At 41.5% G+C, this 81,502-nt stretch carries 73 protein-coding genes and 1 pseudogene (1 of these 74 running past the window's edge); 31 read left to right on the top strand and 43 right to left on the bottom strand.

What is annotated here, in order from left to right; all coding sequences use genetic code 11:
- The coding region (locus RG963_RS01245) for an ABC transporter permease (protein WP_310574452.1) at nt 1-1,192 on the top strand (1,192 nt) is incomplete at its 5' end.
- Between the two features lie 143 nt (nt 1,193-1,335).
- Complete coding sequence (locus RG963_RS01240) at nt 1,336-2,772, top strand: MATE family efflux transporter (protein ID WP_310574451.1); 1,437 nt, start codon at nt 1,336-1,338, stop codon at nt 2,770-2,772.
- Nucleotides 2,773-3,141: 369 nt separating this feature from the next.
- On the opposite strand, the gene RG963_RS01235 is transcribed toward RG963_RS01240, so the two are convergent.
- Nucleotides 3,142-4,953: a KUP/HAK/KT family potassium transporter gene (locus RG963_RS01235; RefSeq protein WP_310574450.1), complete on the bottom strand. Its 1,812-nt coding sequence runs from the start codon at nt 4,951-4,953 to the stop codon at nt 3,142-3,144.
- Nucleotides 4,954-5,575: 622 nt separating this feature from the next.
- Between RG963_RS01235 and RG963_RS01230 the strand changes: the two genes are divergently transcribed.
- The 4 genes from RG963_RS01230 to RG963_RS01215 all read left to right on the top strand — a co-directional run bounded on the left by RG963_RS01230 (nt 5,576) and on the right by RG963_RS01215 (nt 8,066).
- On the top strand, nt 5,576-5,851 hold the full coding sequence (locus RG963_RS01230) for a hypothetical protein (RefSeq protein WP_310574449.1): 276 nt from the start codon (nt 5,576-5,578) through the stop codon (nt 5,849-5,851).
- Between the two features lie 236 nt (nt 5,852-6,087).
- Nucleotides 6,088-6,546, top strand: a complete 459-nt coding sequence (locus RG963_RS01225; RefSeq protein ID WP_310574448.1) for a MarR family winged helix-turn-helix transcriptional regulator — start codon at nt 6,088-6,090, stop codon at nt 6,544-6,546.
- A 36-nt stretch (nt 6,547-6,582) separates the two neighbouring features.
- Nucleotides 6,583-6,927, top strand: a complete 345-nt coding sequence (locus RG963_RS01220) for a TrmB family transcriptional regulator (protein WP_310574447.1) — start codon at nt 6,583-6,585, stop codon at nt 6,925-6,927.
- Between the two features lie 740 nt (nt 6,928-7,667).
- A complete protein-coding gene (locus RG963_RS01215; RefSeq protein WP_310574446.1) occupies nt 7,668-8,066 on the top strand; it encodes a secondary thiamine-phosphate synthase enzyme YjbQ in 399 nt (132 codons plus the stop codon).
- A gap of 77 nt (nt 8,067-8,143) precedes the next feature.
- On the opposite strand, the gene purF is transcribed toward RG963_RS01215, so the two are convergent.
- The 3 genes from purF to RG963_RS01200 all read right to left on the bottom strand — a co-directional run bounded on the left by purF (nt 8,144) and on the right by RG963_RS01200 (nt 10,165).
- Nucleotides 8,144-9,574, bottom strand: coding sequence for an amidophosphoribosyltransferase (gene purF / locus RG963_RS01210; RefSeq protein ID WP_310574445.1), 1,431 nt, complete (start codon nt 9,572-9,574; stop codon nt 8,144-8,146).
- Between the two features lie 49 nt (nt 9,575-9,623).
- Entirely contained in the window at nt 9,624-9,794 is a 171-nt protein-coding gene (locus RG963_RS01205) for a 50S ribosomal protein L37e (protein WP_229390947.1), read from the bottom strand.
- 152 nt (nt 9,795-9,946) lie between these two features.
- The gene (locus RG963_RS01200; protein WP_310574444.1) at nt 9,947-10,165 is read right to left on the bottom strand and encodes an LSm family protein; all 219 of its coding nucleotides are present in this window, start codon (nt 10,163-10,165) and stop codon (nt 9,947-9,949) included.
- 443 nt (nt 10,166-10,608) lie between these two features.
- Here RG963_RS01200 and thiD point away from each other — a divergent pair, with 443 nt between their 5' ends.
- From thiD to RG963_RS01185, 3 genes are all read left to right on the top strand, one after another.
- Entirely contained in the window at nt 10,609-11,955 is a 1,347-nt protein-coding gene (gene thiD / locus RG963_RS01195; RefSeq protein WP_310574443.1) for a bifunctional hydroxymethylpyrimidine kinase/phosphomethylpyrimidine kinase, read from the top strand.
- A gap of 689 nt (nt 11,956-12,644) precedes the next feature.
- Nucleotides 12,645-12,878, top strand: coding sequence for a DUF2795 domain-containing protein (locus tag RG963_RS01190; protein ID WP_310574442.1), 234 nt, complete (start codon nt 12,645-12,647; stop codon nt 12,876-12,878).
- Between the two features lie 562 nt (nt 12,879-13,440).
- Nucleotides 13,441-14,739, top strand: coding sequence for a TrpB-like pyridoxal phosphate-dependent enzyme (locus RG963_RS01185; RefSeq protein ID WP_310574441.1), 1,299 nt, complete (start codon nt 13,441-13,443; stop codon nt 14,737-14,739).
- Between the two features lie 129 nt (nt 14,740-14,868).
- On the opposite strand, the gene RG963_RS01180 is transcribed toward RG963_RS01185, so the two are convergent.
- The 17 genes and pseudogenes from RG963_RS01180 to RG963_RS01100 all read right to left on the bottom strand — a co-directional run bounded on the left by RG963_RS01180 (nt 14,869) and on the right by RG963_RS01100 (nt 35,727).
- Complete coding sequence (locus tag RG963_RS01180; protein ID WP_310574440.1) at nt 14,869-15,282, bottom strand: DUF1699 family protein; 414 nt, start codon at nt 15,280-15,282, stop codon at nt 14,869-14,871.
- 568 nt (nt 15,283-15,850) lie between these two features.
- Nucleotides 15,851-16,258 carry a DUF1699 family protein gene (locus RG963_RS01175; protein WP_310574439.1) on the bottom strand — a complete coding sequence of 136 codons (408 nt, stop codon included), beginning with the start codon at nt 16,256-16,258 and terminating at the stop codon, nt 15,851-15,853.
- Between the two features lie 101 nt (nt 16,259-16,359).
- Nucleotides 16,360-17,661 (bottom strand): histidinol dehydrogenase, encoded by a 1,302-nt coding sequence (gene hisD / locus RG963_RS01170; RefSeq protein ID WP_310574438.1) that lies wholly within the window; start codon nt 17,659-17,661, stop codon nt 16,360-16,362.
- 208 nt (nt 17,662-17,869) lie between these two features.
- Nucleotides 17,870-20,059, bottom strand: a complete 2,190-nt coding sequence (locus tag RG963_RS01165; RefSeq protein WP_310574437.1) for an ATP-dependent DNA helicase — start codon at nt 20,057-20,059, stop codon at nt 17,870-17,872.
- Nucleotides 20,060-20,193: 134 nt separating this feature from the next.
- Nucleotides 20,194-21,960, bottom strand: coding sequence for a ribosome biogenesis/translation initiation ATPase RLI (locus RG963_RS01160; RefSeq protein ID WP_310574436.1), 1,767 nt, complete (start codon nt 21,958-21,960; stop codon nt 20,194-20,196).
- 423 nt (nt 21,961-22,383) lie between these two features.
- On the bottom strand, nt 22,384-22,797 hold the full coding sequence (locus tag RG963_RS01155) for an EMC6-like membrane protein (RefSeq protein ID WP_310574435.1): 414 nt from the start codon (nt 22,795-22,797) through the stop codon (nt 22,384-22,386).
- A gap of 403 nt (nt 22,798-23,200) precedes the next feature.
- The gene (locus RG963_RS01150) at nt 23,201-24,220 is read right to left on the bottom strand and encodes an MBL fold metallo-hydrolase (protein WP_310574434.1); all 1,020 of its coding nucleotides are present in this window, start codon (nt 24,218-24,220) and stop codon (nt 23,201-23,203) included.
- 403 nt (nt 24,221-24,623) lie between these two features.
- Nucleotides 24,624-25,031, bottom strand: coding sequence for a DUF1699 family protein (locus RG963_RS01145; protein ID WP_310574433.1), 408 nt, complete (start codon nt 25,029-25,031; stop codon nt 24,624-24,626).
- Between the two features lie 579 nt (nt 25,032-25,610).
- Nucleotides 25,611-25,898: pseudogene (gene trxA / locus RG963_RS01140) on the bottom strand (thioredoxin); the annotation flags it as partial.
- Between the two features lie 262 nt (nt 25,899-26,160).
- A complete protein-coding gene (gene cofE, locus RG963_RS01135) occupies nt 26,161-26,985 on the bottom strand; it encodes a coenzyme F420-0:L-glutamate ligase (RefSeq protein ID WP_310574432.1) in 825 nt (274 codons plus the stop codon).
- A 552-nt stretch (nt 26,986-27,537) separates the two neighbouring features.
- Nucleotides 27,538-28,431 (bottom strand): methylenetetrahydrofolate reductase, encoded by an 894-nt coding sequence (locus RG963_RS01130; protein ID WP_310574431.1) that lies wholly within the window; start codon nt 28,429-28,431, stop codon nt 27,538-27,540.
- Between the two features lie 24 nt (nt 28,432-28,455).
- Entirely contained in the window at nt 28,456-29,070 is a 615-nt protein-coding gene (locus RG963_RS01125; RefSeq protein WP_310574430.1) for a methylenetetrahydrofolate reductase C-terminal domain-containing protein, read from the bottom strand.
- A gap of 2 nt (nt 29,071-29,072) precedes the next feature.
- Nucleotides 29,073-30,299 (bottom strand): dihydropteroate synthase, encoded by a 1,227-nt coding sequence (gene folP, locus RG963_RS01120; RefSeq protein WP_310574429.1) that lies wholly within the window; start codon nt 30,297-30,299, stop codon nt 29,073-29,075.
- A gap of 921 nt (nt 30,300-31,220) precedes the next feature.
- Complete coding sequence (locus RG963_RS01115; protein WP_310574428.1) at nt 31,221-32,084, bottom strand: bifunctional methylenetetrahydrofolate dehydrogenase/methenyltetrahydrofolate cyclohydrolase; 864 nt, start codon at nt 32,082-32,084, stop codon at nt 31,221-31,223.
- A 24-nt stretch (nt 32,085-32,108) separates the two neighbouring features.
- Nucleotides 32,109-33,347 (bottom strand): bifunctional serine hydroxymethyltransferase/L-allo-threonine aldolase, encoded by a 1,239-nt coding sequence (glyA, locus tag RG963_RS01110; protein ID WP_310574427.1) that lies wholly within the window; start codon nt 33,345-33,347, stop codon nt 32,109-32,111.
- A gap of 405 nt (nt 33,348-33,752) precedes the next feature.
- Nucleotides 33,753-34,361, bottom strand: a complete 609-nt coding sequence (gene purN, locus RG963_RS01105) for a phosphoribosylglycinamide formyltransferase (RefSeq protein WP_310574426.1) — start codon at nt 34,359-34,361, stop codon at nt 33,753-33,755.
- A 382-nt stretch (nt 34,362-34,743) separates the two neighbouring features.
- The gene (locus RG963_RS01100; protein WP_310574425.1) at nt 34,744-35,727 is read right to left on the bottom strand and encodes a transcriptional regulator; all 984 of its coding nucleotides are present in this window, start codon (nt 35,725-35,727) and stop codon (nt 34,744-34,746) included.
- 163 nt (nt 35,728-35,890) lie between these two features.
- Here RG963_RS01100 and RG963_RS01095 point away from each other — a divergent pair, with 163 nt between their 5' ends.
- On the top strand, nt 35,891-37,177 hold the full coding sequence (locus RG963_RS01095; RefSeq protein ID WP_310574458.1) for a tRNA(Ile)(2)-agmatinylcytidine synthase: 1,287 nt from the start codon (nt 35,891-35,893) through the stop codon (nt 37,175-37,177).
- A 100-nt stretch (nt 37,178-37,277) separates the two neighbouring features.
- Here the strand turns inward: RG963_RS01095 and RG963_RS01090 are convergent, their stop codons facing one another.
- On the bottom strand, nt 37,278-38,048 hold the full coding sequence (locus RG963_RS01090) for an NAD+ synthase (RefSeq protein ID WP_310574457.1): 771 nt from the start codon (nt 38,046-38,048) through the stop codon (nt 37,278-37,280).
- Nucleotides 38,049-38,603: 555 nt separating this feature from the next.
- Here RG963_RS01090 and RG963_RS01085 point away from each other — a divergent pair.
- From RG963_RS01085 to RG963_RS01075, 3 genes are all read left to right on the top strand, one after another.
- Nucleotides 38,604-40,931, top strand: a complete 2,328-nt coding sequence (locus tag RG963_RS01085; RefSeq protein WP_310574424.1) for a CDC48 family AAA ATPase — start codon at nt 38,604-38,606, stop codon at nt 40,929-40,931.
- A gap of 149 nt (nt 40,932-41,080) precedes the next feature.
- Nucleotides 41,081-41,335, top strand: coding sequence for a PRC-barrel domain-containing protein (locus RG963_RS01080; protein WP_310574423.1), 255 nt, complete (start codon nt 41,081-41,083; stop codon nt 41,333-41,335).
- Nucleotides 41,336-41,760: 425 nt separating this feature from the next.
- The gene (locus tag RG963_RS01075) at nt 41,761-42,474 is read left to right on the top strand and encodes an SAM-dependent methyltransferase (RefSeq protein ID WP_310574422.1); all 714 of its coding nucleotides are present in this window, start codon (nt 41,761-41,763) and stop codon (nt 42,472-42,474) included.
- Nucleotides 42,475-42,880: 406 nt separating this feature from the next.
- Here the strand turns inward: RG963_RS01075 and RG963_RS01070 are convergent, their stop codons facing one another.
- On the bottom strand, nt 42,881-43,021 hold the full coding sequence (locus RG963_RS01070; protein WP_310574421.1) for a hypothetical protein: 141 nt from the start codon (nt 43,019-43,021) through the stop codon (nt 42,881-42,883).
- A gap of 513 nt (nt 43,022-43,534) precedes the next feature.
- Between RG963_RS01070 and RG963_RS01065 the strand changes: the two genes are divergently transcribed.
- Nucleotides 43,535-43,945, top strand: a complete 411-nt coding sequence (locus RG963_RS01065; RefSeq protein WP_310574420.1) for a hypothetical protein — start codon at nt 43,535-43,537, stop codon at nt 43,943-43,945.
- 376 nt (nt 43,946-44,321) lie between these two features.
- Here the strand turns inward: RG963_RS01065 and RG963_RS01060 are convergent, their stop codons facing one another.
- From RG963_RS01060 to RG963_RS01050, 3 genes are all read right to left on the bottom strand, one after another.
- A complete protein-coding gene (locus RG963_RS01060) occupies nt 44,322-44,582 on the bottom strand; it encodes a hypothetical protein (protein WP_310574419.1) in 261 nt (86 codons plus the stop codon).
- 287 nt (nt 44,583-44,869) lie between these two features.
- On the bottom strand, nt 44,870-45,094 hold the full coding sequence (locus RG963_RS01055; RefSeq protein WP_310574418.1) for a hypothetical protein: 225 nt from the start codon (nt 45,092-45,094) through the stop codon (nt 44,870-44,872).
- Between the two features lie 153 nt (nt 45,095-45,247).
- A complete protein-coding gene (locus RG963_RS01050) occupies nt 45,248-45,913 on the bottom strand; it encodes a nitroreductase family protein (protein WP_310574417.1) in 666 nt (221 codons plus the stop codon).
- A gap of 389 nt (nt 45,914-46,302) precedes the next feature.
- Here RG963_RS01050 and RG963_RS01045 point away from each other — a divergent pair, with 389 nt between their 5' ends.
- From RG963_RS01045 to RG963_RS01035, 3 genes are all read left to right on the top strand, one after another.
- On the top strand, nt 46,303-46,653 hold the full coding sequence (locus RG963_RS01045) for a cupin domain-containing protein (RefSeq protein ID WP_310574416.1): 351 nt from the start codon (nt 46,303-46,305) through the stop codon (nt 46,651-46,653).
- A gap of 415 nt (nt 46,654-47,068) precedes the next feature.
- The gene (locus tag RG963_RS01040; protein ID WP_310574415.1) at nt 47,069-50,695 is read left to right on the top strand and encodes an HD domain-containing protein; all 3,627 of its coding nucleotides are present in this window, start codon (nt 47,069-47,071) and stop codon (nt 50,693-50,695) included.
- A 228-nt stretch (nt 50,696-50,923) separates the two neighbouring features.
- Entirely contained in the window at nt 50,924-51,553 is a 630-nt protein-coding gene (locus RG963_RS01035) for a transglutaminase-like domain-containing protein (RefSeq protein ID WP_310574414.1), read from the top strand.
- 26 nt (nt 51,554-51,579) lie between these two features.
- On the opposite strand, the gene RG963_RS01030 is transcribed toward RG963_RS01035, so the two are convergent.
- On the bottom strand, nt 51,580-52,260 hold the full coding sequence (locus tag RG963_RS01030) for a phosphoglycolate phosphatase (RefSeq protein WP_310574413.1): 681 nt from the start codon (nt 52,258-52,260) through the stop codon (nt 51,580-51,582).
- 156 nt (nt 52,261-52,416) lie between these two features.
- The gene (locus tag RG963_RS01025) at nt 52,417-54,966 is read right to left on the bottom strand and encodes a cation-translocating P-type ATPase (protein ID WP_310574412.1); all 2,550 of its coding nucleotides are present in this window, start codon (nt 54,964-54,966) and stop codon (nt 52,417-52,419) included.
- Nucleotides 54,967-55,302: 336 nt separating this feature from the next.
- On the opposite strand from RG963_RS01025, the gene RG963_RS01020 reads away from it, so the two are divergent.
- Entirely contained in the window at nt 55,303-55,440 is a 138-nt protein-coding gene (locus RG963_RS01020; protein WP_310574411.1) for a hypothetical protein, read from the top strand.
- A 168-nt stretch (nt 55,441-55,608) separates the two neighbouring features.
- Here the strand turns inward: RG963_RS01020 and radA are convergent, their stop codons facing one another.
- Nucleotides 55,609-56,586, bottom strand: a complete 978-nt coding sequence (gene radA, locus RG963_RS01015) for a DNA repair and recombination protein RadA (RefSeq protein ID WP_310574410.1) — start codon at nt 56,584-56,586, stop codon at nt 55,609-55,611.
- Between the two features lie 289 nt (nt 56,587-56,875).
- On the opposite strand from radA, the gene RG963_RS01010 reads away from it, so the two are divergent.
- The 3 genes from RG963_RS01010 to RG963_RS01000 all read left to right on the top strand — a co-directional run bounded on the left by RG963_RS01010 (nt 56,876) and on the right by RG963_RS01000 (nt 58,614).
- On the top strand, nt 56,876-57,346 hold the full coding sequence (locus tag RG963_RS01010; RefSeq protein ID WP_310574409.1) for a phosphopantetheine adenylyltransferase: 471 nt from the start codon (nt 56,876-56,878) through the stop codon (nt 57,344-57,346).
- Nucleotides 57,347-57,416: 70 nt separating this feature from the next.
- Entirely contained in the window at nt 57,417-57,749 is a 333-nt protein-coding gene (locus RG963_RS01005) for a hypothetical protein (RefSeq protein WP_310574408.1), read from the top strand.
- Between the two features lie 22 nt (nt 57,750-57,771).
- A complete protein-coding gene (locus RG963_RS01000; RefSeq protein ID WP_310574407.1) occupies nt 57,772-58,614 on the top strand; it encodes a deoxyribonuclease IV in 843 nt (280 codons plus the stop codon).
- A gap of 255 nt (nt 58,615-58,869) precedes the next feature.
- On the opposite strand, the gene RG963_RS00995 is transcribed toward RG963_RS01000, so the two are convergent.
- The 6 genes from RG963_RS00995 to RG963_RS00970 form a co-directional block, all read right to left on the bottom strand.
- Entirely contained in the window at nt 58,870-59,160 is a 291-nt protein-coding gene (locus RG963_RS00995; RefSeq protein ID WP_310574406.1) for a DUF378 domain-containing protein, read from the bottom strand.
- 253 nt (nt 59,161-59,413) lie between these two features.
- Nucleotides 59,414-60,775, bottom strand: coding sequence for an energy-coupling factor ABC transporter ATP-binding protein (locus RG963_RS00990; protein WP_310574405.1), 1,362 nt, complete (start codon nt 60,773-60,775; stop codon nt 59,414-59,416).
- Between the two features lie 11 nt (nt 60,776-60,786).
- The gene (gene cbiQ / locus RG963_RS00985) at nt 60,787-61,569 is read right to left on the bottom strand and encodes a cobalt ECF transporter T component CbiQ (protein WP_310574404.1); all 783 of its coding nucleotides are present in this window, start codon (nt 61,567-61,569) and stop codon (nt 60,787-60,789) included.
- A 115-nt stretch (nt 61,570-61,684) separates the two neighbouring features.
- The gene (locus tag RG963_RS00980; protein WP_310574403.1) at nt 61,685-62,026 is read right to left on the bottom strand and encodes an energy-coupling factor ABC transporter substrate-binding protein; all 342 of its coding nucleotides are present in this window, start codon (nt 62,024-62,026) and stop codon (nt 61,685-61,687) included.
- Nucleotides 62,023-62,730 carry an energy-coupling factor ABC transporter permease gene (locus tag RG963_RS00975; RefSeq protein ID WP_310574402.1) on the bottom strand — a complete coding sequence of 236 codons (708 nt, stop codon included), beginning with the start codon at nt 62,728-62,730 and terminating at the stop codon, nt 62,023-62,025. The genes RG963_RS00980 and RG963_RS00975 overlap by 4 nt, the downstream gene beginning before the upstream one ends.
- Before the next feature lie 439 nt (nt 62,731-63,169).
- On the bottom strand, nt 63,170-63,847 hold the full coding sequence (locus RG963_RS00970; RefSeq protein ID WP_310574401.1) for a class I SAM-dependent methyltransferase: 678 nt from the start codon (nt 63,845-63,847) through the stop codon (nt 63,170-63,172).
- A 136-nt stretch (nt 63,848-63,983) separates the two neighbouring features.
- Between RG963_RS00970 and RG963_RS00965 the strand changes: the two genes are divergently transcribed.
- Both RG963_RS00965 and RG963_RS00960 read left to right on the top strand, forming a co-directional pair.
- Nucleotides 63,984-64,214: a hypothetical protein gene (locus RG963_RS00965; protein WP_310574400.1), complete on the top strand. Its 231-nt coding sequence runs from the start codon at nt 63,984-63,986 to the stop codon at nt 64,212-64,214.
- A gap of 15 nt (nt 64,215-64,229) precedes the next feature.
- On the top strand, nt 64,230-64,373 hold the full coding sequence (locus RG963_RS00960; RefSeq protein ID WP_310574399.1) for a hypothetical protein: 144 nt from the start codon (nt 64,230-64,232) through the stop codon (nt 64,371-64,373).
- A gap of 99 nt (nt 64,374-64,472) precedes the next feature.
- Here the strand turns inward: RG963_RS00960 and RG963_RS00955 are convergent, their stop codons facing one another.
- The 6 genes from RG963_RS00955 to RG963_RS00930 form a co-directional block, all read right to left on the bottom strand.
- A complete protein-coding gene (locus RG963_RS00955; protein WP_310574398.1) occupies nt 64,473-64,694 on the bottom strand; it encodes a hypothetical protein in 222 nt (73 codons plus the stop codon).
- A 153-nt stretch (nt 64,695-64,847) separates the two neighbouring features.
- On the bottom strand, nt 64,848-65,894 hold the full coding sequence (hypE, locus tag RG963_RS00950; RefSeq protein ID WP_310574397.1) for a hydrogenase expression/formation protein HypE: 1,047 nt from the start codon (nt 65,892-65,894) through the stop codon (nt 64,848-64,850).
- A 62-nt stretch (nt 65,895-65,956) separates the two neighbouring features.
- On the bottom strand, nt 65,957-66,619 hold the full coding sequence (gene hypB, locus RG963_RS00945) for a hydrogenase nickel incorporation protein HypB (protein WP_310574456.1): 663 nt from the start codon (nt 66,617-66,619) through the stop codon (nt 65,957-65,959).
- 51 nt (nt 66,620-66,670) lie between these two features.
- Entirely contained in the window at nt 66,671-67,072 is a 402-nt protein-coding gene (gene hypA / locus RG963_RS00940; protein ID WP_310574396.1) for a hydrogenase maturation nickel metallochaperone HypA, read from the bottom strand.
- Nucleotides 67,065-68,186 carry a hydrogenase formation protein HypD gene (gene hypD / locus RG963_RS00935; RefSeq protein ID WP_310574395.1) on the bottom strand — a complete coding sequence of 374 codons (1,122 nt, stop codon included), beginning with the start codon at nt 68,184-68,186 and terminating at the stop codon, nt 67,065-67,067. The genes hypA and hypD overlap by 8 nt, the downstream gene beginning before the upstream one ends.
- A gap of 18 nt (nt 68,187-68,204) precedes the next feature.
- Nucleotides 68,205-68,465, bottom strand: a complete 261-nt coding sequence (locus tag RG963_RS00930; RefSeq protein ID WP_310574394.1) for a HypC/HybG/HupF family hydrogenase formation chaperone — start codon at nt 68,463-68,465, stop codon at nt 68,205-68,207.
- Nucleotides 68,466-69,710: 1,245 nt separating this feature from the next.
- Here RG963_RS00930 and RG963_RS00925 point away from each other — a divergent pair.
- From RG963_RS00925 to RG963_RS00910, 4 genes are all read left to right on the top strand, one after another.
- Nucleotides 69,711-70,856, top strand: a complete 1,146-nt coding sequence (locus tag RG963_RS00925) for a hydrogenase small subunit (RefSeq protein ID WP_310574393.1) — start codon at nt 69,711-69,713, stop codon at nt 70,854-70,856.
- Nucleotides 70,857-70,863: 7 nt separating this feature from the next.
- On the top strand, nt 70,864-72,639 hold the full coding sequence (locus RG963_RS00920) for a nickel-dependent hydrogenase large subunit (protein ID WP_310574392.1): 1,776 nt from the start codon (nt 70,864-70,866) through the stop codon (nt 72,637-72,639).
- 15 nt (nt 72,640-72,654) lie between these two features.
- Complete coding sequence (locus RG963_RS00915; protein ID WP_310574391.1) at nt 72,655-73,437, top strand: cytochrome B; 783 nt, start codon at nt 72,655-72,657, stop codon at nt 73,435-73,437.
- A gap of 84 nt (nt 73,438-73,521) precedes the next feature.
- On the top strand, nt 73,522-74,007 hold the full coding sequence (locus RG963_RS00910) for a hydrogenase maturation protease (protein WP_310574390.1): 486 nt from the start codon (nt 73,522-73,524) through the stop codon (nt 74,005-74,007).
- Between the two features lie 282 nt (nt 74,008-74,289).
- Here the strand turns inward: RG963_RS00910 and RG963_RS00905 are convergent, their stop codons facing one another.
- Entirely contained in the window at nt 74,290-75,210 is a 921-nt protein-coding gene (locus tag RG963_RS00905; protein ID WP_310574389.1) for a peptidoglycan-binding domain-containing protein, read from the bottom strand.
- Nucleotides 75,211-75,623: 413 nt separating this feature from the next.
- On the opposite strand from RG963_RS00905, the gene RG963_RS00900 reads away from it, so the two are divergent.
- The 4 genes from RG963_RS00900 to cgi121 all read left to right on the top strand — a co-directional run bounded on the left by RG963_RS00900 (nt 75,624) and on the right by cgi121 (nt 80,330).
- Nucleotides 75,624-76,787, top strand: coding sequence for a hydrogenase small subunit (locus tag RG963_RS00900; RefSeq protein ID WP_310574388.1), 1,164 nt, complete (start codon nt 75,624-75,626; stop codon nt 76,785-76,787).
- Nucleotides 76,787-78,577 carry a nickel-dependent hydrogenase large subunit gene (locus tag RG963_RS00895; RefSeq protein WP_310574387.1) on the top strand — a complete coding sequence of 597 codons (1,791 nt, stop codon included), beginning with the start codon at nt 76,787-76,789 and terminating at the stop codon, nt 78,575-78,577. The genes RG963_RS00900 and RG963_RS00895 overlap by 1 nt, the downstream gene beginning before the upstream one ends.
- 25 nt (nt 78,578-78,602) lie before the next feature.
- On the top strand, nt 78,603-79,394 hold the full coding sequence (locus tag RG963_RS00890; RefSeq protein WP_310574386.1) for a cytochrome B: 792 nt from the start codon (nt 78,603-78,605) through the stop codon (nt 79,392-79,394).
- A 405-nt stretch (nt 79,395-79,799) separates the two neighbouring features.
- Nucleotides 79,800-80,330: a KEOPS complex subunit Cgi121 gene (gene cgi121, locus RG963_RS00885; RefSeq protein WP_310574385.1), complete on the top strand. Its 531-nt coding sequence runs from the start codon at nt 79,800-79,802 to the stop codon at nt 80,328-80,330.
- A gap of 237 nt (nt 80,331-80,567) precedes the next feature.
- On the opposite strand, the gene RG963_RS00880 is transcribed toward cgi121, so the two are convergent.
- Nucleotides 80,568-81,502, bottom strand: partial view of a hypothetical protein gene (locus tag RG963_RS00880; RefSeq protein ID WP_310574384.1) — the 3' portion only. The gene runs 835 nt beyond the window's last position; the window shows 935 of its 1,770 coding nt (coding positions 836-1,770); its start codon lies off the right edge, out of view; it ends in the stop codon at nt 80,568-80,570.

The following is an 81,502-nucleotide window of genomic DNA, read 5'->3' as shown; positions in this document are numbered from 1 at the left end:
GAGCTGGCTAACTATTATCGGAATCGTTATAGGGGTTGGAGCAGTTGTCGGGATTATTTCTCTGGGGGATGCTATGGAGGCAAGCGTACAGAGCAGGCTCGCCGACATGGACCTTACAAGCATCACGATAACGTCGGGATATTCGAAAGCTCAGTCGCATATGCCTGGACAGGGGAACAACAATTGGGGAAGAGGTGGTACTACGACTGATGTCCAACTGACAGATCACGATATCGATGCTCTCCAGGGTATAAAAGGCATAACGTACGTTACAGGTGAGATTTCCGGCAGAGAGGAAGTGAGCTACACCGGAGAGAACGCAACCCTTTCTATCGATGGAGTGGATCCTCAGGTCTGGCAGTACATGAACTCTCTTGAGGTAGAATCCGGAAGGCTTCTAGAACCGGCAGACAAGTATGTTGCAGTTATCGGTAGCGGAGTTGCCAGTGGAATTTATAAAAAAGACATTGGAGTTAACCAGATTATAACGATCAACGGTAAGTCTGTGAGAGTCGTCGGAATTCTGAAAGAAGAAGGTGGAGGTGGGGATAATCAGATATACATGCCGATAGATGCTTCAGTGAACCTGATTACAGATGCGAAAAAAGACGTTTTTGACTCTATCAACGTAAAAGCTCAGAATGTAGATGTAGTAGATACAGTAGTCACGACGATTGAAAAAAAGCTCATGATTTCCAGACATATCTCCAACGAGGATGACAGAGATTTTTCCGTAACCGCCTTAAAGTCCATGGCTCAGTCAGTTACCAGCATGATTTCCTCGATGACTCTCTTTTTGGGAGCCATTGCTGCCGTATCACTGGTTGTAGGAGCTGTGGGAATTGCAAACACGATGTTTACTTCTGTCCTTGAAAAGACAAGGGAAATCGGAACTATGAAAGCCATTGGGGCGAAAAATCGAGATATTCTTATGATATTCATCTTCAACTCCGCAATGGTGGGGCTTGTTGGAGGTATCCTTGGGGTTATACTGGGAGGGCTTGTCTCAGCTCTCTTTCCGATGATTGGTGTGACCATGACAAGGGGAGGAAGCGGGAGTAACATGTCTCTTTCCCCTGGCCTGATGATTTTTGGACTAACTCTCGCTGTCCTTATTGGTGTAATCTCAGGAGCAGTACCCGCATACAGGGCTTCAAAAATGAAGCCTGTAGACGCTTTGAGGTACGAGTAACAGGAAACCTGGACTGCTTAGAGTTATGAAGATTCTTGGATGATACTTAAAGAAGAGTTCGAGTTCAGAAAAGGGACGTTGAGAAAAGCTGAAAGTTAAAATGAAGCTTTTAGAAAAACGAATAATTAAGGAAGATGCAATAAATGGAACGTAACCAATATGAAAGTAAAATTTCTGTCGTCAATGCAGGAAAAACAGAAACCTCTGGTGTAAAAACACTAACTGGGGATCCCAAAAAAGCTATAGTGAAACTTGCAATCCCAATGGTTATTGCGATGTCAGTACAGACACTCTATAGTCTGGTTGATACTTACTGGGTTTCCGGGCTTGGAGCAGATGCCCTTGCAGCAATGGGTTTCGTATTCCCGTTTTTCTTCATCAGCATGGCTTTATCCAATGGATTAGGTATAGGAGGAGGAGCTGCAATCTCCCGAATGATAGGAGCCAGAAATAAAACAGGTGCAGATAATGTAGCAGTACACACGATAATTATAATGATTTTGCTATCGGTTCTATTTACAATTCCTTTTTATATCTTTGCACCTCAAATCTTTACCTTTGTAGGAGCCGGAAAAACTACAGGTCTTGCAGTTGCATATGCCAGAGCTATTTTCCTTGGGAGCATTGTAATATTTTTTTCCAACGTGGCTAATGCAATTCTTCGAAGCGAGGGAGATTCAAAGCGAGCTATGAAAGCTATGATTATAGGCGGAGTCCTGAACATTGTCCTTGATCCTATATTCATCTACAGTCTGAATATGGGAATCGCAGGTGCAGCCTGGGCGACGGTGCTTTCCATCGCGATATCTTCTCTTATGATGGCTAACTGGCTTTTCTTCAAAAAGGATACTTATGTGAATTTCAATTTCAAGGATTTTCATTTTGAAAGGAAGATTGTAAAAGATATCGTAGATGTCGCATTTCCGGCTTCGGCCCAGCAACTTTCCATGTCACTGTCAATGGTATTCTTGAACTTTATAATTGTACTTGTAAGTAATACTGATGGAGTGGCAGTATATTCTACAGGATGGAGAATAGCAACAATTGCAATGGCTCCTTTAATAGGAATATCAACCGCTGTAATTTCAGTAACCGGAGCTGCGATCGGGGCGCGTGATTATATAAAAGCAAAAGTTGTTCTTTCCTACTCAACAAGACTCGGATTTTTTATAGAGTGTGTAGCCGGAGCTTTGATATTTATCTTTGCCACGCCAATAGCTTCCATATTTACACAATCTGAAGGGGGAGCCCATATAACAGCTGACCTTTCTCACTTCCTGAGAGTTATGTGCCTGTTCTACCCAACCGCAGCACTTGGTTTTTTCTCCTCTTCTTTTTTCCAGGGAGCGGGCAAGGGCATGAATTCTCTGATTGCAACCCTTCTGAGAACTATTGTTTTTACTCCCATTTTTGCAGCGCTTTTAGCTTTCACCTTTAATATGGGACAGGAAGGGGCCTGGTGGGGAATGGTCATAGGCAACGGAATAGGCTCTCTGTTAATGTATGTCTGGGCAGGGTATTTCCTGAGAGCACTTTTAAAAACAGAGCCCCTGGCAAAGGTCGATGGAGTTGCGGCCTGAAACAGACAGGACTCTTTCTTTAATTTCTTTTTCAACTATGATGTATCTTATTTAAATTGATTAAGAACCTGTAAACCATTTATTATTTTTCTCAGAGTTTTCTCTCTTTCAGTCCAATAAATGTAAAAACAAAACGCACTTATTTTTATTTAACTGTCAAAGTCAGGTTAAAAGGGCAAGGAACAGAGTAAGAAGGCGTCAGAGGATTAAAGAGATTCAAAAAAGGAAAAAGAAGAGAAAATAGGAAAAAGAAAAAAATAAGAGAAAAAATAAGAGAAAAGATAGGAAGGAATTCTTCCTTTTCCTTGACTTGGGTTTTCAGCTCTTATTTTTATTCGGAGGCGAGAGAGTATACTGCCTTCTTATTTTTCACATTTCGAACCTTGTCATAACCCCATGTAACTCCTCAGGAGGGAGTTTGTAAAATTGGACAAAGGAGGGAGAGAGTTTCTTAATTATGGAGAAAACTTTCCATATTATATTATTGGTAATTATATCTTCTATTCCGTAAAAAATCGTCTTTTCATATATTCCTTCCTTTTTTAAAATTTGTTCGACATCGACGACTTCCATGTATCCCATTTTTATTTCAAAAACTCTCAATCCCTTTGCAAGTTCTTTTGTGAAAGAGCTTTCTACTCCAAATGGGTCATCATGCTTAACCATTGAAATAAATATATTATTTTCATAAATGATATTGTTTTTAAACATTATGTGAGAAATGTATTGGGGAATTCTGGTTATGTCTCGCGAAAAGAAAAGGGCAGTTCCACTGATTTTATTTTCAGTGGCATATACCTTATTATATTTTTCCAGGAAATTCTCAAATTTCGTGGGTTTCATTAGCTCGTAAAGCCTCTTTTGTCCGGAAGTGTATATAATAATAAGGGTAAAGACCACAGCTGCTATAATAACGGACCAGTAACCTCCATGCGGTATTTTATAGGTATTTGAGAGGAGGAATACAAGGTCAATGAATGTTATAAACAGAGAGATAATAGTTTTCGAGATATTTTTTTTGTGGTAAAATATCGAAGTCATCAGCATACCTGTAATTGCCATAGTTCCAGTAACTGCCAGTCCATATGCAGCCGCAAGTCTGCTTGATTCTTTAAATATAAATATCATGTATAATACGGAGATCAGGAGCATCCAATTTATCGTGCTTATATAGATCTGTGACTTTAATTCTCCGGATGTATAATCAATTTTTAACATTGGTATTATTCGGGTCGTAATTCCCTGATAAACTATTGAAAACACGCCGCTAATCATAGCCTGAGAGGCGATAATCGTAGCTATGATGCTCAGGATAAGAAATGGAACATATAAGATCTGGGCCTGATGATTTATCATCTCAAATAAAATATTTTTCGAAGCCGGATTTCTAATAAGGAATGCTCCTTGCCCAAGATAATTAAAGACTAATGCAAAAAAGATCAATCGCCAGGCTTTTAATATAGGCTCTCTCCCCAGATGGCCCATATCAGCGTACAATGCTTCTCCACCGGTACAACACAGAGTAACTTCAGATAATACAAAAAAGCCTACGAGTCCATTACTTGAAAGGAAGTCAATAGCATAATACGGATTTATAGCCTTTAATACGCCTGGTGTATAAAATATTGAGGCGATGCCTGAAATCGAAAGAGCCAAAAACCAGACAACCATTATTGGTCCAAATGCCCATGCAATTTTGTCAGATCCTTTTTTCTGGAGTGAAAAAAGGCCTATTGCAATTATACTGGCAATTAACATTAGAGTGCCCTGTCCTGTATTTTCAAGTCCGGAAATAATGCGTATTCCCTCAACAGCACTCAGTATGCTTATTGCAGGCGTAATTACTCCGTCTCCAATAAGGAACGAAGTTCCTATATAGGCTAATATCGTAATTAAAGATACATTTCTCCCTGATTTCAGCAGTGGAAGGAGGATTTCTTTTAAGACTATAGTTCCTCCTTCTCCTTTTTTTCCCAGACTCATAGCAAGCCAGGCATATTCCATACTCACAAGTATGATGAGTGTCCAGATGATTAGAGATAAAACTCCTAATATATGGTCCTCTGTAGGTCTTGTAAGAAGAAATATTACTGTAAGAGTATAGATGGGACTTGTTCCGATATCTCCAAAGACAAGACCCATAGAGTTTACTACTCCCCTTAAATCGGATTTGTAAAACATAACCTATCTCCTTTTTATTCCGAGAATTCTTGGGCAAAAATAAGATTTGAAAACACTATTTGAGATTAAAAGTTTTAGGTATTTAAACCACCTACGATAAATTCTGATTTTTTCTACCCGAAAAGGGTGAAAAGGAAAATGGAATTCTACTGAACTTCGAATTCAGAATTTCCTGTTTTCATAAAACTTCCGTCCCTATTTTATAATTTTGGTTTTTGTTCTATTAACCACAATAGCAAGCGTCTTTTAATAATATATGATTCTGAGAAATACTTTTTCACATATCAAGATGTTGACCCTTTATACATAAAAATCAATATTGATCTGCTATCAATCTGATTTACATATATTAATCTTGTGATGGAAATAAAAATGTTAATGATTAATAATTAAGAGATTTTAGGGGTAGCTTATTCATAAAATGATTTTTTTCAGAATTTTTTCAGACATATCCTTCAGACATACTTCCTTTCAGACATACTTTATGGGATCGAAAGAGGCTTTCTGGCAGAAGCCGTAATTGCTGCCACTGTATTATACTTTTGCACCGGATATTGATGCCTTTTTACAGGGCCCAGAGTGTTGCCCATAAACCTCTGAGCTGATAAGGTTCATTAAAATAATGATAGTACTCTATCCTGCAGTTGCTTTCGGGATGCTCTGTTTCTTTCTTCCAGAGAGCAGGAAAAGGCACAAGCCCCTTATTGCCTCTCGTTTGCGAAGTTCGGTGATGGCTCCCCTTTTACTTACACTTTGCTTTCTAATTCGATTGGGGACTTCTTGGAATCTGATGGGGCCTGTTGCAGATACATTCATAGGGTCGATAATTACCTTTGTATGGTTTCAGATGTACCTTAGAAGTATGGTGAATACGAATAAAAGTGAGAACGACTGCTAATTTTATTAACAGTGTTGAACCTTTGATCATAAAATATAAATAGAATTTGGGCAATTTAGTAAGAAATCAAACAATTCGATAAATGGATAGTAATATAATAAACAATTTAGGTTCGGAAGATAAGGAGAAAATAAATAAGGTTCAAAACTCCGCATTTTAAATTTGGACTTTAAAATCTATGGAAAGACCGCCCAGTTTATCTTTCGAATTCGGAAAAAACCTGACTGTGATAACCAATGAAAGAAGAAAGAATAAAAGAGACAGTAAAACTCCAGTTCGAAATGATTCATCTTTTTCATAAGAACTTTGCCAAGATTTTTCACCAACTCAGGAATAGCCAATATAACCTGAATAAAAACCAGAATAAAGCCATTATGATTATCGGAGCAGTAGATAATATCATGCCTACAACCCTGGGAAAATGTATTGACCTTCAGAAGGGAAGCCTCACAACCATGATCGATGCCCTTGAAAGAGAGGGGCTTGTCTGCAGAAAGGGAGATCCAGCTGACCGGAGAAAAACCCTGATTTCTCTTACCGAAAAAGGGAAAGATTACAGGGAATGGTTCATGGGGGAAATCGAGAAAAATGCTTCAGAGATCCTCCAAAAGCTGGATGAAGAGGACATTGTTGCATATCAGGAGAGCCTGAAAACAATGTTTGCAACGTTGAAGAAGCTTGATGAGACCGCCTGAACGGAAAATAACAAAGAGAATAGCCGGAGGCCTTCAATGGACACCGAACTCATAGATAAACTCAAGAAGCTGGGGTTCACGGAAAATGAGGCAAAAATTTATGTTGGACTCCTCAGTTTGAATGAAGCCACAGCAAGGGAAATACACGAATTTACCCTTGTTCCGAGACCAAAGATTTATTCTGTTCTGGAGAGGATGGCAAAAAAAGGATATGTCGAGATAAGAGGAGGAACTCCTGCCTATTTCAGAAGTATTGATCCGGAGCGACTGACCGAAAGGCTTAGAGACGAATTCCTCTTTTCCCTTAATGAAATCTTAAAAGGACTTAATTCCACAGGAAACCGAAAACCAGACGCTGTTAACCCGAGACCTGCCCTTTAAATATCCTCAAAAATCCGTGATTCTGAAAGAGCAAGAAAACGATAAGTTTAAATAAATTAATTAGGAAATAAGCTACCTTAAGCCGGCTGACTAAACTCAGTATATCAAATCAAAAAAAGGTAGCTAGAATGAAGGAAATAACCCCACAAAAGCCCATGGAACCAGTTTTACACGGATTCCTGTTAAAAGACCGCAAGTTCGTCCTGCCCTCAAAAATAAAAATCTTGAACTTTCTACAATGCTTTCCATACAGGAAGCACAAGTCTGAAAAATAGAAACTGCAGGTTTTATTAAGAAACGAAAAATTCTAAAAATAAAACTTACCCGGAACAGGTAAGAAAAATAGAGATCGGATCGGGGAGAGAGCTGGGCAATATCAATCCAGTTCTTTATCTGCAATCTGAATATTGTATGCAATTACTTTTATTTTTTTTCTTTATATCTTTTCATGTTAATCCTTTTCAGATTCGAAAATAGCAATTTTTTTCCTTTTTTTAAATAACTATTTATTACGTACAGGTAAGAACCTGTATAATACGGATAAAACATACAAAAAAACATACAAAAAAAACATACAAAAAAAACATACAAAAAAAACATACAAAAAAAACATACAAAAAAAACATACAAAAAAAACATACAAAAAAACATACAAAAAAAACATACAAAAAAAACATACAAAAAAAACATACAGACAAATACCGGATAATATAACCTGGGAAGATTTAGAGGAAGAAACTTTGAAACTCAAAATTGAGACCTCAAAACATATTGAGCTGATAGATATCACTTCAGAGGTTGAAGAAGAAATAATTAAAAGCGAAGTATCTGAAGGAATATGCATAATCAGCACAAGGCATACCACCGCAGGCATCATAATAAACGAAAACGAGACTGGGCTAAAAGAAGATATTCTAGCTCTTTTAATGAAAATCGTGCCGAAGGATGCGGGATACATGCATGACCGAATAGACAATAATGCGGATTCTCATCTCAGGGCAGTACTGCTCGGAGCAAGCGAGGCCCTGCCTATTTCGGAAGGGAAGCTTGAGCTTGGGACCTGGCAGAGAATCTTTTTTGCAGAAATGGATGGACCGAGAATCAGGACAGTAAATATTACTCTTTTAAGGGCTCAATGAGATTAAGAAAAAACCATAAAAGAATTTAAAAAGAAAACTAAAGAAAGTCCCTTGCAGGTTGCCTGAAAAAAGCACATTCAGGAACTTTCCGGGTTATTAAAGTCATCCAGGTGGGTCTGTTTCTTTCTACAGTTTTCTCCCGGGATTTCTACAGGATACTCACCTGTGAGGCAGCCAATGCACATGTCGTTTTTATCGCACTCCATGGCCCGCATGAGTCCTTCAATACTCAGGTATCCGAGGGAATCGGCGTTAATGAGGCTTTCTACCTCTTTTATGGTCTTGTACGAAGCGATAAGTTCCTGCCGGGTGCCCATATCGATACCCAGGTAACAGGGAGCAATAATTGCAGGACTTCCGACCATTGCATGGATTTCTGACGCGCCTGCCCGTCTAACCATATCTATAATTCGCCTTGAGGTTGTACCCCGAACAATGCTGTCGTCAACCAGGACTACACGTTTGCCTTTGACATTTTCCTGGATTGTGTTCATTTTGAGTCTTACTGCGGTTTCACGCAGCTCTTGACCAGGCAGGATAAACGTGCGTCCTATGTAGCGGTTCTTCATCAGGCCTTCCAGGTATTTAATCTCTGATTCCCGCGCATAGCCGATTGCTGAGGTAATCCCTGAGTCAGGAACAGGAGAAATAATATCGGCTTCGACATGATGCTCCCTGGCGAGTTCCCTTCCGATATTTTCCCTCACTTTATAGACCAGTTTTCCGTCAATGACAGAATCGGGCCTTGCGAAGTAAATGAACTCAAAGACACAATGTGCAGGATGAGGCTCGTTTCCTATCTGGTAACTCTCGAAGCCACTGCCACTAAAGACCATTACCTCTCCTGGCCGCACGTCCCTGATGAGAGTGCCGTTCAGAGTATCCAGGGCTACACTTTCCGAAACAACTGCATATCCGCCATCGACTTTCCCGAAGCAGAGCGGCTTAAAGCCAAAAGGATCCCTGACAGCGTACAGAGTGCCATCTATATGAATAACCAGAGAATAGGAGCCGACAAGCTTGCGCATCACATTACTGATTGATTCTATAGGGTCGTGTTTTATCAGCTCTTTTACGAGAAGGTGACCAATAACCTCGGTATCGGAATCGCTGATAAAAATACGCCCTTCACACTCAAGCTTATCCTTGAGTGCTTTAGCATTAACCAGGTTCCCATTATGGGCAATTGTAACTGTCCCTCCCTTGAAGTTCAGGATAAAGGGCTGGCAGTTCTCTAATTTTGATCCTCCAGTAGTCGAGTAGCGGACATGCCCTACTCCTACATTCCCGATCAGGCGTCCCAGAGAATCCTTATTGTACACGTCAGGCACAAGCCCCATGCCTTTTATAGAACGAGGAGAAGTGCCGTCATGTACCATTATGCCAGTGGACTCTTGTCCTCTGTGCTGGAGGGCATACAGGGCGTAATATAGCTTGAATGCGACAGTATTGGATTGAGGCCTGTCGTCGGGAAGAATTATGCCTGCAACGCCGCATTCTTCTTTCAATTTTAACCTCCGGTGCAGGTAAAAAATAGAGAAAGTGGAACAAACAGGTTTAATACTTGCACTTTGCCTGCCACTTGTAAGTTCTCATGCGAGATGTTTTTCCAAATCCACAAGATGTACATTCTTTTGTATGAATGTTTAAAGAAACACTCCCGCAGCGTCTGCATTTGGCGTGCGTGCGTTTCTGCCTTTTTCCCATTGATGCCGTACCTTTACTCATTCCTAAATCTCCTGATAAAAATCAATTTATTAGAGCAATATTCGATAATCTGAAGTGATTTTGTTTTTCTGAAATCATTCTCTGCGGCCAGTCACAATAAGTCGTGTTGCTCACCGAGGTTTAACGATAATAGATGAAGTGCTTGATATAGATTACGGAGATACGTATACCACGTTGTCACCGCGAATAACGACACTGCTGAATTTGCTTACGACTTCTCCTTCTCTTAGCTCTTCAGCATTGTCAAGCACGAGGTTCATGTGAATATCGTATCCTTTCAGCTCGCCTCTAAACTCGCGTGCGCCTTTCAATCTAACGATTACAGGTGTTTCCAGTGCGTTGTTCAAAATATCCAGAGGTCGGTTTGCCATCCTTACAATCCCCTTAAAACATTATAAATCAAGTCATTATCTATATCAATATAAATAGTTAATCAAGATTTAAACTGATCGCCGCGCTTAAATGTTTGATTAATTGCATCAAAGTCGCAAATACAATATATAAATGTATCGAAGCAATATATCATTTTTTAAGTTTTCATATAAAAACCTCTCGTAAATTAATAAAGGATTCTCTTAAAGAATAATCCTTCAGGAAAAAATACAATATCATTCAAACACTTTCACCGCAGAGGTATTCATAAAATATTTCTACGAATAGATTTCTTCAGAGCTGCTGAAGAGATTTTTACAAATAACTTCACTAAAACATTACAAAACATTCTCAGAAGGCACAGTGTTAAATTGGTTGACCTTATTGGCAGAAGAAAAAATTAAAGAAAATCGGAAAACGAACAAATAAAAGAGAGGAATACATGACAGAAAAGCCCTTAACAGTGAAAATCCCGATTGTTATGACTATTGCAGGTTCTGATTCAGGAGGAGGAGCCGGAATTGCTGCTGATTTGAAGACTTTTGCTGCCCTGGGAGTGCATGGAACATGCGCCATTACATCGATTACTGCCCAGAATACTACTGGAGTCCTGGAGGCTTTTGACCTTACTCCTGCAGCTGTCGCCAGTCAGATAGAAGCAGTCTGTGCCGATATGGATGTAAAATGGGCAAAAACAGGCATGCTTGCCTCATCAGAAATCGTAAGGGAAGTTGCAAAAGATGTCAGGAAACATGGGCTTTCCCTTGTGATAGACCCTGTAATGGCTGCTGAAGCAGGAGGGGACCTGCTGCGAAAAGAAGCTATCTCTGTCCTTATCGAAGAACTGTTGCCTTTCTGCAAGGTTATTACCCCCAACGCGTCAGAAGCAGGTGTACTTGCCGGCATAGAAGTAAAAACTCCTAAGGACGCAAAAATTGCAGCCAGGAAAATAGCGGGTCTAGGTGTCGAAACTGTCATTGTTACAGGAGGACACCTGGATGCCACTGACCTGCTTTATGAAGCTGTTTCTGATACCTTTACCCGTATCCCGGGAACTTTTGTCAAAGGAGGAACTCATGGTTCGGGATGTACTTATTCTGCGGCAATGACTGCCTTTCTCGCCTGCGGCAAAAGCATGGAAGTAGCCGCAAGAGAATCAAAGAAATTTGTAGTAGAGGCAATCCTGAAAAGCCTGCCTGCAGGCAGGGGAGTAAATCCTGTAAACCCACTGGGGGCGACTCTGGAAAAAAAAGAGCGCTACCTCGTATTAAGAAATTTAAAAGATGCAGTTTTACTGATTGAGGAAAGTCCTGATTTTTCAAAACTTATTCCTGAAGTGGGCTGTAATATAGGGATGGCAATTCCAGGCGCAAAGAGCTATGAGGAAGTTGCGGCAGTGGAAGGTAGAATAGTGAAATATAGAATTCGGGCAGTTCCTGTAGGCTGTGTGGAGTTTGGAGCCAGCAAGCATGTATCAAGTATAATTCTCTCTGCCCTTCGCCAGAATCCTGAAATAAGGGCAGCAATTAACGTAAAATATTCCGAAAAGGTCCTTGCAGCCTGCAGGGAAATGAAGCTTGGAATTTCCTCTTTTGACAGGGCTGAAGAACCGGAAAATGCCAGTACCATGGACTGGGGCACAGCCGAAGCAATCAAAAAATACGGAAGCGTCCCGAAAGTCATCTATGATAGAGGAGGCACAGGAAAAGAGCCCATGATACGCCTGCTTGGTACAAATGCTATTGAAGTAGCAAAGCTTGCTGTGGAACTCGCAGAAAAGTTACAGTAAAAATCTAAAACGATATAATTTCCTGTAAGGCATCTCCGTGATTATTTTTAGAATTGAGTTTTCGATTCTGGTCGTTTTCCACGAGTCATCGGTTAAGGAATAAATCGGTTTTCAGTTGTATCCGTGAGTTATTGATCAATTCCGAAAAAGCGGGTATCTTCCCTCACATTTAAGGAAAACGTAGATCGATTCTTTTGGTTATGGTTTTCAATAACTCACTTCCCTTCTCGAGAAAGGAAAAAACAGTAATGAATGACGTATCAAATTACTTAACCGATGACCTATGAATTAGTCTTTAATTTCTATCCTTATTTTTATGTACATATATTTTTATAATTAGATTTCTTTTTTGTTAATTTTACCATAATATATTACTAATATATATTATATATTGATACTAAATTACAAAAACGTGTTAATTTTTAACATATTTATATATAAACATGTTAACATTTAAATAGTAAATCATCATTGATAATACTAACAAAAAATTTTGGCTTCCTTCAGAAAGCTTAAAAAAGTATCGATTTTCCTGCAAAGAAGGAAGATGTTGTGAAGCGCTAAGGATAATAACGCTAGAGACGACACATTCTGCGGAATATAAAATTATCTCTGGAAAAGGAGTATAAAACGCTGCAGATGTCACCAAGGAGTTTAAAGAGACTAAACAAAAGTAAAGAGGGAATATCATGGAAACTGAGAGTAAAGGTGGATTTATTACAGAACTTCCTATGAAAACTCAGGAGATATTCAAAAATATAGATTTTCCTGTAAAAAGGAACGACATTATTGAGCAAGCAAGGAAGAGTGGAGCAATCCCGGACATACTGAGGGAACTTGGCATGCTTCCAGACAAAAAATACAATAGCGCTGAGGATGCCGCCGAGGAACTTCATAAAATTTACATCGGGATCCCCTCCTAAAAAGCGTAACTTCTTTTTTGGCTCTTCGCTGTTTCGTGTGGGTTGAAAATTATTGTTTAGTTATAAAATAGACATCGAAGAGACTTTTTTTCATTTATTTATGGATGGTTGAAAAATAACTTCAAGTTTTTACTCTGGGAATGACTCTAATTTCTTTTCTATAAATAACCATCAAAGATAATATAGGGAACAGAAATACTTTAAATTATATTTTTGCCTTTCCTAAGTAAGGAATCATGATAAATTGCCCTGTTCCTACAGCATTTATCCAAATCGTTCATTGGTGTGATGTTGGAACAAGGTCTCGATTTTAGCTTTAGTGCTAGAAATTTGGGACTACTTTTTGCTCCAAAATCGACAGCATACAGGAAAGAAAATTCCTTAACCGCTGATCAATGAATCGTTTTCTTTTTCTCACCCTCTTTTCCAGTGGTTTTCCTCCAGACAAATTTCCTCTTACTAAAGTACATAAATGAGATGCAAGAGCCGGAAATATAAGTAAGTAACACTTAAATACATCGAGGTACGATTTTGTGCATACACAACATTCTGGAGAAAAGCTATGGAACAGACCAAGATCATCCTTGACGAAAACGAAATGCCTAAGCAGTGGTATAATGTCCTTTCAGACTTATCTTCTCCTATTGACCCGCCTCTTGATCCCAGGACCTGGGAGCCTATAAGCCCAGATGCTCTTGAGCCAATTTTTCCAAAAGCCATCATCAAGCAGGAGATGAGCAATGAGAGATATATCGACATCCCTGAAGAGGTACTCGAGATATATAGGCTCTGGAGGCCCAGTCCCCTTTACAGGGCTCACAGGTTGGAAAAGTTTCTCAAAACTCCAGCAAAGATATACTACAAACATGAAGGTGTAAGCCCTGCAGGCAGCCATAAGACAAATACCTCAATTGCCCAGGCTTACTATAATATGAAAGAGGGAACCGAGAGAATAACAACCGAAACCGGCGCAGGGCAGTGGGGAAGTGCATTGTCTCTTGCCTGCAACTACTTCGATATCCAGTGTAAAGTCTATATGGTACGTTCCAGCTATTACCAGAAACCCTATCGGAAGTCTCTAATGACAATTTGGGGAGGGAATGTCGTGCCTTCCCCTAGCCCGGATACGGAATTCGGGAGAAAAATCCTCAAGGAGCAGCCGGAAACCCCAGGAAGTTTGGGGATAGCGATCAGTGAAGCTGTAGAGGATGCAGTAGCTCATGATAACACGAAATACTCTCTCGGAAGCGTGCTCAATCATGTTGTGCTCCACCAAACCGTAATCGGGGCTGAAAGCAAAAAGCAGCTTGAACAGGTTGAAACCTACCCTGATATAGTCATAGGATGCTGCGGAGGAGGAAGCAACCTTGCGGGAATAGCCCTTGAATTCATAAAAGACAGAATTAAGGGAATGCACAATGCAAGAATAATAGCAGTCGAGCCTTCGGCCTGTCCGACCCTGACAGAAGGGGAATACAGGTACGACTTCGGAGACACAGCTGAAATGACCCCGCTTCTAAAAATGTATACTCTGGGCCACAAGCATGTACCTCCTGCCATCCATGCTGGCGGGCTTCGCTACCATGGAGACTCTCCAATAATCAGTAAACTCTGCGCTGAAGGGCTTATTGAAGCTGTTTCATATGACCAGTACCCGGTATTTGATGCGGCTGTGCAGTTTGCGCGCACTGAAGGCGTGATTCCTGCCCCTGAATCTTCCCATGCTATCCGTTGCGCAATCGACGAAGCCCTCAAATGCAAGCAGACAGGAGAAGAAAAAACAATCCTCTTTAACCTGAGCGGGCACGGGCATTTTGACATGAGTTCCTATGATAAATATTTCAACAAGGAACTTGTCTGAAACAACCGGAAAAAGTCGAATAAAATATGAAAAATTGAATTAAAACAGGATGCTTTAAGGCATCCTAATATTTAAGGCTTTTACAAGTCCCCTGGCATTGCTACATCGGAAGAAGGTTTTTATTAAAACTTAATCTGGTTCTAACTGCTTTCTATTAAGAATGTAAGTGACCATTTTCGGGTTAAGCTGGTGTTCCCTTGATACTTTTTCCGCAATGTTTTCCCCGGGAATTCCTTCAGCTTTCAGGCTTCTTATTTTCATCATTAAGGACTGAGGGAAAACATAGTACTCGTTAATATCTTTCCTGTGTCCCCATACATCCCCTTCGAGCAGCTGCACTTTTTGCATTTCCAGAAACATTTCTATAGCTCTCGAAACCGTCTTTTTGTATGATTTGGGTACCTGAATTATTTCCAGCTTCGGACAGGTCTCAACAAGCAGGAAGATATCTTTATTTGAAGGCCGAAACGACAAGTGAACAACCTTTTCATTTGGATTCAGCGAGAGAATTTCATTTCTTGAACTGACAACTCTTATCTTCATACAAATCCCCAGACCCTAGAATAAATTAAAGAATCAATAAAATAAATTATACGACTTTATTTAAATATTTTTCTGTGTATAATCATCCCCCTTCGTCCTATTTAGTAGAGAATGTTTGAAAAAAGACTTACGGAAAAATAGAGGCAAATATTAAGATAAAGACATAAGGAATTCCATGTCCTTGGATTTTGTAAATTAATTTCTACTAAAATAATAAATATTTGAGAATAAATATAGAGATTCTCCTAAAAGAGGGTATGACTTTCAATGAAATTAGGTATAGTACCGGAGTCTGGCTATCTGAGAATGTAACGGAATTCTCTCATAAAATAAGAGCTCTTTCTTTGAAAACTAACAAAAGCCGGAGTTAACAAGCTCAGAGAAATAGAAAAAAACCAAATATCGGATGGAAGTTCCAACCCGGAATTCCATCCTGAAGAGAAGGATCAGAAATTTATGAAAAGATTTTTGATCCTTCTTTAAAGAAACATCTATACTTCTGCCACTTTTCACGGGATACAGCCTGAAAGCAGGATTTTCTCGGAAAAATGACAAAATTAGCAACCGGTCAGTCTACGATTTTCTTGCTCAGGATGTAGAGGATCATGTCCGAATTCAACTTGCTTTCTCTCGAAAGCTTTTCGGCAATAACCTCATTGGTAAAACGATCGGCTTTTAATTCCTGAATCTTTTCCATTACATTCTGGGAAACATTATAGTATTCGTTTATATCCTTCCTGTGGCCCCAGACATCTCCTTCCAGAAGATTTATCTTCTGCATCTCCAGGAACATTTCAATTGACTTAGAAACAGTCCTTCTGTAAGATTTAGGAAGCTGTATTGCTTCAATCTTCGGGCATGTTTCCGCAAGCATGAATACATCCCTATTAGACGGTCTGAAAGCAAGGTGGATAACCTTCTCGTTCGGATTTAGGGTAGGAATTTCCTCCCGTGAACTAACTACTCTGATTTTCATACTAACCCCACTCATATATTTAGAATCAAATTTTTATTTATTTAAATCTCGAATTTTGTTTACGCATTTACATTTTAAATACATATCGATTAGCCGGAATATTATTTAGAGGGTTTATACCCGAAACGAGTCCTAATAGCATCAGCATGGGCCTGTAGACCCTCTTCCTCGGCTAATGCGATAATAGTTTCTTTCAAACTTTCAAGCCCACTCTTGCTGATTTTCTGGATACTTGAGTATTTAAGAAAGTGGTTTATATTTAGACCTGAATAAACTTTCGCATATCCGGCAGTAGGAAGCACATGATTTGTCCCTGAAGCGTAATCCCCGACAGGCACCGGAGCATAGTTCCCTATAAAAATCGACCCTGCGTTTTTTATTCTGTCAAGTACGAAATCTGAATTTGATACCATAATCTCAAGGTGTTCGGGAGCAAATTTATTGCTGAAGCCAATACACTGTTCGAGGGAATCTGCGGTAAGAATTGCGGCATTTTCAAGAGCTGCCTTTACAATACTGTTTCTTGCAGCCTGTTCAGCCTGAACAAGCACTTCTCTTTTTACAGCTTCTGCAAGCGCATCTGAGGTTGTGACAAGTATTGAAACTGAACTTGGGTCATGCTCTGCCTGAGCTATAATATCCGAAGCAGCCATAACAGCATCTGCCGATTCGTCTGCGATAATAAGTACTTCACTGGGGCCTGCCGGAAAGTCGATCTCTGCAACGTTCCTGATTTGCATTTTGGCAGACGTGACAAAAACATTTCCCGGACCTACGATTTTGTCCACTTTCTGGACAGTTTCAGTGCCATAAGCCATTGCCCCTATTGCCTGCACGCCGCCAACCTTGAAGACTTTATCCGCTCCTGCAACCTTTGCGGCAATAAGCGTCAGCGGATGCACAGAACCATCAGCCCTCGGAGGTGTGCACACTATAACCTTTTCTACTCCTGCAACCCTGGCAGGGATTACAGTCATTAGCACGGTTGAAGGATAGGAAGCCCGACCTCCCGGAGCATAGGCGCCCACACTTTCCAGAGGTGTTGCCTTCTGACCCAGCACAATCCCGGGTTTAAGTTCCATAAACCAAGTAGCCTCGGGAAGTTGAGCTTCATGGAAAGCCCGGATGTTCGCAGCTGCGGATTTAAGGTGGCCCAGAAGTTCAGGGGTGATGCAGGAAAAAGCCTTCTCAAACTCCTCCTCACTTACTTCAAAATCTGCAAGTTCAACTTTATCAAATTTAGCTGTATATTCCCTGACTGCTGCATCTCCTTTCATACGCACATCCGAAAGTACGGCTGAAACGGTTTTTGATACATCTTCAAGTCCGGACCCCCGGGAAAACATTTTCTGCATTTCAACTTCCGAAACATCAGACAACTTTTTGAATAACATGATTATCATCTCTGAAAGAACCTGATAAAACTTGATACGAATTGAAAGCTCAAATTGAAATCTGAAAATCTTATGTAAACTGATACCTGATAATTCAGTCCCATTAAAATCCCTGCCCTCATTTAATATTTTATCCCTTATCAAGCCCGTTAATAAAAAACTAAAAACGCAAGAAAAAAATTAAAATGTTAAAAAATAAAAAATAAGGCAGGTAGAATTAATAATCATTGATTGTCCTTTGCCCTGAAGAAGAGCTTTTTCCAGGAGTTTCAGGCTCCTCAATTTCAGGGACTTCCCCTCTTGTTCTTATCTGCTTAAAGATCCTTTCCGCAACCTTCGGCCCCAAAAGAGCAGCCACTTTTTCCGGATCAGCCCCTGCAAGGTCTGCCGTTGACCTGAAGCCTGTTTCGTAAAGTCTCCTTGCTCTCACGCGCCCAATGCTTCTGATATCAAGCAAATCCACTAATTCCGGGCCTGCTCCGTAATGGATCCGCTTTTCAAGTTCTGCAGCTTCTCTTGCCCCTTTGAAGTCAAGGAGCCTGGCAAGCTGGGTAGCCACATGCATAATCCATTCCGCAATATCCGCAATTGCACGAATGTCGCCTTCCCCTATGCCAAACTTCAAGCAAATCTCATTTTCAGATTTTTCACGGACCCAGTCAACAAGGAGAAGAGAAGTCTTGACTTCTCCCAGGAACCATTCATATTCAGTAATATCAAAGGGACTCGGGACCTTTACGAACTCGTTGGCGTGAGCCATTACATAATCGTTGATCTCCTGATAGTCCTGGTTCCGCATGTACAGCAGGCGCATATCAGGCGTACTGCAGACCAGATGCAGCAGGGTAAGCTCAGTCAAGTTTTCTGCTTCTCTCAGGCCCTTTGCAATCCGGGCGGCAGAAAGAGGGTCTATATACAGCCGTGAGACAAGTTTCCCGAAATTTGTAGGAACAAGAGCATCTGTGCTCTCAAGCATCTCTTCCTGCTGCAAAAAGGTAAGGCATTCTTCCACAACCGTCGAAAGCCCGAAGTTCGAATACTGAAAAGCGAAAAATGTTGCCTCAAGAAAATCCATGAGTTCTTCCTTTGTCCGCGCAAAGCCGTTGGAAATTGTAGAAAGCACATGAGTCCTGAGGGCATTTTCGGTTCCGAGCTTGGACCAAATATCTTCGGCATCTGCCTCGATATATTTCTTAAACAGGAAAACAAATTCCTCATACGATTTTGCAAGAAGCACAGCTTCTCCATACGGGTCAAGCCTTGGCCTTCCTGCCCTTCCTGCCATCTGCTTGTACTCGAGTACGGGAATAGGTTGCATCCCGCTTTCAGAAGAATAGCGCCGGTAACTTCTGATAATTACGCGCCTGGCAGGCAGGTTGAGCCCGGCTGCAAGGGTAGGAGTGCTTGAAATCAGCCTGATTTTTCCTTCCCTGAAGCCACCCTCCACAAGTTCCCTTAGAGGCGTGGTAAGGCCTGCATGATGAAAAGCAGTCCCTGAACGGATGCAGGCTGCGAGGGTCGTTGAAGTATCGGTTTCACTATTTTCGAGAATCTCATCTGCGATCCAGGCCAGGGCTTCACTGTCTTCTGCTGAGAGGGTCTTTTTAACCGCTGAAGCTGCCTTCTTTGCAAAAGCCATGCAGTTTTTCCTGCTGCTTTCAAAAACCAGGCACTGCCCGCCTTCCCTGATGGTATCCAGCGCGAGGTTTATGGATTCGTCTTTTGTGGGTTGTTCAATAAGTTTTTCCTTATCCCTGCAATAGAAAATCCCATTAAACAGTACCCCTTCGAGAAGTTCGGTCGGCCTCCATTCGCTTACTACAAGTTCGGCTTCCAGCCAGGCTGCAAGTTCATCGGCATTCCCCACTGTTGCAGACAGCGCCAGGATCTGGCAGGATGGATTTATTTTCCGAAGTTTTGTAAGGGTGACCTCAAGCGTAGGCCCCCTGTTCGCAGAATCGATAAGGTGCACCTCATCTGCTACAACAACCGAGATTTTCTGCATCCAGGCAGTTTCGTTCCTGAGCAGAGAATCGGTCTTTTCCGATGTGGCAACGATAATGTCATTTACCCCGAGCCCCTCGTCCCGCAGGTCATAATCCCCTGTGGAAATCCCGACCCTTATTCCAAGTTCCGAAAATTCCTGAAACCGCCTGAACTTTTCAGAAGCAAGAGCCCTGAGAGGTACGATATAGAGCGCCTTTCCTCCTGCCTGAATAGATTTCAACATCGCAAACTCGGCAAGGAGAGTCTTCCCTGAGGCAGTTGGAATTGCAGCAAGCAGGTTTTTTCCTTCAAGCAGTCCTTTTTCCACTGCTTCCGCCTGAGGGGGATAAAGTTCCAGAATCCCGGAATCAAGATAAAAACGTTTTACTTCGTCGGGCAGATCGAGACTTTGTATCTTCATTGAAAACCAGCAACTCACACATTAGATAAAAATCTATTTTGAAATCTCAAGCTAATGCCGGAAATTACCATACTGCAAAAGTCTGAGTTCCCTGTGTGAGGGAACCCCGATTTTTGAGATTTTTAGAAAAACACTCAACTGTTTGCCGAATAATAATAATTTCCGCTTTCCTTCTGTTCCCGGTCAAGCCTTGAGCCGAGGTTATTGACACGCGGACGCCTTGTCTCTTCATCCCTGCGGAAAGTTATGCCCAGGTTTTTAAGGAATTTGTTCATACCGGTTTCCATGCTGAACGGGCCGTGTGCTTCACCGTATACCGAAGGCGTGCCTTCAAAAACCATAAGGCGTTGACTCAACATATCGATCATATAGATGTCATGGTCAACGACCAGGGCTGTCTTCTGGTTATTCTCGGCAAACCGGTTCAGAACCTTTGTGACCATAGAACGCTGTTCTACATCAAGGTGGGCGCTCGGCTCGTCCAGAATATAGAGGTCGGCTTCATGAGACAGGCAGGCTGCAATAGCAACTCTCTGCAGTTCTCCGCCGCTCAGATCACTAAGCAGGCTGTCATAAATCTTTTCAAGCTGGAGGGGGTTTGAAATCTCAACCTCATAATAGCTGGTCCCGAACCGTTTTGAGATGCCGCGCAGGAAATCCTGCACGGTCAAAGGTATATCAGCTTTAATGTACTGAGGCTTGTAAGAGATTTTTACTTCTATCCCGGGATTTCCGTCATCAGGTTTTATTTCCCCGGCAAGGACTTTTACGAAGGTTGACTTTCCTATTCCATTAGGGCCCACTATCCCAAGCACCTCACCTTCCCGAAGGCTGCCGCCTGTGGCTTTCAGAGAGAAACCATCCCCGAATTTCTTTGAAAAGCCATTGAAGGTAACCATGGACTTAATCTGTGAGGCTTCTCTTGGGGGATGGATCTCAAACTTAATGGCCTCAGGCCGGATCCTTATATTTTCTTCAGGGAGGTAGCCTTTAAGGTACTGGTTAATTCCCACACGTACGCTTTTCGGGAGAGTAATCACACCAAAGCCGGCAGGTTCTCCGTAGGCAATATGAATTACGTCTGTAAGCATATCCAGAATTGCAAGATCATGCTCGACCACGAGCACAGCCCTGTCCTTTGAGATCTTCTGGATCAGGCGGGCAACATTGATCCTCTGATAGATGTCAAGGTAAGGGCTGATTTCGTCAAAGAAGTAGAACTGGGCATCCTTTGACGCACATGCAGCAATTGCCACGCGCTGCAGCTCTCCACCACTCAATTCCGAGATTTTTCTGTCAATTACGCTTTTCAAGTCAAGGTAATCGACAAGCTCATCCAGAATTCCCCTCTCGTCGGTTTTTTCGAGCAGTTCGGAAGTCTTGCCTTTGAAAGCTTTAGGGATCAGATCTACATACTGGGGTTTCTGGGAAACCCGGACTTTTCCATCCACTACAGCCTTGAAGTAGTCGTGAAGCGCAGTGCCCGCATAGTGTTCAAGCGCAGTATCCCAATCGCCTTTTCCCTGTCCGAAGTTAGGGATCAAAGATCCGGAAAGTATCTGGACCGACGTGCTTTTCCCTATCCCGTTAGGGCCAAGAATTCCCGTCACTTTTCCTATCCTCGGCACAGGCAGCCCGAAGAGAGCAAAACCGTTTGGCCCGTACCTGTGAGTAGGCACCTGCAGAGCTTCAGGAAGCCCTATGATCATAATGGCTTTAAAAGGGCATTTGTTAACGCAAATCCCACAGCCCACGCAGAGTTCTTCTGAGACGACGGGCTTTCCGTCTTCCTCAAAAACAATTGTCTCATCCCCTGTCCGGACCCTGGGGCAGTACTTTTCGCACTCCTTGCTGCACCGTCTGGGCTGACACCTATCTTTATTGAGTATAGCTATTCTCATTATTAGTCCCCGTAATCACGTTTTTCTTTAATTTGTTAACAGATATTTGATTAAATGAAGCGTCATAATTAAATGAAGCGGCTGCTGCGATTTACAAGCGCAACCCGGCGCTTAACAATGTAAATGTTTGCTATAGTAGAGAGCGGTTACCACAGCAGGACAATATGATAATGTAACGGCTAACATATTGAAGGATATTGCACATATACAGCAGTTATCGGTTATGAAATGCCTGCTCTGGTATATGAACCGTTGGACTATTACAGGCATGAAACATCAGTTATTCAAGATGTTTATAAAATAAATAGGTAAGTCATACATAAGTTTGGTGAATCGAGCAGGTAAAAGCCGATAATAAAAGAGACCGTGTAAAAAGGCTTTCGATCTGGGAAAAGCCTTTTTTGCAGTTCAGGAAAGTGGAATTCAATTCAAGAGCAGGGTCCAGGTAACAAGGAAGAAATCAATGATTATAAACTCCACGTAAAACCAATCCTTTGCCTTAAATTCCTTGGTATCGATCTTGAATTGAGGATAGATAAGCTTCTGTATAAAATACGTGAGTGCGATAATGATCATCAGTACGGCATACCAGATCCTATCTTCTCCTGCCCCGTACAGTTTGAAGATTAAAACTCCTGCCAGTATTCCGAGTACTGAAGCTACTATCGTCTTTATAATTCCATCTCTATGTTCTTTCTGCTTTTCCTCAGGCGTCCTTTCTTTAATCAGATTCTTCTTCTCTGGAGGCTCAACGTTCGCTACGGAACCTTCTGCAATAACTTCAGTAGTATTTACGGGTTCCTTTCTGGACTTTAACTTTGGGTTTTGCTTACTCAACCTGTGTACTCTCCTGAACGGCAATTATTAATATTCCGGGAATGTCATCGTAGTCAGGGTCTAATCTCAGTTAAAAATTAGACCTGAATTATGAGGTATGAATTATAAAATTTAAATTACAAGATTTAAATTAGAAAGTTTGAATTATAAGGTTTGAGTATTAGATTTAAATCATTATATTTAAATTATTAGAATCAAATTATTGAAATAAGATTATTTGAAATAAATACTGGAATGAGATTAACGGAATTAAATTACTGGAACGAGATTAACGGAATCAAATTACTGGAACGAGATTAACGGAATCAAATTACTGGAACGAGATTAACGGAATCAAATTACTGGAACGAGATCAACGGAATTAAATTATTGGAATTGAATGTTAGGACTGAATTTCACAGCTTTAAATAAATTCATTGCTTAAAACATTACCTATCTGATCTATGGATATCGAATCGATTCCTATTGAATTTAAATGTTTTGAAAATTTAGAAGGCCTGTCCCCTCCGGGGTGATAGACAAGAGTGACTTCAGGGTTAATTTTTCTAACCATATCTTCAAGCCCGCAGGCATCAAGATGGTCGCTTATCCTGATTGTCGGGTAAGTATAATCCATTCGGCAGCTGAGCACGTACTTTTTAATGTTCCAGGGAAGTTTGTTAAGGTCCCAGGGAGCTACTACGAAAACTCCATCCTCTCCTTCGGAATCAAAACCTGTAAGTTCCCCGGCATCTTCAAGCATACTGCGGGTAAGTGCTCTGGTTCGTGCTTCCATACGGATAGCGCCATCATATCCAAAACCCCTTATGAGTTCAACTGCTCGCTGGGCTTTTCCAAATTCATATGCCCCGAAAGCAACTGACTCATGTTCAAAAAGGGCACATTTCATGCCTTCGAGGTCATCTGTAAAATGACAGGTGGGATCTGCCGGGTCCCCATAGTTAGCCTCAGTAATAAGGACATCGCAGGAAGGAAGCTTACTCGCATCTTTGACGTCCCCCGTAACCAGAATCCTTGTCCCTACATCGTTTTCCCAATAAAAAGCAGTAGCGCCTGCAGTATGTTCGGTAGGAAAGGTCTTTACTTTTACCCCTTCAACCTCGATTTCCTCCCCAACCCCGCATATGTTGCCCACATATTTTTTGTCGTGCCTGATTTCAAGGGCCGTTGCCGTTTTATCCGAACACACAGCATTTGGGGAGAGCATAGCCGATTTTCCGTGATGGTCGGAATGGGCATGGGTGATCAGATAGGCATCCGGCTGCGGATGCTTTCCAGGCGTGCGGGTCGTGTCAATGGAAAACGTGCGTAAATCCCCGCCGTCATTCCTGAATCGGAGAGAAATATGCGGTTTAAAAGTCCCGCGAGAATTACGCTGCCTGAGCGCCAGCACACCAAGATCAATTAGTTTTTTAGAAATCACGCAAATCCTTGAGGAGATCACACTTAAGCTATTTAAGGTTAGGGAAATCCCGTAGACTCGTGATTACTATATTGTATAAATATAAGAAGGCAGATAAAAATTGAATCAATGCCTTAAAAATTCGGGCTTTCATCTTAATGATGGTTGTTTAGAAAGAGTAAACAGTTTAATGGGTGGATGCTGTCTAAAAAACGAAAGTTTAATTGATCCTGAAGAAAGAAAAGGATCTTCTTGATAAATTTACATGAATTCTGAAAAATTAACCTGAATTATAATTTCAAGATTCTCATTTCCCTTAAATATAAGATTTAAGCTGAAGATTAGATCACGAAAGATATAGTACCTTTCTGTACGGTCTAATCTCCAGTAAAATGCCTGGAGGCATGTTTTATCCTGCAGAAATTTAGGCAGGAGATTCTTTGGTCAGGATATAAGCAACCATTCCAGGGTTAAGCTTGCTTTCCCTTGAAACCTTTGCTTCGATATCCTCAGTGGATTTACCTTCGGTTTTCATTTCCTTTATTTTTTCAGTCACTGAGGACGGAATAGTGTAATATTCGTTTATATCCTTCCTGTGGCCCCAGACATCTCCTTCGATAAGCTCAATTCTCTGCATCTTAAGGAACATTTCTATGGACTTTGAAACCGTTGCCATGTAAGATTTGGGTAACTGAATTACTTCAATCTTCGGGCAGGTTTCAACCAGTCCAAATATATCCTTGTTCGACGGCCTGAAGGCCAGGTGAACAACACGCTCATTAGGGTTAAGTGTAAAGATTTCTTCTCTGGAACTAACGACTCTTATTTTCATGTTTTTCTCTTCCCACTGTAAATTTTTTTTGTACGTTTTTACATTGATATAGTAGGTTATACTGACTATAAATATTTATCCCATTGAACTAACATTATTTAGATAGTATTCTGGATTTTTTATCCCCAAAAGATTTCATTAATCAACCGGAAGAAACGAAGAAACAAATGGAAGCCAATTTTTACAACTTGATCTTCTCTTTTGATTCGATTTTTGTCAATCTAACTGCTATAATTTATTTCTGGAAACTGATTTAATTATTATGATCCAATCATTCTGGCCTTTAATTCCTTGATCTCTCACACTTTTTCAGTTGTTGATCTCAGTATACTTTTCCACTCTAATTAAAGGAAATTAAGTGGGGGTAAATTACTGAAAAAAATAGTGAGCAGTGAGCATTGAGCAGAAAACGGGCATCAAAACACTTCAATATAAGTGAATTAAAATTCCGTGGAAGCAGAGAAAGATCTAAAAAGGTAAGATTTCAAGCTTTAAGGGCTGGAAAAAGCTCAAAAAACGAATATGGAAAAGATTAGCCCCGGGCCTCTGGAACCCCGGGTGGTCTTTGTCAAAAAACGATTAGAGAAGTTTGTCCAGTTCCGACATTAATACGCTTCCCTGGGTTACGCCCATGAAACGCTTCACTTCTGCCCCATCTTTCTGAATGATCAATGTTGGGACAGCATGTATGCCGTATTTGGAGGCAAGTTCCTGGTTTTCATCCACATCGACAACTTTGAACTCAACTTTATCTCCGTACTTCTTTTCGAGCTCTTCAATAATCGGTTTTTGCATCCTGCAAGGTCCACACCATGTTGCGGAAAAGTCCAATAACATCGGTTTCATAAAATCACCTATATTACTTTGAAACGTCTGAGACTTTCTCTATTCTCATTTTCTATTCCGGAAAGCATAGAGAAAAATCATACCTACACTGCCTATAAACGCCTGTACGACAAAGCTGTCGAAACCCCAATCCTGAATGACAGGAGGCCTCAAAGACGGAATTGCCAAATACAGGGTCGGGACTCACTTTATTGTATATATTATCTTCGAAAATATATAATGCTTATCTCAGTTTCATGTGCCTTCTCATAAACGCATGTAAAAAAGAAAACCCCAGCAAGCTTTAACCCGTTGAGGAATCACGCATTTTTCCCGTGCCTTTCTCCTCTTTCCGGCCTTTAATTATGTTGCCGAAGTACATGCAGCCTTCCATTGAGATTGTTGGCACGTCCGGAGACTCGTTTACCATACTTACCGGAGCACCCCTGATTAGCACGCAGGGCACTTTTTCCCCTGCTTCCCCCATAAGGAGTTCAGCAGCCGAAACGAGGTTGTCTGCTACAGCCTTATATGTAACAAGAAGGGGTTTTTCATATATATCAAAAGTTCCCCGAGCGTCCTCCACAGGTATGAACCCTGAAACTCCAAGCGCAATCCCTGAACAGCCAAGCCTGAGAGGCTGAGTCCTGCTGTCTCCGATAATTACTCCCAGCCTGCAAGAATAACGCTGCTCAAGCCGGCTCCGAATATTTTCCGAACTTTTTCGCGGGTCTTCTGGCAGCAAGACTACATGGCCTTCAGGAGCATTGGATGCATCGATCCCTGCGTTGGGAGCCAAAACACCTTTTGTGATGGTAAGGGCAGCTCCGGGTACGCCCCCGAAAACCTCATCGCATTCCTGAAGCACTAGTTCCATTTCTCTGGGATCGATCCCGTATTTTTCCCCAAGAAACCGGGCCCTTTCTCCGGGAGTAATACTTGCAAGCTTGACAATTCTTTTTTCCGCCGTGCCAACCGCAGATTCGGCCAGCACGAAAATATCTCCATCAACCGGAACAAGGCCTGCGTCCTCCAGTGAAGTTTCGAGAATCTGTACGATGTCGTCCCCTTCCTTGATAATAGGGGTCTTAATCCCGAACATCTGAATGTAAGTGTTTTCTGAATTCATGTTTTACTGCCTTTAAAAGCTGATGATTAGCTCTAATCTTCTGGACCATGAATCAATAGATACGGAATCAAACCGTAAAATACCGGAAGGTATTAATAAATGTATCCGAAAGTTCAGAAAACCTCCTTCCAAGGATAAGAGGCTGAAAATAAGGAAAATTTCCCGGAAATATAACCTGAAAAGCCTCAACTAACCTTCCAGAAAGATAGAAATCGGACCTGAAAAGACTTTCTCCCAATGGTTTGCTTTCAGGCAGATGTTATAAGCGAATGTTTCAGTTCACTGTAACAGCTTTCGAAGATAGCCTGTTCAGCTTTGATTCCTCAAAAGATTTCAGGTTCCGAGCAAACTCATTAGCTATTATCATTTTTTTCACTACTCACTAGAGTTTCTGAGTATGAAAACGATCTTGAAAACTCATTAATTATTAAGAATAAAAGAGGTTTTAAGATAAGCTTTTAAGAAAAAGGAGTAAATTAACGGCACAAAATACACAAAATCGGAAGTTTTAAATCTTAAAGAAAAGGAGAAGAACCTCCCATTTTAAGAAAATTATTTTTGTATTCCGTTAATTCCTGAAATTCCAGCCATCGAAAGCAGTCTGGGAGTGTTTTTATGAGATCCGATAGGCATAACATGGATCCCTCTTGAAAGTTTCATCAGCTCCTTGATAGTCTCGGAAGCTATGGAAAGGCCTTCTTCAATAGGGTTGGAAGCTTCTTTCATTCGGAACATGATTTCCTCAGGCACATTAATTCCTGAGATATTCTTGTTCATGTATTCAGCCATTCCAAGGGACTTGAGAGGGATCAAGCCTGCGATCACAGGTACCTCAAGGTGGCTTATGGCTTCCATAAATTCCTCGAACATACCTACATCATAGACAGCCTGAGTCTGGATAAAATCAGCTCCACACTTAGCCTTCTTTTCAAGCTTTATGAGTTGTAGGATTTTTTCAGGATCTATTCCTGAGACAGCGCCTGTACAGAAAGAAGTCCCTCCGTCCAGCATATTTCCTGCAAAATCGACGCCTGACTCAAGCTTCCGGACAAGCTGAAGGAGCTGTACGGAATCGAGGTCATATACTGGCTTTGAACCGGGATGGTCTCCACACGAAGGAAAATCCCCTGTCATCAAGCAGATATTCCGGATACCCAAAGCATACGCTCCCAAAAGATCTGACTGAAGCCCTATCCTGTTCCTGTCCCTGCATGTGAGCTGCATAATAGGTTCGTGCCCGTCGTCAAGTAGAAGCTTACTAAAAGCAAGGGAACTCATATGCATAATCGAGCACTGGTTGTCCGTAACATTTAGAGCGTCTGCAATGCCTTTGAGCTGGTGAGCATCTTCCAGGGGGACTGAAAACCTTGTTCCCTTAGGAGGAGAGACTTCAGCAGTAACCAGAAATTTGCTGGAATTCAGTTTTTCACGAAAATTAAAAAGCATTAAATAAGAATATTAGATATGAAATTATTTAAAACCATGCTCCTGGGGGGCATGGATAGAATAAAGAAGATCAAGTCTCTTGATTTTTTTCAAGCGCTCATAGATAAGATTCCAGACACAGTCATTCTCTCTGTTTACTTCACACATTCCGTCAACAGCCCCTCCGCAGGGCCCGTTCAGAAGCCCTTTAGGGCACTGGGATTTGGAACAGAGCCCTCCGAATTCGCTGATTGTGCAGTTACCGCACATTATACACTGGCCGGAAAGCAATTTGCCCTCGCTAGAACCTCCCAGAGAAAGCGTATTATTTGAACCGTATACAGGCACTTCCGTTACACTGGCAACAGTCGAAACTCCACTGCCGCAGCCCATGACAAGAATACAGTGTGCCTCATTTATTTTTTCATTTTTCTGGGCCAGAGACTCAAAAGACCGGACACTGCAGGCTGCGGTGGGAAGAGCCCAGCCTACAACACGCTTTCCGTGTCCCTCTAGCCGCCTGCATATTTCAAGAACCTCGGGTTCTCCTCCTGTTTTTAGTTTTGCGGCGCAGACATTGCATCCGATAACGAAGATATCGTCTTCATCTTTTAATAGGGCCAGGATTTCTTCAAGGGGTTTTGCTGAAGTTATAATCATAATTACCTCAAATATCGATATTCCAGATCGTTCCGGTTTGCAATACATTTGCGGATCATTTCGGCAATAAGTGGGAGGGAGCGTGCCTGACCTTCAAGTTTACTCGCAAGGCGCTCAAACTGCAGGAGAGTGCCCATTACGAGCACGTCAGTCATTTCCGTTTCATGGGAAACTGCGTCCCTTGCCAGAGCTGCATCTCCTCCACGGGCAAGCATCTCCTGTTTTATTATCAGAGCCTCTGTAGTCGTAAGATTACGAATTTTCAGCATAAGGTGGATGCTTTTGTTCTGCATTACCTGCGAGCCTATCCTGGTAGCTCCAAGTTTTCGCATAGCTATGCCTGCATCCTGCGGGGTCTTTACTTCAAGCACAGAGACCTCATACCTGCCTTCTTTTACTATACTTGGCCGACTTCTTAGAGCCCCTGAAAGCTTTACAACATCGAAGGTTTCAGGCACGTCGTGCGTACGAATAATATTTGCGCCTTTATATACTGCAATAGCTGCAGCGGCCAAACTGCCATAGATCCTTCCAGTTGCAGGCTTTTTAAGCACCTCCCCTATGAAAGATTTTCTTGAAAGGGCTGCCAACAAAGGCTTTTCAAAAATCTTCAAGCGTTCAAAGTCGTCAAGGGTTTCAAAATCATAGATAGGAAGCTTTTCTTCTGTCCACATGCCTATTGCAGGGTCAAGTATAAGATTTTCAGGATTTATTCCCCCTGCTTCAGCAGCCTGTATTATAGAATCAAGTGCTCCGATAATAGAATCCATTCCAAGAGGATCTCCAGGAACTACTTCAGAAGCCATAACAACGGCAGGGCACCCGTGATCTGCCACTACTTCAATCATTCCAGGATCTGCAGTAAAACCGGAAACATCATTTATAATTTCAGCTCCTCTTTTGAGAGCTTCTTCTGCGATTTCAGGAAACATTGTATCCACGGAAATCACAGCATCCACATTGCCTTCCAGAGTTTTAAGCACTGGCAGGATACGTTTGAGTTCCTCTTCCCTGCTAATAGGTTCGGCAAGTCTCCAGGTTGAACGGGCTCCCAAATCCAGAAAAGTTGCTCCGTCCTGAACCATTTTCAGCGCAATCTCGAGCACCGAATCCGGGCTTACAATAGAGCTTTCGTAAAAGGACTCCGGGCTAAGATTAATAATGCCCATTACATGTGCAGGGTATCGATCTCCTACTTTTATACCGCAGATATCAGTATCAACAACCATTTTTGACAACCAGGCTATATGAATTTATCAGCTAACGCCAGCCAGCACTTAACGGACATCGGTAAAGATGTCTTGATGGATGCAGCCTCACAGATGCTTTTCAGTCATGAGACATTTCAGTGTTATCCGTTTGAATCGTAAATGGGAATGCGGTATATTCCGCCTTTATGAATGTTCCCTGAAAAAACCTTTTATTCCACCCCGGAGTCTTCCGGATATGGGGATTTAATTGATATATCATTATCAGGATCAAATAAATAATCACTGTAACCATATATTAATTAATATATATCAGCCGGATTTATCAGGTAAATTTGTTTAAAATCTGTTTACGACCTCTTTGAGATGTATTAGTGGCCTGGTTTTTAGCGGCCGAGTATTTTATAGTAATTAGCCTATATATTTAAATCCAATAATTAGTTTGAGTATTATTGGTAGTAAATTCTTATTGTAGTAAAATAAGCTTCAATAATACATAAAAATATTGATGTGTAGAATTAATCTGACACAATTGGGAAAGCAATGTTGTGCATTAATTAAGGAATAATCTATAAAAAACAATTGCTGTTATCGTAAGCTGGCAAGATAAAGAAAATAGGGTTGAATTTCCTTATCTGGCACAATTGGAAAAACAACTTTGATTGCTTTAATATGAAATGGTAAGAATAAGAATTTTATGTGCCTTGACCTGATAATCCGGTGCCTTACCCTCTGTTTGCCAGGAAATTATCACATGGATCGTCATCCTGTACCATTGGATATGATAAGGAAACCGCTGAATGCAAAACAGTACTACTTATTTATCAGAAATTAGTAAAAGTAAATTAAAATAAAAGTATAAGAAAAAACAGCTTTAGAAATAAAAAGTCTCAAGAAAGGAAAGGATAAAAGGCCTGGTAAAAGGGCCTTAATAAAGAAGCTTTAAAAAGAGTTTTCTGCACATCTCAGTACATGCTTCATAAGCATTGCAACTGTCACAGGGCCTACACCGCCAGGAACAGGAGTAATGAGAGCAGCTTTCTTGATCACATTTTCGAAGTCTACATCTCCGTATACGCCGTCTTCTTCCTTGGTAATTCCCACATCAAAGATAACTACCTCTTCCTTTACCATGTCGGCTTTGATAAGGTGTTTTACACCTACGGCAACTACCAGGATATCTGCGCCGAGCGTATATTTCTTAAGATCGTCTGTGAATACGTGGCAAATCGAAACTGTTGCATTCCGGTTAAGGAACATTGCTGCCATGGGTTTTCCAACAACATTGCTGTGCCCGACAATAACCACATTTTTGCCCTGGACAGGCACATTATATTCTTCAAGCGCCCGGATAATCCCATGGGGGGTACAGGGAACAAGACCTTCATCCCCGATCATTAGCTTTCCCATATTGTAAGGGTGAAAGCCATCCGCATCTTTTTCAGGGGCTATGGCTTCCATTGCTTCCTGCGGGGAAAAATGTGTCGGAAGCGGGAGCTGAAGCAGGATTGCGTGGACATCCTTATTTTTGTTAAGTGTATATATCAGGGAGAGGAGTTCCTCCTGACTGGCTTGTGTCGGAAGAAGGTAGTCTTCTGCTCTGATGCCCACACGTTCGCATGCTCTATGTTTCAGCCGGACGTACATCCTCGACGCAGGATCATCTCCTACAAGGATGGTAGCAAGCCCGGGAGTAACTCCACGGCCGCTTTCCAGGTCCTCAACTCCTGTCCTTACTTCTTCTTCAATCTGCTGTGCAAGAACTTTACCGTCTATGACCCTTGATTCACATCCTTCAGTTGACATTGTAAAACACCCGGCCCTCTTCGATCAGCAATAAACCGGGAACCTTGAACAGAGTTCCCTGACCTTACCACTTGTTTCCGACAGGAGCCTATCGTTTGCCGCATTCTTGATTGCGATTTCGATATAATCGGCAATTAATTCCATTTCTCTCTCCCTCATACCCCTTGTGGTACAGGCAGGGGTTCCGAGCCTTACCCCACTCGTAACAAATGGGCTGCGGGTTTCGAAGGGAATTGTGTTTTTGTTTGCAATGATTCCGGCTTTGCTCAGGGCTGCTTCGGCATCCTTGCCTGTTATATGCATATTATTAAGGTTAATAAGCATAAGATGATTATCCGTGCCCCCCGAAACGATATCAAAACCCTTTTCCTTCAGAGAGTTGCAAAGGGCCTTTGCATTCTTTACGGTCTGGATCTGATCCTGCCTGAATTCTTCACCCATTGCCTCTTTAAAAGCTACTGCCTTTCCAGCTATAATATGCATGAGAGGCCCACCCTGAATGCCAGGGAACACAGCCTTGTTAATTCCGACTGCAAGCTCTTCTGTCCTGGAGATTATCATTCCGCCCCTTGGACCCCTAAGGGTCTTGTGGGTTGTGGTGGTAACGAAATCTGCATAAGGCACAGGACTCTGGTGCACACCTGCAACTACAAGTCCTGCAATGTGGGCAATGTCCGCAAGCAAATAGGCTCCAACCTCGTCAGCGATTTCTTTGAATTGCTTGAAATCAATCTCACGCGGATAAGCGGAGGCACCGCAAACAATCAGTTTGGGCCTGCATTCCTTTGCCATTTCCATAAGTTCGGCATAGTCCAGCATCTTAGTATTTTTACTGACTCCGTAGGGCACAATATTGTAGAGCTTACCGGAAAAACTCACAGGACTGCCGTGGGAAAGGTGCCCTCCATGCGAGAGGTCCATGGACATGATGGTATCTCCGGGCTGCAAAACTGAGAAATAGACAGCCATGTTGGCCCCTGAACCCGAATGAGGCTGGACGTTAACGTAATTTGCCTTAAAGATTTTCTTTGCCCTGGAAATCGCGAGGTCTTCAGCAACGTCCACGAAATCGCAGCCGCCATAGTATCGCTTGCCGGAATACCCTTCGGCATACTTATTGGTCAAAATCGAGCCCTGAGCTTCCATCACGGCTCTGCTTGCATAATTCTCGGATGCGATAAGGTTTAATTTGTATTCCTGGCGCTCGGCTTCTTTTTTGATAGCCTCGGACAATTCCGGATCAACTTTTTCAATATAAGACATTACTGTCACCTGGGATATGCTTATTTAAAATTTAGTTAAAGTGAAGGGTTTTTTGTGGCTTGGGTTGATTAGTGTTAACATGCGGGTGTTTAAGAACTGCCTGATATATTTGAAAGTTACTAAGAGGTTGAGGTATTCAACGACAAAAGTCGCTGACAAAGGGGATTAATTAAACAGGCTTTGTAACTTTTTCTTAGGGAGTTTCATACTGACGTTTTAGAACTTCCAGCAAAAGGCTCCTGGATATTTTCAAGCTCGGAGATTTCGAAATCTGGAAAGCCCTTGTGGCCTACAAAGTTTCTTGGAGGTACCTATAAGTTTGAATTATTTATAATTATCAGGGTATTAATAAGGTTATTAATCGGTAAAATCTATTCCGGTTTGAGCATGAACTTAATCGGCTACTCAAATACGGGCTACTACATTTCGGCCTTCAATTTTAAGTTTACCCTCGGTAAAGAGCTTAACAGCTTCAGGGTAGATAATATGTTCCTGTTCCAGAATTCTGGCAGTAAGAGTCTCTTCCGTATCTTCCGGGAGCACAGGCACACATTTCTGGAGGATAATTGGCCCTGAATCCAGCCCTTCATCTACAAAGTGCACGGTACAACCTGCAACTTTTACCCCGTATTCGAATGCCTGCTTCTGGGCATGAAGTCCTTTGAAAGCCGGAAGAAGAGACGGATGAATATTCAGAACTCTGTTCCTGTAGATCCCGATTATTTCGTTTCCCAAAATCCGGAAATAGCCTGCAAGCAGAAGAAGGTCCGTGTTATGCTGTTTCAGAATATTCAGGATTTCCCTGTCATATCCCGCTCTATCGTACTCATCAGGATTAAGGAAAACAGCGCTTATTCCATAATTTCTTGCGCGTTCGAGAGCATAGGCATTTGCCTTGTTGGAAATAACAACATTAATTGCCGCATTCTTTATGTAACCCTTTTCAATGCTGTCTATAATCGCCTGGAGATTCGAACCCCTTCCAGAGACCAGCACCGCAATCTTCACCATCATCGAAGCGTTTAGATTGAAACAGTGCTATATTAGGGTTTTGGAACTATGGCACCTGGAAAAACTACAGGTAGAGATTTGAGGATAAATACGGCTTCGGACGTAAATATTTACACTAATTAACTCAAGAATCCATAACCATACAAGGTATGGAAAAACTTGGAATAGAATCAATAACCACAGAATACACGGAGTACACCGAAATCACATAAAACAAGGAATACACCGAAAATACGAAAAACACGGAAAAACTGTAATTTCGTAAATAAGCCCTTTCAATTAGTCCTCTCGAGCGTAGCGAGAAGGACCCCGTGCTCCCGAAGTGGAACTCGGGTAGCGGAACTCGGGTGGGGCAACTAGGGAAAGGATAACCTACAAAATATATTCACGCTTCGTCATGTGTTTCCTTGCGTTCCTCTATGAAATTAAGGAGTTCCTGAGAATCACTTATCTTGTCAAGTTCTTTCTTTTCGATCAGGACCGTATTTTCCACTGATTTTATTTTGGAACACCCGTTGATGATAAATACGGATTGGGTCTCAGTAATGCAGGAAATGCTGCTCATTAGATGAGCCCGCTTGATTACGGTTGTATTGAATTCGCTGACTCCTGTGAGGATAACTGAGGACTTATCCCGTGAAATAGCCTTGAAAGGTGCCTGTGCCGTAGGAAGTACATCATAACCAAGCATTGAAATCGTATTAAGGATCAGATCTTCCGCCAAAAGAGTTGACGATTTTACCTGATCTTCTGTTTCGGGTTCTGCTTTCTTTCGGGGCTTCCTGCTCCCGCAGGACTTCAGGATGTTTATGGGCCTTGCCAGTTCAACTCCAAAGATGTCTTCTAGCTGGAGCACGACGTCTATCGACGCATCCATGCCCTCTTCCTCGTACTTACTGATAGTTCTCCTTGAAACCCCTACCATGGTAGCCAGGGTCCCAAGAGACATTGCCTGATCCATCCTGGCTTTTTTCAGGAGATCTCCTTCAATGGAGACATATAAGCCACCTGGAGCTGCTGAAACCAGTGGTGGAATGTTTTCAATAAAATAATCGTGAAGGGTCTGGACATTCAGGACAAGGATATCATAGCGCATGTACACAACGCTGTCCTCAAGCATCTGATCTCGGGTCTTTGCCCCCACGACAATAGAAGAGCCTCCAAGATACTCAGCCAGGAATTTCATTTCCCTGGCAGTTTCTTCATTCAAGCCGTCAATGTTAAATAAAACCTTGCAAAGTAATAGTGTTTCACCTTTCCGTGCGGCAACGTCAAAACTCCTCGGGCGAATATTACAGCGGTCAGAGAGTGCAAAGCCCGCACGTGCCAATACATCAATAATTTGATGTATGAGAACCTCTTTTGTCATTCCGGTATCAATCCAGTATCAATCTCTGTTTGAACATCTATATATATGTTTCTTCACTCTTGAGAATCCTTACAGTGCAAAAATACGCCGGAGAATGACGAAAACTGTAGTTATCCGAAACGGGTTTGCGGAAAATAAGACGGAAAAGACCGGAACCAGAAAAATGATTATCGGAATTGATGATACTGATTCAAACGAAGGAATGTGCACAACATATCTGGGAGCTTTGCTGCTGGAAGAGCTCCAGGCCTATGGAGCTGTTGAAACTTTTCCCCTGCTTGTTCGTCTGAACCCTACCATTCCCTACAAAACAAGAGGAAATGCTGCAGTAGCCCTGAAACTTAAGACCGTCTGCCCGGAAAAAGTAATTGCTCATGTAATATCCAGAGTAGAAGAACTTGCACGCATTGAATGCGAAAAAACAAACCCTGGCGTTGTTTTTATTCTGGAAAAAGATTACAAGATCCTCAAGCCTGTCCTCGGAAACTTTCTGGAAGAGGCTGTCAGAAATGTGATCGAAATACAGGAGGCAAAAAGCCTCATCAAGGAATTTGAGATTTCCTCAAAAGGCTTCAAAAACGGAAGGGGGCTGATAGGCGCTCTTGCAGCCTGCGGGGCCATGCTGAACCCTGAAGAATGGGATCACACTTTCGAGCACCTGGCATACAGACAAAAAGAAAGGTGGGGAACTCCACGCGAAATAGAAAAAGAAAGTTTTTTTGAAGCTGACAGGAAAACTTACCCCGGAACCTGGGATACAGTGGACCTTACAAACAGGCTTGTAGTCTGTGTACCCCATTCAGCCGATCCCGTGCTTTTCGGAATCAGGGGGGAAACCCCTACCATCGTTACTGAAGCAGCAAGCATGATCAAATCTGAACCTGTTGAACGTTTTGCCGTATACAGGACAAACCAGGGTACGGATATGCACCTGCTGTCCGCAGCAAACGCCGCTGAAATCCGGGATATGCATTCTTATATGCTGGAGGGTATGGTTTCGGCATTTCCGAAAACCATTCATGGAGGGCATGTTATTTTCTCTATCAGGGATAACGAAGGAAACGAAATCGACTGCGCAGCCTTCGAACCCACAAAGAACTTCAGAGCACTTGTCAGGAAACTAATGCCTGGGGACAAGGTTGTACTTTCGGGAAGTGCCAGCTCCGGAACTCTCAACATTGAAAAAATCGAAATTAAAAAGCTTGCACCCCTTCATAAAGAAGAAAACCCAAAATGCCCAAACTGCGAAAAGCACATGAAGTCTACAGGGCAGGGACAGCAGTTTCGCTGTAAAAAATGCGGGACACATGTTCCCTCAAAAGTAAGATGTGAAGTAAAGAGAGACCTTGAAACAGGACTTTATGAGGTCCCGCCCTGCGCCAGACGGCACCTCGCAAAACCGTTGGTCAGGGAAAAGCGGTCTGATATCGGTATTCATCCTGCCCGATAAGAAGCCGTAAACTTATGGCCTCAAATCTTGGGTTCGGAAGATTTCTTGAATTTTTCGTATAATTCTTGAATCTTTTGAATAATATCTGATCCTATTGATTTTAATTTATTTCCGGCACAGAAGGGGCTTTTCTTTTATGCTCATTGCTCTCGATGCGCTTTATGACCGAATTCAGCTGCTCTACCGAGACGCCAAGAGTACTCAGGATGGTTTCAGGATCTTCATTTTTCTCGAGCATTCTGAGCACCTTATCCACTTTAACATAAGAGATCCCAAGTTCGGCTTCATCGGTCTGGCCTGCCCAGAGGCCTGCGGACGGTTTTTTGGTAATAAGAGGGTCCGGAATTCCTAACCTGCGAGAAAGCTCCCATACCTCGGTCTTGTAAAGCCCGCCTATGGGTTCAAGATCAACGCCTCCGTCTCCATATTTCGTGAAATAGCCAAGCAGGATCTCGGTTTTATTACCGGTTCCGATGACCATACGGTTCATCCGGTTTGCATGGAAATAGAGAAGAGACATTCTGACCCGTGCTTTAAGGTTGCCTCTGCAGAGCTTATCTGCAGACTCACTCTGAGGGACTGCAGCTATGAAAGCTGAAATGATTCCTGAAATATCAATTGTCTGAAACTCGATCCCGAGCCAATTTGCAAGAGCTTTTGAATCTTTGCTGTCTGCAGCGGGGGTAAGGCCGGGTTCAGGCATATGGATTCCGAGTACCTTATCTTTTCCGAGGGCTTTTACGGTGAGTGCTGCGGCAAGAGCTGAGTCTATTCCCCCACTGATGCCTACAACGGCCCCATTTACACCTGCTTTACTGATTTCGTTCCGGATAAAGTCAATAATCCTGTTCTGCGCGATTTCAAGGTCCATGCTGTCAAATTCCTGGATATCTGTGATAATAAATCTAAAAGGCACCAAGGTCTGGGTGACATTGAGGTCTTAATAATAAAGTCCGAATGAGATCAGAGTTTGAATTATATCAAACAATTTTATACATGGAAAGTCTAGATATATTTCCAGATATATTAATCCTCAGAGGAAAATAGAATGGAGGGTAAACTTATTTAATAAATGGAGGGTATAGAGGGTAATATCCCGGGTATTATAATATAAATAACTGATTATCAAATATACCTCTAACCGACAAAATTATTTTATGGGTAGAGATACAGGCTATAAAAGAAAGGGGTTTTCGGATATGAGTACCGGACAGGAAATTCAAGGTGTCGGGTATTCAGCAGCAAAACTCCAGGGATAAAAAATTCCCTGATCACAGGCATTGAAATAAAAAGAGCATCTAATATAGAAAACAGGTAGTTCCTAATACGCAGTCCGGAAAAATCTGAAAAATCCGGTGTCTGTTTATTTTATGTAATTATTAAATAAAAGTAGTAATCAAAAAGACAACTATTTTTGGGATGATCTATGGAAGAAATACAGTTGAAGGTTGAAAAGGCATATCCTATTGACCTTGGAAGAGGAATTATCCGACTCGACCCTACAGCCTTACTGAAACTTCAGCTCTCGCCAGGCGATATCGTGGAAATAAGGGGGAAGAAAAAGACCACGGCAAAGGTATGGAGAGCTGACAGGCAGGATTGGGAACAGGGAATCGTGCGAATTGATAACTTCATCCGGCAAAATGCAGGAGTTTCCATAGGAGAGAAGGTAACCATCAAAAAGGTGGAAGCCCCGGAGGCAAAAAAACTCATTCTGGCGCTCCCGGAAAGCATGATACAGGGGGGGCCTGAACTTCAGTTCGGGGAACACGCAAATGAGATCATAAAACGGCATATCCTCAAAAGGCCGGTTTTCAGGGGAGACATCATTCCTATAATCAACTCTATGTCTCAGCCAATGACCGAATCCCTGACAACAAGCCAGGTAATCCCTCTGGTTGCCGTTGAGACAGATCCTGCAAATACAATTGTCCTTATCACGGAAGCAACATCCATCGAACTTCGGAAAAAGCCGGTTCAGGGTTACGAAAAAGCAACCAGGGGTGTAACCACCTATGAAGACATAGGAGGCCTGGGGCAGGAGATCATGCGTGTCCGGGAAATAATAGAGATGCCCATGAAGCATCCTGAGCTTTTCGGCCACCTCAATATAGAGCCTCCGAAGGGAGTTATCCTCCACGGCCCGCCAGGGACCGGGAAAACCCTGATTGCAAAAGCCGTAGCCAATGAATCCGGAGCAAGTTTCCATTACATTGCCGGCCCTGAGATCGTGGGGAAGTTCTATGGAGAAAGCGAGGAAAGGCTCAGAAAGATCTTCGAAGAGGCAACTCAGGACGCACCATCGGTCATTTTCATTGATGAAATCGATTCCATTGCTCCAAAAAGAGAAAACGTGACCGGGGAAGTGGAAAGGCGAGTGGTTGCCCAGCTCCTGACCCTGCTTGACGGGATGGAAGAGAGAGGGCAGGTTGTGGTTATAGGAGCCACTAACCGCGTGGATGCTATCGATCCTGCACTCAGGAGGCCAGGCCGTTTTGACAGGGAAATCCATATAGGTGTGCCTGATACCAATGACAGGTACGAGATCCTTCAAATCCATACCCGCGGAATGCCCATCGAGAGAGATGAAGAAGTAGGGAATGGAGGAGAAGCCGAAATCGAAGCTGATGAGGCTACTCTGGAGAGGGAAAGGAAAGAAAAGACAAATAAATATCTGATGTACCTTGCTGAAAGGACCCAGGGCTTTGTAGGCGCAGACCTTCTGGCTCTTGTGCAGGAAGCTGCCATGCGATGCCTCAGAGAAAACCTGCCTGATCTTGACCTCGAAAAGGAACCGGTTCCGCCGGAAAGACTGGAAAAAATCGTTGTAACCAAGAAAAACTTTGAAGATGCCCTGATGGAAGCCGAGCCCTCGGCTCTGAGAGAAATATTCGTGGAAATGCCCACAGTTAACTGGGATGATGTGGGAGGGCTGGATGAAGCAAAGCAGTCAATTATTGAGGCTGTAGAATGGCCCATTAAAAGTCCGCAAAAGTTTATTCAGATGGGCATAAAGGCTCCAAGGGGAATTCTGCTTTATGGCCCGCCGGGGACTGGAAAGACTATGATAGCCCAGGCCGTAGCCAGGGAGTCCAATGCCAACTTTATAAGCGTCAAAGGGCCTGAGATGTTCTCGAAGTGGCTTGGGGAATCGGAAAAGGCTATCCGTGAAACCTTCAAGAAAGCACGTCAGGTTGCCCCTTGTGTAATCTTCTTTGACGAGATAGATTCAGTTGCCTCTATGCAAGGCATGGAATCCACAGACAGTCACACTTCAGAGAGGGTGCTGAACCAGCTCCTTACAGAGATGGACGGGCTTGAGTCCCTTAAAGATGTGGTGGTTATTGCCGCAACCAACCGCCCTAACCTTCTGGATCCTGCAATCCTGCGGCCCGGGCGTTTTGACCGGCTGGTCTATATGGGATCTCCTGACCGTAAAGGCAGGCTCAAGATATTTAAGATTCACACAAAGAATACGCCCCTTGCTGAGGATGTAGATCTTGAAGCCCTTGCCGATACAACTGAAGGTTATGTGGGTGCTGATATTCAGTCAGTGTGCAGGGAAGCCGTAATGAATGCCCTCAGGGAGAATTTCGAGATAGAAAAGATCGAAATGAGACACTTTAGAGAAGCTCTGAAGAAGGTAAAGCCCACTATTACGGAAAATATTGCTCAGTTCTATGAAAAAATCGAGGCGCAGTTCAAAGGAGGCCAGAAAATCATGGAATCGGGTGCTTATGTTGGGTACAGGTAAGAAAATAAAATGAGTAACTCTTTAAAGGAATAATTCTTAAAGGGAAAAAGTTTTAAAGAATATGGTTTCAAATGACATAAAATATTCAAAGTGAAAAGCCAGCTTTATCCAAACCCGCATAACACACTGAGAACGGAGATACGATAAAAATGTCTAAAGTATTTGCAAGGAACCTTCTCTTCAATAAACAGGTAATGGCTACCGACGGAACAGAGATAGGAACGCTGAGCAACATTGTAGTCGAGATTAAAGGGGGAAATATCATTGACCTGATGGTCACCCCGAATGTCAATTTAGACACTTCCAGGTACAAAAAAGTGGACAACTATATCCTCGTTCCCTTCGATTCCGTAAGTGCCGTTAAAGACTACATAATAATAGATAAAATGAAAGCAAAGGAGTAAATTAAAACAAAGAAAGGAAAGAAACACCCTTTCCTTTCCCGAATCTTCTTTTTCACCCGAGTTGCGCTTCGGGATCACAGGAAATCGGAGATTTTCTGGGAGTTGCGATGTAATCGCAACAGCACGCAGTCCTTTTCGCTGCGCTCAAGAGGACTAATTTATGGCTTAGAACTTGCTCATTTCTCCTATTGCTATTCGGAAACCCATCGTCCTTTTATCTCGCTTTGCTCGCTCACGAGGACTCATTTTTCCAAAGTTATAGCTTTGTCTTTCGAATAGCTCCTGGGAGTATTCAATTCGTTTTTTTAAAATAAAATATGGATAAATTGGGTGTAAATATTTACATCCGAATGATATGCCCACAGCAATTATAAAGATCAAACTGTATAGAATAATATGGAATAGATAAACGAAAAGTGGTCAAGATGAAGTTGATAAAAAGCAACAAATATGACACTGATTTTGTTAAAGAAAATATGATGGGTCCTAATGCATTGAAAATTCTCGAGGAACTGTCTGAATCTTTAAAGCTTGAAAAAGGCATGCGAGTACTTGATCTCGGTTGTGGGAAAGGGCTTACTTCGATATTCTTAGCAAAAGAATATGATGTTACAGTTTTTGCTACGGACCTCTGGATTGGTGCAACAGAGAACTATGAAAGAATTAAGTCAATGGGGCTTGAAGATAGAATAATACCAATACATGCGGAAGCCCATGATTTGCCGTTTGCTCATGAGTTTTTTGATGTTGCTATAAGTGTAGATGCCTATCATTATTTTGGGGTCGAAGCAGATTATTTGACAAAGTATTTTGCTCCACTTGTAAAAAAAGGAGGGCAAATAGCAGTTGCAGTTCCGGGCTTGAAGCAGGAATTTACAAATGGAGTTCCGGCAGAATTAGTACCATACTGGTGTGATGATATGACTTTAACTCTACACTCATGTGACTGGTGGTATCATCTATGGAAAACTTCTGATTCGGTAAGTATTCAAGAGTGCAAAGAATTAAATTGCTTAAAAGAATCCTGGCAGGATTGGCTTTTGTGTGATAACGACTATGCTCGTAGAGATATTGGAATGATGGAAGCTGAGGGTGGAAATTACTTTAATATGGTTTCACTCATAGCTACTAAATTGTAAAGAAGTTTTTAACGAGTCAATTTCTGTTTTAATACAGGGAGGTCTTAGGCGTGAAAGATTTTCCTGAATTTATGAAGAATAAAAGTAATCATATCAGCAGACATATCAGCAGACATATCAGCAGACATATCAGCAGACATATCAGCAGTAAGGAGCAAAATACTGAAAATATTGATTGCTATTTTTTCGAAGGTGCGGACAGCATTCAGATGGCGTTCTGGACCTGTTATTCTGACAGGGTTTCTAATATACTTAGATTGGGTATTGGATTTAGTCTGTATGGCAGTTCTTTGATAAAAAAGGCTTACTCTTCTTCCGGTTTGATTCTATAAAAAAGATAATATAAATGTAAGTGAATTCAACTCATTAAAAATATTAAATCAAGTATTTTGTCTGTAACATACTGTTATTTAGGCCTTTTACTTTCATCGGGTTCTTCTTCTATGTTTATTTGTTCTGCTGAATCTTTTTTTTGTTCTTCTATTGATTCCATTTTTTTCATCAATTCTTTTTCTTTATTATCATTCTTTATTTTTCTTGCTGGCATTTGTTCACCCCAATAGTTTGATGTAAATAGTTTGATGTCTGCTGAAGTAATAAATATATTGAATTGCCTGCTGATACTGAATTATTTTTTGGTTAATACAAACCTGTGTTTATGTTAAATATAAAATCAACAGCATTAGACGCCACGATATTTTTGTAATTTACTGCTTTATATTGCCTCAACTTGCGAACAAGGAATACAAGTTTTTTATTGGGATTGAAAATGATTATTTGACAAATTATTGGTTGCCCATTGATACAAGGTTGGTGTTTTCAGGATAAAATCTCCAATGCGACTTTTGATTGCGTTTTGGTGCTTTTGCAACACGATAGCTCTACAAACATCAAACTCACGGAAAAAGAACGTGAGTAGACGTTATTTCGATTAATGTGAAAGGGCAACAAATGAATAGAAATGAACGACCAAAAATCCATGAAATTTTCTTTAGGCACATGTAATATTAACTACTCATATAGTAGTCTATTTATACATCTTAACTGCACGAGTAGTAATATGAAGCAATACAAAACTTTCAGACTTTCTAACAGTGTATTGTCAGACCTGAAAGCTTTGCAGAAAGATGGTGAATTGATTCCAGATACCATCAGAAGACTGAATAACGATTACTCGGATTGTGTTGAAGAAATTCATTACAGATATTCAAGAGATATAATGAATGACGGGTCATTTATTCAGTATATTTCTATCACTGCGTGTGATAACAGTAGATATGGTTTACGATATACTGAAAATTTCATGAAGATAGGAGAAGAGATGAACGACCTTGTTAGGCTCCCAAAAGACGTTCTCGATGAAATCAGTTGGATGCCACAACACCCAGACGAGATATTCAATACTACTATGTTCACATTGATATCTATTGAGAAGGCTTTAATGGAATGGAATGAAGAAGACAAAAAATAAAACTAACATTATACTTCTCTTTGCTAAAATTCCTATAACCGTTTTGTTTACGGGCTCACAACCCAACCTACTATTCTATTTTCGGTTCCGTTGCAAAAAAAATATTTCTGCAATTTGACACTATAATTTTCACCTTTATGTGTCATTTTCTTTCTAATGAATACGATTAAATTTCCTATTTGTGATGATTTTTAATGATTTTGTGAAAAAGCCAGATTTTTTGCAACGGAAACAGTTTAGGTACGGTTTTGAAAAACCAAAATGTGGAAAACCTTACTGCCCAAGGTAATAAGGAAATCAATAGTCAAAAAGGTAAGGTGGAAAGTACTTTCATTTATTTGAGCCTGTTATTCGAAGAATTTCATGTTCGTTTAGATTATTTCAACCCTGGAGATTTTAGGGAAATTCGGAATTCCCAATTTAATTTATTTTTATTTACAGGTGAGAAATTACATCTGACCATCGCTTCTTTAAACTGCTTATTTGTGATAAAGAAACCATCTGGTGTTTGTTCAAAAATACTTTTAAGTGCATAACTAGTGTAATTTTTATTTGGTGTTTTTTGTGGGAGTATATTTAACATTATCCAATTATCCATGGCTTTTTTTTCAATGTCGGTTAATTCGTATTCACTCATTTTACTCACTCCTATCTTTCATAATTTGCCAATGAAGTACCACTGAGCTATGCCTTGATTGGTTCCGTTGCAAAAATAATATTTCTGCAATTTGACACTGTAATTTTCACCCTGATGTGTCATTTTTTTCTCAAATGAAAACGATTAACTTTCCGAATTGTGATGGTTTTTAATGATTTTGTGAAAAAGCCAGATTTTTTGCAACGGAACCGATTAAATTTTCTAATTGTGAAGTTTTTCACTGATTTTGCAACAAAGCCAGATTTTTTTCACCACAACCATCATTTTCAGCCTACTCGAAAAAAAGAAGACCCGTCTTCTTTATTTATGTCACCTGAGTATTCGCGGTATAGTACGTACTTGCCATTTGCCTTTTTAATGCATCTGGCTCCAAGCCCGCTCTTCTTCAACATAGCTTTTCTCTTCTCGGCATCTGACTTACTAAGCCCGAAATAACTTAACTCATCGAGCATGTATGTTTTACCGTTAAATTCTCTGAAGGTTTTATGCATAGCACCACTGAGGCTGCATGGTTTTTGAGGCTAAATATAAGCTGTCGAAATAAAAGCATCACTGATTTTGCTGATATTTCTGGCACTTATGCTGCTTGTAGGGGCACAGGCTTCTCAGAAAATGAAGGGATGCCAACCGTAAATTTGATTTTTTCATTCCAGCCAACGTGTGACCTCATCGACTGAAGGAAGGATAGAAGGAGATAGTTCTTCAGCTGGATATCCCACTGCACACCCATTAAGTGCCCATTCACCAGGATTAATCCCGAGCATTGTACAGAATTCTGGATTGTCAGCCATTTGAGCTGTAGCAGAAACCAATTGGAATCCAAGACTAAGAGCTGTCGCTTTCAGCCACATGTTCTCCAGACAGTGTGCAAGAGACTGCTGTTCTACTGCAGGGAAACCTTTCTTCTCGGCTACTATGATAAAGTATGGAGCCGTGCCAATACCAGGAACCTTCCCTATTTTCTTGATCATAGCAAGTCGGTTTGAAAAGCCAATCGCATTTTCACGGAGTTGTGTGTCATTCTCCATAGCAAGTTCAAGCTTGGAAGCCATTGTAGAGATCTCTTCAAAGATAAGGGAAGCTGCGGTTGTCATACTTTTTGAACCCATTTTTAGGACGAAAAATCTCCGAAAATAATCCTTTGTGCTACCCACAGCTGCGGCGGCAAATGGGGCATGAAGACCAGCATCAATGATGCCTCTGATGTCGTCTTTTGACGGGAATTCCTGCCAGAACCGCCGATGAGACCGTCTTTCAACAACGATTTCGTCAAAGATTACATTTTTCTGATTAGGTGCTTCCTTACTCATGTATAGATCACATCCTCAGTTGCGTAAAACCTGACTTGAATTTTACGTACAAAGATATCATTATTCTCTCTATTACATAGGACTTACGCGGTTGAGCTCAGGAATCAATAGCATCAAACCTTCAACTTTATAAAACACAAATTTAACCATAAAGCCTATTGAATTTGGTTTTGTACCTCAAGTGCGTAAGTCCTAAAAGGAATGAAAGTGTTTAAAAGAGGCATGGCAGGCTTGACTTTCATGTGATAATGACTTTCCGTAGAGATATTGAAAATGAGTAAAGCTGAAGATGGAAATTATTTTAATCTGGTTTCAATAATAGCTACTAAGGTGTAAGTTCTGATTTTTTAAATGAATTCATTTTTACTTTAATAAAGGAGTTTTTAGACGTGAAAGATTTTCCCGAGTTTATGAAAAATAAAAGCAATCACATCAGCAGTAAGGAGCAAAATACTGAAGATATCGATGGCTATTTTTACGAAGGTACAGACGGCAGTCAGATGGCTTTCTGGACCTGTTATTCTGACAGGGTTTCTAAAAAACACGCTCATGAATTTGATGAGTACATGGTTTGTGTTAGTGGTCAATATACAGCGGTATTAAATGATGAGGAGTTTATCCTTAATCCCGGGGACGAATTATTCATCCCGAAGGGAACAGAACAGTGGGGAAAATGCATTGCCGGAACAAGAACTATCCATGCATTTGGGGGAAAACGGATTCATAGAACTGAAGAATGAAGATATGTAAAACGTGAGGCTGGAGAGAGTCTATACATCAGAAAAAACAGAATTGACGCAAAAGCTCAGACCAATCCAGAAGCAGCTATAAGCATTAAGCCAAAGCAGATAAAAAGCAGCAAAACGCCAAATTTCAAAAGAGGTCGATTCTTTTTGATTAAGCCATTTGCGTGCAGATTGTTATAAAGTGCCTGGGTCTAAGCTTTAAGAGCTTTTTTCCATATATTCTTGTGAGCAAATAATGATATATAATAGGATTTGGTACTTGAGATACAAATCTTACTAATATGTCTATCAGGAATATTATTTTTGGATAGTTCTAAGTCTCATGCTGCTTATTTTTTAGTTAAACCGCGTAAATCTTAATTTAGATAAACTTATAAGGATTATTTTTCATTATAATAGATGACTGCATATGGAACTAAAACAGCAATTAGGTACTGACTACGCCACTAAATTGAAAGTAATTGAAAATAAAACAAAAGGAATCTGGGAAAAAGGCGAATTGTACCATACTTATTACACATTACATGGAATGAAACATTCAGATGCAGTTATAAATATACTCGACCTCTTAGTAGCTGGCTTAAATCCTGAGGATCAACTTGAAGAAATTGAAGTATTTTGTTTACTGTCGGCTGCATATTTACATGATGTGGGAATGCAACATAAATATCCAGATGATGAAGCAAGGATAGAAAGTATTTCTAAATCAAAAAATGAACCTTACACATTTCAGGATCTAATAAGAGACGAACATCATCTACGAAGTGGTCGTTACATAAAAGAGAACCTTAAAATTTTAGATCTTGACCAATACGAAGCCGAATGCGTGAGATTAATCTCAGAGGGACATAGAAAAGTAAACCTTCATTCAGATGATTATGAGAGCCGAGCTATAGGGTTCAAAAGAATACGTGTGCGTTTACTTTCATCACTTCTAAGACTAGCTGATGAACTTGACATTGATTATAAACGCGCACCTGAAATATTGTACGAAATCCTGAAAGAAGATATGCCCTATTTTTCCAAACTTCAATGGTTAAAGCATTATTATACAACTGGTTTAATAATTGACCCAATTATTAAAGAGAGTAAAAGAAGACTTTCCATAGAGATTAATTGTCAATATCCAAGAGAAGATGAAGGACGTAAAATTACTGAAATTCTTATTTTGAAACCGATAGAAGAAAAAACAGAAGAACTGAAAACGATATTCTTAGAATGCGGTCTAAAAATTGATTTAACTTACAAACTAAAATTAAACACAGATTTATCTGAAATCCCCGAGTATTTATATAAAGATGATTTTGGCCAAAATTTAAAAGTTTCAATTGAATTACCAAGGACGAAAGGATTTGTTGGTAGAGATGATAAGTTAAATGAATTATTGAACTCGCTAGATAGAAATATAATAGTAATTGAAGGAATTCCGGGAATTGGAAAAACCTACATTTCAGCCAAATTTGCAGAAAAACTGAAAGACAGATTTGATGTCTATTGGTATGGCAATTTAAGTGAAGTGAGTACTCTAAGTTCTGTTTTAAAAAAGTTTGCATATTTTCTAAAAGGAAAAAATAAGCCAAGACTTGCCAATTCTATAGAGCACTTTGGATACGACAATGATGTCTTAATTGCATTACTTAAAGAAGAATTGAATTCTAGCAATTTCGCCATCTTTCTCGATGATTATCATAAAGCTGAGAAGGAATTGAATCCTTTATTAAGAGAGTTATTATCTATTGAAAAGTCAAAAATTATAGTAATTACTCGTCATGAGCCTAAATTTTATAATTCGGTTGACACTCTTGAAAAAAGAGTGACTACGGTAAAAATTGACTCCTGGAACCCTGAAAATACTAGAATGATGCTAGAAGCGCGTGGTATCGAAACAAGTGAATCGGTGTCAAGAGAAATTCATGAAAGACTTCATGGACACCCTCAATACTTAAATCTTTTTTGTACTCTAGCTCTAAATGATACCGCAGAAGAATTGTTACGAAATGTACCAAAAGCTCTCAAAGAAGCCTATGACTACCTTGAGACTGAAGTTTATAATTCCTTATCTTCCAATGAAAAAATATTGTTGCAGACAATAGCAATATTTAGAGTTCCTGAAACAATAGAAGCATTTGATAGCATAAATGAATCTAAAGATTTGTCCGAAACACTTGACGAGTTAATTAATAAATTATTGGTTAACGAAATAGGTTCAAACACCTTTAAAGTACATGATATTATACGCGATTACTGTTTGGGTGATCCTAAAAAGAAAGCATTAAGAAGGTATCACGAAAATGCGGCTAAGTATTATCTTTCTCTAAATGATGAACCAGAAAATATTTTAGAGTCATCATATCATTTTGAAAAAGCAAGCTTGTCGGAGAGGTCATTTGAAATACTGATAATGAACGCGAATAACTTTATTTCAAAAGGATTTTGGGACAAAATAGAAGTTCAACTAAAAAACTCAATAAAATATTTTCAAAGAAAAACCCATCCAAATATAATTAATTTAGTTGCTGGGGCGCATTACAGTATTGGCATGTTATATGAAACTAAAGAAGAATATGATCTAGCTTTAAAGCATGCTGTACAATGTCAACTTCTATTCAATAGAACTAAAAACGGAAAAAACATCAATTTGATAAAGATTTATAATTTGTTAAGCTCGATATATAGTCATAAAGGTGATATCGAAAAGGCAACTGAATATAGTGAAAAATGTTTTCAAATGGCTGAATCTCAAGGAGATAATATCGACAAAGCTATTGCAATAGCAAATAGAGCGAATCTTCTCAAAAATGAAGACAAAGAACTATGTTTTAAATATCAAATTGAAGCTTTAGAAATTTTCAAAAATTATGGTGCTTTAGAACAATTAGCATCAGCTCACGTAAATATTGCATTAGATTACTCAGCGAGGGAAAATTTTGAAAAAGCTTATGAACATATTAAAAAAGCTTTAGAAATACAAAAAGAAAGGAATGCTCTCTATGGAATCGCAAATACTAAATTTAAGATAGCCACAATTTATTTTCAAGACCCTGAGAAACCCATAAACTATGATCAGATCATAGAATGTTTGGAAGGTATTTTAGATACATATGAGAAAATAGGTCATAAGAGAGGAGTTGCAGAAGTTAGATATTTAATTGGAGAGATATATATTAAAAATAAAGATTTAGAATTAGCTATGGAAAATTTTCAGGATGCTCTGGAATTATGTGAAAAGATAGGCGATAAAGAAAGGATCGAAAAAACTCTAACTTCAATTGGTTATATATATGTAAAGACTAAAAATTTTGAACCAGGTGTAGAAATTTTTAGAAAAGCATACGATTTATATTCATCGTTGAATCAAGAAGCAAGCAGAGCAAACTTAGGAATATCATTAGCAGAAGTTCTCTTATTAGCAGGAAATCCCAAAGAAGCCCTTGATGTAGTATACGAAATTACTGAATTAAATAGTGGAAAGAATTCTTTGGATAATAGGGTACAAGCTTTAGCACTTTTTTTCGCTGCCACTTCATCTAGTATGCTGAATGAAGTAAATCGATCATCTCAGTTTTTACAAAAGATTGGAAACTTAGACAATAAAGAGTTTTCAGTGAACTGGGACTTTTCTGACATTGAACCCGTCTTGATCAAAATGGGAGAAAGCAAACAATTATTCTTAGATGTTATAGCTTTCTTGAAGGGTGAAACAAGTTTTCCGATTCTCAGACTTGAGGATATTCAGATATTGGAAGAAGAAGGCATGAAATCAAATGTTTACCATCCATTTGCTGGGTGTTTAACAATTTCGGCGACCGATACTGACTTAGAGAAACTAATTAAACAAATTGATCAATCTCAAACGATTAACTTTGACATGTCCAATATATTGGATTTAGAACGTAAAAAAGCATTATTAATGCTAGGATTTTTGTCAAAAAAAGGAATTTACGAAATACAATGCTTGGAAGATCAAAAATATAAGTTAGAATTGACTAAAAAGGGATCAAGGTTACTAAAATCGATTTTAGTATCTGAACAATAAATATCCCAATATGATATTTTCTTTTTTACTTTGCAAGTTGAGGCATCACAAAAAAATCCTCGAAGGGCATTAACTGAACACTTTGCTTTTTTAGTGCTGCTCATTTTCTATTCAATAAATCACTTCAATCACAGTATTTTATAACTATTTATGCCTCTGTATGCCAATTAAATAAAATAGTTTCCATATCAGATTAAATTTTATAGAGGATTTTAGTATTATTGACAGATGAGTCAGATGCGTACTGAGAGCAATAATCTTCAAGATTACCTCAAAAAGAGTGAAGTCATAAACTATGATCATAAGCTGATAATTGATAAGTGTCTTGAATTACAGAAAGGCACCGACGACGAAATCAGCTTGATTAAGAAGATTTATGAGTTTGTTAGGGATGAGATTCATCATTCAGGGGATATAGGGGAACTGAGAGTTACCTGTAAGGCATCAGAGGTTTTGGAGTTTGGGCATGGGATCTGTTGTGCTAAAGCTCATCTGTTTGCAGCCATGCTGAGATTTTTCGGGATACCGGCTGGATTTTGTTATCAGAAACTTTGTTCAAGTCAGGACGTTAACAGGAAAGTCTTACACGGCTTAAACGCTGTATATTTAAAAGATTTAAACAGATGGATAAGATTGGATGCAAGAGGTAATAAGCCAGGTTTGGATGCTCAGTTTTCCATAGACGAAGAAAAGATTGCCTGGCCGGTTAATAAAGAGCTTGGGGAAGAAGATAATCCGGTAATATTTAAAGAGCCAAATCCGACTGTTGTTGAAGTATTAAAGAAAAGTAATGATAGGAAAGAGTTATGGATGCAGTGGGAACTTGGGCTGAGAGACCTGTTCGACACCAGGAGTTAATTCGGGATTTGTGGCAGTCCCGGTTTTTATATCCAGCCGTTGGATTCAAGAAACTCAATAGCTTCTACGGTTCCGTCTCCAAATGAGGCTTCTGTCACGTAATTGGCAACTTGCTTTATTTTTTCATCTCCGTTTCCGACAGCAATTCCGAAACCTGAAACTTCAAACATTTCTGCGTCGTTTGCTGAGTCTCCTATTGCTACAAAATCTTCAGCTTCAAGTCCCATCAGGCTTGCAAGTTTCTGAAGGCCTACACCTTTGTTGATTTTGATACTCTTGATGTGGATAGCATATTTGGTATCAACCATTTCGACATCAAAGTTTTGAGTTTTCAGAAGAGCTCTGGCTTTTTTAAGGTCAAAATCTCTCCTGAGTGCGATCTCGGTTTTTCGGTAGAAGGGGTCAAGTTTTGTGAGTTTTAAATTTTCGGAAAGGAAAGAATAGGCTTTTTCGCACTCTTCCAGGCTTTCCTCAAAAGTGCCCTGCAAATCGAAGCGGACAGTAATAGCTCCTCCGTTTTCAGCGATCACAGCCCCATCAAGGCCAATAAGCTTTGAGGTTGTCCTTGCATAACACAGAATATTTCCTGTGGCAAGCACGACCGGGACTTTAAGAGAACGGATTTTTTTAACGGCTTCCAGATGCAGTTCTCTTTTCTCGCAGGTGATTGTTCCGTCGATGTCAACAACAATGGCTTTGAATTTCATTAAAAAAGATTGGGAATGGATAGATAAAACATTTCCCTATCCTTGAATATACCCATCCGGATTTAGTTTCCAAAATTGTATTGAGTTACTGATCTATATTTTAATACGCTCTTTTAATACGCTTTTTTAATACGCTTACCGTTAACCTCGTCTTTGTCAAAAATTATTTCTTATTTGGGTCTTGAGTAATCTCAGCCACGCAATACTTAGAGTTCCCACAATAAACACAATCAGCAAGTCATCACCGTGCAGCAGTGAGAAGCGGAACAGATTTCTTAAAGCCGGTACGTACAGAACCAGAAGAAGGCCTGACAGAGCTCCTACGAGCACATACCTCAATGCTTTGTTTTCCGACTTTAGTGTTTTAAGCAGGCTGTGGGACCAGGACAGGTTGGCCACAATTAAAGTAAGGTTGGCAATTACGAGTGTGGCAAAGGTAAGTGTGCGTGCATCGACTTCTCCCTTTCCCATCTGTAATGCGTACAGGAAAACGATAATCACTCCTGCAAGCATGCTTGTGCCCTGCAGTAGACTAAGGGTTAGACTTTTTCTTCCGAACATTCTTTCTTGCAAGTTTCGAGGCGGCCTATTCATTATGTCTTTCTCTTCAGGCTCAGCCTCAAACACAGTCGAACAGGCAGGGTCTATTATCAGCTCAAGGAACGCTATATGAGCAGGCAAAAGAACCAGAGGCAAATTAAACAATATCGGGAATAGGGCTAGCCCCGCAATAGGCATGTGGACTGAGAATATGTAACCTATTGCTTTCTTGAGGTTATCGAAAATCCTCCTGCCCAACCTGACAGCTGCAACTATGGAAAAGAAATCGTCGTTTAGAAGGACAATTGCTGAGGCCTCGCGGGCTACATCCGTGCCTCTTTCTCCCATTGCAATCCCGATGTGAGCGGATTTCAAGGCAGGTGCATCGTTAACCCCGTCCCCTGTCATCGCAACAACTTCCCCGTTTAATTTTAAGGCATTTACAATTATCAGTTTCTGTTCAGGCACAACCCGGGCGAAAATATTTGTTGTTTTGATTTTCTCTGCAAGCTCAGTTTGCTCCATGCTGGAAAGATCCTGGCCGGTAATGTACTTATCCGGATCTTTTAAACCGATCTGTCTTGCGATATGCTGGGCTGTACCGGGATAATCCCCAGTAATCATAATGACTCTTATTCCGGCTGTATAGCATTCCTTTACTGATTGGACAACCGATGGCCGGACAGGGTCGACAAACCCGAGCAGTCCTATAAATTCAAATTCGAAATCATGCTGTTTTTCAGGCAAAGAGTCATCCTGAAAACTGGCTTTAGCCACCCCTAAAAGCCTCAACCCTTTGTCTGCCATCTTCTGGATCTGGAACAGCAACTCCTCTTTTTCGGCCTCATTGAGATGGCATAACTCGATAATAGCTTCAGGTGCGCCTTTTGTAGCGACAACATGTTTCCGGGAGTCATTAGATTCCCATACGTTTGAGAGTGCAAGTAAGTTTTTAGAAAGAGGATACTCCCGGACAAGTTTCCATTCACGGTGTATATCTTCATGGTCCGGAAGGAATTTTTCAGTGCTTTTTTTGATCTCTTTCTCAAGAGGGTCAAAGGGGTCCTGCTGGCTTGCAAGATAGCCGAATTCAAGCAGCTCATGGAACTTCTCAAGCAGGCACTTATTTTTATCAATCTCACAGGATTCATTTCCCGAATATATGGAGCTTAAGATCATCTTATTCAGTGTCAAAGTCCCTGTTTTATCCACGCAGAGCACTGTCGAAGAGCCAAGAGTCTCGATCGCGGGCATGCGCCGTACCAGAACATTCCTTTTGGACATGCGCCATGCGCCCATACTAAGGAAGATAAGCAAAACTACTGAAAACTCTTCAGGGAGAAGAGCCATGCTCAAACTCAAGCCTGCCAGTAAGCCGTGCAGCCAATCTCCTCTGGTTAAGCCGTAGACTACTACTATAAAGGCACAGAGTATTCCTCCAAAAATCGCAAAATTCTTCACAATTAAGGCTGTCTCTTTCTTTAGCAGCGAGTCTTCCTCGGTAATCGTCCCCAGAGCTTTTCCGATCTTTCCCATCTCGGTCTTTATCCCTGCTGCGCTTACCTTAGCTATTCCGTGGCCCTGAATCACCAGTGTTCCGGAATATACAAACGGCAGATCATCTCCTCCTGGCTGCCCTGGCTGCAAGGACTGGGGTAAGCCGGTAGATTCGCATTTCCTAACTGCCAGCGATTCACCTGTGAGCAAAGATTCGTCTACCAGAAAATTAGTACAGGAAAGTACGACTCCATCTGCAGGAACACGGTCTCCTTCTCTTAAAATCAGAACGTCGCCTTTAACAACTTCCCGCCCTGGAATTCGTTTCTGTTCCCCATTTCTTATAACAAGAGCCCTGGGGCTTGAGAGATTTTTTAAAGCCTCTAATGCTCTTTCGGTCTTTCTCTCCTGATTAAATGTTATACCCACAACCACAAAGACGAACACCAATAGTATCAGAGCATCTTTTACTTCCCCCAGGAACAGATAAATCAGACCTGCACCTAAAAGAAGAAGCAACATGGGTTCTTTAAGAACATTCAGTAAGATGGAAAAAAGGCTCTGTTTCTTTTGGGACGGCAGTTCGTTATAGCCTTCCCTCTTAAGTATTCCAGCGGCCTCATCTTCTGAAAGTCCAGTTATATTTTCTGGATCGAATGTTGTTTCCATTGTTTTTCATACCTGCTGTAATATCCCATTAATCATTGTGCTTTAAAATTTAGAAATTTTTGCATGGGAATAGGGACGCATTGTAAAGAAATTCTCAAATATAAATTCCAGAGAGTATAGTTATCTCAACTCTGATATAATTTCATTAAATCAGTGAATTACACTGATAAATCTGGAAGATACCTCTTCTCTGTTTGTTTTCCATATAAAGTCTATGTTAGATCTAAGGAAGGAGGTTGGGGGATACCACGAATCATGGATTAAGCGAGGAATCCTGATAAGTTGAATCTATTCAACTGGAATACTATTTTCAACCCTGAAATCACAAAGAAAGCTATGTCGAAAATCAGGGAAACCAGGAAGAAAAAGAAGCAAGCCCCAGAAGAAAAAGAAACAAATAAGCCCAAGGAAGAAAAAAGAAGCAAATGCTCAACCCAGGAAGAAAAAACATATCATCAAATGAAAAATACCTGATTTTAAATGAATATTATACAGGAAGCGCTGGCGCGAATATACTTCTCTGCTTGCATAGGGTGCGCCAGCGAAACTTTGATTGGAATTACCTCGGTAAGTATCCTATTCAGGAACAAAAAATTCAGGTTTTAGAGCTGAATGAGTATAGTTACCTTCCACTTATTATTTTTACTGATCCGTGAGTCCTGCTGTAGTAACTGCAACAATAGCTTCTCCTTCAGGCAGGTTGGGTGAGTCAACCAGACGGATGATTCTTTTTTCTCCCTTGGATTTCCGCAAGTAGAGTCTGAAGGTTGCAGTGTGCCCCACAATATGTCCTCCGACAGGCCTTGTGGGATCACCAAAGAAGGCATCGGGTTTTGACATTACCTGGTTTGTTACGATTATACAGGCATTGAATAAGTCTCCGAAACGGAGCAGGCCATGCATGTGCTTATTGAGTTTCTGCTGCCTGTCTGCAAGAGTTCCCCTTCCGACGTATTCAGCCCTGAAATGAGCCATAAGAGAGTCAACGATCAGCAGACGAACGGGTTTGCCCATTTCCCTGAGCTCGTTTGCCAGGTCTGTTGCGGAGTCTACAAGAAGTATCTGGTGATTGGAATTGTATGCTCTGGCAACATGGATATTCTGGAGAAATTCCTCAGGGTCAAGTTCCATGCCGTACTTTTCAGAGAGTCCTTTTACCATCTGGGCAATTCTTTCAGGTCTGAAGGTATTTTCAGTGTCGATTACGATAACCGACCCATTGAGTCCCCCGTGTTCCCTATCCATCTGGACATTAACTGCAAGCTGGTGGGCCAGCTGTGTCTTTCCGGAACCGAATTCTCCGTAAAGTTCGGTAATAGCCTGGGTTTCTATGCCCCCACCCATCATTTCATCAAATTCAGTGCAACCGGTAGTCAGCTTGCCTACTAATTTCCGCCTTTCAAGCACGACATCTCCGGTCTCAAAGCCTCCGATATCAGCAGCCTGCCTTGCAGCATTGATGATTTTTGCAGCAGTTGATTCTCCGATCTCGGCTGTATTTGCAAGTTCAGCAGGAGAGGCTACAGCCACTGCTTCAATGGTATTAAATCCGGCTTCTTTGAGTTTTTCTGCAGTTGCAGGGCCAACTCCGGGCAATTCTTCCAGTGACATTTCGCTCATTACAAATTACTCCTAAAATGCACATGTTTGTATAAGGTGCATAACGGTTGCTTCACTATAGTTTTGCAGGTATATATAATTAGAGAGGGCGGGGTGAAAGTATTTGAGAAACTCGAAAAAACGTATTCATGAGGCTCAAAACATATAAAAAATAAAGGAAAAGACTGTCTTTTTTGTGGGCTTGAGTTCATATAGAAAGGAAAAATGCAAAAAGAAAAGAACAAAGGAAAGTTTCCAAAAAACCGGAAAAAACCAAAACTTCTTTTTACTTAGTAGATTATCACCCATCATGCCAAAGGTCGCAGTCGGCGGTACTTTTCAGTATTTTCATGACGGACATGCCAAACTGATTGAAAAAGCATTTAAGATAGCAGAGGACGGAAAAGTCCATATAGGGCTTACCTCGGACGAGATGCTGCATAAAAGCCATAGCATCGATAACTACGAAAACAGGAGAAAACGGCTGCTGAAGTACATAAAAGAGATGGGATTCCCAGACGACAGATATGAGGTTACAAGGCTGAATGACCCCTGCGGCCCCACTATCGAAGAGGACTTTGACTATATTGTTGTTTCTCCTGAGACTTATCCGGTTGCCCTTAAAATCAACCACATAAGAGAAGAAAAAGGAAAAAAGCCTCTGGAAATCGTATACGTTGAATATGTAATGGCTGAAGATGGAATCCCGATTTCGTCAACCAGGATTGCAAAAGGAGAAATTGACAGGCACGGAATATTGAAAAAGAACATTGAACCTTAAAACAGTTCCAGTCCAGGCTTATTTCGTTTTTAAATAGCTATAAATCAGGACAGAATCATAAAGTGATAATATGCCCAGAGAATTTACGCAGAAGGATATCGAGATTTTTAACAAGCTTGCTCCTGAAGCCGGTGGAAAATTAAATTCCAGAGAAGCAGGACATCAATTTCCCTTTATCCTGCGCCCGGTCTCACACAAGTTTGCCGAATCGTCTGAAGATTTCAGGAAAAGGTTGGAGAGGCTGAACCCTGAGGAACTGGATTACCTTGTAGGGCTTGCCCTTGAAGGAAAGGAAGACGTTCAATCTCTGGACGAAGACCTTGAAGAGCTGGTTGCAATAGTTGCCGAAAAGCTGTCTCCTGAGAGGGCAAAGCAGCTAAAGGATTTCGTTGGAATTTTCTGAAAAGATACAGGATCTTTATAAAATGGCCCCGAAGAAACTGCTTTTCGGAACTGCAGGGATTCCAAGAAGCGCAAAAGGAAACAACAGTATCTCAGGAATCGAGAGACTCCGGGAACTTGACCTCGATTGTATGGAACTTGAGTTTGTCCAGGGAGTGCGCATGGGCGAAAAAGGGGCTGGAAATGTCCTCGAAGCTGCAGAAAAGAGAAATATAGCTCTGAGTGTCCATGCACCTTATTATATTAATTTGAATTCTCCTGAAGAAGAAAAACTCAAGGCAAGCCAGGAGAGGATCTATCAGGCCGCCAGAATAGGCAGCCTCTGCGGAGCTGAGTCCATCGTGTTACATGCGGCTTTTTACCAGAAAAGCAGCAAACAGGACACCTATAAGAGAGTATCAAAAGCTTTGAAAGAGCTTACTGGACAATTAAGAAACGAAGGGATACGTGCAGTCCTGCGCCCTGAGACTATGGGCAAGCGTACGCAGTTCGGAACTCTTGAAGAAGTGCTTGCTTTGAGTACTGAAATTGAAGGGATTATGCCCTGCCTGGACTTTTCCCATATGCATGCAAGGGAAGGAAAGGAAAATTCCTATTCCGAATTTATGGCAATTCTCTCTAAAGTAGAGGAAACCCTCGGAAAAGAAGGGCTTTCAAATATGCACATGCATATCTCGGGAATAAAATATGATAAAAATGGGGAAAAAAAGCACCTGACTTTAAAAGAATCCGATTTTAATTACCCCGAACTTTTAAGAGCAATTAAAGAATTCGAAATTGGAGGGCTCGTAATATGCGAAAGTCCTATCCTGGAAGAAGACGCGCTTCTGCTCAGGAAGACTTACAGCGAGTATAATCTTCCGTAATCTTTTTCCAGGACTTACGTGGTTAAAATGAAAACAGCAATATTAAGCACTGAACTGTCTAAATCTCTAAATATGATAAGGCCGTATATACCTGATCTGATTCCATTTTTGATAATTTGTTCTATAAATTTTAGTATTGAAAAGTCCAGGTAAAAGAGATAAAATATGTGCCTGGTGTTTCAAGCACATATTATTCAAGATATTATCCAAGGATATATCCTAAGCAAATCCGATTGAGAAAGCAATTCCCATATTTTATTGAATCCCACTCCAACTGTACTGCTTGCCACTATAACGTTTTTCGCCCTCTGTATCCTCATGCTTTTTCATAGCTAATTTTGCCCTATGTTTTATTATCAGGTAGACTCCAGCCATGCCCACAACAGTGTAGACTAGCCGCGAGATAAAGGACTTCTTTCCAAATATAGCCGCTACCAGATCAAAGTTCAGGAGCCCTACAAGACCCCAGTTAAGAGCCCCTATTATCGTTAGCAGTTTAGACGGAATGTATAGACTACCCATAGGCATCTTATTCATTTTATGCATCTTTGTCAAACCTCCCCACTGAAATAGAGCATTCACAAAGGACAGATCATTTTTTTCTGACTGGAGAAATCCAGGCTTTAGGATGATCTTATCATTTGCTCCCGTAAACAGTGTTGGAGCTAAGATATTATGAATCTATTCCTTAACATGGTTATCTGGTGTAAAAATAAATGAATTTTAGATTATCCCATCGATTGCAATATACTCAAAAGGGCTATAGTGAAATCTAAAAAAAGAGAAAAAGAGGAAATAATTATATTTTTAGCGTTTCAGGGCTGTCATCGGCCTCTTCAAGCCACTTGCAGCCTTCTTCCCTGTTGACTACTCCAACAGTGAATTCTATCCCGCTCTTTTCCACATACTCCCTGATCCTCTTCAGGGCATGGTCCACCATACCACCTGCTGTAAGGATAAGGCAACGCTTTCCACAAAGAGCCATCAGGATGGATTTGTCTATTACGCCTGAGGTAACATCAAGCCGGATCCCGTCATGCTCGGCAAGGGTTTTACTTTTCTTGCCCATTGCTCCTATAAAGACAATTTCTCCGTCCTTCAGAATCTGATTTACCTCTGGCAGGGAATAGCTATCAGTATCGTAAAGCAACACTCCGCCGGCTTTAATCCCTTTACGCTTCAGTTCAACAATAGCCCTGCCATCTGGATGGATATGCAGAACTGTGGCGTTAATAGCCTCATAAGGGGACTGAGTCGCATATTCCCCATACATAACTCCAATGTTCAGGTTATCTCCTTCTCTGACTCTCGGAGGGACATCAACCCACATAAGGTCCAGGGGTTTTAAAGTATTGACAAGTTCAGGTATGGTTTTTGGGGAGTTTTTACCATATGCAAGCCCTCTTCTTTCGATTTCATGATAAATCTCAAGGGTAGTGGGCTGGCGAAGGCTTGCTTTTTTAAGAAGCTCCTGTTCTCTGAAGACCTCTACGGGTGTTCCCTGCCCTATAAGTTTGCTGTTTGACATAAGGTATACATAGTCAGACCAGCGGTATGCCAGGTCCACATCATGCGTAGAGATGATGATAGTGCTTCCGAAGTGGTTTAATTCGTTTAGCAAGTCCATTATTTCATCTGCGCCAACCGGATCAAGGTTTGAAAGGGGTTCGTCCAGGATGATTACTTCGGGTTCCATCGCCATAATCCCGGCAATTGCAACTCTCTTTTTCTGCCCTCCGCTAAGGTGATGGGGAGGCTTGTCCTTCAAGCGGGAGAGTCCTACCTGCTCAAGGGCTTGCTGCACGCAGGCATCAACCCTTTCTTTTGAATAACCCAGGTTTGCCGGCCCGAAAGCTACATCCTGGTACACTGTGGGAGCAAAGATCTGGTCATCGGAATTCTGAAAAACAATTCCTATGGATTTTCGGATTTCCCTGAGGGACTTTGAATCGTATTTAATGGGAACTCCATGGAAAAGGACTTCCCCTTCGGCTGGCTTCAAGGTCCCGTTAAGGAGAAGAAAAAGTGTGGACTTTCCTGAGCCGTTTTGCCCTACAAAAGCTACCTTTTTTCCTTTTTTTATTTCTATGTTCAGGTCCTGGACAGCTGCAGTCCCGTCCGGATAGGTGTATTTAAGGCTCCTGGTCTCAAGAATAATCATTATCTGTTACCTCAAACAATGGATATGTTTTTTGTAAAATAAAATAGTGCAAGAGTCAAAAGAAAGTAGGCAGAGGTCAAAAGCAATTCTGTTGCTTTTACAGGCCTATGAACCTCGAAAAGAGTCATTTTTCCGTCATAGCACCTGGAATTCATAGCCAGGAAGAGTTTGTCCCCCTGTTCCCATGAACGGATAAAGAGAGTACTTGTAAGCATTCCCAGAGAATTAATAGAACGCCGAAAATTTGAATACCCGAGTCTTACAGTCTGAGCATACCTTATGCTAAGGGCCATGTCCAGGAAAACAAAAATGTACCTGTAGATCAGCATTGAAAGCTCTATAAGGGATTCAGGAAATCTGGAAGCCTTAAGCACGGCAAAGAGTTCTATCATAGGGGTTGTCAGTACAAGGAAGTAAAGGCAACACATCCCGCTTAAGGACCTTGAAAGGACCAGCAGGGCAAGTTCAAATCCATCTGTTCTTACCGAGAGTGGATAACCCAGCAATTTAAAGGCCAGCATCTCAGGCCCCGAACCTGAGAAGAAGGCAATTATAAGGACACTTACGACAGCAAAGCCCATGGGTGCCAGCAAGAGCTTGAAATAGAGTTGGGGAGGTGTCTTCCCCAGTCCAACTGTTGTCAGGCTCATGCAGAATGCTATAAAAAAAAGAGGAATAGGGGATGTGGCTGAAACTCCTGCAAGCAAACCGAAAAGAACTATTGCCAGTTTCAGCCAGTTATTTCGGTGCCTGAGGGGACTCATAAGGGCATAATCGTCAAGGATATTGGTCATATGTGAAACCCGCAGATAAGTAAATGAAAATCAAAAATTAAAGGTTAAAAATAAAAGGCAAAAGATAAAAGCTTTCCTCTCTCAGGAAGGAAAGCAAACATAAAATAAGAAGAGATTATAGAGAGTTCTTGTCGCCTTCGGATTTGTTTTTCCCTTTGTATCCCAGCCCATTTTCATAGTTTTTTTTGGCTCTGTAATAGCCAAAGAAGTAACCAATGACTCCTGCACCTATGGCTGCCTGCAGAGCAAAGAGCAGGCTTTCAATTTCCCCGCTTGGAGGCTCCCAGAGAGGTTGGGCAATGGGCTTGAAAGTCCCATTTGTAATTTCCCCAATAACACCCTCCGGCATGTCATCAGCTCCGCGGTATTCGGCATTCGTTGTAGAAGATATGTACACAAACTGAGCTGCAAAAATCAGGAGGATAGCAAGTACGATAATTTCCAGCTTCCTGCTCATGCAGAAAGCCCCCTGATCTTGCGAACAACCGAATCTTCGAGTACATGCATTTCAACAAGGATATCACTTTTTACTTCAACAACATACTTGAAGAGCAGGGCACTGACAGCACCTTCCACGATTGCCAGAGGCGCCTGGGTAAATGCAAAGACTGCAGCAAATTTGCCGAATGAACTGAGGAAAGCTCCAAAGGTAAGTACTCCTCCTGCAGGATATGCCAGGGCAAGCTGCGTAGAAGTCACCATGTAAGTAGCCCAGTCTCCGAGAGCTGCAGCCAGAAAGATAACAAGGTAGAAATTAATTTTGGCTTTCATTCCTGCTTTATATATAAGATACGACGCAACAGGGCCCACAATACCCATTGAAAATACATTTGCTCCAAGGGTCGTAAGTCCTCCGTGGGCGAGGAGAATAGCCTGATAGATAAGCACAATTGTCGAGAGAACTGCAGTAATCGCAGGTCCGAACATGATTGCGACAATACCGGTTCCTGTGGGGTGAGAACAACTTCCGGTTAATGAAGGCAGTTTCAGGGAGGACAGCACGAAAATAAACGCACCTGCAACAGCCAGGAGAGGTAATATCTCACGTTTTTCTTTTACCAGTCCGTTCAATTTATGGATTCCGTACATTATCACTGGGATAGATACTGCAAACCAGATCTGCCACCAGGGCGTCGGTAAAAAGCCTTCCATTATATGCATTGGATCACCATCGGGATATCAAGTAAATATTAATGAGCTTAAGACAAGTTAAATTGCGTTATTCCGTACATAAAGGTTACGGTGAAGTGGAAGCCGGCGACTGAGGGCTTATTAAAGATAGCCAAAGGTAATTATATGTGTAAGGTGTAAAAAAATATAGAGCAAAACAAGCTAACTTGAATCAATATTATGCAGAGATCCGAAAAATATCTCTGCTTCCTTTGATCATGCAATATAGTTTTATCCAGTACAGGTAATGGTACATCCAGTTCGACTACATCTACTTCAACTAAGGGCCTATCCGAAAAGTATTGTGACCTATTGTAACTTTTACAATTGGCAATATGCACAACTCAACCGATACTCGATATTATCACCTATTGTAATTTCTACAACATGCTATTATTGACTTTTCGGATAGACTTCTAATTCGTTCAATTTATACAATTTTTCGGCCAAACATTACTGCAAAATTATAGAACTTATATATGCAACTAACATCGCAAAAGCCTATTTCTTTAAGCCAATCTATTTGCTGATCTAATTTTGACTCCTTGTCATGCTTAATTCTTTCGTAACCAGCCAATATTTCTTCTTCTGGCAAGCCACTACCTTCGATATACTGTTTCCAAGTTGTCTTATTTAGATTTTCTATAAAAGGAGTTTCTCCATATACCAGATCAGCGTTAATAAAAATCCCACTTTGTTTAAGCAGAGAGTAACTTTTTTTATAAAAGTCCTTTTTTTCGTTGTCTTCCAAATGATGGATAGATAGTGCTGACGCTACCAGATCATATTCTTCCACGAAACCATACTTTGAATAGTCTCCGATAATGTATTTTACGTTTGGACTACTTCTGAATCGATCTTTTGCTATTTCCAGCATCTTCTCCGAGAGATCGATAAGGGTAAACGATGCTTTTGGATATTTCTCCATCAGAAATCCTGATAGAAGTCCTGTTCCGGCACCTACGTCCAATATTTTTGGAGTTTCTGTATTCACTGAGGCCACAGATACTGATACTCCATAAAAATCATCGAAGCAAGGTATAAACTTTTTTCTCTGTTCGTCATACTTTTCAGAAATCTCGTCAAAATTTCTTCGAATTTCGCTCATACTCCCTCCAGGTTTTTGCGCCCAGGACAGGTGCTTCTTTTCATTTATACTGAATATAATTCGTCATATACGTACTTTATTCACCTGCTGCCATCATGCCTGCGGAAATCCCCTTCTCAACAGCTATGTATCAGGCATGGTCTCGGTTCCAGGTTTTAGCGAAGCAATCGAAGAGGCTACGCAGGAATCTCTTGAGCAAAAAGAGCCTGAAAAACACAGCAGCAGTGGGAATAAAGGAAGTTCTACACCTGTGATTCAAAGTTCAGAGAGCAGCAATCAGACTGTTGTAGAGAGTAATGCAGGTTACGGAATTGATTCTTCGGAACCTGCGCCCCAGGATTCGAAATCGGTCGCTGACCCGGATTAAGTTGAAGGCTATGAGATGCAGAAAGATTCTATTGAAGAAAAAGAAAACGAAAATGAAAGTGAAGGTATGTCCTTCTCTGATTCGGACATTTTCGGAATTCTTTTCGTGGTAGCAGCAGTTGATGGAATTTATTTAGGGTTTTATAAAAAGAATATGTAAAAATCTAGTGAAAGAAGAGAGCTTTCATTTTATGCTCTTTTCTTTTCCGCTTCCTTTTTCTTTTTAATTTATTTCTTTTACCAAAATATTAACTCAGATTCACAATTTTGTAGCTATGAGTGAAACCATATTAAAGTAATTTCCACCCTCAGCTTCCATCATTCCAATATCTCTACGAGCATAGTCGTTATCACACGAAAGCCAATCCTGCCAGGATTCTTTTAAGCAATTTAATTCTTTGCATTCTTTAATACTTACCAAATCAGAGTTTTTCCATAAATTATGCCACCAATCACATAAGTGTAGAGTTAAATCCATCATCACACCAGCATGGTACTAATTCTGCTGGAACTCCGGTGGAAAACTGAAACTTTAAAAAATAGTCCTCTTGAGCGAAGCGAAAAGGACCCCATGCTCCCGAAGCGGAACTCGGGAAGTAGAACTCAGGCAACTTCACTGGCGTCGGGAGATTTCTCAGCACACTCTTGGGATTGGGTCTCCGGCGGGCACATCCACATAACGCATGCCTCCGAAGCGGTTCCTGAGGATTACTTCTCCTTTATTGTCCGCGGTAACTTCTCCTATAACTGTAGCATTCCTGCCGTAAGGGTGCTGCCTGAGAATCGAAATAACCTCTTCTTCAAAGCCGGATTTTACTCCGATAATTGCTTTTCCTTCGTTTGCAACCTCAAGGGGATCAAGTCCCAGCATCTCACAGGCTGCAGAAACTGCAGGGTTGAACGGAATCCAGTCTTCTTCAATAAGGATGCCTGCTCTGGATTTTGCCGCCATCTCGTTCAGGGAGTTTGCAAGCCCTCCGCGTGTCGGGTCTTTCATTGCCGTAATTACAGGCTCTCCCTGCGGGGTTCTGAGCTTCAGGAGAGGCTCAATGAGTTTCCAGAGTGGGGCTGAGTCCGAGACCAGCTCGGTATCAAAGTCAAAACCTTCCCTGTGGGCCATAAGAGAGATTCCGTGATCGCCAATGGTGCCTGTGACAAGGATTTTGTCTCCGGATTTAAGTCCTGAATCCCTGATAGGGTTATCTGTAATACCCAGGCCTGCAGTGTTCAAGATGATCGAATCCAGAGCCGTCTTTTCCATGGTTTTTGTATCGCCTGTGATTATGGGTACGCCAACTTCTGCTGCCGTCTCATCCATTGTTTTGATTATTTCTTCAAACTCCTTAAGTGAAAAGCCTTCAGGGACTATGATCGCACAGGTAAGGGCAAGCGGTCTTGCCCCCATAACCGTAAGGTCATTGATGGTGCCTGCAACTGCAAGCCTTCCTATATTGGTGTCCGGGAAAAAGGCAGGCGTTATCACATGGCTGTCGGTAGTCAGCACGAGTTCGGATGCAGAATTAAAATTCTCAAGCCTTACAGTGGACCCGTCGTCAAGGCTTTCAAGCCCTATCGAACCTGCGCTTTTATTGCGGAAGTTTTTAAGGATTATCTCGCCTATAAGTGCCTGCATGACCTCGCCGCCTGCACCGTGCTCAAGAGAAATGGTCTCGGATTTCATCTAAGGCTCCTTTTGTCCGCTTTTAAACTCTATTAAATTGACCTTATTCTTTCAAATTGACCTTAATTACTCTGTGCTTTTAAAAGTCCAAGCTCGATGAAACTAATCCAGGTCTCAAGACTTTCCCAGTCATGCTTTGAAGTCAGGATAACTGGCACGTCAGGATTTAAGGAAAGGATGTCGTCTCTCATTTTCTCGGCATTAACATCAACTGCATGTGCAATGTCAACTTTGTTTATGATTGCAAGTTCTGCAGTTTTGAAAATCATGGGGTGTTTGAGGATGATGTCGTCTCCTTCAGTAACGCTCACGATTACAACCCTCAGGTGTTCCCCAAGTTTGAAGTCCACAGGGCAGATCAGGTTGCCTACGTTTTCAATTATCAGGAGATCGGTATTTTCAAGATCGATTTCATCCAGAGCTTTTTCCACCAGCTTTGCGTCCAGATGGCACTCTTTTCCCGTATTTAGAGGAATTGTGGGCACTCCGAGTTTTCTGAAACGGGAAGCATCCATTTCTGCGATCACATCCCCTGCGATCACAGCTATTTTATATTTTTCTTTGAGGTGCTGGATTGCCTCCTCTATCAGAGTGGTCTTCCCTGACCCTATTGCTCCCATAACATTTACTGAGAAGACCTGATGTTTGTCAAGTTTCTTTCTGTTTTTTTCGGCAAGTTTGTCGTTTGCTTTGTAGACATCGTGTCCCATGTTGATTACATGCATTAACATAAACATCACTCGGGGGAATTACTTCTTATTTTTACTAGCTGCGATTCAATTTTCGTTTTCGGTTTCAATCTCTATGCTTTTAATGATCAGTTCTCTGCCGCCCGTGATACGGGCCTGCTCTCCGCAGATAGGGCATTTCATAGCAGCTACATAAGCAAGGAGTTCACTTTTGAGTTCACTACTTTCTCGTATCTGTTTTTCGTCCACTGTTCCCGTGTATCCGCACTCGCATTCAAGGGAAGGGGGCATCATTTCTACAACAAAATCCGCATCTTTGGCAATACTGTCATCTGCAATAGCCTTGAAACAGAAGCTAAGTTGTTCCGGATTCGTATGAGTCAACCTTCCCATCTGAAGGGTTACATGCTTAACTTCCGAGGCTCCGTGGGCCGTGGCAGTGGCTATTACCTGTTCGAAAATTTCACACGCAAGGGATAATTCATGCACGTCTGTTGCCTCCTTCTTCTCTTGAGTACCTGAACCAGTTGTAACACATGCCTTCCTGGCTTACCATACAGGGGCCTGCGGGATTTTTCGGGGTACAGTCCTTCCCGAAATTCGGGCATTGGGGAGGCTTCGCTTTTCCTGTAAGGATAGCTGCACAGATGCAGCGATTTTTGTCTTTTCTCCCGGCTTTCTTTCGGATATCCTCAAGAGCAGAGGCATATAGATCTTCGTGCTTCTTTGCTGCATCTTTTTCCTCAAACTCTTTCCTGAGCACAAGCCCCGAATTCTCTATTTTTCCGATACCTCTCCACTCAGAATCCGAAGTTTCGAACACTTTCTCCATTATTTTTATAGCAATCTGATTTCCCTCAGGTTTTACAGCTCTCGGGTAGCCATTGTCTACTCTTGAGATTCCTTCTTCTGCCTGTGTCTGTAACAGGTTTATTCCAAGGAGAATATCCCTTGCTTCAAACCCGCTTACGACAACAGGAAAGCCTTTTTCTGCAAGAGGTTCAAAAGGTCTTGTGCCTATTATGGTTGCCACATGCCCGGGAGCTATAAAGGCATCAACGTCTGCATCCCTGGCAAGGAGCTCGATTGCAGGAGGAGTTTGCTTCTGGGAGGCCAGGAGGCTGAAATTTTCGGGTGTATTTCTTAAAAGAGCAGCCGCATTTGCAGGAACCGTGGTCTCAAAGCCTATTCCAAAAAAGACTACTTCGAGTTCTGGCTTCTTTTCCGCAAAGGCAATTGCATCGTCAATGCTATAAACCATCCTTACGTTTGCCCCTTCAGACTTTACTTCCAGTAAACTTTCTGCCGAGCCCGGAACCCGCATCATGTCTCCGAAAGTGACGACCGCAGCTCCACTTTTTGCAAGGGCGATTGCAATATTAACATCTTCTTCAGGGGTAACACAAACCGGGCATCCGGGACCGCTTATTACTTCGATATTTTCCGGAAATACGCTTCTTAACCCATATTTTGCTATGGTCCGCTCGTGCGTTCCACAGACATGCATTATACGAAGCGGTATCTTCGAACCTCTTATTCTTTCCAGGAGCTTTTTTTCAAGTTCAGGAACTGCTGGCTTTGAAGGAGAATTACCGTTTTCCATTTTTATCAGCGTCCGTTTTCAGGTGGATTCAGTTTCAAAGGTGTCTGAATCGTCAAGTCCGGCGATCTGCTTGAGAAGACGCATCGTTTCTTCACTTTCTTCTTCCGATATTTCAGCTATTGCGTATCCAACATGGACAAGGAAGTGTTTTCCTATCATGGATTCATTGGCGCCTCCCATAAGGTCCATATTCACATCTCTGCAGATTCCGCCCATGTCGATCGTTGCAGTGTTCTCATTTACGATGGATTTTATTTTTCCGGGAATAGCTATACACATATTACCTCTAATTGTTTTCTTTCGAAATCTTATTAATTTATGAGGATTAACTTTTCGTGAGACCAATTCCCCTATTAAGCTTTTTACAAAAATTATTTTACAAAAGATATATATTTGTACGGTATATATATATCTACAGGTCTCAACTGAACAAAAGAAATCTCCAGTTTTACTACCTTAACCGGTTAAACAGCCTTCATCCCTTGCCTGTTTTCATTTTCCAACTGCTGCTTTTAAAGACTCGTTTTTTCTTTCTCCACTTGCCGCAAACAGAAAAATGGAAGTATCGTGAGCAAGAACCGGGTTCTACGTTTTGAAATAAATATATTCACAAAAATTGTTTTTCACAACTCTATAGTTCTATTTTATATTCTTTTTGTTTTCTTATTTCACTTGTATAATTTAAAGATGTTTTTTTGGCTTAATTTAGAATTTACTTTAGAGCTATTTTAGAAACCTAAAATTGCTCTGTCTGAATCTGAGTTATCTAAATTCTAAAATGTATGAAACAATTTGTATGTAAGTATTATTTATTCAATACCTTCAAGCAAAAAAATAAGCTTTTATAGCACTTCTTTTTGTTTTGAGTTTTTTCTTAAGCTCTCTCCAAAAGCATTGTGGGGAGGAGTTAACAGAGAAAATACCGGGCTAAAATATCTCAGCTTTTTAGCAAGGCAGAATATATGGGTTGCTAGAGGTTGCAACCAGGGGCTAATAGATATGCAGCGACTTGTTATGATGAAAATAAAGTCCAATTAATAAGAATCAAATCGACTGAATTATCCCTTCCAAACAAATGATTGTTTCTTTGCTATCCAAAATCTTTCTGCATTTTATCTTATTTTTATGCGTTTTCTCATAATACAAAAAATTTCTAAATATAATTTATAAATATGAATTCTTACTTTACCGGAGCTATCAACTTTTAAAATTAACTTGATTCTTTTAATCCTTTTTTCTCTTTCTAAGCTCATTAATTATCCTTGTCTGTGCAATATTGCTATATATTGTACATTAAAGAACATTATTAATTTAAAGAGCTCATTATATTTTTCCTTCTATTATATAGCCTTCAATCCAGCCAATTAATATATTTATCGGATTGTGTAAATAACCTTAAATACTATTCCTACATTGGAAACATTAGTGGTAAATTTATGTATACATTTATATAATTTCGGTGAACATTTATTCAATAATTTCTTTCAGATGTATTATTTTGGGTAAAATTAAGATGTGGTAGAGATGAGTACTGGAATGAAAAATCTTGTCCGTACACTGGACAGTGTGGACTTCTTAAAAATGGATCGACGCACTTTCATGAAAGCTGTAGGTATACTTGGAGCAAGTACAATCCTGGGCACCTACAAATCTGAAATTGTAAGTGCGCTTGAATTTGCAGAGACCAAGATTATCTGGCTGCACGGCTCCGAATGCACTGGCTGCTCCGAATCGGTCTTAAATGCAGGCAATCCTGACATTGTACAGGCACTACAAAAGCTCAATGTCAATCTTGCTTTCCATGAGACTCTTTGTGCACAGCAGGGAATCTGGAATGATGGTAAGCTTGTAAACACCTCCGAGCTTAACTCTGAGATTCTCCTCGAAGAACTTTACAAAGAAGGTAAGTATATCCTGGTCGTTGAAGGCTCAATTCCGAACGGTCCGGATGGTTCAGGACGCTACCTGGTTATTGGAAACAAGACTTTCAAGGAAACCCTTGGAGAGGCTGCAAAGAATGCCGTAGCTATCGTTGCAGTCGGGGCCTGTGCCTGCTGGGGAGGAATTACCAATGCAGCCAGCGATGTTGCCAAGGACACGGACTATAGAGGAGTAGCATATTCAAAAGCCGATGTAACAAAAGGCATGCTTAAAGAACTTGGCATCGATAAGCCCGTAATCAACATTCCGGGTTGTCCTGCTCATCCTGATTGGATACTTCTTACCGTGGGCGCGGTAATCCTGGGAAAGATAAAAGTTCCTGATGATCTTCCGGCCGTTCTGGACGAATACGGCAGGCCGAAGGTCTTCTTCCCTCCAGACCACACAGTGCACGAAAACTGTCCCCGCCGCGGATACTATGACCGCGGAGAGCTCGATACTGAGGTAGGCGGGCCAGGGTGCCTGTGGAAACTTGGATGCAAAGCTCCTTACGCCCATGCAGACTGTGGAATCCGCAGGTGGAACGGTTCAGTCAGTATGTGTACCCAGGCAGGAGGCCCCTGTATTGCCTGTGTCGAGCCGGGCTTCCCAGACACCTCAATGCCCCTGTATGTTGAACGTGAAGATGTAGGAATTGCCGGAACAAACATTGACACAGTAGCTAAGGTCGCAGTCGGTGCAGCTGCAGTTGTTGCTGGCGTACATGCTGTAAGGAGAATGAAGGAGTGAGTGAAAAATGGTAAACGTTACAGTTGATCCCTTAACCAGAATTGAAGGCCACCAACGCATATCCACTGAAGTAGATGCTAACGGTGTTATTACCGATGCCCAGTCATCTTCCCTTATATTCAGGGGTTTTGAACGCATTTTGCAGAATCAGGATCCAAGAGACGCAGCTTTTCTTACCCAGAGAATTTGTGGTGTCTGCCCTATTGCTCATGGAATGGCAGCCACAAATGCTCTTGACGATCTTTATGGCGTGGCTGATCACGTTCCAAAAGATGCTCTTATGATGAGGAACATTTTCCAGGGCCTGAACATGGTTGCAAGCCATGCAACTCATATATATATCCTCTTTGGCCCTGACCTTGCAAACCCGGCTTACAGAAATGTCCTTACAACACTGGGAGACGCCGGAAACGCAGTCTGGAAAGAGATGGTTGGAAGGTTTGCCCCAATCAGCTACAAGATGGATGGCGTGCCTATACCTGTGGGAAGTTCCTATCTTGCAGCAATTCCTGAAAAGAAACGCCTTCAGGAGGCTATCGCACTTATTGCCGGTAGAATGCCTGGTCCTTCATCCCTTTATCCAGGTGGATATACCTACCCGGCTAATGTCGCAGATATAACCAAACTTTCCACTTACTATCTGCAGGTCATGGACTTCGTATCCAAACATACTCTGAAAGTTCCATTCGATACCTGGATCGAAAATACCTATAAGGCAAGCTCTCCTCAAAAAGCAGTAAGCTTTGTTACTGAACACCTTAAGGGTCTTGTTGACAAATCCCTTGCTTCCAATGACTTCTCCAAAGACGCAGGTTGGGGAGATGTGGAATTCTATGCAGCTTTTGGTTCAGAACTTGTAGGCGAAACTCTGCTTGGCCTTCCAGCAAGCCTTAAACATGATACAATCGGTGGGTACAAGGATCCCTCAAAGATCTGCTTTGTTTCATATGGTGGATACTACAAGTACAAAGACGGATACGACCCGAGGAGCCCAGCAGGAGACCGTATTTTCACCTCAGGTGTGGTAACAGGAAAGCTCGAATATCAGGAATTTAATCCGGACAAGGTTACGGAGAGTACTGCTCACTCCTTCTACCAGAACAGTGCCAACGACTTCGCACCAGCAAAAGGTGAAACCGTTCCGTTTACGGATCCGAATAAAATCGTCTTCACAGGAGGTTCGGATAGCCAGTACAGCTGGGACAAGGCTCCGAGATACGACGGAATTCCAGGTGAAGTCGGGCCTCTTGCACGCATGTTAAATATAAAAGAGCCGCTCGTAACCGGACTTGCTCTGGCTTTCAATGAGAAAGGCTACTCTGCAGCTAATGTCTACACCAGAATGTTGGCTCGTATGCAGGAAATGGCAATTCTCGCATATGAACTTCTTAACTGGGTAACAGTTGACTATCAGCCGGGCGGCAAGATTTCCGTGCCTCTAGACTTTAATGCAGCTAAAAATAATCAGGGATTGGGCCTATGGGAAGCACCTCGTGGAGCTCTTGGTCACTGGATCTCTGCTGGCAGCGATGGAAAGGTTGCCAACTATCAGGCCATAGTTCCCGGTAGCTGGTTAATGTCCCCAAGAGACAGCAAAGGCATCCCTGGTCCGCTCGAACAGTCTCTCATTGGTTCAAAAATCAACCCAGTCGGAGGTGTCGATTATACCAATCCAGTTGGCATCTTCCATATGGGTAGGTCCTATGATCCTTGCATTTCATGTGCAGTCCACACCATTGACATAACCGGGAAAAACGCTCCAGCTACCCTAAGAATAGTATAAAGGAGATGACCCACAATGAAATCTAAAGACAACCGGTCAATGGTTGTTGAGCGCTATACCTTAACTGACAGGATAGCTCATACTGTCCATGCTATTGCGATGATAGTGCTCATCATCACCGGGTTAAAGATCTATACGGGATGGGACTTTATGAGTTTCCATACCGCCCGCGGGCTTCACATGATAATGGTTCCGTTCCTGCTTGCAGTGAACTGGATCCTTATCCCTTACAATATCTTCTCCGAAGGCCATGGGTTTCTGGGAAAAATTTCACACTTTACGGACCATTATATTTTCGGTCCTAAAGATGCAACTCGCATGGGTGGTATAATTGGTAACTTCTTCAGGAAAGGCCGATACCCTGCATTTTCCATCTATGATGAAGAAAAAGGCCACTATGAGACTAAACTTCACCCCTTAATGAAGATCCTGATTGTGCTTGAAGGTACGGCCATCTTCTTTATTGCGGTTTCAGGCATTGTTCTTTACAAGCTTGATTGGTCGCTTTTCGGCCTCCCTATAGGCTCATGGATCCTGTCTGCAGGAAGCCTTATTGCACCTGTATTCGACATGACTTCCCTGCAGTTCCTCAGGGCTCTTCACCTGCTGCTGACCTACTGGTTTGTCTTTGAACTGGTAATTCATGTGGGTATTCTGGAGCTTGATCCTCATGTCTGGAAGTACTACAAAGCTATCTTCTGGTCAGGAAAAGAAGACCTCTCAGACACTCACTATTCAGAGGTTATAGAGAAATATTCAAGGTTTGATGCTAAGGAATGCAAGCCTAAAAAACACTGATAAAGTTGTTAAAAATAAATCTTAACTGGAAAAGGTAATATAGGCATGTTCAAAAACCTGTATGCTTTTTAATTAAGTGAGAATATGTCTATATTACATGCTCCTGTCCGCATCCTTGGATTCGGAAGCCCATTAATGGGAAACGATGGTGTTGGCCTCAAAGTCATTGAGGTTCTTCAAAAAACGGAACTTGCAAGCCTCGAAGACCTTGACATAGAAGACGCAGGGGTCTGCGGACTCGACCTCCTTAATCTTCTCGACGGCGCCAGAAAGGTCATTATAGTTGATGCGATTCTGGCAGACAGCCCTGCAGGTTCGGTACACCGCATCGAAGGCAGGGATCTGCTAAACGGCACTGAATTTCACCCCCTGCTCTCGGTTCACGATCTGACAATTACAGATGTATTGAAGATTGGAGAACAGGTCCAAACCCTCCCGGAAATTGTTGTCATTGGGATTGAAATAGGAGTTGTGGTCACTGAAGCTACTCGGGAGATAAGTCCTGAGGTTCTCGAAGGTGTAGATGAGTCTATAAGGCTTATCAGGGAAGAGATTTCTTCCATACTTTAATTTTTTTCTTTCTATTATCTTATTTTTGCTAATTTTGTTTTTGTGAATGTGCTTTTGTTAATTTTATTTGATTCAAGAGATTTCTGGTAAAAGAAGCATATGCGAACTCTTAAAATAAAACATCTTGCAGTTTGTTTTAAGACTAGTTTTGCAAAATTAATGGAAGGGCAAAGAGCCCAAAAATCGATGCCATTGAAGTCGTCATATCTTTCTGATTTAAAATATTATTCTGTATTTAGCAACAGCTTAATGCCAAATACACTTCTATTCCTGATTCACTGGTTATTCGGATTTCCCAGGCACCCAGTTGCTATAGAGTTTCCATTCGATTAAAGAATCCTTACTGTCGGTCTCAATGTAAAATCTCCATATAAAGGGCTCTTCTATCGCGGAGAATTTAAAATCTACAAGAGTGTCAGGTAAAAGCAAAGATTCCTTGACTTCTCCTGTATTTGTCTTTATCTGGATATTTGATTCAGTGACATTCAGATTACTTACTTCAAGCCGTACCGATTTTCCAGCCTCAGCTTCAAAAGAAGAATTATCCCCACCCCAGGTTCCTGCAGTATGGAATTTACGTCCCTGACTATCAATTGTATTTGGTAGTTTACTCATAGGTGGAATCACGGGCTTGGTCACACGAACCGGCGTTTGTTCAGGCGGAACTGTTTGTGTCGTCAGGATCGGAGGTTCCGCTACCGGTGCATCTGGAGGTTGAGGTATTTTTACTGCAGGCCTCTCTACTGGCGGAGCATGGGGCACCTTTACTGGTGGGACTTCAGGTGCCCTTACCGGCTCAACCGGAGACGCTCTTGGTGATCGAACTGGAGATTCCGGGAATAATGGAGTCGAAACTTCCGATACCTGTGGTTCAGGTGCTGGTGAAACCGAAGGCTCTTCTACGTCAGTGATAAATTCTGCATCGAGACTTCCTATAGTGATTAATCCTATTACACCATCAACCTTCAGCCCGCGTGCTTCCTGGTAGCTTCTGACAGCCAGTTCAGTTTCGTCACCAAAGATACCGTTGGCTCCAACTTCGGGCACCGGAAAGCTCAAAAATATCAGAGCCTGTTGAACTTTTTCTACTGCAGATCCACTATCCCCTCTCTGAAGGAATCTTTCGTTGTCGTAACACGCCTGCAAAACTTCATCGCCTGCAAATCTCGGCGATCTTAAATCATGACCGTCCCCAATAGTCATATTCTATCCCCCATATTTGCTGCATAGTTTTCTTTTCTAAAATATACAGCCTTCACTATTAAATTCACTCTTAAACATGCTATAGCAAATATGCCATAGCCTTTAAATTTCGATAAATAAAGAAGGGTATTTAATTATATAAATTTTTATAAAACATGTATTTATTTAAAAAGTAGTTAGATTGGGCGTTAATTATAAAATTTCAACATATCTCTAAAGAAAGATGCATTCTTAGAATACCTGTTTTTTAGCACTCAAAGGTTATTTACAAAGCAAGTAGATAGGGATTATGATAGTCTTTTAATATATTAAGCCCTATCTTATATATATCTCTATATAAAAAGATTTGCGATAGTGGGGGAAATGGAACGAGTAATGAGAGCTTACTTGAAAAGTTTAAAAATCTCGATTTTATGAAGATGGATCGACGGACTTTTATAAAGGCTGTCGGGGTATTGGGGGCCTCACTGTTTTTACAAACATATAAAAGCGATATGGCAAAAGCCCTTGAGCTTTCGGAAACTAAAGTCGTATGGCTTCACGGAGTAATGGATAGTGGCTGTACCATATCAATGCTGGACGGAGGATCGCCTGATATCGTCGAATTCCTTCGGGTTTACAATCTCAAACTGCTCTATCATGAAGTTTTAATGATGCAGCAGGGAATTTTCGTGGATGGAAAACTCGCAAATACCAGTGAGCTGAACTCTGAGATCATGCTGGATGAAATCATGGAAAGGGAAAAAGGTTACGTTCTTGTCTCTGAGGGAGCAGTCGCGAACGGACCTCAAGGTTCCGGGAAATATCTTATGTACGGGGGCAGGCCCTATAAGGAAATTTACGAGAAAGTTGCGAAAAATGCCTCAGTAATTGTTGCAATCGGGCAGTGTGCAACTAACAGTGGGGTGAACGCTGCTAAGAGTGATATAGTTGAACTTCTGGATCCCCGTGGAATTGCCTTTACTATGGAAGATTCATCAAAAGGGATTGTAGACCTGCTTGGTATCAATACACCGGTTATCAATATTGGCGGTTGTCCTGCACATCCTGACTGGGTGTTTTTGACAATAGGCGCAGTTGTTCTGGGAAAGATAAAGATACCTGACGATTTGCCTTATGTACTGGATCGATGGAAGCGTCCAAAGGTTTTCTTCCCGCCTGACCATGTTGTCCATGATAACTGTCCTCGTCGCGGATACTATGACCGTGGAGAATTTGATCTGACAGTCGGTGGAGAAAAATGCCTATGGAAACTAGGGTGCAAGGGTCCTTATTCCCATGCCGATTGTGGTACTCGCCACTGGAATGGCCACCTTAATTTATGTCCGATGGCAGGTTCTCCCTGTATATCCTGTGTTGAACCTGGCTTCCCGGATTCATCAAGGCCTTTTTTCGTGGAAATTGAGAAAACAGGAATTTTAGGTACGAATATCAGTACTGTAGCAGGTGTGGCAATAGGAGGTGCTCTGCTTGCTGCAGGGGCTCACGCTGTCAGAAGAACTGTCCTGAAAAGACCTGAGGACGAGGAAGGCTTTGCCGAAGAAAGCGCTTCAGAGAAAACCGGAGGTGAAAAATAATGGTACAGGTCATTGTCGATCCTGTTTCGAGAATTGAAGGGCATTACAGGATCAATACCGAAGTTAATGGGGAAGGCGTGATTACTGATGCCCAGAGTAATGGCTTGCAGTTAAGGGGGTTTGAAAGGCTTTTTCAGAAGCATGATCCCAGGGATGCAGCACTTCTGGTCCAAAGGATCTGTGGGGTCTGCCCGGTAAGCCATGGCATAACTGCAGCAAATGCCCTGGACGAACTTTTCGGGGTTGCAGGAGAGGTTCCCAAAAACGCTCTTGTAATGCGAAACATTCACCAGAGCCTGAATTACATAGCCAGCCATGCAGCCCATATCTACGTACTCTGGGGTCCTGATCTTGCAAACCCGGCTTATCGTGATATCCTGGCAAAATACGGGGATGTTGGAAATGCAGTATGGAAAGAACTCCAAGGACGTTTTGCACCTTTGATTTATCAGCTTAACGGTATCAGTTATCCGGCTGGTTCATCCTATCTCGGTGCTATAGGGGAATTTCGCCGCTTGCACGAAGCCATTTCTCTGATAGCTGGCAAGATGCCTCATCCGGTTCTTCAAAATGTTGGGGGAGTAGTTTATTCTCCGACGGTTGCTGATATCGGGCAAATTGTAGGCTATGTATCGAAGACGATGGAGTTCATTGAAGCATTTACTCTTGGGGTCTCTCCCGATACCTGGATTGAAAATACTTACAGAGCTTCTTCTCCTCAAAAAGCTGTTAATTTCGTGATTGAACGCCTGCAGGAACTTCTGAATAAATCCCTCGTCAGCAAGGACTTCTCACACTCTGCAGGCTGGGGAGATGTCCCGCTCTTTGCGGCTTTTGGCTCGGAGCTGGTAGGAGAAAAGCTTCTTGGTCTGCCTATCAGTATGAAAATGGACCTTGCAGGTACTTACAAAGATCCCGATAAGATCGGTTTTCTTTCTTACGGAGTTTTCTTCAGGCCTGAGAAAGGTGATGGATATGACCCCACAAGTCCTGCGGACAGCAGAGTTATTCCTTCCGGCTATATGAATGGCTATTTCAAGCTTGAGAAATTCGACTACAGGAAGATCTCAGAAAGTATTAGCCACTCCTTTTACATTGACGACATAAAAGATCGTCCTCCCTGGAATGGGGCTACAGTTCCGGAAGGAGATCCTGAAAATATCGATTATACAAAAGGATCGAAGAGCCGCTACTCATGGGCAAAAGCCCCTCATTATGATGGAATTCCGTGTGAGGTCGGTCCCCTTGCTCGTATGATGATTATGGGAGAACCTCTTGTTACGGGATTGGTAAAAACTTTTCAAGATAACGGCTACTATCCTGTCAACAACTATACCCGCATGATTGCAAGAATGCAGGAAATTCTTGTAGTGGTTCCACAACTTATGAAATGGCTCACACAGGATCTTCAGGCAGGCGGAAAGGTCGCTGTGCATACCGATCTTTCCATGGCAAAGAGTTCTGCAGGAATGGGTTTATGGGAAGCTCCGCGAGGGGCCCTGGGACACTGGATTGCCACAGGGACGGATTCCATGGTAACCCTTTACCAGGCTGTGGTTCCGAGTACCTGGAACCTTGCTCCCAGGAATTCGCAGGAAATTCCAAGTCCTGTTGAGCAGGCTCTCATAGGCACCAAAATTTCAGCTGCCGAAAATGCACTTGGAGTGGATTATTCGAATCCTCTAGGAATCCTGCATACAGCTCGCTCCTATGATCCCTGCCTGGCATGTGCAGTGCATACAATTGATAAAACCGGAAAGCATCCGGACTACAATATAAGGGTGATATAAGGGTGATTTAAAGGAGGTTGGAAGTATGGTACGATCTACTCAAAGACCCGCTTCCGGGAGAGTAATTGTTGAGCGCTATACCTGGCTTGAGAGGGTTACCCATCTGGTGCACCTTGTAGCTATGCTAACCCTTATTTTCACAGGGTTTAAAATCTACTTTGGCTGGGATTTCATGTCTTTTCAAATAGCTCGGACTCTGCATATGATTGCTGTACCTTTTTTCCTCGTCGCAAACTGGATTCTGGTTCCTTACAATATTTTTTCCTGCAAAGGAGAAAGATGTGGTGTCAGAGACCGGATAGGGCATTTCAAGGAATCTTATTTGTTTGGAAAAGATGATGCAGAACGCCTTATTGATATAGTCAAAAATTTTTTTGGAAAAGGCAGGTATCCGGCTTTTACGATTTATGACGAGCGCAAGGGACATTATGTTACAAAACTTCATCCCATGCTCAAGCTGCTTATTATTTTTGAAAGCACTGCAATCCTCCTGATAGCAATTACAGGCGTAGTGCTTTACAGTATCAACTGGACTCCTCTCGGACTTCCAATTGCAGAATGGATACTCTCCGTCGCATGGTACTTTGCGCCGTTGCTTGGTATTGAGGCTTTAGGGCTAATCCGTTTAATACATTTGCTTGCAGGTTACTGGTTTGTTTTTGAACTCGTGGTTCATGTAGGAATTCTTGAACTCGATCCGAATGTCTGGAAGTACCACAGGGCAATTTTCTGGTCAGGAAAAGAGGATCTTTCAGACAGGCATTTTGTCAAAGTAATTGAGGAGACCGATCAAAAAAGAGCAACAAGAGAACACTGATACAAGATCAACAAGAGAACACTGATACTATATTCTAATACTTTATATATTTATTATGTCTATGGATATACAAATGATTATATACTAATCTATCATTATTATATATGGTAATTCTGATGTATGGGCTAGGGGAAGTTCGAAGAAGAATTAACCCGATGATCATTATCAACCTTTTGATTCTTTTCTTTTTGGTACTGCTGGGGCTGATTGTGGTTGAGTTAATTCTTAAAAGTTTAATAATTTATAGCCCTTTTTGAAAGTTCTCGGCTTTTCTTTTATTTCACTCTTTTATTTTATCTCTTTACTTCACTCTTTTATTTCATCTTTTTGTCTTCCTGCGTTCCATTTTTTATTTTTCTCATACGACCGAAATCCTTATTGTAAAGCCCGCGTTATGGCAGGGGTATGGAAATGCAAAGGGAAATCCAGATAATCTGCGGAGCTGTGCGGATCCCGAATCTTTCCGGCTTTCTGAAATCAGTAAGTTCTATCGCTTCCGAAAACGAAGTCATTGCCCAGGGTTTGAACGCAGATCTGATCGCAGGTGAAAGACATCTTCATTTTGCAGTAGGAAAGGCACTCAGAGCATTAGCTGCAGGCAAAAACATAGCAAAAGATCCCGGAATTGAGATTATGCGTTATGCAGCCGGAGAAAGGCAGATCGAGAGGAGTTTTTCTATAGGGTTGCATGAAGGTGAAAACAATACTGCTTTCGTGCTGCTTGGAAAAATGGACAATCTGGTTCTGGCTCTTTCTGCCATCAGAGAATTAATAGAGGAAAAATCATGTTCTGAGCTGCTTGCTTATTCCGATGCCAAAAGGCAGGGAATCCTTTCCTTGTTCGGGATTACTGATGCAGAAATTGAAGCTGCAGGGGAGGAATATATTCCTGAACTCGTTATTGAAAGAGTGGCGCTGGCAGATTTTTTAAAGTAAGTCTCCTACTTTTTTAATGGGATATCAATTTTTAGGGATTTTGGGTCGTGTCCATGAGTCATTGATTAATTCCGAAAAAGCAAGTACACCCTCCATATTTGAATAAATTCTAGATAAATCCTTCTGCTTATGGTTTTCAATAACTCACGCCCACTACCGGATTTTGATACGTGAGGAATTCCACGTTCATTGAATAACATCAAATTCTGTTATTTTTACTACTCCAAACTCTAAAAATTAATACACGGTTTGATTCGCTCTCATCCGTGTATAATTCTGTTGTTCTGCGCTAATCCTCACATCAATTCCTGAATTGTTGAAACTATCAATTGTTATCACAGAATCCCTCGTATCTTCATAAGTCATGCTTACGGCATCACCTATGTTTGTAAGGGCTGCCTCTGGATATTGAGAAACTGGAATTTCAAAGATGATGTTTGAATTATTGAGGTAAATTAGCCTGTAATCAAGGTTATTTGCTGAAATAATACCTGAGATCCTATTCACAATTCCAGTAATATTCCCTATGGCACGTGAACTCGTTATAGCGAAGTTGTACCCGTTTTCATTCAGGTATCTTCTATACCCCTCAAAGGCAGTTGCCTTAGTATTCCCAAGAGAAACATGTCCTGTTATAGCATCTACAATTCCTATTTCTTGGAATATTTCTCCATTATCCGAAGATGCAGCTATCGGAACAACATAAGCTAACCTTCCTGAACAATCATAGGGTATAGGTGCGCTGCTATGATAATTTTTGAAATTCGACACTGAAGCATTTACTGCATCCATAACAGCCTGTTCATTCCATCCATTCATCCTGTACAGATTGACAGTCCCATCTCTCGAATTTACTAATACTATGCTCGTTAGAGATTGATCCTTTGATGAGGAAGAAGTCATTCCAGCAAACCAATATGCTTGCCCATTGTTTCCATGTATTAACCACATATCCTCAGAACTAACAACATTGACGTCTTTCTCTGTAATTACTGAATTTAACCAACCGTGAACATATTTGCCATACCAACTAAGATAATTCCTAGCAAGTTCTTCAGGCATGACTCTATCAACCCATTCAGGCGCGTTCCCAAGAGAATACTCTGTAATATCCCCATTTTCAGGATCGATAACTGTAACTCCTTTAACAACATCTCCACCATTAAGCACTG

This window comes from Methanosarcina baikalica (assembly GCF_031461075.1).
Lineage (GTDB): Archaea > Halobacteriota > Methanosarcinia > Methanosarcinales > Methanosarcinaceae > Methanosarcina > Methanosarcina baikalica.
The sequence above is the reverse complement of the archived record's forward strand: the minus strand, read 5'-3'. Positions and strand labels throughout refer to the sequence as shown.

Coding starts and splice junctions, on each gene's coding strand:
- RG963_RS01240 (WP_310574451.1), top strand. CDS start 1,336: ATGGAACGTAACCAATATGAAAGTAAAATTTCTGTCGTCAATGCAGGA.
- RG963_RS01235 (WP_310574450.1), bottom strand. CDS start 4,953: ATGTTTTACAAATCCGATTTAAGGGGAGTAGTAAACTCTATGGGTCTT.
- RG963_RS01230 (WP_310574449.1), top strand. CDS start 5,576: ATGATAGTACTCTATCCTGCAGTTGCTTTCGGGATGCTCTGTTTCTTT.
- RG963_RS01225 (WP_310574448.1), top strand. CDS start 6,088: ATGAAAGAAGAAAGAATAAAAGAGACAGTAAAACTCCAGTTCGAAATG.
- RG963_RS01220 (WP_310574447.1), top strand. CDS start 6,583: ATGGACACCGAACTCATAGATAAACTCAAGAAGCTGGGGTTCACGGAA.
- RG963_RS01205 (WP_229390947.1), bottom strand. CDS start 9,794: ATGAGTAAAGGTACGGCATCAATGGGAAAAAGGCAGAAACGCACGCAC.
- RG963_RS01200 (WP_310574444.1), bottom strand. CDS start 10,165: ATGGCAAACCGACCTCTGGATATTTTGAACAACGCACTGGAAACACCT.
- thiD (WP_310574443.1), top strand. CDS start 10,609: ATGACAGAAAAGCCCTTAACAGTGAAAATCCCGATTGTTATGACTATT.
- RG963_RS01190 (WP_310574442.1), top strand. CDS start 12,645: ATGGAAACTGAGAGTAAAGGTGGATTTATTACAGAACTTCCTATGAAA.
- RG963_RS01185 (WP_310574441.1), top strand. CDS start 13,441: ATGGAACAGACCAAGATCATCCTTGACGAAAACGAAATGCCTAAGCAG.
- RG963_RS01180 (WP_310574440.1), bottom strand. CDS start 15,282: ATGAAGATAAGAGTTGTCAGTTCAAGAAATGAAATTCTCTCGCTGAAT.
- RG963_RS01175 (WP_310574439.1), bottom strand. CDS start 16,258: ATGAAAATCAGAGTAGTTAGTTCACGGGAGGAAATTCCTACCCTAAAT.
- hisD (WP_310574438.1), bottom strand. CDS start 17,661: ATGATAATCATGTTATTCAAAAAGTTGTCTGATGTTTCGGAAGTTGAA.
- RG963_RS01165 (WP_310574437.1), bottom strand. CDS start 20,059: ATGAAGATACAAAGTCTCGATCTGCCCGACGAAGTAAAACGTTTTTAT.
- RG963_RS01160 (WP_310574436.1), bottom strand. CDS start 21,960: ATGAGAATAGCTATACTCAATAAAGATAGGTGTCAGCCCAGACGGTGC.
- RG963_RS01145 (WP_310574433.1), bottom strand. CDS start 25,031: ATGAAAATAAGAGTCGTTAGTTCCAGAGAAGAAATCTTTACACTTAAC.
- cofE (WP_310574432.1), bottom strand. CDS start 26,985: ATGAATTCAGAAAACACTTACATTCAGATGTTCGGGATTAAGACCCCT.
- RG963_RS01130 (WP_310574431.1), bottom strand. CDS start 28,431: ATGCTTTTTAATTTTCGTGAAAAACTGAATTCCAGCAAATTTCTGGTT.
- RG963_RS01125 (WP_310574430.1), bottom strand. CDS start 29,070: ATGATTATAACTTCAGCAAAACCCCTTGAAGAAATCCTGGCCCTATTA.
- folP (WP_310574429.1), bottom strand. CDS start 30,299: ATGGTTGTTGATACTGATATCTGCGGTATAAAAGTAGGAGATCGATAC.
- RG963_RS01115 (WP_310574428.1), bottom strand. CDS start 32,084: ATGTCAACTGAAGGATGTGAATCAAGGGTCATAGACGGTAAAGTTCTT.
- glyA (WP_310574427.1), bottom strand. CDS start 33,347: ATGTCTTATATTGAAAAAGTTGATCCGGAATTGTCCGAGGCTATCAAA.
- purN (WP_310574426.1), bottom strand. CDS start 34,361: ATGATGGTGAAGATTGCGGTGCTGGTCTCTGGAAGGGGTTCGAATCTC.
- RG963_RS01100 (WP_310574425.1), bottom strand. CDS start 35,727: ATGACAAAAGAGGTTCTCATACATCAAATTATTGATGTATTGGCACGT.
- RG963_RS01095 (WP_310574458.1), top strand. CDS start 35,891: ATGATTATCGGAATTGATGATACTGATTCAAACGAAGGAATGTGCACA.
- RG963_RS01090 (WP_310574457.1), bottom strand. CDS start 38,048: ATGGACCTTGAAATCGCGCAGAACAGGATTATTGACTTTATCCGGAAC.
- RG963_RS01085 (WP_310574424.1), top strand. CDS start 38,604: ATGGAAGAAATACAGTTGAAGGTTGAAAAGGCATATCCTATTGACCTT.
- RG963_RS01080 (WP_310574423.1), top strand. CDS start 41,081: ATGTCTAAAGTATTTGCAAGGAACCTTCTCTTCAATAAACAGGTAATG.
- RG963_RS01075 (WP_310574422.1), top strand. CDS start 41,761: ATGAAGTTGATAAAAAGCAACAAATATGACACTGATTTTGTTAAAGAA.
- RG963_RS01070 (WP_310574421.1), bottom strand. CDS start 43,021: ATGCCAGCAAGAAAAATAAAGAATGATAATAAAGAAAAAGAATTGATG.
- RG963_RS01065 (WP_310574420.1), top strand. CDS start 43,535: ATGAAGCAATACAAAACTTTCAGACTTTCTAACAGTGTATTGTCAGAC.
- RG963_RS01060 (WP_310574419.1), bottom strand. CDS start 44,582: ATGAGTGAATACGAATTAACCGACATTGAAAAAAAAGCCATGGATAAT.
- RG963_RS01055 (WP_310574418.1), bottom strand. CDS start 45,094: ATGCATAAAACCTTCAGAGAATTTAACGGTAAAACATACATGCTCGAT.
- RG963_RS01050 (WP_310574417.1), bottom strand. CDS start 45,913: ATGAGTAAGGAAGCACCTAATCAGAAAAATGTAATCTTTGACGAAATC.
- RG963_RS01040 (WP_310574415.1), top strand. CDS start 47,069: ATGGAACTAAAACAGCAATTAGGTACTGACTACGCCACTAAATTGAAA.
- RG963_RS01035 (WP_310574414.1), top strand. CDS start 50,924: ATGAGTCAGATGCGTACTGAGAGCAATAATCTTCAAGATTACCTCAAA.
- RG963_RS01030 (WP_310574413.1), bottom strand. CDS start 52,260: ATGAAATTCAAAGCCATTGTTGTTGACATCGACGGAACAATCACCTGC.
- RG963_RS01025 (WP_310574412.1), bottom strand. CDS start 54,966: ATGGAAACAACATTCGATCCAGAAAATATAACTGGACTTTCAGAAGAT.
- RG963_RS01020 (WP_310574411.1), top strand. CDS start 55,303: ATGTCGAAAATCAGGGAAACCAGGAAGAAAAAGAAGCAAGCCCCAGAA.
- radA (WP_310574410.1), bottom strand. CDS start 56,586: ATGAGCGAAATGTCACTGGAAGAATTGCCCGGAGTTGGCCCTGCAACT.
- RG963_RS01010 (WP_310574409.1), top strand. CDS start 56,876: ATGCCAAAGGTCGCAGTCGGCGGTACTTTTCAGTATTTTCATGACGGA.
- RG963_RS01005 (WP_310574408.1), top strand. CDS start 57,417: ATGCCCAGAGAATTTACGCAGAAGGATATCGAGATTTTTAACAAGCTT.
- RG963_RS01000 (WP_310574407.1), top strand. CDS start 57,772: ATGGCCCCGAAGAAACTGCTTTTCGGAACTGCAGGGATTCCAAGAAGC.
- RG963_RS00995 (WP_310574406.1), bottom strand. CDS start 59,160: ATGCATAAAATGAATAAGATGCCTATGGGTAGTCTATACATTCCGTCT.
- RG963_RS00990 (WP_310574405.1), bottom strand. CDS start 60,775: ATGATTATTCTTGAGACCAGGAGCCTTAAATACACCTATCCGGACGGG.
- cbiQ (WP_310574404.1), bottom strand. CDS start 61,569: ATGACCAATATCCTTGACGATTATGCCCTTATGAGTCCCCTCAGGCAC.
- RG963_RS00980 (WP_310574403.1), bottom strand. CDS start 62,026: ATGAGCAGGAAGCTGGAAATTATCGTACTTGCTATCCTCCTGATTTTT.
- RG963_RS00975 (WP_310574402.1), bottom strand. CDS start 62,730: ATGCATATAATGGAAGGCTTTTTACCGACGCCCTGGTGGCAGATCTGG.
- RG963_RS00970 (WP_310574401.1), bottom strand. CDS start 63,847: ATGAGCGAAATTCGAAGAAATTTTGACGAGATTTCTGAAAAGTATGAC.
- RG963_RS00965 (WP_310574400.1), top strand. CDS start 63,984: ATGGTCTCGGTTCCAGGTTTTAGCGAAGCAATCGAAGAGGCTACGCAG.
- RG963_RS00960 (WP_310574399.1), top strand. CDS start 64,230: ATGCAGAAAGATTCTATTGAAGAAAAAGAAAACGAAAATGAAAGTGAA.
- RG963_RS00955 (WP_310574398.1), bottom strand. CDS start 64,694: ATGATGGATTTAACTCTACACTTATGTGATTGGTGGCATAATTTATGG.
- hypE (WP_310574397.1), bottom strand. CDS start 65,894: ATGAAATCCGAGACCATTTCTCTTGAGCACGGTGCAGGCGGCGAGGTC.
- hypB (WP_310574456.1), bottom strand. CDS start 66,619: ATGCATGTAATCAACATGGGACACGATGTCTACAAAGCAAACGACAAA.
- hypD (WP_310574395.1), bottom strand. CDS start 68,186: ATGGAAAACGGTAATTCTCCTTCAAAGCCAGCAGTTCCTGAACTTGAA.
- RG963_RS00930 (WP_310574394.1), bottom strand. CDS start 68,465: ATGTGTATAGCTATTCCCGGAAAAATAAAATCCATCGTAAATGAGAAC.
- RG963_RS00925 (WP_310574393.1), top strand. CDS start 69,711: ATGAGTACTGGAATGAAAAATCTTGTCCGTACACTGGACAGTGTGGAC.
- RG963_RS00920 (WP_310574392.1), top strand. CDS start 70,864: ATGGTAAACGTTACAGTTGATCCCTTAACCAGAATTGAAGGCCACCAA.
- RG963_RS00915 (WP_310574391.1), top strand. CDS start 72,655: ATGAAATCTAAAGACAACCGGTCAATGGTTGTTGAGCGCTATACCTTA.
- RG963_RS00910 (WP_310574390.1), top strand. CDS start 73,522: ATGTCTATATTACATGCTCCTGTCCGCATCCTTGGATTCGGAAGCCCA.
- RG963_RS00905 (WP_310574389.1), bottom strand. CDS start 75,210: ATGACTATTGGGGACGGTCATGATTTAAGATCGCCGAGATTTGCAGGC.
- RG963_RS00900 (WP_310574388.1), top strand. CDS start 75,624: ATGAAGATGGATCGACGGACTTTTATAAAGGCTGTCGGGGTATTGGGG.
- RG963_RS00895 (WP_310574387.1), top strand. CDS start 76,787: ATGGTACAGGTCATTGTCGATCCTGTTTCGAGAATTGAAGGGCATTAC.
- RG963_RS00890 (WP_310574386.1), top strand. CDS start 78,603: ATGGTACGATCTACTCAAAGACCCGCTTCCGGGAGAGTAATTGTTGAG.
- cgi121 (WP_310574385.1), top strand. CDS start 79,800: ATGGAAATGCAAAGGGAAATCCAGATAATCTGCGGAGCTGTGCGGATC.